Origin of the sequence: Halomonas sediminis, from assembly GCF_044871105.1 — a bacterium.
In the GTDB taxonomy this organism is placed as follows: domain Bacteria; phylum Pseudomonadota; class Gammaproteobacteria; order Pseudomonadales; family Halomonadaceae; genus Vreelandella; species Vreelandella zhuhanensis.
Genome location: NZ_CP085246.1, coordinates 2,293,946 through 2,409,288 on the forward strand (window position 1 = coordinate 2,293,946; position 115,343 = coordinate 2,409,288).

Sequence of the window (115,343 nt, forward strand, 5' to 3'; positions counted from 1 at the left end):
CGTTGCTCACATCCGATGGAGTACAGTAGTGGCTCTTTTTTTGCTGGTTTTTGCTGTCTGTCTGCTGATTATCGGTACGATGGTGATTATCTTGCTCAACTCTCGTACGCCACGATACCGCACCCAGCCCAATGATTTATTGGCATTGTTCGACAAGGCCCTGAACAGCCAGGTCAGTGAAACGGAGTGGAATACCATTATCGGCTATCCGATTCGTCATGATGACTATCTCGATGGAATACGACGCCGTGCGGCACGTTTGATGGAAGCTCATGGGCGCCATTGGCGGGTAGCCCAAGGCAAGCCGTTGCTGGATCAAGAAGGCCAGGCGGAATTGAAGGGATTGCGTGACCACTTGGCGGCACATACGTCACTACGCGAGCAACATTAGCTTCCACTAGCGGTACAAAGATCTCGCGCAACCATGGCAGTCCTCAGTCCTGCTCAGGAGACATTCCATGCCCAGCATTATTCGTCAAATTCCCCTGGAGCGAGCCACTCGCCACCACTCCCATGATTTTCATCAGCTAGTCATCACGCTGAGCGGGACGGCGGAATTCGAGATAGAAGGATTAGGCGGACATGTCAATGCGTTTGCAGGCTGCATCGTCCCTGCCAATCATGAACATTATTACTCGGGCAGCGGCCATAACCGTCAATTGATTCTCGATCTTCCCGAGGACGCCCCCGCCTTGACCGGCGACCATCGCGAGTTGGTGGCCTTGTTCGATGCACCGCGCTTTTTTACTCTCGACAAGGCCCTTCGCCATTATCTGGCATTTGTCGATATCGAGCTGAACCAGCAATGCGGACTCAGTGAAGCCGGCGCCTTGCAGCAGGACCGTCTTGCCGTCACGCTATTGGGCTCCCTCAAGGCCAGGCTAGGAGACGAGGCTCCTCATGGCCGGAAGCGCCTGAACATGTCCCTGCTGAACCGTTATATTCAGCAGCATCTAGGGGATGAGTTACGCGTCGCGGATCTCGCTCGTCTGGCCTGTTTGAGCGAAACGCATTTTTCCAGCTGCTTTCGTGCACAAACCGGTCTTTCTCCCTGGCAATACGTCAAGCGTCAACGCCTGACTAGCGCTCGACACCTGTTACTTACCAGCCGCACGCCCCTGGCCGATATTGCCGTGCAAACCGGGTTTGCCAACCAAAGTGCGCTTTCCCATGCGTTCCGGCGCAATTATGGATTATCACCACGTCAACTGCGTCAAGACTTGGCTGCACAGTCAATACCACAAACGATGACGACCCCTTTGCCGCTTCCAACTGTTTAGTTGAGGCTCAAGAACTAGACTAAGGTAGTAAAGTTACTTAATTTGCCTTGAAATTGGCATGTTTTGCGTCGAAACCGACATGCAGCAAATAACCCCGCGCATTACATTCGGTGATTAGATTGGGTGTTATGCCCGGTATTACCCTTCCGTTATTGCTTAGACCTTCGGGGGCTTCGATGCTCAACGCCAAGAAACTACGTGATCCTGCCACCTGGCAAACCGATCTCGACACCTTGATGGCCCGTATCAGCGACCATTACCTTGTCGACGAAGATATCTACGTCGGTGAACTGATCAAGCTTCTGGACACGGATCGTGAAGACTTCGACCGTATCGAGCAACGCACCGCAGAGCTGGTCCGCGACGTACGCCAGATGGATACCGCCGTGGACACCATCGATGAGCTGCTGCAGCAATACAGCCTCGATACTCACGAAGGCCTGATGCTGATGTGCCTGGCCGAAGCCATGTTGCGCATTCCTGATAAGGCGACTGCCGATGCCTTGATCGAAGACAAGCTCGGCCCGGCGGACTGGCAAGCGCATATCGGTAAAAGCGACTCCTGGCTGGTCAATACCTCCACTTGGGGGTTATTGATGACTGGCCGTGTGCTCAAGATGGATCACCCCAAGGAAGGGCAACCGGCGACCTTCATTAATCGTATGGTCAACCGCCTGGGCGAGCCGGTCATTCGGCGCGCCATGTATGAAGCCATGAAGATCATGGGCAAGCAGTTCGTCCTGGGTCGGGATATCGACGAAGCCCTCAAACGCTCCAAGCCGCTTTTCGATAAAGGCTATACCTATTCATACGACATGCTTGGGGAAGCCGCTCGCACTCGTGACGATGCCAAGCGTTACTTCGATGATTACGCCAAAGCCATCGACCAGGTAGGCAAGACCTGCAAGACGCTTTCCGCCAAGACGCCTTCGCCCTCGGTTTCGATCAAACTCTCGGCGCTGCACCCGCGCTATGAATTCGGTCGCCGCGAGCAAGTTCTCACCGAGCTGGTCGATACCGTGATCGCACTGGTTAGCCGTGCGCGCAAGCTCAATGTGGCGGTGACCATCGACGCCGAAGAAGTCGACCGTCTGGAGCTGTCGCTGGAAGTCTTCCGCGCGGTCTATGAAAGCGAGGCGGTAAAAGGCTGGGGGCATTTTGGTCTGGTCATTCAGGCCTATGCCAAGCGTGCGCTGCCGGTGCTGCACTATATCAACCGTCTTGCCGACCAACAGGGCGATGAAATTCCCCTGCGCCTGGTCAAGGGCGCGTACTGGGATACCGAAATCAAGGAGTCCCAGCAGATCGGAGTGGAAGGCTACCCGGTCTTCACCCGCAAGGCCTGTACCGATGTTGCGTACCTGGCCTGCGCGCAATTCTTGCTCAGTGATGCGACAAGGGAACGGATTTTCCCTCAGTTCGCCACGCACAATGCGCATACCGTGACCGCCATTCTCGATGTGTCCAACCAGAACAAGCGCCCCTTCGAGTTTCAGCGTCTGCACGGCATGGGCGAAGCCCTTTACGAAGCCGCCTTGCAGCGTGCTCCGAAAGGTACTTATTGCCGTATCTATGCGCCGGTGGGGGCGCATAAGGACCTCCTCCCCTACTTGGTGCGCCGACTGCTGGAAAATGGGGCCAATTCTTCGTTTGTCCATCAGTTGGTCGACCCGGACGTCCCGGTGGAATGGCTGTGCCAGCATCCGGTGATCAGCCTGCGTAAGTACAAGACGCTGTCCAATCCCAATATTCCGTTACCCCGGGACATCTACGGTCCGGCGCGGCGCAATTCTCGTGGCGTGAACCTGAATATTCGCAGCCATTACCAGCCACTGATGAAGCAGATGGCCAGCTTCATGGACGTCACCTACCGCGCCAAGCCGCTGCTGGCCTTTGACGTCGCCGACGATGCTGCTCAACTCAAGACAGTGACCAGCCCGTTCGACCGGCGCAAGCAGGTGGGTAGCGTGCAATGGACCACCAAGGAGCAGGCAAGCAAAGCCCTGGATGCCGCCTGGGCCGCTTTCCCGCGTTGGGAAGCCACGCCCATTGCCGAACGTGCCGCCATCCTGCGTCGTCTGGGCGATTTGATGGAAGAGCATATGGCGGAGCTGATGACGCTGTGCTCACGCGAAGGCGGCAAGTTGCTGACCGACGGCGTGGACGAGATCCGCGAAGCTGTGGATTTCTGCCGCTATTACGCCATGCGTGCCGAGGAGACGTTCGGCGAAGCCACTGAGCTTCCTGGCCCCACCGGGGAATCCAACCGCTTGATAATGGGCGGCAAAGGGGTGTTCGCGGCGATCAGCCCTTGGAATTTTCCAGTGGCAATTTTCTGCGGCCAAGTGGTTGCTGCCGCCGTCTCGGGTAACACCGTGCTGGCCAAGCCTGCCGAACAGACGTCCATCGTCGCGCACCGTGTCATCGAGCTTTTATACGAAGCCGGCATGCCGCGTGATGTCGTGCAACTGTTACCCGGTGATGGGCCGACTGTCGGCAGCGTTCTGACCTCCGATCCACGGGTCACCGGGGTGGTTTTCACCGGGGGTACCGACACCGCTCAGATCATCAACCGCGCCCTGGCGGCACGGGAAAATGCCCCCCTGCCGACCCTGGTGGCGGAAACCGGCGGCATGAATACCATGATTGTCGACTCCACCGCCCTTCCCGAGCAAGTCGTGGTGGACGTGATTCAGTCAGCATTCCAGAGTGCCGGGCAGCGTTGTAGCGCCTTGCGTGTCCTGTACTTGCAGGATGACGTTGCGGACCGGGTGATTGAAATCCTCAAAGGCGCCATGAACGAGTTGCGTATCGGCGACCCGCGCGACCTGGGCACCGATGTCGGCCCGGTGATCGATGAAGATGCCCGTAAAGGCCTCAATGCTCACATTGAAAAGCTCAAGGGGGAAAAACGCCTGGTAGCTGAAACACCGTTGACGACCGAACAGACCGAACATGGCACCTTTGTGGCACCGGTCGCATTCACGATCGATAGCATCAAGGCACTCGAGCATGAGCAGTTCGGCCCGATATTGCACATCGTGCGCTACAAGGCCAGCGAGCTGGATCAGGTCATCGACGACATCAATGGCCGAGGCTATGGCCTGACCTTCGGTGTGCATAGTCGTAACGAGTCTTTCGCCGCCGAAATAGCGCAGAAAATTCGCGCTGGGAACGTCTATATCAACCGTAACATCATTGGAGCGGTGGTCGGTGTACAACCTTTCGGTGGAATGGGGCTTTCCGGGACCGGCCCCAAGGCAGGCGGGCCGCATTACCTGCTGCGCTTTGCCACGGAAAAAACCCTCACCAATAATACCGCTGCTCTGGGTGGCAATGCATCGCTATTGGCGCTGGGCGATGAGTGAAACACCTCATCAAATGTTGAATGAAGCAACTATAAAACCAACCTGACTCCTGGAAAGGAAACGTATCATGGTTCAAAACAACCTGGGCATTGCCTTTACCTTCGTGGCGTACTTGATACTGATGCTGGGTATCGGTGTCGTCGCTTATAAACGTACCAACAACCTGTCCGACTATATTCTCGGCGGCCGCTCACTTGGACCCTGGACTTCCGCGATTTCCGCCGGGGCATCGGACATGTCAGGCTGGCTGTTGCTGGGTCTGCCCGGCGCTGCCTACATCAGCGGCATTTCAGCCAGTTGGATTGCGATTGGTCTGCTGATAGGCACCTGGCTCAACTGGCTGCTCGTGGCGCGTCGTCTGCGCCTTTACAGCTTCAAGGCCAGCGACTCCCTTACCTTGCCGGATTTCTTCGCCAAGCGTTTCCGCGATAACTCACAGCTGTTGCGGGTCATTTCGGCGATCTTCATCTTGATGTTCTTCCTGTTCTACACAAGTTCCGGTCTGGTGGCAGGCGGCAAGCTGTTCGAGACGGTATTCGGTTACGATTACTCGATCGCCGTGACCATCGGCACCATCGCCATCATCTCCTACACCTTCTTCGGTGGGTTTTTGGCGGTATCCTGGACCGACTTGATTCAAGGCTTGATGATGGCGGTCGCGCTGCTGATCGTCCCAGTCGTGGCCTTCATGGATGTGGGTTCGACAGGTGCCGCGGAAGCCTTGGCGGGGCAAAGCGAGCACATGCTCAGCTGGTTCCGTGATGCCTCCACCGGTGAAGCCTTGAGCTTTGTGGGTATCGTCAGTTCGTTGGCATGGGGCCTGGGTTACTTCGGCCAGCCGCATATCCTGGCGCGCTTCGCTGCCATTCGCAGCGAAGCCGACATTCCCGCCGCACGCCGCATTGCAGTCACCTGGTCCGCACTGACCCTGGTGTGTGCCATCGCAGTGGGTCTGTTGGGCGTGGGTTTCATCGAGCGCGACCTGGCCGATGGCGAAACCATCTTCATGGTCATGGTGAATGCCATCTTCCATCCGGTGATCGCCGGTGTGCTGTTGGCCGCCATTCTGGCTGCGGTAATGTCCACAGCGGATTCCCAGCTGCTGGTGTCATCCTCTGCACTGACCGATGACTTTTACAAAGCGCTGTTCCGCAAGGATGCCTCTCAAACCGAGCTGGTCTGGGTAGGTCGTTTTGCGGTCATCGGTATCGCCGCCTTGGCCTATATGCTGGCGCTCAATCCGGAATCCAACGTTCTGGGACTGGTCTCCTACGCCTGGGCAGGCTTTGGTGCCGCCTTCGGTCCGGCCTTGATCATGGCGCTTTACTGGCGCCGCATGAACCAGTGGGGCGCGCTTGCCGGTATTATCGTGGGCGGTGTTACCGTGGTGCTCTGGGCTGAGATCTCCGGCGGTATCTTCGATCTGTACGAGATCGTCCCCGGCGTGATCCTGGCTTACATCGCGATTGTGGTCGCCAGCCTGGCAACAGCGCCTCCCAGCGATGCCATCACTGCCGAGTTCGATACTTACGATCAGAGCTGAGGTTCGGTTGGTTCTATAAAGAAGCAAGCAAACCAAGCTAGTAAGAGACCGCCTTCGGGCGGTCTTTTGTTTGGGCTGTATTATATAAGTCACCGGGTGCGACTACCGAGGAATAAACTCTTGCGCTGGATCAATAACTGCATAGGCACAGCTGGTTAGAATCGCTTTCATCGGTTCTCAGCGACTATCAGCCAATCTATTCCACAAGAGTGTCCTCATGCATAAAATGACTTTGCCTGCCCTTCTCGCCGCCGGCATTGCCGCCGCCGCTTTCACCACCAGCACCCAAGCGCTTGCCTATGGCGAAGGTGATTTCTTTACCCGTGTAGGTGCGGCGAAGGTGGATCCGAAAAGCGATAATGGGGAAGTTCTCGGAGCCGACGTCAATGTCGACTCGGAAACAAATTTAGCTTTCACCTTGGGTTACCGTTTCCATGACAAGATGGGAGTCGAGCTGCTGGCCGCGCTGCCATTCGAGCATAATCTAGAGGTCGAAGGTGTTACCGGTGGTTCTACCAAGCACCTGCCGCCTACCCTGACAGTTCAGTACTACCCGCTGGGAGGCACAGAAGCACGCATTCAGCCTTATATCGGCGCGGGCATCAACTACACTAACTTCTTCGAGGAAGAAACCGATATCGGTGCTTCATTGGAACTCGATGATTCATGGGGTGCGGCCGGCCAGGTGGGTATCGACCTATTGATCGATGACAACTGGGCACTCAATGCTGCAGCCTGGTACATCGATATCGATACCGATGCCAAGGTTGGTGGCGCAGATGCCGGTACCGTCGAAATAGACCCGTTAGTGGTCATGGGTGGCCTCAGCTACCGTTTCTAAGCTAGCCTTGTCGTAAGGTCTTCAGTGTCCAGCCAATGCCCGCCTTCCGGCGGGTATTGGCTTTTTGCTATCTGGTGTTTAGAAAGTTAATTCTCCGTTACCAGCCGGTCCACCTCTTCCACCGTCCGGAGTATCGCTACGCGCTCAGTGGCAGGTACATTTGCCTGTTGCAGATAGGTCTCGAGCGCGGGCGCCACCTCGCAACGCGCCGGCAGGGAGCCTTGCGCCTCCGCTAGCGCACCAAGGCGGGGGATAAATACAAAACGCAGCCATTGCGGTAACGTCATGGTATCCACACAGAACGGTTGTTTGCTGGTGAACGCCGACGCTTCGGGAGGCGTCATGCGCCACAAGCCCGCCTCTTCAAGTGCTGTTTCAAGGCGTTGCAAAGCAATTTCAAGCTGTTGATATTCCGTCATGTCATGCCTGGTTATTAAAAAGTGTTGGCTTATTATCACGGCTATTTTTGAGGTTTTCCACCGCTGATAGCCATTGCCAGGCGTCATCCAAAGATTCACAGAAAACTTGCAAGAGCCTGTGGATAAGCTATGGAAGGATGTCGCTTAGCCTACCCCTGCGGGCTTTGAGAAATTTGGTCATTTTTTGACCTTTCTGTTCCCATTGAAGCCGTGATTATTCCTTATATACGGCTGACAGCCGCTCATCTGCAAGGTAAAGTGCACGCTTGAAACGCGGAAGGATGCCATGCAACCAATTCACACCCTTGATGATTTTTTTACTCGCAGCGGCGCGAGCGTCACCCTTTACCATATGGGCAGGCGAGTCACACCCTGCGCCCGAAACGTGCTTGCCCAGTTCGAGCATGAAAATGCGGCCTGGCCGGACCCTTGGCAAGGCAAGGCACGCTTGGCGATCATGTTTCGCCTGGGTGATATTGCAGAACCGGCCATCTGGTTTCTGGCGCTTTCCCTGGATGAGCTAGGCCAGATCGACCCCGCCCCCCGTGATGCGTTTTTACAACGTTTGTTGGAAACCCTGGGGCATAACGTCAGTCAGGTGGGGCGCAACGATACCCAGCAAATCGACAACCTGATGAAAGATAATCCCCTGGTGTTCACCCCCAGCCTGAGCTTTCAGGCCATCATGCATGCTCGCGCCAGCCATGACCTTGCCCAACCCGCCAGCCAGCACCTGGAACTGGTGGAAGCCTACGTCAGCCGTCAGCAAGAACTCGACTGGCAAGCCTTAGGGCTACAGGGACTTGCCGATTTTGTGATACACATGGACACCGCAGCCGAACAGCAATTGGCCGAGCGCCTGCCGAGCCTTCCCGAGCCGGTATTGCACTCTCTATGCTATTGCCTGGAGCACGTTGCACCAGGCGAAACGCTGATGGCTGCATTGCGCGTACGCGGGGAGCAAGCCGCCCAGGCCGGTGATATAGAAACCTTGTGCTGCTGTGTCCGCGCCGTGGGCGGTACCGACCACCCCGCGACAGGCGAATGGTTCGACAACCTGCTTGCAGATAACGCAGCGTGTGGACCCGACCTGCTTGCCGCCATTGCCGCCCGTGGCTGGGAACATCTGGAAGACGCTGAGCGTCTACCTTGCTTTCTCGAATGCCTGGCGAAGGAGCCGCGTAGCGATTTCTCTGCCGTGGTACGCGACCTGGCATCGATTCCACGCCTACGCTTGCCGGTCGTGATGTGTCTGCGCGATGCGCACGCCTCCTCCGCCACCAAAGCCAAGCTAACCGAGCTTTCCGCACCTTCCAGTCGCATGTAACCATCAGTCGCATGCAACCATTGCGGTACGTTAAAGCATGCCCAAGGAGTCTCTTGTGAAGGAATTGCCTTATCAAGCCAAGGCAGTGATCGGCCGTCGAGAAATGGTCACCCTGCCGGAACTTGGCTTGCACCTGTGCTGCAAGATCGATAGTGGAGCACGCACCTCTGCGCTGCATGCCGAAGAGTTTGAAACATTCGAAGACGAGCATGGCCAGCTGTGGGTCAGTTTCATCACCCATAGCGGCGGCCCGACCACCCCCGGGCACCGCCTGCGGGTGCATCTTTATGATCGGCGAAAAGTCACCAGCTCCAACGGCCAGATGGAATGGCGTTACGTGATCCGTACGCTGCTACAGATGGGGGAGATGGAGTTCCCGGTGGAGCTCACCCTGACCGACCGGCGTGACATGCGCCACCCAATGCTATTGGGTCGTCGTGCCATGCGCCGTTTTCTGATAGCGCCCGGCGCAGCGTTCTTGCACGGCGAACCTTGACCTAACCCTTTACCCTTTACCTGGCCACGATCCGGAGTCTTTCATGCATATTGCTTTGCTGTCCCGCAATCGCAACCTTTATTCGACCCGCCGGTTGGTGGAAGCGGCTGAAAGCCGTGGCCATAGCGCACGCGTAGTGGATACGCTGCGCTGCTACATGAGCATTGCCTCTCATCATCCCTCGATTCACTACAAGGGCGCGGAATTCGAACACTTCGATGCAGTGATCCCGCGTATCGGCGCCTCGGTGACATTCTATGGCTGCGCGGTCTTGCGTCAGTTCGAGATGATGGGCACTTATGTGCTCAACGACTCTGTCTCCATCACCCGTTCTCGCGACAAGCTGCGTTCCTTGCAATTACTTTCGCGCAAGGGTCTCGGATTACCGATTACCGGCTTCGCTCATTCCCCCGATGACATTCCGGACTTGATCACCATGGTCAAGGGAGCGCCCTTGGTGATCAAACTGCTGGAAGGCACCCAGGGTATCGGGGTAGTACTGGCGGAAACCAACCAGGCGGCGGAATCAGTGATTCAAGCCTTCATGGGCCTGAAAACCAATATCATGGTGCAGGAATACATCAAGGAAGCCAGAGGTGCCGACATTCGCTGCCTGGTGATCGGCGATAAAGTGGTCGCCTCCATGAAGCGTCAGGCCGCCGAAGGGGAATTTCGTTCCAACCTGCATCGTGGCGGCACCGCCAGTGTGATTCGCATCACCCCGGAAGAACGCTCGACCGCTATTCGTGCGGCCAAGGCCATGGGGCTACGCGTCGCTGGTGTGGATTTGTTACGCTCCAATCATGGTCCGGTAATCATGGAGGTCAACTCCTCGCCAGGACTGCAAGGCATCGAAAACGCCACCGGGAAAGATATTGCCGGCTTGATCATCGAACATATTGAAAAAAATGCCGTAATACCGCGTAAAACACCCACCAAGCCAAAAGGCTAAGGTAAAAGCACCAAAATAATCCCTTAGAGGGGTGGCAAAACAACGCTGCCACCCCCACAATCTGCGTCACCGAAGGAGGTAGACGCTCATGTTTCTCGATAATCGCCAAGTGGCGATGGATAACGCACTGGAAGCCTTGGCCGACAGCATCGATTATTTCCAGGACAATCTCGAACGCCTGCGTCCCTCGCTGCGCGATGCCTTAAAACCGCATTACGAAGCCAGGTTAGAGCAGATGCACAAGCTGCAGGAACTGGCCAGAACGCATCTCAAGATGCTGCCACGCGAAGCGGATGTCGAACGCGACGATTTCTTGTGGCTGTGGAGCCGGCTGAAAAGCTTCGTGGGTAACGATAGTCAAGTCTTGATCAACGAACTCCTGGAACAGGAACGTGTGTTGATGCAGGCACTCTCGACCCTATTCACTCATCCACTTCCAGCACCTATCGAGCCGGTAGTGGAAGAATGCATTAAAGGCTGCCGCACCTTGATCCGCGAGCTTTACGCCTTGCAAAAGCAAAAGGCCAGACGCTGACATGGCTGCTGAGAATCTGGGCGGCTGAGAATCAGAGCTATCGAGAATCGAGTAACCGAGGAGCAACTGAATCCTCCCTGCCTTCCACACCCTCTTCGATAATCTCAAGGGGGTATGGCTGCTGAACGTCTATTATCAATGGTTCTACCGGTCCGAGAAAATACGGTTCACGCCTCCACAGATATAGATCCCCCAAGGTCGCTACGCGCGCCACCCACTCTCGAAGCTTGAGTCGCCACACACCTGCAACCGGGCGTTCAAGCGCGGCACACCCTCTCACCTCCATTCCCAGCGCCCGGCCGATATACACCGCCCGAGGCAGATGCCAGGCCTGAGTCACCAGCACCGCTTTTTCCACCTTAAACACCCCTTGGGCACGCGATAAGGTATCGAAGGTACTGAACCCCGCAAAATCCATGGTCATCTGCTCGGCCGTCACACCACGCCGATTCAGGTCGCGCCACATCGCCCGAGGTTCATTGTAGGCTTGGGTGCGGTTATCGCCTGAGATCAACAAATGATCCACCTGTTGATGCTCGATCAAGTTGGCGGCGGTAAGCATGCGCCCATTGAAGTGGGGATTACGTGCGCCGCTGCGGGTCCAGTTCGAGGTGCCGAATACAATCGCTACCCGCTCGGGACCGCACTGGTGAACATCACGTTCGATATAGGTTGAGGTATGGGCTAGCACCCATACATTGCCGGCCACCAACACGAATATCGCCAGAAGCAGCAACGCCCCCAGCGACATCAAAACTATCTTCAGGCCCTTCTTTAGCCCTTTCTGCAACAGCCGATACATGGCGTTCCTTGAGCTCGCTCAGAGGCAGATCAGAACATGCCCAGTTCCAGCTTTGCCTCATCACTCATCATGTCACGGCTCCAAGGGGGGCTGAACACAATTTCCGTATGAACCTTGCTGATTTGTGGCGCCCCTAGAATCTTGTTGCGCGCATCGGCCGCAATCACATCACCCATACCGCAACCGGGCGCAGTCAATGTCATGCGAATAGTGACAATTCGTTCGCCACTGATCAAGCGTTCGATGCGGCAGCCATAAACCAGGCCTAGATCGACTATATTGACTGGAATTTCCGGGTCAAAGCAGGTTTTCAACTGATCCCAGACAAACTGTTCGATTTCCTCGTCGCTGGCCTCTTCAGGCAGGCTCGGACGGGGTAATGGCTCCAACCCCAAAGCATCCAGATTACGGCCTTCGATCAAGTAGAGGCGCCCGCCAAACCCCACACTTACCGAGCTGCCCTTGGCCTGCATCACGCTGACCACGCTGTCTTCCGGTAGGGTTTCCGTCTTGCCGAAAGGAATGGCAATGGCATCCACATCGCGTTGCAAGGGTAATGACTGGCCTTTGGCCAGTTGAGTAATCTGCTCGATATCCATAGGCCTCTCTCAGCGCACCATGTTAACCACACGGGTGAGTGCGGCCGCGAAAACGTCGACCTCTTCAAGGGTATTGTAAGCTGCAAAAGAGGCACGGCATGTAGCTTCGACTCCGAATTGCGCCAATAGCGGTTGAGCGCAATGATTGCCGGTACGTATGGCCACTCCAAGCTGATCGATCAATAGACCGATATCCTGGGGATGAGCGCCTTCCACCACGAATGACAGTACACCGGCCTTATGCGGGGCGGTCCCTATAATCCGCAGACCCTCGATGTCACTTACCGCCCGAGTCGCATGCTGCAACAGCTGCTGCTCCCAGGCACCGATGGCAAAAAGACCGATACTTTCCACCCACCTTAACGCCGCCCCCAGGGCGATCACTTCGGCAATCGGTGGCGTACCCGCCTCAAACTTGTGCGGCACAGCGGCAAAGGTAGTCGGCACATCGAACGATACGGTTTGAATCATTTCACCGCCGCCCTGCCATGGCGGCATCGCCTCAAGTAATTCGAGCTTGCCGTACAGCACGCCTACCCCGGTAGGACCATAAACCTTGTGGCCGGAAAACGCGTAGAAATCGGCGTCGATCTCGCGCACATCCACTATCTGATGCGGTGTCGCCTGGGCGCCATCGACCAGTATCAAAGCCCCATGAGCATGCGCCATGGCCGCCATCTCGCGTACCGGATTGATGGTTCCCAGCGCATTCGACACATGATTCACCGCCACCAGCCGCGTGCGCTCGGTCAACAAGGCCTGGTAGGCGCTGATATCCAGCACACCACGCTCATCCACCGGAATGACCTTGATCACCAGCCCCAACTCCGCCGCCAGCAATTGCCAGGGCACGATGTTGGAGTGGTGCTCAAGCATCGAGATCAGCACTTCATCACCGGGCTTCAGGTTGGCTCGGCCCCAGCTATTGGCGACCAGATTGATGGCTTCCGTGGTCCCGCGGGTGAAGATGATCTGGCGGCGATGCTCGGCATTGAGAAAGGCGCGTACGGTTTCGCGTGTGTCCTCATAAGCCACCGTGGCTTCATCCGCCAAGGTGTGCAGGCCACGATGAATATTGGCGTTGTAACGACTGTAATAGTCGCTGAATACATCGATCACCTGGCGTGGCGTCTGGCTGGTAGCCGCGTTATCCAGGTAGACCAAGGGCTTGCCATGAACCTGGCGTGAAAGAATGGGAAAATCCGCACGCACCTGCTCCACATCGAATGGCACGCTTTCCAGGATACGCTCAGGTGCACGGTCAATGGCGGATTGTGTCATGGCTACTCCTCGGCTTACGCCTCATTGAAGGCGGCGGCAATTTCCACCAACCCGGCCAGATTGAAACGTTCCGGCAGCTTACCGGCCACCGCTAGCTCGACTCTTTCGGTAATCGCATCGATATCTACCTGCTCCATGACTTCCCCAGCGAACGCCAGCGTCAGCAAGCCACGTGCGGTCTGCTCATCGATGCCCCGGGTACGCAACGCATAGATCGCTTCCTTGTCCAGCTGACCGGTGGTCGAACCGTGAGAACATTTGACGTCGTCGGCGTAGATCTCAAGTTCCGGCTTGGTATCGATCTCGGCGCGATCCGAAAGCAGGAGGTTGGCATTGCTCTGGAAGCCTTCGATTTTCTGGCTGTCACGCTTGACTACTACCTTGCCGTTGAATACGCCATGGGCGCGATCGTCCAGGATGCCCTTGTAATTTTCGTTGGAAAACGTCCGCGGCGCATTGTGGTTGGCCAATGTATGGTTATCCACGTGCTGACGACCCTGGCCATAGAACAGGCCATAGAAATTGGCTTCGGCACCCTGGCCATTAAGATCGGTCACCAGATCATTACGCACCAGGCCCCCACCCAGATTCAAGTTGTAGGAGGTATAACGACTGTCGCGACGCTGTTCCACATGAATGCTGGCAATGTGCAGGTCGGCAAGCGGTGCTTCCTGCAGCTTGTAGTGGGTCAGAATCGCACCACGATCGAGCATGATTTCTGCGACCAGGTTAGTGAAATTGGCCGCATCGCTATCGCCCATATGGTGCTCGATCACGGTCGCCTGGCTGCGTCCGGCCGCTTCAATCAGTACCCGGGGGTGACTCATCACCGGCTGCTCACCCGCGCGAGACACAAACTGCAGAATAATGGGCTTATCGACTACCGTTCCCGGCGCCAGACGAATCACCGCCCCTTCTTCCATGAACGCCGTATTGAGTGCCGAGAACGGCGAAAACTCCACGCCGGTCAAGCGACCCAAGGGCCCCCCTACCGCTTCGTGATTTTGTTCCAGTGCCTGGGAAAGCGGCATTACCTGAACGCTTTCGGGCAGCCCTTCCATATCCGAAAGCCTGGCGGAGAACACACCATCGACAAAGGTCAGCCGGTAGGCATCGATGGGCAAGGTCAGTGCCGCCGCCTTGGCCGAGGAATAGTCGGCGTCTTCCGCCAGCTCGAAGTGTCCCTGGGCGATCTGGCGCACATTGGTATATTTCCAGGCCTCATCGCGCCGGGTGGGAAAGCCCATGGCTTCGAAGCGTGCCGCACCGGCTTGGCGTCTAGCGGCAATCCAGGTCGGTTCCGAGCCACGCTGTGCGAGACGTTTTTTCAGTACGTCCAGAAAATGAATAACTTCGCTCATGCTGCCGGCTCCTCGACGATGTCTTCGTAACCTTGAACTTCAAGTTCCTTGGCAAGCTCGGCATCGCCACTCTTGACGATGCGTCCATCCATCAGGACGTGAACCTTGTCCGGCACGATGTAGTCCAGCAGCCGCTGATAGTGAGTTACCAAGAGAATGGCACGCTTGCTGTCTCTCAAGCTGTTGACGCCGTCGGCGACCACTCGCATGGCATCGATGTCCAGGCCGGAGTCGATTTCATCGAGCATCGCAAGCTTGGGTTGCAGCACCAGCATTTGCAGAATTTCGTTACGTTTTTTCTCACCACCGGAAAAACCTTCGTTCACCGCACGCTGCAGAAAGCTCGGGTCCATCTGCATCTGGGCGATCTTTTCCTTGACCAGTTTCATGAACTCGGGCGCTGGAATATCGCCTTCGCCGCGGGCCGCACGTTGGGCGTTCAATGCAGCCTTGAGCAGATAGATGTTCTTGACCCCCGGAATTTCCACCGGGTATTGGAAACCCAGCAACAAACCGGCCTGGGCACGCTCTTCGATTTCCATTTCGAGCACGTCCTGGCCCTCGAAAGTGATCGAGCCGGACGTCACCTCATAGCCTTCCTTGCCGGCGATGACCGCTGAAAGCGTGGACTTGCCCGCCCCGTTGGGGCCCATGATGGCGTGCACTTCGCCAGCCTTGATGGTCAGGTTCAAGCCTTTGAGAATTTCTTTCTTTTCGACAGTAACGTGCAGATCTTTGACTTCGAGCATGATGATTACCTTTGATCCTGACGAGCCGCCTCGGCGGCTTCGATAAATATGATGACCGACTATCCAGGCCTATTCGCCCCAATGGACGACGTCTTAACCCACGGCACCTTCCAGCGTGACGTTCAGCAGGGCTTCGGCTTCCACGGCGAATTCCATCGGCAATTCCTGGAATACATCCTTACAGAAGCCGTTGACGATCATGCTGACCGCATCCTCTTCGGAAATGCCCCGGCTGCGGCAATAAAACAATTGGTCCTCACCGATTTTCGAGGTGGTCGCTTCATGCTCGACGGTCGCCGTGCTGTTACCGATTTCCTGATAAGGGAAGGTATGCGCGCCGGAAGTATCGCCGATCAGCAGGGAGTCGCACTGAGTGAAGTTACGCGCGCCCTTGGCTCTTGGACCGATTTTGACCAGGCCACGGTAGGACTGATCCGAGCGTCCGGCGGAAATGCCCTTGGAAACGATATAGGAACGCGTGCCTTCGCCGATATGGATCATCTTGGTGCCGGTATCGGCCTGCTGGCGACCGTTGGTTACCGCAACCGAGTAGAATTCACCGACACTTTCCTTGCCGCGCAGCACACAGGAAGGATATTTCCAGGTAATTGCCGAACCAGTCTCGACCTGCGTCCAGCTGATCCGCGAACGGTCACCACGACAATCACCGCGCTTGGTGACAAAGTTGTAGATACCGCCTATGCCATTTTCATCACCGGGATACCAGTTCTGTACCGTGGAGTACTTGATGTAAGCATCCTCCAGGGCGACCAGCTCGACCACGGCGGCATGCAGCTGATTTTCATCGCGCATCGGCGCGGTGCAGCCTTCCAGATACGATACCTGGGCGCGGCTCTCGCAGATGATCAGGGTGCGCTCGAACTGACCGGTATTGGCGGCGTTGATCCGGAAATACGTGGACAACTCCATCGGGCAGGTCACACCTTCCGGCACGAACACGAAGGAGCCGTCTGTAAATACTGCCGAGTTGAGTGCCGCAAAGTAGTTGTCAGCCACCGGAACCACTGTGCCTAGGTACTGCTTGATCAGTTCCGGGTAGTCGCGGATCGCATCGGAAATCGAGCAGAAGATGACGCCGGCCTCGCCCAATTCCTTCTTGAAGGTGGTGGTGACCGACACGGAATCGAATACCGCATCCACCGCCACACCGGCGAGCGCCGCACGCTCATGCAGCGGAATACCCAGCTTCTCGTAGGTTTCCAGAAGTTTGGGATCGACTTCATCCAGGCTTTGCGGCATGTCTTCGGGGCGCTTGGGCGCGCTGTAATAAGAAATCGCCTGATAATCGATAGGCGGATAATCCAGATGCGCCCAGGATGGCGATTTCATTTTCAGCCATTGATGGTAAGCATCGAGACGCCATTGAAGCATCCAGTCCGGCTCGCCTTTCTTGTTGGAAATAAAGGCGATGGTGCTTTCATCCAGACCAGGCGGAACGGTTTCACTTTCAATGTCGGTAACGAAGCCTTCTTTATAATCGCGACGAACCAACTGTTCCATTTCTTCAGTTGCCATGGTAATTCCCCTCCCGGGCAGTTGGGTGGGCGAGCAACAGGCTCGCCGTAAGCTTTAAAATAATGAGCAACCTCAGGCCGACTCGGCCGCAAGACTGATACTTTGAATGGGTAGCTGTACCGGTAGCTTGATCGGTGCGGTGTCGGCCAGATGGGCCAGGGTGACGCTATCCAGCAATGAGCGGATAGCCAACGAGACTCGCTGCCAGTTATCCGATACACCGCAGGTAGCCGCCAGCTCACAGTCGCCCTCGGCCTGGCTGCATTCGGTCATGGCCACCGGGCCTTCAATGGCGGCGATGATATCAGCCGCCGTGATCTGGGATGCCGGTCGCGCCAGGCAATAGCCGCCCTGCGCGCCTCGCTGTGAAACCAAAAGGCCCGCGCGCACCAGCATTTTAAGTGTCTTGCTGACAGTCGGCTGTGGCAGCGTCACCGCCTGGGCCAGTTCAGCCGCCGCATGCGGCTTGTGCGGGTAACGCGCAATCTGGGCCATGACCACTGCCGCATAATCAGTCAACCGCGAAAGCTTGAGCATATTGGGTACCCCGGTGTGATTCACCTGAATGGGATTGATTGGGTACCATTTTAGTCCTGTATAAAAATGATGTGAAGCCCTTGAGCAAAATGCGCTGCAATTATTGTATTTTCCTGGCACGTTCGGCGCCATTACCAACAATAACGCCAATCATTCTCATTCATTATGAGCTGCCAGGATGGTCCTTCAAGCCACTTGCAGGGCGTCGAAGCTTTTTCTCCATACATAAAAAAACGCCCTGCAGCTTTTGGCCGCAGGACGTTTTGTCGGTATCGGCTCTCTCAAACCTTCTTGACAAACTCGGACTTCAATTTCATCGGGCTACCGTTTACGCCCCACCTGACTGGATAATTCAACCCCGCCGATAGGTACCGATCAGGCGGTTCATACCCAGAATATGCGGCTCCAGCTCCTCCAGCAGTTGAGGCAATGTCAGCCCCTCGGAAAGCTGCGTCATGTCATCCAGCGCCAGCACCCAGAAGTAATAATGGTGAATGCCATGACCCTCCGGGGGCATGGGGCCACCATAACCCAGTTTGCCAAAATCATTCTTGCCACCCGTTCCTTCCTGAGTGCCTTCTTCCAGCCGAGTGAGATCTCCCTGCAAGTTGTAAAGCACCCAATGGACAAAGCCGTAACTTCCATTTTGTACCAGCGGTGCATCCGGGTCATGGCAAATCAACGCAAAGCCTTGGGTGCCTTCCGGTGGTTGCTTCCAGCTCAGCGCCGGTGACACGTCTTCACCATCCCCGGTGTATTTTTTGGGAATCGCTTCGTGACTACCAAATGCATGGCTTTCCAATTGTATATCTGACAAGGCGAATGCCATTGGAATTACCTCCTTGAGAAATGAGCTGTGTGTTAAAAGAGTCGATGATCGTCCAAGGAGTGTCAACGTTACTGTCAACCCGAAAGCAATAAAGGCTATGCTGTAATCAAGCTAGTTTGTGTGCGTGGCTTTTCGCTTCACGCCTTTTTGTTAGATATCGAGGAGCCTCGACAGTGGCCGATATTAACCAAGTCATCGCTTTCTACGATCAACGCATGCTGGACCATGAGCCGAATATCGAAGCCGATTTTCTGAACGAGCGCATGGATCGACGCATCCGACTGCTACTTTCCGGTCTTGGCGTGCCCTGGAGGTACCCGGAACACCCCGGACGCTTGACCGCCATTCTCAACCTGCTGAACAGTGAACCGATTCCGGGGTTATTTTTTGAAGGCGGCCGAGTAGCCACGCATGAACAACTGGCCCGCGTGCATACCACTTCTTATCTGCACGATATCTTTCATTTACGCGGTACCAATACATGGCTTGATGTGGATACCACGGCGGTATCCCCCGGCAGTATCGAGGCCGCCGAAGTCGCGGCCGGCACCGCCATTGCAGCCGTTGAAGCCGTGATACAGGGGCGTTCGCGCAGCGCATTCGCTCTGACAAGACCGCCGGGACACCATGCTGAACCGGTTCGAGCGCGCGGCTTTTGCCTATTCAATAATGTCGCGGTGGCCGCAGCACATGCCAAGGAAGCGCTGGATTGCAAGCGCGTCTTGATCGTGGACTGGGATGCTCATCACGGCAACGGCACTCAGCAAATTTTCTGGGCCGACCCGGATGTCATGTTCTTCGATATTCATCGCGCAGCTCCCTTCTATCCCGGTTCCGGGCAGCTCGAAGATATCGGCGCCGGCCTGGGTGAAGGCACGACCATCAACGTTCCTCTGCCGGCAGGGTCGGGAGACCAGGCGTATCTCAAAGCCTTCCGTGAAATATTGACCCCGGCGGCAGAGGCGTTTCAACCGGATTTGATACTGGTATCAGCCGGCTTCGACCCCCATTGGCAAGACTTGGCACTGAACGTTTCCTATGAAGGTTTCGGGGCGCTGACCGGTATCCTGCAACAATTGGCGCAACGCCATTGCGATGGTCGTCTGGCATTTGTGCTTGAAGGAGGCTACAACCTGGAATCGCTGGCGAAAGGCACAAGAGCCGTGCTTTCGGTACTCGCCGGCCAAACACCGCCCGAACCCGGCATTTGCGGCGTGGCGGAAGTCGAAACTGCTGCGGCCTTCCATCGCGATGCTTTTATCAGCCCCGACACACCAGCGCCTCCAGCGAAGCCCGCCCACTGATGTCTCAAGAGCAATAACATCTGAGCAGCAAGTCGAACATCTGCTGATTTCATGCGAGCCACTCGCGTTCAGCGGAAAGGAGTCAACGACTCGCAGTTGTGGCGACTTCCCAGAAATTCGGGTCTTGGATTATTGCCGCAGAAAGGGCTGAGTAGCTGATTATCGACATGATTGTAAACAAAGAACAGATTGCTTCGCGGCCAGCAAGACATGTTGATGTTCGAGCCGTGAAGAGTATTGCACTCGAAAAGCACCAGTGAGCCCGCTTTTCCTTTCGGGGCTTTTATGCCTTCGTCGACCATCAGTTCACGCAGGCTGGTGTCGTCAGGAACGCCGACGTACTGGCTTTTGAGCGACTCCTTGTAATTATTTTCAGGCGTGCGCCCTACACAGGGAATGAAACGGTTATGCGAACCCGGCACCAACATCAAGGGGCCATTGAATTCATTGTTATCGGTCAGAATGATTGAGCAACTCAACGAGCGCATTCGTGGCATACCGTCTTCACTATGCCAAGTTTCAAAATCGGAATGCCAATCGAACCCCTTACCTTTAAAGCCGGGTTTGTAATTGATTCGTGATTGGTGAATATAGACATCACCGCCCAATAACTGCCAAACCATTTCCAGCAGACGCGGGTCTCGCGTCAAACGACTGAAACGTTCAGACACCTCATGAATGCCGAAAATAGACCTGATTTCCTGTCGTCCAGGCTCAAGAATGGCTCCCTCGGAAAGCTTGATGTCCTCATCGTCTTCATAGTCACTCAGCTCCTGAATGAACGCATCCATTTCTTCCTTGGAAAAAAAACTTTCAAAAAACAGAAAACCGTTTTTTTCGTATTCGACAAGTTGCTCTTCATTCAAAGGGCCCTTACTACGTTGCGCTCCTTCGCTGTGAACAACAGGATCAAGACGCTCGAACATGCTTAGCTTACGTTCCAACCGAGTGGGAAAAAGATCTTGAACATTATTCATAATCTCTCCTTTATGATAAGTCTCATGATGCCAAATCATGTTTGTCAATCACCTCCTGGTAATCTTTAATCAAAGTTAGACCGTCAATCTGTCTTCTGCAAAGCCACCCTTACTGAGCAGAAAGAAAATGTACTGCGAATAGGATGGGGCTCTCACCTATGAAACGATTACTGATAGTGGCTCATGCGCCCTCCCCCAACACCCTGAAACTGCGCGAGGCCGCCGAGCGTGGTGCAAGCCACCCGGATATCGAAGCAATCGAGGTCATCGTCAAGCCGCCGCTCGAAGCTGGGCCAGACGATGTAATGGCCTGCGATGCAATTCTTCTCGGCACCCCCGAAAACCTGGGCTACATGAGCGGTGCACTGAAAGATTTCTTCGACCGAAGCTACTATCCCGTTCTGGAGGAAAAACAAGGTTTGCCATGCGCGCTCTACATTCGCGCAGGCCGGGATGGCACCGGCACCCAACGGGCGGTGGAAAGTATCGTTACTGGCTTGCGCTGGAAGTGGGCTCAAGAACCCTTGATCCTGCGCGGTGAATGGCAGGAAAGCTTCGTGGAGGAAGTCGAGGAGTTGGGGCTGTATCTGGCGGCGGGCCTGGAAAGCGGGATTTTCTAAATAGCCAAAAAACCAGCCTCCCTTTGAGATTAACCCCGGGCAGGCTGGTCGATTGACAAGACGTTTATCGTACGCCGGGTTATTTCAAGCGTTCAAACACCGTGGCGACCCCTTGGCCCATGCCGATGCACATGGTGGCCAGTCCCAGGGTGGTATCACGTTGCTGCATCACATTGAGCAAGGTAGTGCAGATGCGCGAACCGGAACAGCCCAACGGATGACCCAAGGCAATCGCGCCGCCGTTGAGATTGACCTTGTCATCCAGTGCATCCAGAAAGCCGAGGTCCTTGAGTACCGGAATCCCTTGTGCGGCAAAGGCTTCGTTGAGCTCGACGGTCTGGATATCATCGCTGGTCAAACCGGCGGCCTTGAGCGCCTTCTTGGATGCAGGCACCGGGCCGTAGCCCATGATCGAGGCATCACAGCCTGCCACACCGGTGGAAAGCACCCGTGCTATCGGTTCCAGACCCAGCGCTTGAGCGCGCTCGTAGCTCATCACCGCCATCCCCGAGGCGCCTACGGAAAGTGCCGAGGAAGTGCCTGCGGTCACGGTACCGTTACGCGGGTCGAACACCGGCTTGAGATTAGCCATGGATTCCAGGCTGGAATCCGGCCGGATGACTTCGTCCTGCTTGACCATGACCTTGAAGCCGCGCTGGTCATGCCCTTCGATCCCGATGATCTCGTTATCGAAGTAACCTTTTTCCATCGCCGCCTGCGCCCGCTGGTGAGAGCGGACACCGAACCTGTCCTGTTCCTCGCGCGAGACGCCGTTCATCTTGCCCAGCAGCTCGGCGGTCAGGCCCATCATCATGGCGGCCTTTGCAACATGTTTGCTGGCCGAGGGATTGATGTCCACGCCGTGCATCATGGACACATGCTCCATATGCTCGACACCACCAATGATATAAAAATCGCCCATGCCCGCCTTGATATTGGCAGCGGCAATATGCAGTGCACTCATCGAAGAACCACACAGGCGGTTGACCGTTTGTGCCGGCACGCTATGCGGAATGCCGGTCATGATCGCGGCGTTACGCGCAATGTTATAACCTTGCTCAAGGGTCTGGTTGACACAGCCCCAAATCACATCGTCGACTTCGGACGGGTCAAGATTGGGATTACGCGTAAACAACGACTGCATGACGGCTGCGGACAGATTTTCTGCGCGCACATTACGGAAAGCGCCGTTTTTAACTTTTGCCATGGCAGTACGGACACAATCGACCACCACGATATCTCTGGGATTCAAACTCATCTTTGCTTTCTCCTGGTCGCGGTGGATTAGGCGGAATAAAAACGTTCGCCGGAATCGGCCATCTGGCGCAACTTGTCGGTGGGTGCATAGAGCGGGCCGAGTTCTTCGGAAAGGCTTTCGGCCCGCTTGACGAACTCGGCAACCCCCAACGCATCGATATAGCGCAGAGCACCACCGCGGAACGGCGGGAAGCCGATGCCATATATCAAGGCCATATCCGCTTCCGCCGGGGAATCAACGATACCGTCTTCCAGGCAGCGCACAGTCTCCAGACATAGCGGCACCATCATCCGGGCGATGATGTCATCATCGGAGAATTCCTTTTCCGCCTTGACCACCTGTTTGACCAAGGCGTTGGCCGCGTCATCGCTGACCTTTTTCGGCTTGCCCTTCTTGTCTTCCTCGTAAGCGTAAAAACCCTTGGCGTTCTTCTGCCCCAGGCGCTGGTTATCGACCATGATTTGGATAATGGTCTTGTCATCGCGCGCCATGCGCTCCGGAAAGCCTTCCGCCATTACCTCACCGGCATGCATGGCGATATCCATGCCCACCACATCCAGCAAATAAGCCGGGCCCATGGGCCAGCCGAATTTTTCCATCACCTTATCGACGCGCTGAAAATCAGCTCCTTGCTCGACCAGCAGATTGAAGCCGCCGAAATAAGGGAACAGCACCCGATTGACCAAAAAACCCGGGCAGTCATTGACCACAATAGGCGTCTTACCCATGGTGCGAGCGTACGCCACGGTGGCGGAGACGGCTGCATCAGAAGTTTTCTCGCCACGAATCACTTCCACCAGCGGCATGCGGTGCACCGGGTTGAAGAAGTGCATGCCACAGAAATTCTCGGGGCGCTTCAGGTTTTCCGCCAGGCGAGTGATTGAAATGGTCGAGGTATTGGAGGTCAGAATAGTGCTTTCCTTGACCTGGCCTTCCACTTCGCTGAGCACATTTCCCTTGACCTTGGAGTTCTCGACCACGGCTTCGATGATCAGGTCGACATCACCGAAATCACCATAGGAAAGCGTGGGCCGGATACTGGAAAGCTGTTCGGCCATCTTCTGGGGTGTGAGTTTCTTGCGCTCGACTTGCTTGGTAAATAGCTTACGGGCTTCCTTCAACCCAGCTTCCAGCGCCTCTTCCTTGATATCCTTCATCAAGATCGGCGTTCCCTTGGAAGCACTCTGGTAAGCAATGCCGCCGCCCATGGTGCCGGCCCCCAACACCCCGGTCAGGGCGAGGGACTGGGCCTGCTTCTCGTATTTTCCCGCCTTTTTCTTGACCAACTGATCGCTCATGAACAAGCCGACCAGATTGAAGGCCACATCACTCAGGGCCAATTTGGCAAAGGCTTTGGCCTCGATTGCCTGAGCGCGGCTGCGTTGTTCACCGGCGCCCTTCTGAATTACCTTGATCGCTTCGACGGGTGCCGGGTAATGGGGGCCTGCCTTACCTGCCACATACCCTTTGGCGGTCTCGAACGCCATCATCTGTTCGATGGGGTTAAGCTTGAGAGGCTGCTTCTTCTCGTCGCGGCGGGTTTGGTAGTCGAGCTCCCCGCTATCAGCACGCGCCAGAATGTCGAGTGCGGCGGCTTCCAGCTGGTCAGCGGGAACCACTGCATCCACAGCGCCCATCTTCAGCGCTGCGGATGCCTTGTTTTCGGTACCCCCGGCAATCCACTCGATGGCATTGTCAGCCCCAATCAGTCTCGGCAGGCGTACGCATCCGCCCCAGCCTGGCAAAATACCTAACTTGGTTTCCGGCAGACCGATCTTGGCGGATTCACTCATCACGCGAAAATCGGTGGTCAGCACTACTTCACAACCACCACCCAGCGCCAAGCCGTTGATAGCCGTCACGGTGGGAAATGGAAGGTCTTCAATCGCGTTGAAAATATCATGAACCTTGAGGTTCATTTCGACCAGGTAGTCTTCGCCCTTGTCGAACAGACCATGGAATTCGGTGATATCGGCGCCCACGATAAACACGTCCTTGGCGCTTGCGATTACCAAGCCCTTGAGGCTCTTTTCATCTTGCAGCGCTTGCACCGCTTCGCCCAGCTCTGCCACCACCGCGCTTGAGAGCTTGTTGATCGACTCATTTTTCAAGTCGAAGGTGAGCGTGGCGATATCATCGCTGCTGTTTCCAGCACCACGAGCCACCGTAATGGCATTACCTTGATAAATCATCCGCGATTCTCCACAAATTCATACTGGCCACGCATTCATACGGTCGTTTGATTAAGATAGCTTGGTTGAGTCGAGCGAGAACGTCAAGCCCTGAAAGGCACCTAATTGACAAAACATACGGGATTGGCTCACCCCAAGAAACGCTCAGACTGTTAGGATCACTTCTCATCTCAAACAAGGCGTTGGTTAATCATGCTCGTTTCCCCCAGCGTCACCCCGCTTCAGCGTTTCCAACAGGGTGTCGAATCGTTCGTTCAACACCTTAAGCCATGGCGTTGGTTATGGCCGCCCATGGCCTTTTGTGCAGGTTTAGGCAGTTTTTTTCTGGTGGATCGCCAGCAATGGCTGGGAGCCATCCTGGCACTAGGACTGCTTCTCACCTGGGTGCTGCTGCTGCTGGAAAGTATGATCAGGCGCTTTCTGGTTCGCCGGGGTCATTCGAGCCTGCCGCAAGGAATAACCGCCTTCATTAGCCAGATGGTTCATCAGGAAACGTTGTTTTTCACCTTGCCGTTCGTGCTGGTCACCACGGTATGGAGCAGCGGCCAAGTAGTGTTCACGCTAATGGTGGCGGGCATGGCGTTACTTTCCATCCTTGATCCACTGTATTTTCGCCTCGCCGGGCGCTTTCGCAGCCTTTATTTTGTCTTTCATGCCCACTGCGTGTTTCTAGTGGTGCTGGTAACGCTACCGATAATGTTTCAGCTGAGTACCGGGCTGAGCCTGAAACTGGCCCTACTTGCCATGGTGACCGTTACCCTCCCCACTTTTCTTCAATTACTCAGAGACCGCTCTACTCTGCAGGGGGTGATACTTTTCTGTTTAACCCTGCTCTTGGCGGGAGGTGCCTGGATGGGGCGTATCTGGGTGCCACCTACCGGCCTATGGATAACCGCCAGTGCATTGTCGCCCTCCTTTGATATCGAACAGCGCCAACCACAGGGTAGCATCGTCCTGACGCCGGAAAATCTCAGTGAAAACGGCTTGTATGTATATAGCGCCATTCGTGCGCCACGTGGATTGAGTGAGACGATCATTCATGAATGGCGCCATGAAAATGCAGTGATCGACCGTGTGGAGCTGGACATTGCCGGGGGACGAGAACAGGGATATCGCGCCTGGAGCCACAAGCAAAACTTTCCCGAAGCACCCGAAGGTGAATGGCGAGTCGATATCATGACTGATAGCGGTCAACGTATCGGGTTAGTAAGCTTTACCATTTCGGATGACCCTCAAAAAGCCACTGTCGCGGATGGCCAGATTAAGCGAACGGGGCTTAGCAAGCTGAACCTGAAGCATTTTGTTCCTGGCCAAGCCTTCTCAGTGGACGACTAGTCAAACCACAAGGGCTTACATGACACTTCCCACATGGCATTTTGCTGCTTTCATTGCGCTCGCTCACGATAAGCCTGGCGTATTTTCGGCACACTGACAGCTCTTGGAACTCGGCTTATAATGCCGCTGTCATTTTTTACCATTATTATTCGGCGTAACGTGACCTATGGCTTCAAACATCGGCTTCAGACTTGCCCGTCTTCCTCATCTTTGGCGTTCGATTCTCGATCGTCGCCTGGCACCTCTGGGATTGACGCAAACCCGCTGGGTAACCCTCTACCATCTTGGGCGCATGGGTGACGGCCAACCTCAGTGTGAACTGGCGCGTGCCATCGGCGTGGAGGCTCCTTCACTGGTGCGAACGCTGAGCCAACTGGAAGCGCAGGGTTTGGTGCAGCGACGCAGCTGTGAAAATGATCGCCGCACCAAGCGCGTGTATTTAACCGAAGCGGCCACACCATTGCTCGAGCAGATTGACAGCGTAGCCGCAGAGGCACGCAAGGAGATGCTGGCGGGACTGGCGGATGAGGATATAGAGCAACTGAACACTTGGCTGGCACGCATTGAAGAAAACGGCATGGCCATTCAAACCCGAGAATCATCCTCCTGAAAGAAGTGTTTTTACCCGGAATTAATTCAAGTATCTAAAGGTTTGTCGGGGCTGGCGGGGCGGGGTTGGTCACTATGACCTGCCAGCGCATCCCGCAGCGCCTGAAAGTCGTCAAGATACTTCAGGAAACGCTCGGCCCCTTGCGATTCCCACCACCAAATCATCAAGGCGGAGCGATTCGACTCGACGATAACGACATCCTGGGGCAAACGCTCCAGCAAGGCGACGAAATGCCGTTCCGCCTGCTCAGGCAAGGGGCGTAACGGCGCAACACGCCAGCGCCACCCGGGTAAATAAACCTCCAATGCTTCGCTGGCGTGAGTCTCACGAACCAGTACAAAATCTGGGCCCGGCGCCTGGTCAGGATACTTCCAACAATAGGCAGGCATCGTGCCTTTGAAGTCATGTAGCGGCGGTTTTTCCATCTTGATGGTAACGCCGTGTTGGCGCAGCGTATTGCGCAAATGCACCAGACGCTTCTGGCGGGGGCTGGGCTTGAGCCACATCACCGGCGCCGCAACCATCATCAAGATAAAAACGATGATGAACCATTCCATTTTATTTTCCCTGTTGCCTTAGTAGTGTTTATCCAACATTTTCTCTGGAATACGATAAAATCTGATGCATGTCGTTGTTACATATCCCCAACACGCCTAAAGTAAAGGAAAACCTGAAGGAAAAGAAAGCTTTCAGCTACTGTTCTACCTTCGCTCCCCGAGGAGATGTGCCATGAGCTATCACCATATTCTGGTCGCAGTGGATCTGACCAAGGATTCTCATAAAGTGCTTGAACGTGCCGTTGGCATCGCCGAGCGCAACGAGAACGCCAAGATTTCTATCATGCATACCTTGGAACCACTGGGATTCGCCTATGGCGGCGACATCCCCATGGACCTTACCAGCATCCAGGATCAACTGGATGACCATGCCAAGAAACGGTTAGCAGAAATCGCCGAGCCCCATATCCCCAGCCAGGACCAGCATGTCGTCGTGGGTATGCCGGACACCGAAATTCATCGATTCGCCGAGGAGCACGACGTAGACCTTATTGTCGTCGGTTCTCATGGCCGACATGGCTTTGCTCTACTGCTGGGTTCTACCTCCACCGGGGTACTTCATGGCGCTGAGTGCGATGTACTGGCCGTGCGAGTCGGCAAGAAAGGCGAAAAAAGCGAAGAGTAGCGTTTCGAATGTTTTCAGACCAAAGGCGCCTGATGGCGCCTTTTTGCTTTCAACCTTTACGGTTTCCACACACTATTCGCCTGCCGCCATTGCCTCCAGCTCCATCCAACGTTCCATGGCAGCTTCCAGCGCATTCTGGCTATCACTCAGTTTTTGCAAGGTGATGGTTACCGTTTCGCTATCCTGCTGATAAAACGCAGGGTCAGCAATGTTCTGCTCCATTGCCTGTATCTCGCCCTCCAGGCGTTCGATCTCCAGCGGCAAGCTATCCAGCTCACGCTGTAACTTGTAGGAAAGCTTGACCGCTTTCTTAGCGGGTGCCGCTGCCTGATTTTTTTTGGCAGCAGGCTCTGGCACTGCGGTGGGCTCGGTATTCTGACGAGCGGCGCCTTGCCAAGGCGCGGGGGGTAATGTGCCGCCCTGCCGCACCCAGTCGGTGTAACCGCCCACGTATTCACGCACACGGCCCTCACCTTCAAACGCCAGAATACTGGTCACGACGTTATCCATGAACGCCCGGTCGTGGGAAACCAGCAATAAAGTGCCGTCGAAGTCCAGTAGCAGCTCTTCGAGCAGCTCCAGGGTTTCCATGTCTAGATCGTTAGTCGGCTCATCGAGTACCAGGACGTTGGCCGGCTGGGTAAACAGTTTGGCTAACAGCAAACGATTGGACTCCCCACCGGACAGCGCCTTGACCGGCTGGCGTACCCGCTCCGGGGTAAACAGGAAATCCTGCAGGTAACTCATTACGTGGCGATCCTTGCCCCCTACCGTGACCCTGTCGCTGCCTTGAGCGACATTGTCGTAGACGGTCTTGTTCGGCTCCAGCCCCGCCCGCAACTGATCGAAGTACGCCACCTTCAAGTTGGTACCCAGACGCACGTCGCCTTCGGTGGGCTCCAGTTGGCCCAGAAGGATCTTGAGCAGCGTGGTCTTGCCCGCGCCATTGCGCCCCAGAAAGCCGATCCGGTCGCCGCGCTGAATTTCCAGGCTGAGGTTGTCGATAATGGTTTCTTCGCCGAAGCGCTGAGTGACGCCCTTAAGTTCCACCACACGCTTGCCAGTGCGCTCACCGCTATCCACCACCAAGTTAGCCTGGCCCTGGCGTTCACGGCGCTGGCTACGTTCCATGCGCATCTGCTCAAGCTCCCGCACCCGGCCTTCGTTGCGGGTACGCCGCGCTTTGACCCCTTGGCGAATCCAGACTTCTTCCTGGGCCAGTTTCTTGTCAAACAACGCATGCTCCCGAGCCTCAACTTCCAGCTCGTGTTGCTTGCGCTCCTGATATTCGACATAGCTGCCTGGATAACGCCCCAGCTTTCCTCGATCAAGCTCAAGGATGTTGGTAGCCAGCTTGGACAGGAAGGTACGGTCGTGGGTAATCAATAGCACCGCACCATTGAACGCCAATAATTGCTCTTCAAGCCAGGCGATGGTATCCAGATCCAAATGGTTGGTGGGCTCATCCAGCAATAGCAGGTCCGGCTCGGCAACCAGAGCGCGGGCCAGAGCCACGCGACGCCGCCAGCCACCCGAAAGTGCATTCATTTCAGCTTCCGGCGGCAATCCCAAACGGGTCAAGATGACGTCGATGCGCTGGTGAAACGACCATCCATCAATGGCTTCCAGGCGAGTCTGCAGCGTCGCCATGCGGTTCATGTCCGGCTCATCCTGATGAATCAGATGATTGTACTCGGCCAATATCTCACCCGCCTCCGGCAAGCCTTGGGCGACCATATCGAAGATGGTCATGCCGGATGACTCGGGGAGTTCCTGAGCCAGCACCCCGATCTTCAGCCCGGGAGCGCGCCAGATCGTGCCTTCGTCAGGCAGGATTTCGCCCGCCACCAACTTCAGCAAAGTGGATTTGCCGGTACCGTTGCGCCCGACCAGCCCCAGCCGCTCGCCCTTCTCCACCGTCAAGTCGGCGCGGTTTAGCAGTACATGGGTGCCATAGGCGAGTTGAAGCTGTTCCAGTCGTAGCAAGGTCACGCAGTATCCTCCCGGTTTTCAATGCGCATAGTGTAACGCATGCCGGGGCTCAGGTGGTGGAGCGCCCTACCTTGAATGGCATGGGCTATATTGTCGGCCAGGCTAATTCATTCAACAACAACCTGACCCCGCCAATAGCCGTAGGCTGATCGCCCCGGGTACAATGAGCCCTCTGCTACCAACAGGAGTTTACCGTGGCCGAGCCGGCTGATTGTTTTGATGACGTATTGCCCGAAGCGCTACGATTTCGTGCGCCAGCTCCGCTTGTCGATATCGGCGCCAACCTGACTCACGAAAGCTTCACCCGAGACATAGACGCCGTGTTGCAGCGGGCCCGAGCAGCCAATGTGGGCACATTGATCGTGACCGGCACCGACCTTGAACATGCGGAACAGGCCATCGAGTTGGCGCGCCGCCATCCTGGAGTGTATGCCACCGCCGGCGTTCACCCTCACGATGCCAGCCGCTGGGATAACAGCATGGCACGCGCCATGGCGGCACTTTATAAAGAGCCGGAGGTGGTGGCGGTAGGCGAGTGTGGACTGGATTTCAATCGTAACTTTTCCTCTCCCGAGGCTCAGGAGAGAGCTTTTGAAGCACAGCTCGGGCTCGCTGCGGAAAGTGGCTTACCGTTGTTTATTCATGAACGCGATGCCGGCAAACGCATGCATGATATTCTGCATGCTTGGCGTGACGATATTTCTCAGGCGGTGATACATTGTTTTACCGCCGATAGAGAGACGCTTTACCGCTATCGGGATCTTGACCTGCATATCGGCCTGACCGGCTGGCTATGCGACGAACGTCGTGGGCATCACTTACGTGAATTGGTGAGCGATATCCCACTGAACCGATTGATGGTGGAAACCGATTGTCCTTACTTGTTACCGCGCAACTTGCCGGCAGAACTCAAGGGCCGACGTCACGAGCCCGCCCTGCTGCCTTGGATCGTACGCGAGATCGCCTATTGGCGCGACATCAGTGAACAGGCGTTAGCCGCCGCCACCACGCAAACCGCCACGGCTTTCTTTCGATTGCCTGTCATCAAGGAGCCTCAAAATGGCTGATTATCCAGGATTTATTGCCATTGAAACCGGCGACGAAAACGGCTTACCGATCGCCATTGCCTGGTCATTGCCCGATGGACGCATCAAGCACACCTTGATTCAACCCGATGACAGTTGGTTGGATGATGACATGAATGCTCTGGGTGGCTACAGCATGGAAGAGTTGGAGAGCCTCGGCGTAAGCCCGCTTGACGTGATTCGCGAGATGGAAAACGATTACTTCTCCGACACCCTCTACACCAGCGACAATTTTGAAGACGAAGCGGCACTGACACGCCTATTCGACCTTTATGGAATAGATCCTTTTGTCGAGTTGGCACCGGCTGAAACCCTCTATGCCGATGTATCTTCAGGCGAATGGCAGCGTAGCCGAGGTGAAGTTTTCAGTGAGCTCGGCCTTGAACCGATGCGCTCGGAACATGAAATTGAAGTCATGCTCAACCTCCATCAGCGGCTGGCAAAAGACCAATAAGCTTTATAAATAGATAGTCAGGATGCGCTTGCGTTTGCATGTCGGAAAAACCTCTGCTAACCAACAAGTAGGCTATGTTTTAAAGACAGAGTTTTAAAAACAGAGTCTTGAAAATACGGTTTTAACGACGCAGCCATTCTTGTTCAGGAGGTGACACATGACGGATTATGTTGAGAAGGGAGATATCTATTTCTTCTACCGACCCAAGGTCAATACGCAAACGGTCCGGAGCCTAGACGATGTTCAGCGCTTGCACGTTGTACTGGTGCCGGACGATGCAGATACTGCTCGGCTGTTCATAGTGGGCAAGAAGCGGCTGCCGGAAATCACCCATGGCAAGCCAAAATCCACCGCACGCGAGTGGATGATGAACGACATGACGGGCAAGCCAAAGGAGATCGGCGAGGCGCTGGCACCGCTCGAATACCCGACCAAGACCCGGGGGGAACAGGAACAGGGCGAGGCCATTCCTGTCGGCGAGGGGCGCTATGCGATCTTTGTGCGTGACAACAGCTCGCGCTTGGCCTACCGGCTTTCCAACCCGGACAAGCCCGGAAAGGCGCAGGCGGAACTGGGGATTCTTGCCGAGGCGAGCTATATCATCTCGGTACGCAATCCTTCCCTCGATGTACCCGGCTTTCCAGATTCCAAGCCGAACTACCCCAAGCACTTGCAGGAAAAGTTCGCCGACAAGCGCTGGCTCGATATCGATGATGGCAAGCTGCTCGACTACGAGAACGCTCAGTTACTGCTGATCGGCGCACATGATGACCTGAGCGAGGAGCAAGTCTCTATCAGCGGCAAGGCGGCCCTGTTCAAGACCCTGGAATTGAAGGAACGGGAGTGGCCCACCGAAGCGCTGGAGGGCGGCACCCTCACCGAGCCGCAGATGCAGCCAGAAGCCAAGGCGCCCGAGGGCGATCGCAGCAAGGGTGGCGAGCGCGGCGGCAAGGCAGCCATCGGTACCGCATCGGCAGCCGGCATCGCCAAGGCGCTCAAGGGGGCTGATTTCCCCTGCGCCAAGGCCGACTTGATCAAGCAGGCTAAGGCTAACCATGCCGAGAACGAAATCATCGACGTACTGAACGACTTTCCTAGCCGACAGTACGAGACGATGGCGGATGTCCAGAAAGCAGTTGGGGAGATACGCTGATGGCACAGTTCACTTGCGAAATATGCGGCGCCGAGTTCGAGCAGAAGTCCCGCTACGAGCAGCACATGCTGACCTCCCACCCGAAACAGGCTGTATCTGCCGCTGATATTGAGAAAGCGCTGAAAGGGGTCGAATTTCCGAAAAAGCGCAGTGAGCTGGTCGATACGTTGAGCGACGAAGAGCAGGAAGTGCGTGACATCATCCAGCAGTTGCCCGACCGGGAATATCGCGATGCCGCAGAAGTCGCGCGTGCCTTCGGTGAGCTGCGCACCCACGAAAAGGCACCCGACACTCAGCCGAGCAAGACCGGTGGCCAACGTGCCATGCAAGCACCTTCCGCAGCGCGTTTTGCCAGCCTGTTTGCCGGCATGAGGTTTCCGGCCAATCGTGAACAGCTGATAGACCATGCCAGCTCGAACGCCAGCGACCAGGAAATGCAAACTCTGGAGAAGTTCGGTGACCACAGCTACCGCAGCATGGCCGATGTCACCAAGGAGCTAGAGAAAGTGGAGTGACGGCCAATGATTTGAGTGCCAGCTCAAAAAGCGAGCTCATAGTACGCATCGGTGAGCTCGCCCTTCCATACGAGGGGACACGCATGCCCGCCTCCGGTAGAAATCTCAGCATAGTCGTGTGCGCAGCAGCACATCAATCCCTTGAGTGATTGCGGCTTCACGCTCCAGCCCCTGTTGATAGTAAGCGTTCAAGGCATCACGAAAGGCTCTGGCGCGGAGGGGCAAGCCTTCACGTTCGTAGCGCTCTACGCGAGCCATGACGCGCTTCTGAAAGGCATCACGATCCACTTGCGTATCGCCGCCTAGATTATCGACGCTGACATGAAAACGTCGCCCACAAGCCTGGGTAAGCAGGTATTCCAATGCCTGAGGGGCAATCTCGGCGTTCTCAAAAGCGATTTGCTGCTCAGCAGTACGTCCATCCGGCAAATACCAGTAGCCGTAATCTTCGAGAGTACGGCGATGTTTGCCGGCAATGCACCAGTGACTGATTTCATGCAAGGCACTGGCGTAGAAGCCCCGAGCGAAAATCACCTGATGATAGGCGTGGTCGTCATCTGCCGGCCGATAAAGCGGCTCCTCTCCTCCGCGCATCAGCCGAGTGTTGAAGCACTCGGCAAACAAGCCGTCGAACAATGCGACAAGGTCTGTCAGTGACCAACGAATTTCCTGATAACTCACCCTACCTCTCTTAGATCAACAGTCTGTCACAGGGGTTGTATTGGCGATAAAACAACAAGACGAAACGTCATTATACTCGGCACAATAACTAGGAATAAGGGGAAACAAGCATAGAAAAATACCTCCTGCTAATATGAGCCTGCTTTGTCGGGTCGTCACACCATTCTGGAGAGATTGTTTGGGCTCATTTTTTGGGGATTTACGCGCTAACTGCAGGCGCGAAACCTATTCGTTGGTACATCTGGCACTGCCGATTTGCGGGGCACAGCTCGCCCAGGCGGGCATGAGCGTGGTGGATGTGATGATGACTGGGCGTCAAAGCGCCACGGCTTTGGCAGCCGTCTCGGTAGGCTCCAGCCTGTGGATGCCTCTGATGCTGTTCATGACCGGGACATTGATGGGACTTACCCCGGTTGTCGCGCACTTTCTCGGTGGAAAACGCACCGACAACGTGCGCCCGGCCGTGCAACAAGGGTTATGGGTCGCACTGGCCATGGGCATTGTCTCCGCCGTTGTACTATGGCAAGCGGTCATGCCGATATTTCACTTGATGGACGTTCCTCTTCAAGTGGCAGAGCAGTCGGCGGCTTATCTGGCAGCGGTGGCGTTCGGCATGCCGGGCATCGCCCTGTTTCAGGCGCTTCGTGCCTTTTCAGATGGCATGAACCATACGCGTCCGGCGCTATGGATCAGCCTGGTGGGTTTGGCAGTCAACATTCCCAGCAATTATGTACTGATTTACGGTGGGGACGGATTAACCGCTCTATTTGGCGACTTTCTGCCAGGCAGTCTAGAAGCACTGCCCGCCCTCGGCGCTTTGGGTTGCGGGATCGCCACCGCATTTTCCATGTGGATGATGGCTCTCACCATGGCGCTGTATACAAGCAAAAGCCAAGCCTACGGTGACATTTTCCTGTGGCGATGTTTTAGTCTTCCACATTGGGCAAGCATGCGTGAGCTTTTGACGGTAGGTATTCCCATCGGGGTGTCAATTTTTGTCGAGGTCACTCTGTTTACCTTGATCGCTCTATTCATTGCCAGCATGGGCGAAGTCACGGTTGCCGCCCATCAGGTGGCACTGAATTACACTACGATCTTGTTCATGCTCCCGCTGTCGTTGAGCATGGCATTGACGGTAAGAGTGGGTAATACATTGGGACAAGAGCGTCCGAAAATGGCACGCCTGGTAGCCTGGAACGGCATCCTGATCAGCTTGGTGGTAGCAGCATTGAACAGTACCTTGCTATGGCTAACCGCCGAGCCGGTGATTAAGCTTTACACCAATAATGACGAAGTGAAGGCTATGGCATTGTCGCTGATCACCCTGGCTGTGCTGTACCAGGTCTCAGACTCACTACAAGCCAACCTTGCGGGCGCTCTGCGCGGTTACAAGGACACGCATATCGTGATGCTGATCACGCTTTTTTCTTACTGGTTCGTGGGGCTTATGGGGGGACATTGGCTGGGCATCCAAGGCATCAATGGCCTATTCCCACCACTGGGTGTCCATGGTTACTGGATTGGATTGATCGCTGGGTTAAGCACAGCAGCGCTGTTGCTCGGCCTGCGCTTGCAGCACATCAGCCAACGAGCCATACACCTATGAAGCCTTCTGCTCTTTTTCTTTTCCGGCGATATGTTTCGCTCAGCTTAGCCGCCATCGGAATGGGGTTATTAGCTGGATGCGGCGAGCCGGGTGCTGAAGCTCCTTGGGTGGCCTACCATCAACAATTGGTCAAGGACTTACAGGGCCCACCTCTCGAGCGACACACACCAAGCAACATCGGAGCATTTCCTGAACGGAAGGCACGTTTGTTTAACATTACCGAAACGCGTGAGAGTCTACCCAACGTCTATGCGTTGCGAGAGTGTCATATCACTTCTCTGATTGCCGCACGTAACAACCAACTGGGGCGCATGGCGCCTCCTAGTCAGCATTGGCTTTACGAGCGCGAACTATGGCAACGTCTCAGTGGTTGCTGGAATACAGCGGTGCCCGACAACTTGAATGAAGAAGATCGCTCTCGCCTGCATCGCCTGACGCTACGCAAAACACAACAGCTTCCTTTGGTGAGCTGGAATACGCTGTTCGATTCCAGTGAATGGGAAGGCAATTTCTCACGTGCCAGCCATGCCATCGACCCGGAAGACCTCATGGTTATTTCCGCTCACCTGGAAGCGGTGACGTATCTGCACCGCATGATCTTGCATCAATTCAATCGCCAATGGGAGCAAGATTCATCCACCTTGGAGGGGCATTTGCAAACACTGCAACAACGCCCGCTCAGTGCAGAAATCATGCGTGCTCTGTTATTGGCAACGCAGCGCCTGGAGGAAGGCACCGATTACCTCAAGCAATATGGCAATGCACAAACCATGTGCTTGACACCCTGGAAGGACAACGGACTCGATAACCTTGCCGAACATAGCCGGGAATGGCTCGAAGCAGTCAATGCACTTTTCACTGTTCATCCTGTTATGCCTCCCAAAGCCCTGAGAGATTACCGTCAACGGTGGCTTTCGCTGAATAGTGAGTCGGCGCCCTGGTCAGCCTTTCAACTGGCCCGCAAGCAGCATCAGGAAACACGTGCACATTTCACGGGGTGTCAATCACGCGGAAATAAGTAACAGGGGACTTAACCTTATGCGCTAGCTGTGCTATTGGTGAATTATGCGGTAAGCGCATACTAAGTATGCCTTGCCAATGTCATGGCCACGCAGCACCAGGAGGGAATCATGGGCGCATCCCCGTCACCCCGTTCTGCCCAGGTCATCGACCTGGAAACTATTCGTCAGCGACAGCATGCTCGAAAGCGCTTGGTACGCCTGGCGCCGGAGCTAGACGGGCTTGAGATGGTATATCAATTGAACGCCAGGCCTGACACCTGTTACGGCATGCCTATTCTTGCTTGGGGCCTGCGCGAAGATGGGGAAATCGTGGGTCTGGTTCCCTGGATGGAATCATTGACTCCCTGCCAGCAGCTCAATAACAATGAAGATGGGTGTTTCATTGGCTACCGCGACCCGGAAACAGAAGAAATATTCGATACGCCACCTGAGCACAAGATGCTGGAGCTCTCCGCCGCCGCTGACTATTTCGACTATGAAGAAGCCAGCGAAGTAACGTTGATTCAACAGCTCCCCGACACCTTGGGGACATATGCCTTATGCATGAATCAACCCCAGACGCCGTGGCAAATCAAACCGGTGTACGGGTGGTGTCTCTATAGCAACGGTAGTATCGAGGCGCTTCTAGCCGATGATGCCCAGATAACCATGTCACCGGTACTCTTGGGAGATGCTTGCCTTTATTGCGGAAGGTCCCGCCATCAGATGCTTTATTTCTTCCAACGGCATATTGCCAACCGCATCATGGAAGAAGATCCCGATACACTGGATGCCTTGGCACTTATGGTGCTTGATGACCCTAGCGAATAAGACACAGAATCGGCGGCTAATGGCGACAATGCCAACCGACCTTTGTTTTCCAGGCTGCACAATTTCATCCTAACCGGATAAAATACAAGTATTCATTGGCCAAGGCCTGCTGGTATAGCAAGTCATGGCCTAAAAATTGGCAAAATTTGGGTACATCCCGCGTCGTAGCAGGATCCGTTGCCACCACCTTGAGCACCTGACCCGGCTGCATGTCACGTACTTTGCCATGCATCATCATGATCGGCTCTGGACAGTACAGGCCGGTGGTGTCTAGCAGCTCGTCATGAGCCGGTAGGGATTCCATGTTTTCAGCCATCGATTTCCTCGGTGTAGGGAGCTAGAAAAATGATAAAGATCATTATTGAACGCCGCATCATGCCCGGCCTGGAAGAAGAATACGAGCAAGCTGCCCGTGAAGCCATGCGTGTCTCTTTAGGCGCTCGCGGCTTCGTGGGAGGGGAAAGCCTAGTCGAGCGCGGCCGTAATGATCATCGACTCATGATTACCAAATGGCGCGATATGCGCGCCTGGAAAGAATGGTATAGCAGTGAAGCACGAACCATGGCGATGCAGCGCATTCTGCCATTGCTCACTGAAGAAGAATCCATTCGTATCTATGAAGCCAGTTACTGATATCTATCGTTCAACAAACGCATGGGCTTACTCAAGCAAGCGGACATGAACCGTCACTTCTTCTCGGTCATGATAAAGTTGCCGACACTGAATCTTGGCTCGCACACCGGCACTTGCCATGGTTGATTCAAGGTGAGCCAGGCAACGAGCCACTTCCTCCCAGCGTTTTTTCATTGGTAGCTTCAAATTAAACACAGCTTCACGGCACCAACGCCGTATCAGCCAGCGCTCTACCATGGCCAATACGCGTATCGGCTTGTCCACGATATCGCATACCAGCCAATCCAGCCGACGAGGCGGTTCCCAAGTAAAACCATCTTCGCGAAGATGCTCCACCTGGCCACTAGCCATCAAGGATTTTTCCATGGGGCCATTGTCGATGGCATACACGTACATGCCACGCTGTACCAACTGCCAAGTCCAACCACCCGGAGCCGCCCCAAGGTCAGCTGCCTGCATGTGATCACCCAGCCGCAACTCCCACTCGTCACGTGGTACGAATTCATGCCAGGCTTCTTCAAGTTTGAGGGTCGAACGGCTAGGCGCTCGCGATGGAAAACGTAGCCGACGAATCCCACCAAGCAATTCACTGCGGTTTCCCGGAAATGTCATCCCTAACTGGACACAGTCTCCATCCAGCCAAAAAAGGTGCAGGCGTCGCCCCCCGGCTTTACGCCGCAAGGCACCACGCTTCTTCAAGGTGCTCTCCAAAGGGCGCGTTAAGGCCTTGATCAATCGCGAGAGCGACTTCCCTTCGTTGGTATCAGGCGTTTCATGCCATACCTCTTCAAAACTCCAACCACTTTTTACGACCTGCTCGATAATAGGTGTAAGGCGGTCTTCACGAGACAGCATCGATGCCGGTAGCGCCACAAGGCTTTGGCGAGCAAACACCAAGGAATCGAACGGAACTTCCCGATGCAACACATTTACCGGCTCCCCTTCCGGCAATTCGAGGCTGACCCATCCATCCCCTTGGTGCATGGTACCGGAATAACCGACTTGCTCCGCCCGATGGGCAAGCTCAGCCGCAGCATCCGCTTCAAAGCCTGGGCGACAATACACTAACCACGTTGCTGGAACGGTTTGATTCACCTGCCACCTCATTTCCGCGTCGATCAGACGAACCGCTCAGCTCGCCATTTGTAGATGGGCGCTAATTGCGCGGGCACATCATAACATGCCCCTCTTGTGATTGACGGTATCTCAGTTTCGTTTAAATATCGTTTAACAGCAAAATTTAATATTAATAGCTGAAGTATTAAAGCGTACGCCTTTAGGCTTACTTAAACGATTTATCTCAACTATTACAGGAAACATGGGGTATGCATACACCACATAACAGCCGTTAAATAAGGGATATCAAATTTTCCCAGCACAAAAAATTTTTTTAATTAAACTAAATGGTAAACAAGGTTATGCCCTACGTACACGACACTCTGACTCGTTTGAAACAAAGCAGCCCTGCGCAAAGTGAGTTTTATCAAGCGGCAGAAGAAGTTTTAGAGTGCTTACGCCCCGTTCTTGAGGGCAGTTCTTGTTATCATGATCATGGCATCATTGAACGTATTGTTGAACCCGAGCGACAAATTATGTTCCGCATCTGCTGGACCGATGATGAGGGTAAAGTTCGTGTCAACAAGGGATACCGCGTTCAGTTCAATTCAGCCTTGGGCCCGTACAAAGGCGGCTTGCGCTTTCACGCCAGCGTCACGTCAGGCACGATCAAATTTTTAGGCTTTGAACAAATCTTCAAGAATGCGCTGACTGGCTTACCTATTGGCGGCGGCAAAGGCGGCTCCGATTTTGATCCGAAGGGAAAGTCCGACGGCGAGATCATGCGTTTCTGCCAAGCCTTCATGACCGAGCTCTATCGTCACATCGGCCCCACAACCGACGTTCCTGCTGGCGACATCGGCGTTGGCGCACGTGAGACCGGTTACCTATACGGCCAGTACAAACGAATCACCGGTCGTTACGAAGGCGTCCTCACCGGTAAAGGCCTAACCTGGGGTGGCTCTCTTGGACGTAAAGAGGCAACGGGTTATGGGGCCGTCTACTTCGCGCAGAACATGCTCGCAGAGCACGGCACAAGTCTCGAAGGCAAAACCTGTTTAGTATCAGGAGCAGGCAATGTAGCCATTTATACCATTGAAAAGCTTTATGAGCTGGGCGCCAAACCTATTACTTGCTCTGATTCTCGCGGCACTATCATTGACCACACTGGCATTGACCTTGCGCTATTAAAAGAGCTGAAAGAAGTCAAACGCGCTTCGCTTGAACAGTACCTGGAGCAGCATCCTCAGGCTAGCTACATCCCTGTATCAGAGTACCCGCAGGATGGGCATGCTGTATGGCGCCTTAAGGCTGATGCCGCCTTCCCGTGCGCCACTCAAAACGAGCTCACGGACGCCGATGCTGAGACACTTTTAGGCAATGGTATCAATTGCATTAGCGAAGGCGCCAATATGCCTTCTACTGCGAATGCCGTGGATCGCTTTCTTGACGCTAGAGTTGCCTATGGCCCTGGAAAAGCCGCAAATGCCGGGGGTGTTGCGACCAGCCAGCTGGAGATGGCCCAAAATAGCAGTATGGAACAATGGCCACTTGAAAAAGTGGATGAAAAGCTGAAGGCGATCATGACCAATATCCATCAGCAATGCGCGGAAACCGCTAAAGAATTTGGCAAGCCCTCCAACTTAGGTTTTGTACGAAAAGCCTTATCTGCTAATTTTAGCTATGCAAAAGCAGCATAGGGGAAAGCAATGGTCGGACGTTACGAGATCTCAGATGACGGCTGGGCACAGATTGAAGATATCGTGTCACCCCCTCAAACCATGGGCAGACCCAGGCGTGATGACCGACAAATGCTCAATGGCATCTTCTGGGTATTATGCTCTGGCGCCAAATGGCGTGATTTACCCGAGCGATATGGTCCTTGGTCGACGGTGTATGACCGATTCCGCAAGTGGCGTGATGATGGCACCTTTGAAGCGGTTCTTTCTCGCTTGCAGCTCAAGTTACGCGAAGATGGTCTTATGGACCTGGACACGTGGATGATCGATGCCACTTCAGTGCGAGCCACACGCGCTGCCGCTGGAGGCGGTAAAAAGGGGGCTCGAAAGAACCGCTAGACCATGCACTTGGCCGTAGTCGCGGGGGTTTAACAACCAAAATACATTTGGTTTGTGATCGCCATGGCTGGCCGCTGGCGTTCACGCTGTCTCCTGGTCAAGAGGCAGATTCTCGGCACTTCGTTCCGACATTGGAGAGAATTCATCTACCAGGTAACGTCGGGCGACCACGCAAACGTAGTCGCTATATGGTGGCGGATAAAGGATATGACAGCGATGAGTTGCGTCATTATTGCGACAGACACGGCATGAAACCCGTGATTGCTCAGCGCAACATGCACCGAAGAACACGGCCTGGGCTACCCAGACGGTTCGATCAACCCAAATATCGGCAACGGAATGCGATAGAACGCTGCTTTGGCTGGCTTAAAGAGTTACGCCGCATCGCCACACGCTATGAAAAGCTGGCAAGTAGCTTTAAGGCGATGGTATGCGTGGCATGCATCGACCGTTGCTTGCGAGCCAACTTTTCGTACAAAACCTAGTACTTGGCGCTAATATTGCCGGGTTCCGAAGAGTAGCGGATGCCATGATTGAGCAAGGCGTCACTTAATCGCCTTCTATCCCTTATTGGCGTACACTCAAAGAGCAACAGTCCTCCCTACTATTAGGGGAGGACTGTTTTTATTGGTATGGAAAAAGTCACTTAACTAGCATTTATTAATTTTAAGAGCTTGAACTTAATATTCCAAGGAGAACAGCATGGGATATCGTCCGCCTATTCTTATTAATCGACTCGATGCCGAACGCTTACAGCGCTTGATCGATGAAGCCTCTGAAAAAGATTTGGCAGTAGCCGAGCTACTTGAAATTGAGCTCGCACGAGGAGAAGTAGTTGATCCAAAAGATATTCCCGAAAATGTCGTCAGCATGAATAGTCAACTGCAATTCACAGACCTTATACGCGGTCGACAAATGATCAGGACGCTGGTCTATCCTCATTCCATGAATAATGTAAAAGATGCAATTTCAGTCATGGCCCCTATCGGCGCAGGCCTTATCGGACTTAAAGTCGGAGATATTATCGATTGGCCCCTGCCCAATAACGGTGAAGCTCGATTACGCATTGATGCGATTTTCTGGCAGCCTGAACGCGAAAAACAGTTCCACCGCTAAATGCGCATCAATGGTCACTCCCCCGCCGCTTACGCTTACATCGCGGGGTATTTTTCCCGTTTTCTTGAATGCAAGGCACAAAAAAACGCCCCCGCGGCAAGGCCGTGGGGGCGTTTTTTTCGAATAGGTGCCTGACGATGACCTACTCTCGCATGGGGAGACCCCACACTACCATCGGCGCGGAACGGTTTCACGACTGAGTTCGGCAAGGGATCAGGTGGTTCCCGGACGCTATGGTCGTCAGGCAAAACTTTTAATGTCTATCATGCTGAGGGGCACGTCGCCTTGGCGGCGGGCCAATTGTCTGTTGTCCTGCGATCAGACCCCTTGGGTGTTATAGGGTCAAGCCTCACGGGCCATTAGTACACGTTAGCTCAACGCCTTGCAGCGCTTCCACACCGTGCCTATCAACCAGCTGGTCTCGCTGGGCCCTTCAGGAGGCTCAAGGCCTCGGGGACGTCTCATCTTGAAGGGGGCTTCCCGCTTAGATGCTTTCAGCGGTTATCCCGTCCGACCATAGCTACCCGGCAATGCCACTGGCGTGACAACCGGAACACCAGAGGGTCGTCCACTCCGGTCCTCTCGTACTAGGAGCAGCCCTTCTCAAACGTCCAACGCCCACGGCAGATAGGGACCGAACTGTCTCACGACGTTCTAAACCCAGCTCGCGTACCACTTTAAATGGCGAACAGCCATACCCTTGGGACCGACTTCAGCCCCAGGATGTGATGAGCCGACATCGAGGTGCCAAACACCGCCGTCGATGTGAACTCTTGGGCGGTATCAGCCTGTTATCCCCGGAGTACCTTTTATCCGTTGAGCGATGGCCCTTCCATACAGAACCACCGGATCACTAGAACCTGCTTTCGCACCTGCTCGACGTGTCTGTCTCGCAGTCAAGCACCCTTATGCTCTTGCACTCAATGCACGATGTCCGACCGTGCTGAGGGTACCTTCGTGCTCCTCCGTTACGCTTTGGGAGGAGACCGCCCCAGTCAAACTACCCACCACACACTGTCCTCGATCCCGATAAGGGACCTGAGTGAGAACGCCAATGATGCCAGGCTGGTATTTCAAGGTTGGCTCCCCCCGAACTGGCGTCCGGGGTTCCTAGCCTCCCAGCTATCCTACACAGGCAACATCAGCGTCCAGTGTGAAGCTATAGTAAAGGTTCACGGGGTCTTTCCGTCTAGCCGCGGGTACACCGCATCTTCACGGCGATTTCAATTTCACTGAGTCTCGGGTGGAGACAGCGTGGCCATCATTACGCCATTCGTGCAGGTCGGAACTTACCCGACAAGGAATTTCGCTACCTTAGGACCGTTATAGTTACGGCCGCCGTTTACCGGGGCTTCAATCAAGAGCTTCGCCCGAGGGCTAACACCATCATTTAACCTTCCGGCACCGGGCAGGCGTCACACCCTATACGTCCGCTTGCGCGTTGGCAGAGTGCTGTGTTTTTAATAAACAGTTGCAGCCACCTGGTATCTTCGACCGGTTCGGGCTCAGGGAGCAAGTCCCGTCACCCTACGCCGGCGTGCCTTCTCCCGAAGTTACGGCACCATTTTGCCTAGTTCCTTCACCCGAGTTCTCTCAAGCGCCTTGGGATTCTCTCCCTGACCACCTGTGTCGGTTTGGGGTACGGTCGCACATGATCTGAAGCTTAGAGGCTTTTCCTGGAAGCGTGGCATCAGTGACTTCCTGACCGTAGTCAGTTCATCTCGTGTCTCGGCGTTAAGGTCCCGGATTTGCCTAGGACCTCGGCCTACTCACTTTCACCAGGACAACCAACGCCTGGCCCACCTAGCCTTCTCCGTCCCCCCATCGCAATCATGTCCGGTACGGGAATATTGACCCGTTTTCCATCGACTACGCCTTTCGGCCTCGCCTTAGGGGCCGACTCACTCTGCTCCGATTAGCGTCGAACAGAAACCCTTGGTCTTCCGGCGAGGGCGTTTTTCACGCCCTTTATCGTTACTCATGTCAGCATTCGCACTCGTGATACCTCCAGCAGACTTCTCAATCCACCTTCATCGGCGTACACGACGCTCCTCTACCGCGCATTCCTAAGAACGCACCCGTAGCTTCGGTACCTGGTTTAGCCCCGTTACATCTTCCGCGCAGGCCGACTCGACTAGTGAGCTATTACGCTTTCTTTAAAGGGTGGCTGCTTCTAAGCCAACCTCCTAGCTGTCTGAGCCTTCCCACATCGTTTCCCACTTAACCAGGATTTGGGGACCTTAGCTGACGGTCTGGGTTGTTTCCCTTTTCACAACGGACGTTAGCACCCGCTGTGTGTCTCCCACGCTGCACTCACCGGTATTCGGAGTTTGCCTCGGGTTGGTAAGTCGGGATGACCCCCTAGCCGAAACAGTGCTCTACCCCCGGTGGTGATACATGAGGCGCTACCTAAATAGCTTTCGAGGAGAACCAGCTATCTCCGGGCTTGATTAGCCTTTCACTCCGATCCACAAGTCATCCAAATCTTTTTCAACAGATCCTGGTTCGGGCCTCCAGTTGATGTTACTCAACCTTCACCCTGCTCATGGATAGATCGCCCGGTTTCGGGTCTATTTCCAGCGACTAGCGCGCCCAGTTAAGACTCGGTTTCCCTACGGCTCCCCTATACGGTTAACCTCGCCACTGAAAATAAGTCGCTGACCCATTATACAAAAGGTACGCCGTCACCCAACAAGTGGGCTCCGACTGCTTGTACGCACACGGTTTCAGGATCTATTTCACTCCCCTCTCCGGGGTTCTTTTCGCCTTTCCCTCACGGTACTGGTTCACTATCGGTCAGCCAGGAGTATTTAGCCTTGGAGGATGGTCCCCCCATGTTCAGTCAAGGTTTCTCGTGCCCCGACCTACTCGATTTCACGTGATCAGATTTTCGACTACGGGGCTATCACCCGCTACGGCCAAGCTTCCCAGCTTGTTCGCCTAATCAGTCACACGCTTAAGGGCTGGTCCCCGTTCGCTCGCCGCTACTAGGGGAATCTCGGTTGATTTCTTTTCCTCAGGGTACTTAGATGTTTCAGTTCCCCTGGTTCGCCTCGTACACCTATGTATTCAGTGCACGATACTCATCTTGTGATGAGTGGGTTTCCCCATTCAGAAATGCCCGGGTCACAGGTTGTTTGCCACCTCGCCGAGCCTTATCGCAGGCTGCCACGTCTTTCATCGCCTCTGGCTGCCTAGGCATCCACCGTGTGCGCTTCATTGCTTGACCCTATAACCCGAAGGAGTCTGGGTCGCAATGACAACATGCAGAAGACTTGCGTCTTCTGCGTTCATCAGCATGATATACATTGTTAAAGAGCGACTGCTGATAAGCAGTGAAAAAGCATCTATCGCTAACCGCTTAGATGGTTGTTCACTGCTTACTCTCAGCGTCTTGATCAGGTAATTCATTGTGAGCGCTTGCCGCAAGGGCTGACGTGTCGTTTAAGGAGGTGATCCAGCCGCAGGTTCCCCTACGGCTACCTTGTTACGACTTCACCCCAGTCATGAACCACACCGTGGTGATCGCCCTCTTGCGTTAGGCTAACCACTTCTGGTGCAGTCCACTCCCATGGTGTGACGGGCGGTGTGTACAAGGCCCGGGAACGTATTCACCGTGACATTCTGATTCACGATTACTAGCGATTCCGACTTCACGGAGTCGAGTTGCAGACTCCGATCCGGACTGAGACCGGCTTTCTGGGATTCGCTGACTCTCGCGAGCTCGCAACCCTTTGTACCGGCCATTGTAGCACGTGTGTAGCCCTACCCGTAAGGGCCATGATGACTTGACGTCGTCCCCACCTTCCTCCGGTTTGTCACCGGCAGTCTCCTTAGAGTTCCCGGCATGACCCGCTGGCAAATAAGGACAAGGGTTGCGCTCGTTACGGGACTTAACCCAACATTTCACAACACGAGCTGACGACAGCCATGCAGCACCTGTCTCTGCGCTCCCGAAGGCACACCAGAATCTCTTCCGGCTTCGCAGGATGTCAAGGGTAGGTAAGGTTCTTCGCGTTGCATCGAATTAAACCACATGCTCCACCGCTTGTGCGGGCCCCCGTCAATTCATTTGAGTTTTAACCTTGCGGCCGTACTCCCCAGGCGGTCGACTTATCGCGTTAACTTCGCCACAAAGTGCTCAAGGCACCCAACGGCTGGTCGACATCGTTTACGGCGTGGACTACCAGGGTATCTAATCCTGTTTGCTACCCACGCTTTCGCACCTCAGCGTCAGTGTCAGTCCAGAAGGCCGCCTTCGCCACTGGTATTCCTCCCGATCTCTACGCATTTCACCGCTACACCGGGAATTCTACCTTCCTCTCCTGCACTCTAGCCTGACAGTTCCGGATGCAGTTCCCAGGTTGAGCCCAGGGCTTTCACAACCGGCTTATCACGCCGCCTACGCGCGCTTTACGCCCAGTAATTCCGATTAACGCTCGCACCCTCCGTATTACCGCGGCTGCTGGCACGGAGTTAGCCGGTGCTTCTTCTGCGAGTGATGTCTTTCCTGGCGGGTATTAACCGCCAGGCGTTCTTCCTCGCTGAAAGTGCTTTACAACCCGAAGGCCTTCTTCACACACGCGGCATGGCTGGATCAGGGTTGCCCCCATTGTCCAATATTCCCCACTGCTGCCTCCCGTAGGAGTTCGGGCCGTGTCTCAGTCCCGATGTGGCTGATCATCCTCTCAGACCAGCTACGGATCGTCGCCTTGGTGAGCCATTACCTCACCAACCAGCTAATCCGGCATAGGCTCATCCGATAGCGCAAGGCCAAAAGGCCCCTGCTTTCTCCCGTAGGACGTATGCGGTATTAGCCTGAGTTTCCCCAGGTTATCCCCCACTACCGGGTAGATTCCTATGCAGTACTCACCCGTCCGCCGCTCGTCAGCGCCCCGAAGGGCCTGTTACCGCTCGACTTGCATGTGTTAGGCCTGCCGCCAGCGTTCAATCTGAGCCATGATCAAACTCTTCAGTTTCAAATCATTGTGATCCTTGCCTGTCACTCGAAAGTCACAGAAGTGGATCAAACTTGGCTCAAGGTTCAAACGATTTCATTCAACACAGGTTCCGAAAAACCTTATTGCTTGAGTCGCTTGCCTTGATTTTCGGTGACATTGTCACCCTCATCGGCAAGCGCCCACATGAATTACCTGATCAATTGTTAAAGAGCTGTCGCGAGACCGGTAACCGTTTGGCCTCAGCGAGAAAGCGTATTCTACGCTTTACTGGGTGGTTGTCAACGGGCAATTTCGATGCCGTGTGGCGTTACCTCGAAACTGCTAACCCTCTGACAAACCGAGGTTTTTCAACCTCATTCACCGCTGGAAACGCCTGGCGTTCCCGGCAGCGGATGCGTACTCTACCCCCTGGCCGAGACACTGGCAAGCCCCCAGTGTAAAAAAGCATAAAAAAGCGGTAGAACTCTCCTCTACCGCAAACCAACGAGTTCAATACATCACAGCTCGAAGCCACAGCCGAAATCTTCACTGGATATTGCCATAAGCGACCCTGCCCCAGCCTGGATCATGGCGGCGTGCGCGCGTGTGCGGGGCAGCAAGCGCTGGAAGTAGAAGCGCGCGGTGTCTATTTTTGCCTGGTAGAAGGCTGTCTCATCACCTTCAAGCGACTGACTCGCTTGCTTTACAGCGCGCGAAAACAGATAAGCCAGGGTCACATAGCCGGAATACATCAAATAATCGACACTCGCCGCTCCGACTTCTTCTCGGTCCTGCATCGCTTTCATACCAACACCCAGCGTCAGCTCGCCCCATTCAGCATTCAGTTTTGCCAAGGGCTCGATAAAGGCCTTGAGCGCCGGATTATCAGCTTCCGCCTTGCAGAACTGGTGAATTTCCTTGGTAAATAGCTTTAGCGTCTCCCCCTGGCTCATGAGGACCTTGCGTCCCAGTAGATCCAGTGCCTGGATACCGGTAGTTCCTTCATACAGTCGAGTGATCCGCGCATCACGCACCAATTGCTCCATACCCCACTCCCGGATGAAGCCATGACCACCAAATACTTGAACCCCTTCATTAGTAGCTTCAAAACCTACCTCAGTGAGAAAGGCTTTTACGATGGGCGTCAGCAATCCCAATAACGTTTCAGCCCGTTCACGCTCTGCATGATCTTCACCATGCTCAACCACATCCAACATCTGGGCAGTATACAGCACCAGCATACGACCGCCTTCGGCGAACGCTTTTTGCGTCAGTAACATGCGGCGAACATCGGGGTGCACAATGATCGGGTCGGCTGGTTTTTCCGGTGACTGCGGGCCGGAAAGGGCTCTCATTTGCAAGCGATCGCGAGCGTAGGCAAGCGAGTTTTGAAAACTTGCTTCGGCCAGCCCCAATCCCTGGATACCCACACCCAAACGGGCAGCGTTCATCATGGTAAACATGCATGCCAGCCCTTTGTTGGGCGCTCCCACCAGATAACCGCGTGCCGTGTCGAAGTTCATCACGCAGGTAGCATTACCATGGATTCCCATCTTGTGTTCCAGGGATCCACACGCTACGCCGTTGTGTTCGCCAGAACCGCCATCAGCATCAGGCAAGTACTTTGGCACAACGAACAGCGAGATTCCCTTGGAGCCTTCCGGCGCATCAGGCAGCTTGGCAAGCACCAGATGAACAATATTTTCCGCCAAGTCGTGGTCACCGGCAGAAATGAAAATCTTGGTGCCACTAATATCATAACCACCGTCATCCGCTGGCACAGCGCGGGTTTTGATCAAGCCCAAATCAGTACCGCAATGCGGCTCTGTGAGACACATGCTACCCGTCCACACACCTTCAACCAGCTTGGTCAGATATGTGGCTTTCTGCTCTTCCGTTCCATGGTGGCGTAGCGCATCAGCAGCACCATGAGACAACCCCGGATACATGCCCCACGCCAAGTTCGTGGCACATATCATCTCCGAAAGCACCATAGCCAGCGAATGGGGGAGCCCTTGCCCACCTTGCGCCGGGTCGGCGGCCAGGCTCGGCCAGCCGCCTTCAACATATTGCTGATAGGCTTCCCTGAAACCTTTCGGCGCCTTGACCTCGCCGCCTTCTAACCGGCACCCCTCTTCGTCACCGCTCTGGTTCAAGGGCAGCAATACCTCACGTGCAAAACGCGCCCCTTCTTCAAGGATGGCATCCACTGTTTCTGGAGAAGCTTCGTCGCCACTCGGCAAGCGAGCGTAATGAGCGGGATAACCCAGCATTTCGTTCATGACAAAACGTAGATCACGTAGAGGGGCCTGGTAGCTGGGCATCTTGTTTCTCCTAAATTAAGTACCGATGAGAGCAGTCAAACCGCCTTCAAACACATGTTTGAAAACTAGCGCCCCGCAGACTTAGAGTCAAGCGTTCGTTTGAATTTTAGCTGGAAATTGCAAGTTCTGTAGCGAACGCGGCCTGCTTTCCAAAAACAAAAAACCCCACTCGATTTAATTCGGTGAGGCTTGGAAAACACTACCAGTCAAGCATTTACTGCATCCGGATACCGCCATCCAAACGGATTACTTCACCATTTAGCATGGAATTGGTAATAATTTGCTCGGCCAGGCGAGCAAACTCATCCGGCCTGCCCAAACGTTTCGGAAATGGCACGGCAGCCGCCAAGACCTGCGCAGCCTCAACGGGAATTTCACTCATCATAGGCGTTTCAAATACGCCAGGGGCAATCGCCATCACCCGTACACCGTGCCGCGAAAGCTCACGCGCCGCCGGAAGGCTCATACCGACAACACCCGCCTTGGAAGCACTATAGGCGCACTGCCCAACCTGGCCATCAAAGGCGGCAATTGAAGCTGTATTAATGATGACGCCCCGCTCACCATCTTCGCCTGGCGCATTCTTGGCCATCGCCGCCGCCGCTAAACGCATCACATTAAATGTGCCCACTAGGTTGATCTGAATCGTTTTGGCATAAGCATCGAGATCGGCAGGGTTACCTTCACGGTCGACCAACTTGGCCACGCTGACCACCCCGGCACAGTGCACAACCCCCGAAAGGCCTCGCGCTCCTCCCAGAGTCACTGCCGTGTCCACTGCCTTCTGCATATCGGCATCCGAGGTGATATCGCCACGGCAAGCTCTCGCGGCCTCCCCCAATATCTGGGCATGAGCATCGACACTTTCATTGAGATCACACAGTACGACGTTGCCGCCAGCTGCCACAATGCGCTCTGCGGTCGCTGCGCCCAGGCCGGATGCCGCCCCAGTAATCAGAAAGGTATTATCCTTGACTTGCATGAGAGGTTTTCCTATTGAAGGTACTTAGGTATCTTTTTGAGACTCTTCCGCCGCCTGGGCGCGCAACTTGAAACGTTGAATCTTGCCACTAGGCGTCTTGGGTAGCTCATCGACAAACTCGATCACCCGAGGAAAAGCATGGGTCGAGAGCCGTTCACGAACTTGCTGGCGTATTTCGTCAGCCAAATCATCACTGGCGGTAAAGCCTTCACGCAACACAATGTATGACTTGATAATTTCGCCACGAATCTCGTCCGGCTGACCCACGGCTGCCGATTCAGCGACAGCGGCATGGGCCAGAACACTATTTTCCACGTCTGTAGGACCGACCCGGTAACCTGCCGTGGTGATGATATCGTCATCGCGGCCGGCAAACTGGAAAGTGCCATCTTCCTGCAATAGCACCACATCACCGGTCAAGTAGTAGCCATGGGCGAAGGGATTCTTTTCTTGCCAGGTGTAGCCCTGGAAGAAATGCGCGGGTGAATTGGCAATATCCACAGCCAACACGCCCGGCTCGCCAGGGGGCAATTCGTTGTATTCGGCATCCAGAATCGCCAAACGATAGCCCGGCATTGGCACGCCCATTGCGCCCACATGCTTGGGATGCGCCAACGCATGATGATTACAGCACGTCATGCCGGTTTCCGTCTGGCCATAATGGTCCATAACCGGGCAACCCAAGGCACGCTCAACCCAAGTCACTACTTCGGTGTTGAGCGGCTCACCGGCGGAACTTGCCACGCGCAACTCGAGCGTCTCATGAGCCGTATCGAAAAGTCCCGAGGCCTTCATCAGGCGATAAGCGGTGGGGGCTGCGGCAAAGTTGGTAATATGATGACGCTTCATGAATGCCATGGCGCCTTCAGCACTGAAGCCGGCTTCACAGAAATGCGTGGTTACGCCCAACAGCAATGGCCCGGCAATCGCGTAGTATAAGCCATAGGCCCAGCCCGGATCCGCCATATTCCAGAAACGATCTTCCTCACGCAGGCCGATAGCCAATTCCATATACAAGGCAAATGCCGGCATACCTGCCAGTGGCACCGCCACTCCTTTGGATTTACCCACCGTGCCCGAGGTAAACATCTGCAGGAAAGGCTTCTCCGGGGCCAGCCGAGGCGGCTGTTCGGTCATCGCAGCGTGAGCAAGCGCCTCATCCCAGTCCAGATCATCCGTGTGCTCAGGCATGGCACCGCCCACCGCTAAGACCGGTGGGCATTGGGTCAGGCCGACAAATTTAAAACGATTGGCATGGTCGGTGATGACCAGCCTGGTATCGGCCCGCTCCAAGCGGTAATCGACCGCATCCGGCCCAAAAGCCGTGAACAAGGGCTGATAAACGCCACCGATCCGCCAGACAGCCAACACTGTAATCAATAGCTGCGGTGAACGCGGCAACATGCAGGCAATACGATCACCTTCGCCCAGGCCTTGCGCTATGAACCAGCCCGCCAGCTTGGCGCTTTGCGCATCAAGTTCCGCATAGGTCAACTTGTTGATGTTGCCTTGGGTGTCTTCATGCACCAAGGCAAGCACATCACCGCGACCCGCACGCAGATGGGTACCGCAACAAGATTCGTATGCATTGAACTTGCCATCGTTATGGTCATCCAAGCGTGCGATGACGTCATCGATAGAAAAATGGGCTAGGTAGTCGTGATAATCAGGCAATTGGTCATGTTTCGCTGTCATGATGGCTCTCTTGTGTTGTGTTTATGAGCATACGGCAGAGCGTTTAATGCGCTGAAGGGGTGTCTAATGCGTTGGGCGCTTATTATTTATTATCCGTTTACGTTAACGGAACCCAACTGGTTAGAGCAACGCTAAAAGCATTCACGCCTAAGAGCAAGCTATCTAAGGGGCTAAGCGCTTAGACCATGGTCGCAACCCCCTTCTTGATTCGCCGTCACTCAAGGAGCTTTTGGCATGATCATGAAGACTAATTCATCAGCCAAATCATCGGGACTGCGCGAGCCGCTGGGGTCATACCAGCGCACCGTCCAATTCAAAGCGCCCAATACAAAGCGTGATACGAGAAAGCGGTCTCCATGGATAAGCCCTGCTTCCAGCGCTTCATCAATCACTTGAACCCATAAGGTTTCATAAGCATCACGCAAATGGCTTAAATGTGCCCGGGCACTAGGGTCCAGGCGGCGCCATTCAAACAGGGCCACCACATGCGCATTGCGATCGGTAAACAAGGTTTCCAAGTGAGCGCGTGCCATCGCGCGCAGGCGCGAATCCGGATCATCGCCGGCCAGTTCCAAGGCATGATGAGCGATATGCAGGGCATTCTGGGTACCCTCTTCAATCACGGCCGCCAGAATTTCCTGTTTATCTCTAAAATGATGAAACAGACTCCCGGATTTGATGCCCATTTCCTGGGCCAGCATGCGCACCGTGGTCCGATCGAAACCTTCTTGAACGAAGAGTTGGGCGGCAAGGCGAGTCAATTCCTTGCGGCGAGGAGATGCATTTATTACATTCATAGGCGTTCACACTAGCGCTTGCTTGGTTACAGAGAGAAGACCACAGCACTGACGATGGGTCAACGCATCCACTTTCACTTAGCGTGACAATCACAAAAACTTGCAGGAGTCTGCCATGAGCAACGCCAACGATATCGTATTTATTGCCGCTACCCGCACTCCGATGGGAGGCATGATGGGAAGCCTTTCAAGCATGAGTGCCCCGGAACTCGGCGCGGTCGCGATCAAGGCCGCGATTGAACGAGCCGGCATCGATGCCGCCAGCATCACGGAAGGCATCATGGGCTGTGTACTGCCTGCCGGTGTCAAACAAGGCCCGGCCCGCCAAGCCATGCGCCAGGCCGGCATTCCCGATGCCAGCGGCGCCACTACCATCAACAAGCTGTGTGGCTCCGGCATGAAAGCCACCATGCTCGCCCATGACCTGATCAAGGCAGGCAGCGGTGACCTGCTACTTGCCGGCGGTATGGAATCCATGAGCAATGCCCCGCATATATTGACCAAGGCACGCAGTGGTTACCGGCTCGGCCATGGCGAATTGAAGGACCATATGTTCCTGGACGGCCTGGAAGATGCTGAAACCGGCAAACTGATGGGAGTTTTTGCTCAGGATATTGCCACTGAGCGAGATTACGGCAGGGAGCGCCTGGACGACTTTGCCATTGCCTCGCTGGAACGTGCCATGGAAGCCACCAATGCTGGGCATCTCGACGCCGAGATGGCACCTGTGCTGGTGAAAGATCGCAAAGGGGAAACACTGGTCAAGCATGACGAACAGCCATTCCAGGCCAAGCTCGACAAGATCAGAACGCTGCGTCCGGCATTCGCCAAGGACGGCACCATCACCGCCGCCAATGCCAGCTCGATTTCCGATGGGGCCTCGGCACTGATCCTGGCCAGCCGAGCGGCAGCCGAGAAACATGGTGCCAAACCCATTGCTCGCATGCTGGGGCATAGCACATTTTCTCGTCATCCAAGTGAGTTCACCATCGCCCCAGTGGGCGCCATTGAGTCACTGATGAAGAAACTCGACTGGGGTGTCAATGACGTAGACCTGTTCGAAATCAATGAAGCCTTTGCCGTCGTCACGCTCATGGCCATGGACGATCTCGGTCTACCTCACGACAAGGTCAACGTTTTCGGCGGAGCCTGCGCTCAAGGTCACCCTATTGGTTCAACCGGTTCACGGATTATAGCCACCTTGATACATGCACTGCGCACCAAGGGCGGCAAACGCGGTATCGCGAGTCTATGTATCGGAGGCGGCGAAGCCACCGCCGTTGCCGTTGAACTGATCGACTAAGCACCATCTGAACGCTGTTCACCCACGCTGCCCATGGCAGCGTGGGTGGCGCTTTAAAATGATGACTTAACCGTAGCGTCCAGAAATGTAGTCTTCGGTTTTTTTCTTGGCTGGGGTTGAGAACATCACCTTTGTGTCGTTGTACTCAATAATCTCGCCTAGGTGGAAAAACGCTGTGTAATCAGCCACTCGCGCTGCCTGCTGCATGTTATGCGTCACGGTGATGATGGTGAACTGCTCTTTCAGCTTGTCCATCAAGTCTTCGATCGTCGCGGTGGAGATTGGGTCCAGGGCCGAGGTTGGCTCATCCATCAGAATTACATCGGGCTGCACCGCAATCGCACGTGCGATGCACAGGCGCTGCTGTTGTCCCCCGGACAAAGATGTGCCCGGTTCTTGTAGTTTATCTTTTACCTCCTGCCAAAGCCCTGCGTCACGTAAGGCTTTTTCGACCAACTCATCTTGTTCCACTTTGCGGCTGACCAGGTCGTGCATACGCGGAGCATAGGCCACATTCTCGTAAATGGATTTAGGGAAGGGATTGGGTTTTTGAAACACCATCCCGACACGGCGGCGCAACGCCACTTCATCCATCTTGGCGGCGTTGACGTCCCGGCCATCCATTTCCACCAGCCCTTCAGTATGAACGCTAGGAATCAGGTCATTCATCCGGTTCAAGCAACGCAAAAAGGTCGATTTACCGCAACCCGAGGGGCCGATCAATGCCGTCACATTTTTTTGAAACAAATCAATATTCAAGTTTTTCAATGCTTGATTCTTGCCATACCACAGGTTCAGGTCTCGCACCCGAATACTCAGGTCATGGCATGCCTGCTCATTGCGTGTGTAAGGCTGCCCTGCTGTCGGCGCCATCTGTTGACTGAATTGAGGTGCTTGACTGTTCATAAACGGTATCCTTTGTGACGTCCTGGGTTACCAACGACGCTCAAATTTCTTGCGGAGCACAACAGCGCTTGCATTAAGGAAGATCAGTATCGAGAGCAGCACCAGAATGCCACCAGCGGTTTTTTCGACAAAGGCTTGATCGGGCTCGCTCGCCCAAGTGAAAATCTGTGCTGGCAACACTGTTGCCGCGTTGGTGAAGGAAGCGCCAACGTCAGGGATAAATGCCACCATGCCCACAATAATCAGTGGCGCGGTTTCCCCCATGGCTTGTGCCAAGCCAATGATGGAACCGGTCATGATGCCCGGCATGGCCAGCGGCAGCACATGATCCCGCACCACTTGCCAACGTGAGCAACCCACACCGAAAGCGGCATGGCGAATCGAATCCGGCACGCTTCGCAGTGCAGTACGCGTTGAAATAATGATCACCGGCAGCGTCATCAGTGCCAAGGTCATACCACCCGCTAATGGTGACGAACGCGGCACCCCGAAGAAGTTAATAAAGATCGCCAATCCAAGCAGACCAAACAGAATCGAAGGAATGGCGGCCAGGTTATTGATGTTAATTTCGATAGCCTGGGTAAAGCGGTTATCCGGTGCGAACTCTTCAAGGTAAATTGCCGTCATCACGCCGATGGGAAATGCAATTGCAAGGGTAACGATCATGGTCATGACCGTACCCACTACGGCCGAGAGAATCCCGGCACTTTCCGCTATCTTGGAGTCGCCTTGCGTAAAAAAGGCGCGGTTAAATTTAAGTGCCACTTGACCTGATTCGACCAAGTTATCGACGGTTGCCACCTCATTGCCACTCAATTTATGACGATGGTCTTTCAAGTACTGATCGACTTGACTATTGGCGAGTAACCAGCGCGTCTCACGGTCCCCTATCATGTCAGGGTTATTACGCAACATAAGCGGAATGCCCCGCACCTCCGTGCGGCTAACAACAGGCACCAGCGCCTTGTCGATAGCTTTACGCCCATCCTTTGAGGCTTCTTCGGAGTAGTGCATTTCCGCTTGCACATAGGCTTGCTGAAATGCGGGCAGGCCCTTGTTCAGCATATCGCTGAAAAACCACAGCAAGAAAAGACCCGCCAGCCCCAGAGCACCCATGGACATCCACTTCAAACGGGCTGACTTGCGGTGGCGTCGCTTGAGCTGATGGCTGATATCGTCAAAAGTTTGGCTCATCGGAACGGTTCCCAGGCATTACAGGTTATTGACGCGATACTTTTCGCGGAAGCGGCGGATCATCAGCACCGACACCAGATTAAGCGTGAGCGTTACGGCAAACAGCACCAGTCCAAGGGCGAACGCGGACAGCGTTTCGGCACTTGCAAACTCCTGGTCACCGGTTAGCGCCGCGACAATGCGCACGGTGACGGTGGTCATGTCCTCCAGAGGATTGGCGGTAAGATTGGGCCGCATACCGGCTGCCATTACCACGATCATGGTCTCACCTAGCGCACGCGACATACCTAACAGTGAGGCGGAAATAATCCCGGGTAGCGCAGCAGGAATTACCACATCCCGAATGGTTTCGCCTTTGGTCATGCCCAGTGCCAGCGATCCTTGGCGCATGCTGTCGGGTACGGCGTTAATCACGTCATCAGACAGCGAGGAGATAAACGGGATGATCATGATGCCCATCACGACACCTGGGGCAACGGCGTTGTTATAGGAGGCATCAAGGCCAAAGAAACTTGCGATATTGACAATAATCGGCGCCACCGTAATCGCGGCGAAGAAGCCGTATACCACCGTCGGTATGCCTGCCAAGACTTCAAGCACCGGCTTGGCAATGGTTCTGACACGGCTTGGGGCGTACTCAGACATATAGATTGCCGACATAAGCCCGACCGGCACGGCCACCAGCATGGCGATCAGCGTGATCATGAAGGTACCGGCAAAAAGCGGTACCGAACCAAACTCGGCGTCGCCGCCGTCACCGCGGCCCGCTGAGGCTAAAAAGCTCGCACCAGGGTTCCAGGTCGTGCCGGTGATGAAATCCCAGAAGCTGTGCATCTGAAAAAAGCGCAGCGCCTCTGAAATAATCGAAAACAGAATCCCAAACGTCGTGAAGATCGAGATCAGTGCCGCCCCTGCCAATATCCAGCGGATGACCCGCTCAATGGCTTGGCGGGCATGAAACTGTGGCCTTACCTGAGCTACGCCTACGGCTAAACCGGCCGCCGCTACCACAAGGCTTGCTGCCAGCAAATACAGCGGGGGAATATCCGCCCCTAGCAGCAATAAAGCGAAAGAGCCCACAGCACCGACCAACACCGCAGGCCCTGCGGTTGAAAGCACCGCAAACCACGCATACTGATCCGGCTGTGCATACATGGCGGCACCTGAGGCGCGAACGCGTGAAGCTTTTTTTCGGCCGACAAAAAAGGCCACTAGCCCAAGCAGCAAGAGCACAGTGCAAAAAATCAAGAGTAGCTGGTTGGTCTGCATCGTTGATATCTCAGGTTAACCAATGAATCCGTTTGCCAGGCTACTTTGAGGCAAAAACATGACAGCAATGTGACAAGTGCCATGACAACATCTGTCGCAAAGCAAGAGGCCGGCAGCACAAGCTGCCGGCCTCTCTTTCGCTAAAGTAGAGCTGGCTTACTTCAGGTCTTCAAGTGTAAGTTCGGCTTGATTAGCAACGCGTTGACGCGCCTGCTCACGCTCAGTTTCCGGCAACGGAATCAGGCCAAGATCGACAAGGTAGCCGTCGTCACCAATCATCTGCTCTTCCATGAACATATTGGCGTATTCGTACAGCGGCGGTACTTCGTCAGCGTGCTGGTTCTTGATGTAGAACCACAGTGAGCGAGCTACTGGGTAATCACCAGAGCTGATGGCCTCAACTTCCGGCTCAACCCCACCAATGCTGGCACCTTGAATAGTGCGCTGATTTTCAGCCAGGAAAGAATAACCGAAAATGCCGAAGGCTTCGGTGTCTTCAGACAAACGCTGAACGATCAGGTTGTCGTTTTCACCCGCGTCGATGTAAACGCCATCAGAGCGAATTTCGGTGTACCCTTCGTCGCCGTAGAGGTCAAACTCTTCGGAGGCAGCTTCCATGACCAGCTCTTCGAAAGCGTCACGGGTACCCGATGTGGTGGGCGGGCCGTAAATGGAGATTTCACGATCCGGCAGCGAAGAATCAATCTCGCTCCAGTTGGTGTAGGGGTTGTCGACAAGCTCACCATCAACCGGCACCTGAGCCGCTACCGCCAGGAAGATATGCTCAAGGGTGAAATCTGCCGCATCGTTTTCAGTGGATTGTCCCAAAACGATACCGTCGGAGCCGATCTTGGCTTCGGTGATATCGGTTACACCATTCTTTTCACAGCGCTCGAATTCGGAAACCTTCATGCGGCGTGATGCGTTGGTGATATCCGGTGTACCGTCGCCAACACCGTTACAGAACAGGCGAATACCCCCACCTGAACCGGTAGACTCAATTACCGGTGTCGGATAATTCGTAAGAGCGCCAAACTCTTCGGTCACGTAACTGGCAAAGGGGTAAACGGTGCTGGAACCAACAATACGGATCTGATCGCGCGCCTGAGCAACACCGGCAACGCTCATTGCAGCAGCAGCGATCACGGTAGTCTTGAGAATGCAGTTCATGCAACTTTCTCCTGTCATCAAAGAAATCTGGCCTTCACAAGGCATACCTTGCCTCGGTTCGATGACATCTTCATGACAGGTGGGCTTACTTTTAATTTTTCGGCATTTCTGTCTGATAGCTCCCTTTTTCAGCTTAATTATACTTTTGCTAATGTATTCACCGGTGGGGTCAGAAGACGCAACCCGATATTGCCGATCGTTGCTGCCGCCAACATGGTCACTACCATCGGCCATAGGCTCTCCACCTCGAATGCTCCCACCATGACGCCCGCCAAAGCTCCACAGCTGAACTGCACAGACCCCAATAATGCCGTGGCAGTCGCACTGATGTGACCAAAGTGGTCCAGCAGAGAAGAAATCGCATTCGGGGAAATCATGCCTATCATCCCGGTAAACAACATCACTAATGGCACCACCACGTACAAGGATGCCATGCCTGTTGCTGTGGCGATTACCAGAGCTGTCGCCGCCACCCATTGCACGGTAAGGCCCAACCGTAGGTTCTGCTGCGGTGTTCTTCGGCTCAGCAGTTGAATGTTCACCCGGTTGGATAATGCAATGCCCAGGACGTTAACGCCGAAAACCACGGGATACATGGCCGGTGAAAGTCCGAAATGTTCCAGGTAAAGAAAGGGGGACGCGGTAATGAAGGCAAATAAGCCAGCAAAAGAAGCTGCCACCGCGCAGACATAACCCATCCCTTCGCGGTGAGACAGTATGCTGGCATAGTTACCTAACACTTGGCGTGGAGAGGCCACTGGCTGGCTCATGTCACGGGTTTCCGGCAGGCGCGTTCCCAATAGCCAGAATAGAAAAGCGGCGTAGACTGCAAGAAACCCGAAAATCAGCCACCAACCCGCCACGTACAACAACAGGCTACCTACAGTTGGAGCCACCAACGGTGCCAACATCATGATCAGCGCCATGGTCGACATGACTTTGGCGGCTTCTCTCCCACTGAAACAGTCGCGCACGATAGCGGCGGAATTGACCACACAGGCCCCACCACCCAGTGCCTGAATAAACCGCCATATAAGCAAGGTGGAGAGACTGTCCACACTGATTATCGCCAAGCTGGCAACGAAGAAGACCAAAAGCCCGCCCAAAAGAACCGGTTTTCTGCCTAGACGATCGGATAGCGGACCGAAAATCAGCTGGCCTAGAGCGAACCCGAACAAGAAAACACTGATGGAAAGTTCGGTACGGTGAATACTGGCACCGATACTTTCAGCCAACGCCGCCATGGCAGGCAGATAAGCATCGATGGCGAAAGGTGCCAGTGCAGTATTGGCCGCCACCAACAACGCAACCCGACGTGGACTCAATAACAAAAGGCACTCCTTTACGTATAATTAGATAGCCAGCTAATAATAATCGTTTTCTATTGGTTTGTCGGTGACTGTTCGCGCTATCCATGCCTTGCTACAGTAAGTGCAACGTCTCAAAGGAGCTGACACCATGGCAGATAGCCTGCTTTCGCAACTCAAACAAATGACCACAGTGGTCGCGGATACCGGTGATCTTGACGCTATTCGTCGTTTCTCACCCCAGGATGCCACCACTAATCCCTCTTTGATTCTACAGGCAGCTCAGCAGGAAACGCGCCGCGCACGGCTGGCGGAAATCGCACGAGAAAGCACGGATATCGATAATGCGGTGGATAGTGTCGCAGTGGAAGTAGGCAGTGAAATAAGCGCTCTCGTACCAGGTTACGTTTCCACTGAAGTGAGTGCCAGGTTGTCTTTCGACCGGGACGCTACCGTCAACCGAGCCCTGTCACTGATCGAGCACTACGCCCGTCAAGGTGTGGAGGCCGACCGCATCTTGATCAAGGTCGCCGCTACTTGGGAGGGCATTCAGGCCGCCCGACTGCTCGAACGAGAAGGTATACGCACCAATCTCACGCTACTGTTCAGCTTTACGCAAGCTCAGGCGTGCGCAGATGCTGGCGCCACGCTAGTCTCACCGTTCGTGGGTCGCATCCTCGATTGGCACAAGCAACGCAACCCGGATGCGGACTTCAGCGGTTCACGCGACCCCGGCGTCCAGTCGGTCAAACGTATCTTTGATCACTACAAGGGACACGGCTACAAGACCATTGTGATGGGGGCGAGTTTTCGCAATTTAGGGGAAATTACCGCCTTGGCAGGTTGCGACCGTCTGACTATTTCACCGACATTGCTTGATGAACTGGAAAGCCAGCAAGGCACACTTGAACGCCAATTAGTTCCAACCGATGCTGACGCACCACACAGCGAGCCATTGGATCAAGCCACGTTCCGCTGGCAGATGAACGAAGACGAAATGGCCAGCGACAAACTCAGTGAAGGAATTCGCAAGTTCATGGCGGATCAACGCAAGCTGGAAGGCCTACTGGCTACCTTGCGCCAGCCGTGATCGAGCCATAGTGCTTTGCTGGCTAAACCCCGACCCGGGAAACCGGGTTGGAAGTAGAGCGCAACGACGGAAAAAACGATGCCAACAAGATAATTCAGGAATGCGAACTGGCATCCCGCTCTTCAAGCATCTGGACAAGAGGTTGAAATTGCTCGCGGTTATGCTCGTTCATATGCATCAAGATACGATGTGCTTCCAATATGCGCTCGCGCAACCCTTCTTCATCCGCAGGAACTTCGGGCAGCTCTTCCAGCACACCATTGAGCATGGCCGTTTTCTGAAAGGGTGCTTCTACCAAGGTAAAAAAGCGGGCGAAACCCATGACATCGAGCATTTGGCGAACATCAGGATTATCCGCAATAATGGTTGGCGGTTGCTCCAGACGGCCTTTCACCGCCATCGCCACCTTGGCAAGAAAACCCAAGGCGGTGGAATCCACATTGGTGGCTTCTCGCAGGTCAATCATCACGGCATGCAACCCCGGTGTTTCAGCCAATCGCTGAGCCTGAGTATCGAGGGTGGCACATAGCGTCAGACGCACGTCGCCGCACAGTTTCAGGACAAAAACTCCGGAATCGAATGCCGCCTTCACGCGGCCTTCTTCACTCAGCATGACCAAATCCGCTTACCATCATGATTGTCAGGTCGTCGGGCAGGGCATCACGGTCACCATTGGCCTCGGCTTGTGCCTCCTCTTCTTCCGAACAGGCGACGTGGCCCAGCGCCAAGCGCTCCCGCAACTGCTCAAGCGAGACACTCTTACTTGCCAATTGCTCAAGCTCCTTGAGCCGCGTGTCAAGTGTGGCACCCGGCAAGCATTCCAACACTCCATCGGAACACAGCCATAACCGAAAATCAGGCGGTAATGGCCACCCCAAGGCAGGATATTCCACATCGGGAAACAACCCCACCGGCATCCCCTCGCCAGGCAACCGTTGCAAGGTGTCTTCAGTTACCAGCAGTGGCATGGGGAGCTGTGCTCCAAGCGAATAGTGTAAATAATGCGCTTCATGATCAATGATACCCACAAACAAGGTGGCATGCTTACCGATATCGGTACCCTGTAATTCGCGATTCAGTGCCGCCAGCCAGTTGGGTGCCAATGTTTCAGGATGCTCACCGTCCCACTCACTTAACCAGCGATTGCATAGATATTTCAGCAATACCGTTACAAAGGCCGAAGAAGCGCCATGCCCTGAAACATCGGCAAAATAAAAGGCGCTATAACGCTCGTTGTATGCTTGATAGTCGAGAAAGTCCCCGGACAGATACAGCGAGGGAGCAAACCAATAATCAAAACTCACGTCATTGAGTATTTTCGGTCGCGACGGTAACAGACGCCGTTGGATGTGGCTACCACTTTGCTGATCCATCCGTAACAGCGCCAAGTGGGTTTCCAGACTTTCGTTGAGCTCGGCCAGACGTTCACGATCGCGCTCGCGCTCTTCCGATAATTGATGCAGTTCGATGGCTTTGCGAATCATGCGACGCAATAACTCTGTATGACGCAGCGGGTGCACGATATAGTCCACCAACCCCACATCCACCGCCTTGATCAGATCGGCATCCTGTCGCGCATCGCTGACGACCAGAGTAGGCAAGCGTCGCGTAAGCTGTGACCAGTTCTGCCGCGGCACAGCACGCGCATGCGCTACGATCAGCGCTGTTCTACGCGGCAGCATGGCGATATTGTCCGTGGCGAAAACCGACATCCCATCACAGGTAATCGCTTCAGCCAGAGCATCACGCTCATGGCCGGGCTCATCGATCACGGCAATCAAATGCTTGGTATTAACCATGAAAAGGCCTCAGTCGGCGAAATCCTCAGCATTGACATCCTTGCTCGCGAACACCTCACTCATCAAAGTCCGCGTCATCGAACTCGAAATCATCGGCAGCAAAAGGATCGGCGCCCGTTTCCCCGTCGTTGATCTGGTATCGGCGGCTCTGGAGGTAGGTATCACGGACAAAACTATAACGCTCTCCGAAAATAAGTTCCTCCTGCTCCAGAAACCCTGCTCGCGCATCGATCACGCGCAACGCAGTCAAGCCGATGCGCAGGGCATCGTCTTCAACGTAGGTGAGCGGATAGGTAGCCATATCAGCCGGCATACCGGAGGTATCACGCAAGGTACTCGGGCCTAAAAACGGCAACACCAGGTAGCGCGAGTCCCCCCATCCCCAAACAGCCAGCGTTTGGCCGAAGTCTTCTTCCCGACCGGTAATCTCCATGGGCGTGGCGACATCCCACAGCCCACCGATCCCGGCCGTTGAGTTGATCAGGAATCGAGAAGTTGCTACACCAGCGTTGCCTGGCTTGCCTTGCAACACGCTATTGAGCGCCGTGCGTACTTCTCCCAAGTTGGAAAAGAAATTACCCACACCGGTTTGAACCGGCTGTGGAGTTATCTTGGCATAGCCCGAAGCCACCGGACGCAGGGCGTAACGATCCACCACATCATTGAAAGCAAATACCCGACGATTAAAGCCCTCCCAAGGGTCATCAGGATGTCTTTCTTCTGCCACCTGAGCGCCTGCGCATCCCGAAAGCAATGCGAGACTCATCATCAGCAACAATGGGCCGCGTACTCTATTAAACATGATGAAACCACCTCTTTGAGCCGCCATTATTGGCGTTGTACCACGATGCTGCCGGCACTATACCCTGCCCCGAACGAACAGATGACCCCGAGATCGCCGGGTTTCAAGTCAGCACGGTGCAGATGGAAAGCGATAATCGACCCCGCCGAACTGGTATTGGCATAACGATCCAGGATCACCGGTGCTTGAGTTTCGTCAGGCTCATAACCAAGCACCTTGCGCGCAATCAAATCATTCATGTGACGATTGGCCTGGTGGAGCCACAGGCGTGCCAGGTCGCTACCGGCAAGTTCCAGCGATGCCAGATGCTGAGTGATCAGCGCGGCTACCATGGGACATACTTCCTTGAAAACACGCCGGCCCTCTTGCACGAATAACTTATCTTCAGCCAAAGGATCGCTATCGGTCACCCGGTTCAGAAAACCGGCATTATTACGGATGGCATTGGAAAAACGCGTCACCAGACGCGTTCCCAAGATGCTGAAACGCGTCTCAGCCACCGCGACACTATCGGCTTCCAATACCATGGCTGTACAAGCATCGCCGAAAATGAAATGGCTGTCACGGTCACAAAAATTGAGATGGGCGGAACAAATTTCCGGATTAACCACTAACGCCCGCTTGATACTGCCCGAGGCAATCGCATTGGCCGCCGTTTCCATAGCAAACGTGGCCGAACTGCAGGCTACGTTCATATCGAACCCGTACCCCGCAGCGCCCAATGCCTGCTGCAACTCCACGGCAACCGCTGGATAAGAACGCTCAAGATTGGAGCAAGCCACAATTACCAGCTCGATATCCGCGGCCTTGACCGAAGCATCAAGCAATGCCTCATGAGCTGCCTCGAGTGCCATGTCGCATTGAATGGAAGGCTCGTCATTAGCGCGTTGAGGTAAGCGTGGGCGCATACGCCTGGGGTCGAGAATACCATCGGCATCCATCACATAGCGGCTCTTGATACCGGAGGCTTTTTCAATGAATTCACTGCTTGAATACGCCAATGGTTGACGTTCACCGCTGGCGATCGCCTGGGCGTATCGAGCGTTTTCGAGATCTACCCAAGCATTAAACGCTGCGACCAGGGCATCATTACCAATGGCGTGTTCCGGCGTATAAAGTCCCGTCCCGGTAATCACCACGTTTGTCATGCGCTTCTCCTTTTAGCCGCTCGCATGTCTAACCCGAACGCCTATGGACGTCAGTGTCGGTCATCCGGTAAGCGGGTATTGCTTACTGTGTGCTTTTGCGACATGTTTTGCCAGTGCTGCCTAAGTAGCGGCAGGGAGACCGGTAATTTCCTGCCAACGTTTTTCCAGCCGCTTGACCGATACCGGCATCAAGGTACCCAGTTGCTGGGCGAACAGCGAAACTCGTAACTCCTGCAGCCACCAGCCGAATTCCACCAGCGCCGGATCCTCCACCTTTCCACGCCGTTCGCTTTCACGTCGAGCGTCCCAGCGTGCTTCCAAGGCTTGAACCTCGTGCATCATCAGTTGATCGCGGCCTCGTTCACGGGGCGCTTTTTCCAGGCGAATCAAGGCACCCTCCATATAACGTGGGTATTCCTTGAGCCAATCACCAGCATCGCTGATGAAGCCTGGATACACCAGGCGCTGCATCTGAGCTTTCAGGTCATTATAAACCAGCGCCAAAGCGAAATTGAGGTTTCCCTTGAGAGCCTTGGTAACCGCCAGATGACCTTCCAAGGCGGGTTTGACCTGGGCCAGCTTAGCCTCAGCCTGTTCGAGCAGTTCACTAGCGGCGCCCTCCAGACGAGCGACAAACTCACTTTCCGAACGTGGCAATGGCGCTTTCGCCATTACCTCATTGAACACCGCCAAGGTGATGTCTTCCACCAACGCCTGCTTGCTGCCCACCTTGGCAAACAGCAAGGCGCAGGTATCCATGCCCTTGAGCTGGCGAATTCGCTTGACCTCTTCCGGCAAACGGGCCATGGCCAGTCGGGCGATGCCTTCACTATGCGCCTGGTGCGCCTTGTCGGGATGATCGAAAAGCTCCACTCGAAAGCTGCCTTTCTCCGGTACCAGCGCCGGATACGCTTCCACACGAATCCCCGCCTGGGTGGTCACGCGCGATGCGGGTAACGGCGCCACCGGCAAGCCTTCCACCGCCGGTTCATCGGCGGCCTGTTGCGCCAGCGCACGAGCGCCCTCGCCTGCCGCCGCTTCAAAACGTTGCTCCAGGGCACGCACATCACGCCCTTGGCCCAAGAGGTGGCCTTCATGATCGACCACCTGCAGATTCATGACCAGGTGCGGCTCCAATTGATCCAGGCGCCAATCATCCGGGTGCACCCGGGTTCCCGTGCGCTTGCGGATAAACTCGCTCAACGCTTCGGTCAGAGGTCGGTTTTCCGGTGACAAGGATTCCAGAGCGGCATCCACCCAGTCAGGAATCGGTACTACCTGGCGACGCACCGCCTTGGGAAGCGACTTGAGCAGCGCAATACATTTTTCCCGCAATAGCCCCGGCACCAGCCACTCCAGCTGTGCCTTGGGCAGTTGGGGCAGCATGGCAGCAGGTACAGTCAGGGTGATGCCGTCGTCTTCCGAGCCAGGGGCAAAATGGTACCTCAGCGGATAAGTGACTCCCGCCAGGGTAATCTGATCCGGATATTGGACCTGAGTAACGTCCTGAGCTTCACGAGCCAGTAGCGCCTCGCGATCGAATTTGAGTAGGCCCGGGGCATCCTTTTCCGCTTGTTTGCGCCAATGCTCGAAACTCTTGCCGTTATAGACGCCCTCAGGAATCCGCTCGTCGTAAAAAGCGAACAGAGTCTCTTCATCGACCAGAATGTCGCGTCGGCGGGCACGATCTTCCAGCGCCTCCACTTCCCCGATCAGATCGCGGTTATGAGCAAAGAATTCTCCCTGCGTGTGAAACTCACCTTCCACCAAGGCCCGGCGGATGAAAATTTCACGGGCTTCAACCGGGGCTATCGGGCCGTAATGCACTTTGCGCCGCGCGACGATCGGCAAGCCGAATAGGGTCACCTGCTCAAAGGCCACAACCTGGGCGCGCTTCATTTCCCAGTGCGGCTCGCTCCAGGAGCGCTTGACCAGATGCTCGGCCTGAGGCTCGATCCACTGTGGGTCAATCTTGGCCACGGTACGAGCGAATAGCTTCGAAGTTTCCACCAACTCGAAGGCCATGATCCATTTGGGTGTCTTTTTGGACAGTCCCGAGCCGGGATGGATCATGAACTTGCGATTGCGAGCACCCTGATATTCCCGGTTTTCCAGGAGCAACCCAAGGTTGGAAAGCAAGCCTGAAAGCAGTGCCTGATGCAGGTTGCCGGAGGTCTTGCGCCGGACCTGGCGCGCCTGCTCTTCACTTTCGTCATCATTGCGCGGTGCCGGCGGGGGCACTTCGATTTGCATATCGCGCAGCAGCTGGCGCAACTGGCGGAAAGTGTCGTGCCACTCACGCAGACGCAGATAATTAAGATAATGCTCGCGACACCAGCGTCGCAGCCGGTTGCCCGAAAGCTCGTTACGCGCGTTCTCGAAACCATGCCAGAGGTTGAGTAGCGCCACGAAATCGGATTCCGGATCATGCCAGCGCTGATGCGCCTGATCCGCCGCCTGGCGTTTATCCGCCGGTCGGTCACGCGGATCCTGCACCGCCAAGGCCGATACCACCACCAGCACATCGCGTAGTCCGCCGCGCTCCGCACCAGCCAACACCATGCGGGCCAGGCGCGGGTCGATAGGCAAGCGCGCCAGCTTGCGCCCCAGCGGCATCAATTTCTGCTGGTCGTTCACCGCCCCCAGCTCGAACAGCAGGCGAAAGCCGTCCTTTATAAAGCGTGCATCAGGCGGATCGACGAACGGAAAGTCTTCAATATCGCCCAGTTTGAGGGCGAGCATGGAAAGTATCACCGACGCCAGGTTGGTACGCTGAATTTCCGGATCGGTAAACGCCGGGCGTGCAAGAAAATCGTCTTCATCGTAAAGACGAATGCACACCCCTTCCGCGATACGCCCGCAGCGCCCTTTCCGCTGGTTGGCACTGGCTTGGCTGACCGGCTCCACCGGTAACCGCTGGATCTTGGCGCGGTAGCTGTAACGACTGATACGCACCAGCCCCGGGTCGATCACGTAGCGTATCCCGGGCACCGTCAGCGATGTTTCCGCCACATTGGTGGCCAGAACGATACGCCGACCCGAGTGGGGGGCGAACACTCGGTTTTGCTCTGCATTGGAAAGCCGGGCGTACAGAGGCAATATTTCCGTGCCTCTGAGGTCGGCTCGCCGCAGGGTGTCGGCGGTTTCACGGATTTCACGCTCGCCGGGGAGAAATATCAATACATCGCGCGGGCCATGCAACCAGCCCTTGGCGCGCTCGATGGTCTCGATCTCTTCCACCGCATGCAGGACGCCTTCCTGAAGCGTGCGGTCCTCTTCATCGTCAGCTTCGCGCACCAAGGGCCGATAATGCACATCGACCGGATAGGTGCGACCGGTGACTTCGACCACCGGTGCCGGCACGGCGGGCGTGCCGAAATGCGCTGAAAAACGATCCACATCGATGGTCGCCGAGGTAATGATGACTTTCAGTTCGGGGCGCTTGGGCAGCAGCCGCTTGAGGTAACCGAGCAGAAAATCGATGTTCAGGCTACGTTCATGGGCCTCATCGATGATGATGGTGTCATAACGCTGGAGCAGTGGATCATGCTGGGTTTCAGCCAACAAGATACCGTCGGTCATCAGCTTGATCAGGGTGGTATCACTACTCTGGTCGTGAAAGCGCACCTGATAGCCGACCTGTTCGCCCAAGGGGACTTCCAGTTCCTCCGCCAGACGCGTGGCCACGCTGCGAGCGGCCAGCCGGCGGGGCTGGGTATGGCCAATCATGCCGCGTCGTCCGCGCCCCAGTTCCAAGCATATCTTGGGTAACTGGGTGGTTTTCCCGGAACCGGTTTCACCGGCCACCACCACCACTTGATGGTTGCGCAGCGCCTCGAGAATATCTTCACGCCGCTCAACGACGGGCAATGTTTGTGGGTAGTTCAATGCGACAGGCTGTGCCTGGCGCTTGGCCAAGGCGGCCTGGGAGCGCTGCAGGTCGCGCGAAACTTCCTGAATACCACGATCCACCGGCTTGCCTTCCCGAGCGCGGCGGGTCAACCCTGCCAGCCGCTGCTCGAGTGGCTGGACATCGCGCAGCATCACGCTCGACAAGCCTTGCTTGAGCGCATGAAGGGCATCGGTATCAGTCATGGCTGGGGTTTGACGGGATTGGGTAGTCACGATGGGTTGGCTAGCTCCGCAGTATTTGCAACATAGCTTGAAACATAGGCTCGAAACAGTCGTTCAAACAAATGCTCAAGACGAATGTTCAAGAAACCTATTCGACACGTAAAAACAGAAAATCTCCCCTAAAAAACATGCCCGCTCCGATAACGGAAGCGGGCATGCCATTGTAACGTCACAGCCTGAGCTGCGCCTAACGCCCCAGGAAAAAACCTACCTGGCAACGGAACCATCGAGAGAGGCGTCAGGCATTCGACATCAGGTGCATCAAACTTTTTCCGCGTCTTTTATGCTTTGTTCATCGCGCAACTGACGACGTTGAACCTTGCCCACATTGGTTTTGGGCAACTCATCACGAAATTCGACGTACTTGGGTACTTTATAACCAGTCAGTTCCTTCTTGCACCAACGGCGCAGGGTCTCCGCATCCAGGCTTTCATTGCGGGTGACCACAAACAGCTTGATGGCCTCGCCGCTATCGTCATCCGACACACTGACGGCCGCTGATTCCAGTACATCCGGATGTCCCGCGACCACATCCTCTATTTCATTGGGATACACATTGAAGCCTGAGACCAGAATCATGTCCTTCTTGCGGTCGACGATACGAATGTAGCCATCATCCTGGATCGTGGCGATATCACCGGTACGGAACCAGCCATTCTCATCGATGGAGGCGGCCGTCTGGTCTTCACACTTCCAATAGCCTTTCATGACTTGCGGGCCTTGAACACATAGCTCGCCAGACTCGCCGAAGGGTGCATCGTTATCATCGGCATCCACTATTTTCACCGCTGTTCCCGCGACCGGTTTACCAATCGTTCCCAGCTGAATCGCATTGGTAGGGTTGAAACTGACGATCGGCGAGGTTTCGGTCAGCCCGTAGCCTTCGGCTATCGGGCAACCCGTCACTTCTTCCCAGCGTTTGGCCGCGGCCTTGGTCAACGCCATCCCACCTGAAATGGTCAAATGGAGCTTAGAGAAATCCAGCTGCCTGAAATCATCCCTGCGGCATAACGCATTGAACAAGGTACTCAGTCCGATAAAGCCGGTGAACGGAACACCTTTAAGTTCCTTGACGAAATTATCCAGATCTCTGGGGTTGGGAATCAGCACCGAGTGGTTACCGGTCTCCATGAGAAACAGGCAATTCACCGTAAAGGTGTAGATATGATAGACCGGCAACGGCGCAATGATCAGCTCTTCACCATCGGTCAGGTGCGTGCCGATGGCCGCACGCGCCTGAAGCATGTTCGCCACCAGATTACGGTGGGTCAGCATGGCGCCCTTGGGCATGCCCGTGGTACCGCCGGTGTATTGCAGTGCCGCCAGGTCGCCCGGGAAGCGATGAACGTCTTCGGAGGTTAACGAATCGCCTTTTTTCAGCGCTGCGCGAAAATCTATCGCTCCCGGCAATGAATAGGCAGGCACCATCTTCTTGACGTGCTTGACCACTGCATTGATCAACAGGCGCTTGGGGAAGCCGTGCATGTCGCCCAATTGAGTGACCAGCACATGCTTGATCTCGGTCTTGTCCAGGATCTTTTCCAGCTTATCGGCCATGTTGGCCAGGATCAGGATGGCCTTGGCTCCCGAGTCTTTGAATTGATGAGCCATTTCCCGTTCGGTGTAAAGCGGATTGGTATTGACCACCACCATCCCTGCCCTCAGGGCGCCGAATACAGCCACTGGAAACTGCAAGACGTTAGGCAGTTGAATGGCCACGCGATCGCCGGGCTCAAGGTCGGTTTCGTGTTGAATCCAGGCGGCAAAAGCACCCGACAGGCGATCCAGTTCAGCAAACGTCAATGTCTGCCCCATGCAGGAAAACGCCGGTTTTTCCTTGAAGCGGCTGACTGCCGCATGAAAAACATCCGTGACGGAATCATACTGATCCAGCCCTTCAAGCGCTGGGCCGCGCAGAATCGGGGCATTGGCATGGTCGTTCATGGGCGATCTCCGCTATGCATGTCGATGTACTATCACCGACCTTGTTATTTTACTCGTTCAACGACTCCGGCAAGCTGTAACGCCTTGCCAAGTTCAGGCCTACACGATAAACGACCCGCCGCGGCGTGTAAAACGACCGATTGAAACTTTCGTTTCATTCTTGTATCAAGCAAGCTCTAACGGCTGGATATGACTGTTTTTTCAAAGTGTTGCCGCCTGATAGCGTGCCTTGACCTCACCATCACGCCACACCAGAAGCTCGCCCGGCACCATGCGTTCCCAGGCTTCATTGTGAGTCAAAGGTTCGGTTGCGATCACCGAGACCACGTCATTCGTGGTGGTATGTTCGGCAAAATTGACCGTTAATTCCGCGTCAGAAAGCTCAGCCTGGCCGAACGGCGCCCGCCGAGTAATGTGGGCAAGTTTCGTCGAGCAGTAGCTATAGAGATAGATCCCGTCGGACATCAACAGGTTGAAGACCCCCAAGCCGCGTAGCCTTTCGCATAGGCCGTGAAGACGCTGCCATAACGCCTCCGGTGCCACAGGGGGCTCGGGGAAATCACGACGCAGCTCGCCTAACAGCCAGCAGAAGGCATGTTCGCTATCGGTAGCGCCCACCGGGGTATAAAACGACAGAGACAAGGTTTGCCAGCCTTCCAACTGGCCGTTGTGAGCATAACACCAGGGCCGTCCCCACATTTCGCGGGTGAAGGGATGGGTGTTGGCCAGGCGCACCCCGCCCACATTGGCTTGACGAATATGGCTAATCACCACATGCGACTTGATCGGGTAATCGCTGATCAGCCGAGCGATGGGTGAGTCTACCGACGGATGCGGGTCACGGAATTCGCGGTAACCGCCCTCTTCGTAGAACGCAATCCCCCAGCCATCGCGGTGGGGCCCGGTACCGCCACCACGATGCAGAAAACCTGCGAAACTAAAGCAGATATCCGTGGGAACATTGGCACTCATGCCCAGTAGCTCGCACATTAAACCGATCTCGCCGCTGACTCCGTGAACACAGTGAAACGCTGCATTAGCCAACCACCGGCTCGCGGCGCGACGAGGAACCCGACTCTCTGCTCGAAGCAGAGCGGCCTTGAGATTTTTCGGCGGTGTCGGGCATGTCGACATAGCTCACAGGGCGGCGCCACCACCACAAGAACACGCCCAGCAGTGCCCCGATGCTCATGCCGACAATCAACCATAGCAAGCCGTTAAGTAACGAAGCGCCCACACCTTCAAGGAAGCCTACGGCACTGACCATCGCCGCAGGCGCCAGGCCGGTGTAGAATTCCCCTTCTTCTATCAAGGGTAAGCGAAAACGCGTCGGCATCCACATCGCCCCGGCGATACTCCATGTCAGCACCAAGCGCGCCAGACGCGGCAATAACGCCAAGGCGAAATAAACCGCTACCAGCACCAACACCGACAAGGCGTAATAGCTTACCCAAAGCAAAGACATCGAATCTGCAAACAACATACTGAATCCTCATGTGGGTGACTCCACCCGACGTTGACTTCCACCATTATGGTACCTGTCTGTTTATGAAAGCACAGCCCTGCGCGACGCCTCACTCCCCGGTTGCCTCTTATGCCCGTGCCGACGAACCCGAGTGGCACTGGCTGGAACAGCGCGATGTTCCTGAAGTCACGGCGTTTCTCGAAGCGGCCAATGCCCAAAGCGATGCCTGGTTCTCTCCTCTCGATTCCCTCACGCAGGCTTTATTCGATGGCCAGCTTGCCAGGCGCGAGCTGGCTGTCACCAGCCTGAAAACCCCGCTCGATTATTTCACCTTCTGGAATGAGACCGCCGCTGACGCCGATCATCCTAGCTGGTGGCGTCACCCCAATGGCGCCCCCGAGAACAGCCAGTGCGTACTGGATGTCAGCGCTCGCGCCGCCGGGCATGAGTTCTACGACATGGGCGATATGGCGCTATCTCCCGATGAAGACTGGCTGGCGTGGACCGAAGACACCCAGGGCGACGAACGCTTTTCCTTGTGGCTGAAACAGCTGCCCGCGGGGGAGCCGCAACGCTTGCTGGAAGACATCGGCGCGACATTGTGCTGGGCGGAAGACCAAACCGCCACCAGTGCCACGCTGCTCTTCACGCGCTTCGATGCCACCCAGCGCCCGGACAGCGTATGGCGCTTGCCGCTGCGGCTGGCGGCGCCGCAAGTAACGGCGGAGACGCCGGTATTGCTCTTGCAAGAACCCGATAGCGAGTTCTGGCTGGGCGTAGGCAAAAGCCGCTCGCGCCGCTGGCTGATGGTGGAAAGCGCTTCCAAGGACACCAGCGAAGTGCATCTGGTTCCTGCCCAGGCTCCATACGCCACTCCCATCTGTCTTCAGCCACGTAAAGCCGGTGTTGAATATAACGTGGAACACCGCCCGGGGGCTTTCTATGTATTGCACAACCGAAACGGCGCTAACTTCCAGCTGGATTGTCTCGAGGAAACCACGCTGCCGCCCAACCCGCCCGAAGAAGGGGGCGTTGAGGTCGCCGTCGCCGGCATTCCTTTCATTGCTCATCGGGAGGATGTCACTCTGGAAGGCGTCGAAGCTTTTTCCTGGGGGCTGGTGCTTGCCGAACGCGATCATCGCAGCGCGCAAGTATATCTGCGCCGTATCGAGCTGGATGATAAAGGCCGGACAATTGTCGATGAGCAGCTGGACTTGCCGGAAATTCCTTGCTCCCAAGATCTGGAAGATACACCGCATTTTGATACGCGCATCCTGCGCTTGCGCGAGGAGTCTTTTACTCAACCACCCCGCTGGATAGCGCTGGATCTGGACACTCAACAGCGCACCGAGCTCAAACGCCTACCGGTACATGGCAACTTGCAGCCCGAGCAACTGGTCAGCAAACGACTATGGGCAACAGCCGCCGACGGCGAACGGATACCCGTTTCGGTCGTCATGCGCGTCGATCTGGCTGACCACCCCTTGCCGACGCTTCTCTACGGCTATGGCGCTTACGGCGAACCGCTCGACCCCTGGTTTTCCATCGCCCGGCTGGAGCTACTCGAGCGTGGCGTGGCATTCGCCGTTGCCCACGTGAGAGGCGGTGGGGAATGCGGCGAACCTTGGTACCTGAACGGAAAGATGGCACACAAGGACAATAGTTTCGGCGACTTTCTCGCGGCTCGAGAGGTGTTGGTCAAGGAAGGAGTGAGCAAAGCGGAAAAGGTTGTGGCTTATGGCGCCAGCGCCGGAGGGCTTCTGGTAGCCACCTGCGTCAATCGTGCTCCTCAAGCCTTTTGTGCTGCGGTCTTGGACGTCCCCTTCGTGGATGTACTGCGCACCATGCAAAACCCCGACCTGCCCTTGACTACTGCCGAATACAGCGAGTGGGGCAACCCAGAAGCGCCTGACGTTGCCGAACGCATTCGCGCCTACTCGCCACTGGACAACCTGACCGAGCAAGCTTATCCGGCCATGCTGATCGAAGGTAGCTGGTACGATACTCGCGTAGGCTATTGGGAACCGGCAAAACTCTATGCACGCATGACCCAGCTCAACACCAGTGATGCGCCTATCCTGCTGCGTACCGACATGAGCGCAGGGCACGGTGGGGCTTCCGGGCGCTTCAAGGCATGGCGCGACGCCGCACGTCAGGACGCCTTTATCCTGTGGGCGCTGGGATTGGCGGACGTTACGAGCAATGCCTAGCTGATGCAACCAAGTGAACAAGGCATGGTGCAACCGCTAGGAAATCGGAAGCACAGCAATGATGTGTTCCTCGAGCTTACGCTCGGGGACGTCATCCTGGGAAACTGCAAAGTTGCGTACACTGATGCCTTTACGATGCACCCGTTCGGCATCGTTGCTCAACAACGGATGCCACCCCGCCAGCTTGCGGCCTTCCGCTACCCGGCGGTAGGCGCAAGAGTTCGGCAACCAAGTGAATTCCTTGACTCTTGCCGGGGTCAGCTGGGTGCAATCCGGTACGCTATCGAAACGGTTGGGATAATCGCTGCACTGACAACTGCCGATATCCAGTAGCCGGCACGCCACATTGAGCACTGCCAGCTCCTGGGTCTCGTCATCATGCAGCTTGAGCAGACAGCACTGACCGCAGCCATCGCATAGGGCTTCCCACTCTTCGGCGGTCAGCTCCTCAAGAGAAAAACGTTCCCAGAAACGCTCGCGCATAGAGTCTCCTCGCCTGCATAGGCCACGTGATCAATAGCGCGCCTGCGTCGGCGTACGGTAAAGATCCATCAAATATTCTTCCTTGGCGGGAGGCATCTGAAAATAAAACCCTTGTTCCTCGATCTTGGCCATCACGTCCACTGCCTTGGCACGGGCCAATGTGGTTGTCGGCCTGAGAATCATGGTCAAGTAAGGAACCGGTTTGCCAAACTGTTCCAGAAGCCCATTAGGTACCTCACCCAAGCCCTTGCGCTTGTCCACGTAAAGGTACATTTCTTCCTTGCGTGAACTCTTGAAGATTTCACACAGTAATTTGTCATCGGTCATGAGAGTTCTCGCAAGGCGCCTTCCAGCGCCGGGTTCATGCATTCTCCTCGCCAGCCATTGGGCAGCGGAAGTGTCATTTGTGCCATATCGGCAATTACCAACGCTTCCATATCCCGACGCCGCAACAACATCTCAGGTGCCACGCCCAACGCCTCGGCCTGCGCATTGACGACGCCCTTCAATGCCTTGAAACGCGATTTAAATGCCGGGGCGGTAGGTGCAGGAAGTGCGGGCGGCAGGTCATTTTCCGTGGCGGCACAGGCTTTTTTAACCAAGGCCAGCAAGGCATCGCCTTCTTTTTTCACCAATGTCGGCTTGATGTCTTCGACCTCGGCCAATTCATAACGGTTGGTGGGCAGTATTTCGGCAACAGCGTACAAAAGCTTATCGCTGACCAGCCAGTTACGCGGCAGATCACGCCGCCGAGCCTCGCCCTCACGCCAGGTAGTCAATAGCCGATACGCTTCGATCTGACGCGGTGCCAAACGCCATAATTGACGCTGACGCACATACCACTGCCCATCCGCTGCTGCGCTACGCCCCGCTTGCTGAAGGAGCTCAGCACATTCCTGCTCGACCCAGCTCAGGCGACCCAGGCGTTCCAGATGCTCACGCTGCAGGTACCAGACCTTGAGTAGGTAAATGACATCGAGTGCCGCATAATGACATTGCGCCTGGCTTAACGGACGTTCCAACCAATTGGAGCGTGTTTCTTCCTTGGGCAAGGTTTCACCCACCCAGAACTCCACCAGTTTTTGATACCCCATGCCCGGGTTTTCCCCGAGAAATCCTTGGGCCACCTGGGTATCCACCAACGGTTCGGGCAACGCTTGTGCCCAATGGGCAAAGACTTCCAGGTCTTCACTGCATGCATGCAGCAACTTGACAGGGCCTTGAGTGAGAAGCTTGCGAAACTCATCGGTACAGGGCGTGGCGAGAGGATCGACTAGATAAGCCAATTCACCGGCGGTAAATTGGATCAAGGCGGGAATCGGATAAAAGGTTTTTTCGCGAAAGAATTCGGTATCCAGGGCAATGACCTCAGCCTCGGCAACACTTAGGCAAGCGGCATCCAAGGCTTCGGGGCTATCGATCCAGTGAAATGAAGGTGGGGTCAAATTCGGCAATGGGTTGATTCCGGGTTGGCTAAAAAAGGCTACTCACTACGAAACGGCAAACGGCCGTTGAAGGCACGACTCAAGGTGCCGCCATCCACATACTCAAGTTCTCCTCCCATGGGCACGCCATAGGCTAGACGTGAAAGTGTGACACCCCGTTCGGCCAGTTGCGCGGCAATATAGTGCGCCGTGGCCTCACCTTCCACGGTGGGGTTGGTGGCCAGCACCACCTCGCGGATGCCTCCCTCGGCCATGCGTGCTTCCAGCTGGTCCAGCCCGATATCCTCAGGGCCGATACCGTCCAGCGGGGAAAGATGCCCATGCAAGACGAAGTAGCGGCCCTGAAAACCACCGGCTTCTTCTATTGCCAACTGGTCGGCGGGAGATTCCACCACGCACAGTAAGGCATCGTCTCGGCGAGGGCTTTCACATAAGGCGCACAGCGGTTGCTCGGTCAAGGTGCGGCAACGTTGGCAATAACCCACTTCATTCAAGGCAAGGCTGACTATTTCGGCAAGACGCTGGCCACCCTCACGGTCACGTTCGAGCAGGTGCATTGCCATGCGTTGGGCGGTTTTCGGCCCAACGCCGGGCAATACGCGAAAGGCTTCCATGAGTCTTTCGACAAGCGGGGAAAATCGCATCGATCAGAACGGCATCTTGAAGCCGGGCGGCAGGTTCAAACCGGCCGTGGCCTCTTCCATCCTGGCCTTGGAATCGGCTTCGACCTTGCGCACGGCATCATTGACCGCCGCGGCCAGCAAGTCTTCCAGCAATTCCTTGTCTTCTTCCATGACACTGGGATCGATATCCACCTTGCTGACATCATGGCGCCCGTTCATGGTGACCTTGACCATACCGGCACCCGCTTCACCCAGCACCTCCGCCTTGGCGACTTCTTCCTGAACGTGCTGCATTTTTTCCTGCATTTCCTGGGCTTGCTTCATCAAGTTACCCATTCCACCTTTAAACATCTGTGCATCCTCTTTCAAAAAAGCAAGAATTGACCTGGTATAAGCTAGCGCAGTTCTTCCACCGGCTTGACGCTGGATTCTATCAGCTTAGCCCCGAATACCTGTTGAAGTTTCTGTACATGGGGATCCTTGTTCAGGGCTGCCACCGCCAGGGCATGACGCTCACGATTATGGCGTGTTTCGCGCTGGCGGGAAGTTTCCAATTCATCGGACAGCTCTGCCACCTCGAAGCTTACCTTGCGAGGAAACCCTTGGCTTGCCAGCGATTTTTCCAAGCGCTGCTGATGGACGTCGGCTTGCATCGCCGCCTGAGTGGGGTCGAGACGCAAACGCAGAACCGCACCGTTATCTTCTTCGACAATACAATGTGCCGCCAGGTTGCGCGTCAATCCCCCTAACCCCAATGAATCGAACAACTCCAGCCAAGCCTGATGGTCCAGCCGTCCCGGCTCTGTCGCTTGCCGCGCTTCGAAAGTTTCAGCTTCAACGCTGGGTTCATCCGAAACGCTGTTCTGGGTTACGCCGGGGGCCTCTTCGATACTGGGTTCTTGTGCCCGCGGAGGAGGCGCTACCGGCACAGGTAAAATCGAAGCTTGGAATTCGGGAGGGCTACCCGGTGTAGCGTCAACCGCTTCCTCCCAAGGGGGTGGTGAAGAGAGTGGTGGGGAAAGCGGCGGTGAGGCTGGCTGCGCTGCCTCTGAGGGTGATTGCGCCAACGCTTCATTCGCCGCGGGCGCCGCCTGCAAAGACTCGGACTTAGGCGCTGGTTCGGCGCGCATGGGCAGGGACGCTTGAGGCGGTTTGGGCACACCCTGAGGACGAAACGCTAGCATGCGCAACAGCGTCATTTCCAAGGCACTGCGCAAGTCGGGGGCATGCACCATGTCGCCTCGGCCTTGTATGCCAATCTGGTAATACAATTGGATATCTTCAGCGATGAAACGCCCGGCCAGCGCGAGAATCGTTTCGCGATCCCCATGACCGTTGTCCACCGCCTCCGGCACCATTTGAGCGACGGCCAGACGATGCAGCACAGCGGTTACATCATCCAGAACGGCAGCAAAGTCAGGGCCTTGTTCAGCCAGCTCGGCCACTTCATGAAGCAGCCGCGGCGCATCGATATCGGCCAGCGCCTCGACCAACGCCAAGACATGGCGATGGTCGAGGGTACCCAGCATGGCCGCCACATCCAGGTGCTGGACACTTCCTTGGCCGAAGGCGATGGCCTGGTCGGTCAAGCTCATGGCATCGCGCATGGAACCATCGGCAGCCTTACCGATAAGCCATAGCGCGCTTTCCTCGAAATGGACCTGTTCGGCCGCAAGCACCATGGCGAGATGCTCGACAATACGTACCGGCTGCATGTGCTTGAGCGTGAACTGTAAGCAGCGCGAAAGCACCGTAGCCGGCAACTTCTGTGGATCCGTGGTGGCCAACAGGAACTTGACGTGAGGCGGCGGCTCTTCCAGCGTTTTCAACAAGGCATTGAAACTGCTGGTGGAAAGCATATGAACCTCATCGATGAGATACACCTTGTAGCGACCCTGCGTCGGGGCGTACTGGACGTTATCCAGCAGCTCTCGGGTATCTTCCACCTTGGTACGCGAGGCTGCATCGACTTCGATCAGATCGACAAAGCGCCCTTCATCGATCGCTTGACAGCTATCGCACACCCCACAGGGGGTCGAGGTCACGCCTTCATCGCCGTAACCGTTAGCCGTACAGTTCAGGCACTTAGCCAGAATACGCGCCAGAGTGGTCTTGCCTACGCCCCGAGTACCCGTAAACAGGTAAGCGTGATGCAGGCGCCCCTGATCCAAAGCATTGACCAGAGCACGCTGTACATGGGCCTGACCCACTAGTTCATGAAAAGTGCGTGGTCGCCACTTGCGGGCCAGTACCTGATAGCTCATCGAGCATGACATCCTTGCAGCAAAGCTGATGGACAGCGAGAGGATAGCCATAATAAACCACCACTGTATCGCCCGACGACGCGGCACCACCAGCAATAGCCATTACGGAAAAGACGTTATACAACAAATATTCTAGCGGCTGCGGGCACGCTCGCCAACCGGCGCTACTTTATAAACCGGAAACTGGTATAAAGCGGACACTGGGCTGCCGGCCTCGGCAAGGAGACCGGGCCGGCAAGTAACACACTTTGCCAAACTCAACGCTAAACCTTGGCCAATGCCTTAGGCCTGGCTGTCGCCTTCAGCGGCATTGGCACGTTCGGAAGCTGCTTTGACCAGCTTTTCCAGCTCGCCACTCTGATGCATTTCCACGACGATGTCACAGCCACCCACCAGTTCACCTTCCACCCACAGCTGGGGAAAAGTGGGCCAGTTAGCCACCTTGGGCAGTTCAGCGCGAATGTCGGGGTTATCCAACACATTGACGAACGCAAAGCGCTCACCACAACTCATCAGCGCCTGAACCGTCTGGGCGGAAAAACCGCATTGCGGCAACTGCGGGGTTCCTTTCATGTAGACCAAAACGGTATTTTCGCTGATTTGCTGCTGGATATTCTCAACTGTGGTGCTCATGACACCTCCTTTTCCAATGGCTCGGTTACGTCTTTTAACCGCTTGATAGGCATTACTGAAGGTACGATTCGAACAGAAGTATCGCTATCTGTCGAAAATAATACCCGAGCATGTCACTCAAGCTTGTTGGTATCCAGCATTCTACGCGTGCCTTTCGCGTTGCGCATCCCCCCCGGGCTGGCTAGGATGGTGGTTTTTGCGCGGAGAGTTGCCATGGCGACACGTCATTTTCTGACTTTGCTGGATCTTAACCCGGATGAGCTGCACTACCTGATTCAGCGCGCCATTGCCATCAAGAGCAATCTCAAGACTCAAGGGCCACGCTACACGCCATTGCCCAATCGCACCCTGGCGATGATCTTCGAGAAATCCTCCACACGCACGCGCGTTTCATTTGAAACGGCCATGACCCAGCTCGGTGGCCATGCCTTGTTTCTTTCGCCCCGCGACACGCAACTAGGCCGCGGAGAGCCTATCGCTGACACCTCGCGGGTACTATCGGAAATGGTCGATGCGGTCATGATCCGCACCTTTTCGCATGCCGGCATCGAAGCCTTCGCGGATGCCAGCACGGTGCCTGTCATCAATGCATTGAGCGACGATTACCACCCCTGTCAGCTACTGGCCGATGTAATGACCTGGACGGAACTACAAGGCAGCATAAAAGGACGCACCGCCGTCTGGATCGGAGATGGTAATAATATGTGCCATTCATGGATCAATGCCGCACGCCAGTTCGACTTCCAGCTGCGCATCTGCTGTCCCAAGGGTTACGAGCCCCGCTCAGATATCTTAGCCGCCGCTGGTGAGCGCGTCACGCTGTCTCACGACCCCGTGCAAGCCGTTCAAGGCGTTGACCTGGTCACTACCGATGTCTGGGCCTCCATGGGACAGGAAGAAGAACAGGCCAAGCGTGTCGCGGATTTCACTGGTTTTCAGGTAACAGAAGCGATGCTGGATCACGCCAAGGAAGATGTGTTGTTTCTTCACTGTTTGCCTGCGCACCGGGGCGAAGAGATCAGCGAGACATTGCTGGACGACTCCCGAGCCGTCGTGTGGCAGGAAGCAGGCAATCGCCTGCACGCCCAGAAAGCCTTGATTGAGTTTCTGTTTCTGGGAAAGGTTTCTCACTAATCAAACGAAAAACCTGACACAAAAAAACCGCCTGAAGCTTAACTTTAGGCGGTTTTTTTATAGGCGGTTGGTGGAGCCTAGCGGGATCGAACCGCTGACCTCAACACTGCCAGTGTTGCGCTCTCCCAGCTGAGCTAAGGCCCCACGCTGCTGTCCTTACAAAAGGACAGCGGGACGGATACTAATGATATCTTTGCGTAGGGTCAAGATTTTTCTAAACATAGCATCCCATCACGCTTTACTAATTCTACTTTGCCTCCGGCTATGGCAGGCTGTGGCTAAATAATACAATTTAGATAAATCACCCCACCCTTCCCAAGGCAGCTATTGCCACGCTCAAGCAGGAGCTTTTACCTTGATTAATGTTCTCATCGCTGATGATCATCACTTGGTAAGAACCAGTATTGCCCATCTGCTGAACAGCGAAAGCGACATCAAGATTGTGGGCGAGGCGCAGGACGGAGAAACGGCCGTCTCCAGAGCTCGCCAGTTACGGCCGGACATTGTGCTGATGGATATTCGTATGCCCGGCATTGGCGGACTGGAAGCCACGCGCCGCATTCAGCGCGGCATGCAAGACATCAAGGTATTGATGCTTACCGCCCACATGGAAGACAGCGTGGCACGGCGGCTACTGGAAGCCGGGGCAGCCGGCTTTTTAAGCAAGGGGACACAAGCCGAAGAAATGGTTACCGCCATACGCCAAGTGTTTCATGGACAACGCTATATCAGCCAAGAAATCGCTTTACGTCTGGCACTCTCTCCTTTTAACGAAAATGCCAACCCCTTCATCCAACTTTCTCATCGCGAGCTGCAAATCGCCATGATGATCGTGAACTGCCAACGCGTACAGGAAATTTCCGACCGACTTCACCTAAGTTCCAAGACCGTTAATACGTACCGCTATCGTTTGTTTGAAAAGCTTCAGGTCACCACCGATGTTGAACTCACCCATGTAGCGTTGCGCCATGGCCTGGTGGAAGGCTTCGATACGATAGAGTGAACGTTGTGCACCTCTGTTAAACTAGCGGGGTGCCACTTCTACCGCCAGGCCTTGCATGACTACCTCTTCTTTTGATGCCAAGCACTTTCTCGACAACGTAAGCCAGGCACCGGGCATCTACCGGATGCTCAATGCTCGAGGTGAAACGCTTTACGTGGGCAAAGCTAAACGCTTGAAAGCCCGCTTATCGAGCTATTTTCGTGGCCGGCTGAATACCAAGACCCAGGCCATGGTCGCGCATATTTCCGACATCCAGGTCACCGTGACACGCAGCGAAATAGAAGCCTTGCTGCTGGAACAGACGCTGATCAAGGAACTCCGCCCGCCCTACAATATCCTGCTGCGTGACGATAAATCCTATCCTTTCGTGTTCGTCAGCGACCGTCACCCTTATCCGGCACTGGAATATAAACGCGTGCGCAAGCGCAGCAATGACGGGCGTTACCTCGGCCCCTACCCGAGCAGTGGTGCGGTGCGCGAAAGCTTGTCGTTGATGCAGAAAATCTTCCGTATCCGCAATTGCGAAGATAGTGTTTTTGCTCACCGCTCACGGCCTTGCCTGCAGTATCAGATTCATCGCTGTAGCGCGCCCTGCGTGGACTACATCAGCCAGGAAGACTATCAGCGTGACCTCGAACATGCCGTCATGTGCCTGGAAGGCAAGAGCGATGCTGTCACCCAGGCACTGACGCATGCCATGGAAGTGGCAAGCGAAGCATTGAACTTCGAAGAAGCGGCCCGCTTTCGCGATCAGGTAAAACAGCTACGTGAACTGCAGCAACGCCAATTTGTCGATACTGAAGGTGGCGACGCCGACATATTCGCCCTCGCTCAACGCCCCGGCGCCCTGGGAATTTCCGTGTTAAGCGTGCGCGATGGACGCTTACTAGGCGCTCGACATCACATGCCCGCCAACGATCTCGACTTGACCCCCGAGCAGCTTCTGGCGGACTTCGTCAGTCAATTCTACCTCGGCCAACCTCGAGAGATTCCCGGGGAGGTCATTATCAGCCACCCGCTAGCCGATGCCGAACTATTGACCGAGGCGCTTTGCCAGCAGGCAGGCAAACGCATTCGCCTGGCCCACCAGGTACGCGGGCATCGCGCCCAATGGCAGCACTTGGCAATGACTAATGCCGAGCAACAGCTAGCCTCCCAACTGGCAAACCAGACACAACTCTCCAAACGTTTTGCAGCCCTGCAGCACGCCTTACATCTGGATGAGCCGCCACAACGTCTGGAATGTTTCGATATCAGCCACAGCCAAGGCGAGGCCACGGTGGCATCTTGTGTGGTATTTGACCAAAATGGGCCGCGTAAAGGCGATTACCGCCACTTTCGCATTGAAGGGGTGGCCGCGGGCGATGATTACGCCGCCATGCAGCAAGTGCTCACTCGCCGCCTGAAGCGCGTCAAGAGCGGAGAGGCGGAAAAGCCCGACATACTGATCGTGGATGGCGGCAAAGGCCAACTCAATATGGCACGCACGGTGCTCGATGAATTGGCGTTACCGGAGATTCGTTTATTAGGGGTGGCAAAAGGCAGTACCCGCAAGGCCGGGCTCGAGACATTATTTCTCGAAACCTCGGACAACACCCTCTCCCTGGACCCGGCATCTCCCGCCCTGCATCTGATCCAGCACATTCGTGACGAATCTCACCGTTTCGCCATCGCCGGGCACCGGGCGCAACGCGACAAGGCTCGCCGCACCTCGACCCTTCAGGACATTCCCGGCATCGGCCCCAAACGCCGGCGTGGACTGCTGCGCTATTTCGGCGGCCTGCAGGGGGTTCAAAAAGCCAACCGCGAGGAACTCGCCCGTGCCCCCGGCATCAGCAGTGCCTTAGCGGAAACCATTCACCGCTCACTTCACGGCTAGTCGTGAGATAAACCCTATAACGGCATGGATGCCGTGAGCCAAGGCGGATAGAATGAACAGATCATTTCCCCATCCTCCTCGTTTATCTATGGCAAGGATCGCTCTTCGCGATGAATATACCCAACATCCTGACATTGGCTAGAATCGCATTCATTCCGTTGCTGGTGGTGCTGTTTTACCTGCCCTTCGATTGGAGCTTGCCGCTAGCAGCCGCCCTCTTCGCAGTCGCCGCCCTCACTGACTGGCTAGATGGCTACCTGGCCCGTCGCTGGAACCAATCGACGCCGTTCGGTGCCTTTCTCGACCCCGTGGCTGACAAGCTCATGGTAGTGGTAGCGCTGGCCCTGCTCATCGAACGTTATGAAACATTGATTCTGACGCTGCCCGCCCTAGTCATCATCGGTCGGGAAATCGTCATTTCCGCTCTGCGGGAATGGATGGCGGAAATGGGCAAGCGTGGTCAGGTGGCCGTTTCGTGGATCGGCAAGGTAAAAACTAGCCTGCAGATGATCGCCCTACTGGTGTTACTGGCCTTCCCCCCCGGCCACAGCCTGGCCGTGTTAGGCGTTATTACTCTGTATGCCGCGGCCATTCTGACCCTATGGTCGATGATTCAGTATCTGAAAGCTGCGTGGCCGCATCTAAGTCGGTCGATGTAACGCATCAAGCCGTTGACAGACACAGGTTTATCCGTATAATTCGCCCACGAGTCGAGCGGGAATAGCTCAGTGGTAGAGCATCGCCTTGCCAAGGCGAGGGTCGGGAGTTCGAATCTCCTTTCCCGCTCCATTGACTCTTGAAGGCTGGATGGCAGAGTGGTTATGCAGCGGACTGCAACTCCGTGTACGCCGGTTCGATTCCGACTCCAGCCTCCACCACATTTCGAAGCAGTGCCTATCCTTGTGCAATGCTTGGCAGTATCCAGACCGCCCGGATGGCGAAATCGGTAGACGCAAGAGACTTAAAATCTCTCGGGGGCAACCCCGTGCCGGTTCAAGTCCGGCTCCGGGCACCAAATACTCTGTTTGAATCTCTCCTCTCGATTTTCTTTCTTTAGCTGCCTCAGCTTTCGGCACCGCCCTTCTTTACTAATCTCGACGCTCATGCCGTTGTTGATTGGGCAATTGCCTGGTAAGCCACCAATACAGGCAGCATCGCTAAATACTGACTTTCACGTTATGATTCGACCCCTCCAACCACTGGGGTTGGATCGGCCGCTCGTGTTCAAGATTGCCTAGGCCAGGCTCTGTCTGAAAGGAGATTCGGCCATGACCCCGCCTCAACCCGACGTATTGATTATCGGTGGTGGTGTTGCCGGCTTAACCTTGGCATTGGAAATTGCCGATAGCCGTCCGGTAACCCTGGTGCGCCCCGCTCAGGATGATCAAGGTGCAAGCCGCTGGGCCCAGGGAGGCATTGCGGCAGTACTTTCGCCGGATGATGATCTAGACGCCCACATCAATGACACCCTGGTGGCAGGTGATGGTCTGTGCGACCCACAGGCCGTACGCTTCACGGTGGAAAACGGCCCCGCTGCCATCAAGTGGCTGATTGATACCGGGGTGGCGTTTACTCCCGACCCCGACCCCAAGGCGCGCTACCCCTATCATCTGACGCGCGAAGGCGGGCATGGTGCCAGGCGCATTATTCATGCGGATGATGCCACTGGCCGTGCCGTGGTCGATACCTTGTTGCACAAGGTAGCTCAGCATCCGCATATTACCCAACGCAGCGACCTGGCGGTTATCGGCCTGCTACGCGACGTAGCCGGCCACTGTCGTGGTGCTTACTGCCTGGATGACAATGCGCAGCCTCACACCTTGGTTGCCGATGACACCGTGCTAGCCACCGGGGGGGCCAGCGGGCTTTATCTGCACACCACCACGCCTGCACCGGCCAGCGGCGAGGGCATGTTCATGGCTGCCGAGCTCGGTGCAACCTTGATGAATCTGGAATTTCAGCAGTTTCATCCCACTTGCCTTTATGACCCCGAAGGCCCGGCCTTTTTGATCAGTGAAGCGGTCAGAGGTGAAGGGGGTCGATTGCTCAATGAACATGGGCACCGATTCATGCTTGATATTGACCCAAGGGGTGAGCTGGCTCCTCGCGATATCGTGGCACGAGCCATCGATGCCGAGATCCAACACGGCACGCAAGGTCACGTCTGGCTGGATATTCGCCATCTCGGTGAAACGGCCATTCGTCACCACTTCCCCACTATTCTGGCCCACTGTTTATCGCGCGGGATCGATATTACTCAACAACCGATACCCGTGGTACCGGCGGCGCATTACAGCTGCGGCGGGATTGCCACCGACCTGCAGGGAGCCAGCAATGTGCCGCGGCTATATGCCATCGGCGAAGCGGCTTGCACCGGCCTGCATGGCGCCAATCGCATGGCCAGCAACTCTTTGCTTGAGTGCCTGGTATTTGCCCGGAGCTGTGCCCAAGTACTGCGTGCGCCTAAATCACGCCCTAGCGCCGCTTTAGCGCCGTTTACTCTACCCCAAGATTCAAATAGCAACGGCAACGAAGAGATTTCCCAGATCCGCCAGCTTATGCGCCAGACCATGAGTCAATATGTTGCCATCGTTCGCAATGATCAAGGGCTCGACACAGCTGCAGCCCAGCTGAAAGCGCTTCAACAGAGACTGGGAAAAATAGCTCCGGGCACAGGGAACAAGGCTGCTAACCAACAGCTGGGCCAAGCGATACAATTAGCGCGGTTGACAGTGAGATGTGCAAGAGAGCGCCGCGAATCACGCGGGCTCCACTACAACCTTGATTGGCCTGATCTCGCTGAGAGGGCATCTCCCTCTCTCATCACACTCGATGAGCTCGACTAGCCGCTCAGGGATAACGCAACCATCTGCGCAGAGCGCGGCGCTGCTCGGCAGAAGCGCTGTCCGGCCAAAGCCATATTCGGCGCCCTGCCACACGCAAGCCTATCAGCCAAGGACCCAAATAATCGCATTGCACTGAGCAATCCGACCCCAGCGCCTCTTGATTGGCATCCCACTGAGCCCGGCAAGCCGGGAAGGTGCCGGATATCGTCAAGGTACCCCGTGCCTGATGGCGCGCCTCCATGACAATACCCAGCGCACTGAGAAGCACCGCTATCCCGCCAACAAGCACCCCCGCCATCCAGCCGACCATGACCACAAGCCATAGGGCCAGTATGAGCTGAAGGGCTATCGCCAGCCTAGAGGGTGCGATATGCAGAATTATCGGTGGTTTCGGCATGTTCAACGATCATTTGTACGATACGTCGCCGCTCCGGCTCCTGCGGCCATTCGCGGCGCATTAACCACATGAACAGATCCTGATCTTCTTCTTCGATTAACGCTTCATAGGCCAGCTGGTCTTCTTTATCGAGTTGGACGAAACGTTGCTCAAGAAAGGGGATCAACAGCAAATCCAGCTCCCACATGCCACGACGAGAATGCCAATAGAGCCGCTTACGTAGTATGGCGTCCGAGGACGTGTCTTCGCTCAATGTCAGCCTCTGCAATAGGAGAAATGAACCGCTAGTATACCTCAGAGGAATAGGCGCGCCAGCCTCACTGCAGGCGCTGATGACAATCTAGCCTAGTACCTTGTTTTATCTAAATTGTTTTATCCAGGATTGCACAGTATGCTGAGAAGAGTGCCATGAGGTCGGACGTCCGCCACGGCCTTCAACGTTCGCATGGAGCCAACCGATGACCAAGTCAGAATTGATTGAACAAATCGCAATGCATCAGCCCGAATTATCCGTCAAGGAAGTGGAAACAGCGGTGCGCCTGATACTTGATGATATCACCGATGCCCTAGCCACTGGCGGGCGCGTGGAAATCCGCGGATTTGGCAGTTTTTCTCTGCATTATCGAGAACCGCGTACAGGGCGCAATCCCAAAACAGGCGACCCAGTGGAACTCGAGGGCAAATACGTGCCTCACTTCAAGCCTGGCAAGGAGCTACGAGAACAAGTGGATGCCAGTCGCACCCTAGGTTACTGAGATGACTGTTTACTCCGCCCTACGCGAAATTAACCGATCTTATGCGGATGACGTCGCGTGTCGACTCATTCACAATAGCTGCACTGAACAAGTCACTGACTAGGAAACTCTCATGCGTTGGATAAAAGGGCTGTTTCTGGCCGTTATTCTGCTAGTGGTAATACTGACAGGCATCTTGTTTGCCGTTAACAACCAACAAACCATTGGCCTGAACCTGATATGGGTGGAGCTACCGCCAGTGTCATTATCCGTATGGCTGCTGGCTGCTCTTGCCGTGGGTGTCGTGCTAGGCATGCTGGCAATGCTCGGCGTCTATGTGCGCTTGAGAGCGCTGCTCGCCCGAGCCGAACGGCAAAATAAACAACAACGCAAAGAATTGGATAGCCTGCGTACTCAGGAGCTCAAGGAACTGGCGTAAATGTTCGATATTGTGCTGCTGGCCGTTTTGTTGGCAGCCATTGCCATTGGCTATGGGCTGGGCCGGTATCGTGCATATCGCAACTTTTCGCGCGCCCAGCCCCCTTCCAGAACGCCTTCACGCGATTATTTCGTCGGGCTGAATCACTTGCTCAATGAGCAACCCGACCAGGCTATTACCACTTTCATCAACGTACTCGAAGTCAACAGCGATACGATTGATACCCACATTGCCTTGGGCAAGCTGTTTCGCTCACGCGGCGAAGCAGACAAGGCTGTCAGCATTCATCAGAACCTGCTCGCCCGTCCGGCACTCAGCTCACATCAGAACGAGGAGGTGCAGCTTGAGCTGGCGCGTGACTTCATGGCACTGGGCTTGTATGACCGCGCCGAGCGTTTACTCAGTTCTCTGCTCGATACCACTCGCATCGATGCACACCAAGAGGCGGCCAAGCAGTTACTGGTCAATCTGCTTGAGCGTGAAGGGGAATGGCAAGCGGCGCTTGATGTCACTTTGCCGACGCTGAAGCATCACCCCGAAATGCGTCGCTCTGCTGCACACTGGTTATGCGAACTCGCCCAGACCGACATTCAGCAAGCCAGCCGCGCTCTGGCCAAACGCCATTTGCGCAAAGCCCTGCAACTGGATGAAGCCTGTGTGCGTGCCACGCTGATATTGGCTGAACTAGCCATGGAAAATGGGCATTACTTTCACGCCATCAAGCAACTGGCTCGTATCCCCGCTCAAGACAAGGATCATATCCCCACCCTACTACCCCTGCTCAAGCGTGCTTACAAGCTCAACAACGATGAGGCCGGCCTGAGGCAACACTTGGAGCAGTTACTGAGTGAGACGCCATACACCAGTGTAATTATCTTGCTTGGCGACGTGATTCATCAACATGAAGGGGTAGACAAAGCCATTGAGGTGGTCGGCAATCAATTGAGTCGAGCCCCCAGCTTGGGAGGCATTGATTACTTGATGGATTTATATATGGAAAGCCAACGCCTAGATGGAAGGCCAACTCCCGACTCACGCCTGGTACTGCTCAAACGCCACACTCACGCCCTGCTCGAAAACCGTCCTCGCCACCGCTGTCAGCGCTGCGGGTTCGCTGGTGACGTCTTACACTGGCAATGCCCTGCCTGCCGACGTTGGGGAACCACCAAACCGATCACCGGGGTCGAAGGCGAATAAGCTAGCTAGACACCGACAACTCGGTTTGAATAGCAGCCAATGCCTGCATGGGATCTTTCGCCTGCGTTACTGGCCTGCCGATCACTAGATGCGTGCTCCCCGCCGCCATTGCCTGTTTTGGCATCATGATACGTTGCTGATCATCGGTTGCAGAAAAACTTGGCCGGATGCCCGGCGTTACCTTCAAGAAGTCTTCTCCACAGACGTTTTTCAGTCGACCGGCTTCTTGGGCGGAACACACCACCCCCTGCATTCCGCTTTGTTGAGCCAGTAACGCCAAGCGCTCCACATGCTCGGCAGGCGATGCCGTAATGCCCACTTCACGCAAATCCTCGGCATGCAGACTGGTCAACACCGTGACCGCGATCAAATGCGTATGCAGGTCATGCTGTGCCAACCGCTCGCGTGCCGCCTCCATCATCCTTCGCCCACCCCCGGCATGCAAATTGACCATCCACACGCCCTGCTCCGCGGCCGCCTGCACGGCACTCGCCACGGTATTGGGAATATCATGAAATTTGAGATCCAGAAACACCTCGAAGCCTCGCCCATGAAGCGCTTCGATCACGCTCGGCCCGCTACGCGTGAACAACTCCTTGCCTACCTTGACTCGACAATGCCGAGGATCCAGCTGATCGGCCATGCACAGCGCAGCATCCAGCGAAGGGTAGTCCAACGCAATAATCAGAGGGGATTCAGTCGACACGATGAGAGCTCCAATAATAATTTTCTGAAGTATACCAGCCTATCGGCACCTCACCAGCCATTGAGCTTTCCTAGCATGTAAGCATTTTCTTTCTTTATTAAAGGTAAATGGCTTACATGAAAAAACGGCTTTTTCCGACAGTAATTTTTACGCAGGTGAGTATGTTGGTAATGACCACACAAAGTGCGTGGTCATCTCGCCTAGCTAACGCAACTCAGAATACAGCGGTCGGGCATTGCGGTAGCGGTAGCTGTTTCTATATCGCTATTTTTATAAGCTTTTCTACATAAGAAGGAATAATCATGAAAGGATCATTCAAGGGATTTTTTGCTGCGCTCTTGCTTGGATTGGGCTTGAGCATGGGTACATCGTTGTTTGCTCAAGAGGTTGCTCCGATTAACATCAACACTGCTGATGCAGAACTTCTCGCCGAACTGCCGGGCATCGGTCCCAGCCGTGCCGCCGCTATCATCGAAGAGCGCACAAGCAATGGCGATTTCACAGACGCCCAAGCACTGACAAGAGTTAGCGGCATTGGCCCGGCCACGGTTGAAAACATGCAAGAGCAGCTAACGTTCTAACAGCCTAGAAAAGCCCAGCATCAAAGATGTTGGGCTTGGCACTTGTACCAATACTTAACGCCTTTAGATTACAAATAAGTCCACAAACTTGTTGACAGGCGTTTTCTCAAGACGCGATTGATCTTTACACAGTTCGAAGATCTCATGAGTGCGACCCTGCGGAAAGCGCGTCGCCAAGTTACGCCTGAACTTGTCCTCCAACACCGTGATACCTTCAGGACGTCGCCGCCGATGACCGATGGGGTATTCAACGGCGACCTTATCCGTAGAAGTACCGTCCTTGAAGAAGACCTGAATCGCATTGGCAATGGAGCGCTTCTGTGGGTCATGATAATCCTTGGAATAACCTTCGTCCTCCACCACTTCCATCTTCTCGCGCAACTGATCGATGATCGGGTGAGCTGCGTGAAAATCATCCTCGTAATGCTCAGCCACCAGGTTGCCGAAAGCTAGCGGCACCGCAGTCATGTACTGCAAGCAGTGATCACGGTCGGCCGGGTTGGCCAACTTACCCGACTTGGAAATGATGCGAATCGCCGAGTCGTGCGTGGTGAGTACGATCTTCTGGATCTCGTCCAAGCGACCCTTGATCCGAGGATGCAATGTCACGGCAGCTTCACAAGCCGTCTGGGAATGAAACTCTGCAGGGAAGGAGATCTTGAACAGAATGTGCTCCATCACATAACTGCCAAAGTCGCGCTGAAAACTGAACTTGCGTTCGCTTTCGGGTTTCAGCGCCAGATCCTTGTTGGTGTGGCTGAACAATACGTCGTAGAAGCCCCACTGCGGTGCCGTGAGTGCGCCCGGAACACCCATTTCGCCACGCATGGCGATATCCGCCAGGCGTACCCCTCGAGAAGTGGCATCGCCGGCCGCCCAGCTCTTGCGTGAGCCGGCGTTTGGCGCATGGCGATAGGTGCGCAGGCTCTGGCCATCGACGAAGGCATGGGAAAGAGCGGAAAGCAGCTGCTCGCGGCTAGCACCCATCATCCTGGCAGTTACGGCGGTGGTCGCTACCTTTACCAGTACCACATGATCGAGACCTACACGGTTGAAGGAATTATCCAGCGCCAACACGCCCTGAATCTCATGGGCCATGATCATGGCTTCGAGCACATCGCGCACGGTCAGTGGCTTACCACCTTCAGCCAGGCGTTTTTGCGAAAGGTGGTCCGCCACCGCCAGTATTCCCCCCAAGTTATCGGAAGGATGCCCCCACTCCGCCGCCAGCCAAGTGTCATTATAGTCCAGCCAGCGAATGATCGCGCCAATGTCCCAGGCTGCCTTGACCGGATCAAGGCGGAAGGAAGTACCCGGCACGCGGGCGCCATGCGGCACTATCGTGCCTTCCACAAGCGGCCCCAGGTGCTTGGTACATTCCGGAAAACGCAGCGCCAGCAAGCCACAGCCCAAGGTATCCATCAAACAGTTTCGGGCGGTATCCCAAGCTTCGCTGCTTTCGATTTTATAACTGAGAACATAGTCAGCAATTTTTTGCAGTTCGTCATCGTAATCCGGACGAACATTGGCTTCGACAGTCGCGCTCATTCGCTTCGCTCCTGTTGGTGTTTTCGATCGAGCGTACGCTTTTGATCGAGAGTATAAGTTCAGCGTAGCACAGCTTAAAAGGCATTACCGGGCACGCGAACCCAGCCTTCCATCAGCACTCGGGCGCTACGGCTCATGATGGCCTTGTCTACCTGCCACTGGCCGTCGACCAGGCTTGCTTCGGCGCCTACCTGCAGGGTGCCGGATGGATGACCGAAAGTGACCGCCTTGCGTTTTCCGCCGCCAGCCGCCAGGTTGACCAGAGTGCCCTCGATGGCCGCAGCAGTGCCGATGGCCACCGCTGCTGTGCCCATCATGGCGTGATGAAGCTTACCCATGGACAGCGCCCGCACCGTCAGGTCCATGTCCTTGGTCGTCAGCTGTTTGCCACTCGAGGTGACATAGTCGAGTGGCGGGGCGACGAAAGCCACCTTGGGGGTGTGCTGACGGTTGGCGGCCTCGGCAACAGCTTGGACAAGCCCCATGCGCAGCGCCCCGTGGGCCCGTATCGTCTCGAAGATGGCAAGTGCCTTGGGATCACTGTTGATCGCTTCCTGCAGCTCGGTGCCGGTGTAGCCGATATCCTGTGCATTGACGAAGATGGTCGGGATGCCGGCATTGATCATCGTCGCCGAAAGCGTCCCCACGCCGGGTACCTCCAGCTCGTCCACGACGTTACCGGTGGGGAAGATGGCGCCTTCGCCATCCGCCGGCTCCATGAAAGCGACCGGTACCTCGGCGGCGGGAAAGGTCACTCCGTCAAGCTCGAAATCACCGGCTTCCTGCACCGCGCCATCGGTGATGGGCACTCGGACCAGGATGGTCTTCTCGATGTTAGCCTGCCAGACGCGTACCTCGGCCACGCCGTCTTGCGGAATGCGATCGGCGTCCACCAGACCGTTGCTAATGGCGAAGGGACCCACCGCCGCTGAGAGGTTGCCGCAGTTACCGCTCCAGTCCACAAAAGGTTTGTCGATGGATACCTGGCCGAACATATAATCCACGTCGTGATCGGGCTGAGTGCTTTTGGACAGGATCACCGTCTTGCTGGTGCTAGAGGTCGCCCCGCCCATGCCGTCGATCTGCTTCTGGTAGGGGTCGGGACTGCCGATGACGCGCAGAAGCAGTGCGTCCCGAGCGGGCCCCGGCTTCTGTGCGGTCTCGGGAAGGTCCTGAAGACGGAAGAAAACACCCTTGCTGGTACCGCCACGCATGTAGGTAGCGGGAATCTTGATCTGGGGCTTATGTGCCATGAATCGTGTCCTTTATCGAGCTCGACCCGGGCCTTCCGGCACCGGGTCGAGGTTAGACGTTATACAAAAACTGCCTGTTCTCGGCCATGCGGCATGGCCATCAGGCGGTCACGCTTTCCGTGGATTCGAGGAAGTCCTTGGCAAAGCGCTGCAGTACACCGCCCGCGGCGTAGATCGACAGTTCCTCTGCAGTATCCAGGCGGCAGATCACTGGTACTTCCTCGCGTTCGCCATTGGCGCGATTGATGATCAGCATCAGGTTGACCCGGGGTGCAGGCTCGCCGAGCACGTCGAAAGTCTCTGTGCCGTCGATAGTCAGGGTCTTGCGCGTGGTACCTTCCTCAAATTGCAACGGCAGCACGCCCATGCCTACCAGGTTGGTGCGGTGGATACGCTCGAAACCTTCGGCGACGATGGCTTCCACGCCCGCCAGGGCCACGCCCTTGGCCGCCCAGTCCCGCGATGAGCCTTGGCCATAGTCGGCGCCGGCGATCACGATCAGGGGCTGCTTGCGCGACATGTAGGTCTCGATGGCCTCCCACATGCGCACTACCTGCCCTTCCGGCTCGACACGCGCAAGCGAACCCTGCTTGACCTTGCCGTTCTCCTGCACCATCTCGTTGAACAGTTTGGGGTTGGCAAGGGTTGCACGCTGGGCGGTCAGGTGATCGCCGCGGTGGGTGGCATAGGAATTGAAGTCCTCTTCCGGCAGGCCCATCTTGTGCAGGTACTCACCGGCGGCGCTGTTCATCTGAATGGCGTTGCTTGGCGATAGATGGTCTGTGGTGATGTTGTCCGGCAGTACCGCCAACGGGCGCATACCGGTCAGGCCCCGGGGCCTGGCCATATTGCCTTCCCAGTAGGGCGGACGACGGATGTAGGTGCTCTGAGCACGCCAGTCATAGAGCGGGTTGATCTCGGCCCGGGCACTTTTGTCCAGATCGAACATGGGGATGTAGGTCTTGCGGAATTGCTCCGGTTTTACAGCCTGCTTGACGATGGCATCGATCTCTTCATCGGCGGGCCAGATGTCCTTCAGCGTCACCGGATTGCCGTTGTGGTCATGGCCCAGCACATCCTTTTCGATGTCGAAGCGGATGGTGCCGGCAATCGCATAGGCCACCACCAGCGGCGGCGAGGCAAGAAAAGCCTGCTTGGCATGGGGATGAATACGACCATCGAAGTTGCGGTTGCCGGAAAGCACCGCTGTGGCATAAAGATCGCGGTCGATGATCTCCTGCTGGATGGCTGGATCAAGCGCCCCGGACATGCCGTTGCAAGTGGTGCAGGCATAGGCCACCACACCGAAACCGAGATCCTCGAGCTCCGACATGAGCTCGGCTTCTTCCAAGTACATCTTCACCGTCTTGGAGCCCGGCGCCAGCGACGATTTCACCCAAGGCTTGCGGGTCAGGCCGAGCTTGTTGGCGTTGCGTGCGATCAACCCTGCCGCCACCATGTTGCGCGGGTTGGAAGTATTCGTGCAGCTGGTGATGGCGGCTATGATGACGGCCCCATCCGGCATCTTTCCCTCTTCGTTTTCCACTACGCCACTGATACCGCGTGCAGCAAGCTCGGAAGTGGGCAACAAAGCATGGGGGTTGGAAGGTCCGGCCAGGGTACGACTCACGGAAGACAAGTCGAACGTCAGCACGCGCTCGTACTCTGCATCTTTCAGGCTATCCGCCCAGAGCCCGGTTTCCTTGGCATAGGTTTCCACCAGCTTGACCTGGTCGTCTTCGCGGCCGGTAAGCTTGAGATAATCGATCGTCTGGCCGTCGATGTAGAACATCGCCGCCGTGGCGCCATATTCCGGCGTCATGTTGGAAATCGTCGCCCGGTCGCCCACGCTCAGGCTCTCCGCGCCCTCACCGTAGAACTCAAGATAAGCCCCTACCACACGCTCGCGACGCAGGAACTCGGTGATCGCCAGCACCATGTCGGTACTGGTGATGCCCGGCTTGAGCTTGCCACTGAGTTCCACACCGATGATGTCGGGCAGGCGCATCATGGAGGCGCGACCCAGCATCACACTTTCGGCTTCGAGCCCCCCCACGCCCACTGAAATCACGCCTAGCGCATCGACCATTGGTGTGTGGCTGTCGGTGCCCACACAGGTGTCGGGAAAGGCCACGCCATCGCGTGCCTGGACCACCGGCGACATCTTCTCCAGATTGATCTGGTGCATGATGCCGTTGCCCGGTGGAATCACGTCGACATTCTCGAAGGCCGTCTTGGTCCAGTTGATGAAGTGGAAGCGGTCGTCGTTGCGCCGATCTTCGATAGCACGATTCTTCTCGAAAGCGCCTTCCTCGAAGCCGGCATGTTCGACGGCTAGGGAGTGGTCGACGATCAGTTGGGTGGGCACTACCGGGTTGACCCGGGCGGGATCACCGCCTTGCTCGGCGATGGCATCGCGCAGGCCTGCCAAGTCTACCAGGGCCGTTTGCCCCAGGATGTCGTGGCATACCACCCGCGCCGGGTACCAGGGAAAGTCCAGGTCGCGCTTGCGCTCGATCAACTGCTTGAGCGCATCGGTCAGCATCGCCGGATCGCAGCGACGCACCAGATTTTCGGCCAGCACCCGTGAGGTGTAGGGCAGTTTGGCATAGGCACCCGGCTGGATTGCCTCGACCGCCTCACGGGTGTCGAAATAATCCAGCGCCGTGCCGGGTAAAGGCTTGCGATAGTCAGTGTTCATAGCGTCAGGTCATCCCGAGTAGTGTTCGATTCGAGTCGTGTTCGAGTAAGGTAAGGCGACCGCGAAACGGCCGCCTTTCTCGTCTCAAGCGGCCAGAGCGGGATCAGTCGCGCTGCTCGATCGGCACCCACTCGCTTTTCTCCGGCCCGACATAATCGGCACTGGGACGAATGATGCGGTTGTTGGCACGCTGCTCGAACACATGAGCACACCAGCCGGTGACGCGCGAGCAGACGAAGATCGGCGTGAACAGTTTGGTGGGGATGTCCATGAAGTAGTAAGCGCTGGCATGGAAGAAGTCGGCGTTGCAGAACAACTTCTTTTCGCGCCACATCACTTCCTCGACACGCTCGGAAACCGGGTAGAGCACCTGGTCACCCACATCCTCGGAGAGCTTCTTGGACCAATGTTTGATGATCTCGTTGCGCGGGTCGGACTCGCGATAGATGGCGTGACCGAAGCCCATGATCTTGTCCTTGCGCTCGAGCATGCCCATGATTTCGCGCTCGGCTTGCTCGGGAGAAGTCCAGTCTTCGATCATGTCCATGGCGGCTTCATTGGCACCGCCGTGCAAGGGACCGCGCAGCGAGCCGATGGCGCCAGTCACGCAGGAGTGCATATCGGAAAGCGTCGAGGCACAGACGCGCGCCGTGAAGGTCGAGGCGTTGAACTCATGCTCGGCATACAGAATCAGCGAGACATTCATTACATGAGCGTGCAGCTCGGAGGCCGGCTCATCGCGCAGCAGATGCAGGAAGTGTCCGCCCACGGAATCGTCGTCGGTCTCGGTCTCGATGCGAATGCCATCGTGCGAGTAGCGATACCAGTAGCAGATAATCGAAGGCAACACGGCCAGCAAGCGGTCCGAGGCATCCTGCTGCTGCTCGAAGCTCTCTTCGGTTTCCAGATTGCCCAGCATGGAGGCGCCGGTGCGCATTACATCCATCGGATGGGCGGAGGCCGGGATCTGTTCCAATACCGTTTTCAGCGCCTGTGGCAGGCTACGCAGGCCTTTCAGCTTGGTGATATAAGCGTCCAGCTCGGCCTGATTCGGCAGCTTTCCCTTGAGCAGTAGGTAAGCGACTTCTTCAAAACGGGCTTTTTCCGCCAATACCTTGATGTCAAAGCCACGATAGGTCAGGCCGGAACCTGTCTGGCCAACGGTACATAGGGCGGTGGTACCTGCACTCTGGCCACGCAGGCCTGCGCCACTAGTCGGTTTATCTGCCATTCTGGTATCTCCTTGATAATGCACTTATCGTTGTAAGAGCGTTCGTTACAACGCTATTGTTTCAAAACCTTCTGTTTTAAAAGCTGCTTGTGTCGTCGCTGTGCTCACCGACAGTTATTCGGCATCGTTCTGGTCAGTGAACAGCGCATCAAGTTTTTGTTCAAACTCATGATAATTAAGAAAGTCATAGAGTTCGTCGCGGGTCTGCATCAGCTCGATCACATCACGCTGATGGCCCTTTTCGTGGATACTCTGGTAAACCTTGAGCGCGGCCTGGTTCATGGCGCGGAAGGCGGAAAGCGGGTACAGCACCATGCGGCAACCCACGTCACCCAACTCCTGCTGACTGAATAGCGGTGTGGCGCCGAATTCGGTGATGTTGGCCAGAATCGGGGCATCAACTCGCTCGCAGAAGGCGCGATAGTCTTCAAGGGTATGCACGGCTTCGGCGAAAATGGCATCGGCACCAGCTTCGATACAGGCATTGGCACGATCGATAGCGGCATCCAGTCCGTCTTTCTGGAAGGCATCGGTACGCGCAATCAGATAGAAGTCCGGATCCATGCGCGCATCAGCGGCGGCTTTGACGCGGTCGGCCATCTCGGCCTGAGAGACAATTGCCTTGTTAGGACGATGACCGCAACGCTTCTGGGCAACCTGGTCTTCGATATGCACGGCAGCTACACCGGCGCGCTGCATTTCCTTGACGGTACGGGCGATATTGAAGGCGCCGCCCCAGCCGGTATCGATGTCCACCAGCAACGGCAAATCCGTAGCGCCACAGATGCGATGGGCATCCTGCACCACATCGTTCATAGTGGTCATGCCCAGGTCAGGCAAGCCGAACGAGGCGTTGGCCACCCCGCCACCGGAAAGGTAAATCGCCTTATGTCCTACCCGCTCGGCCATCATCGCCGTATAGGCATTAATGGTTCCCACGATCGGTAACGGCTGATTAGCTTCGAGGGCTGCGCGAAAACGGGCACCTGGCGTCTGTTGATTCATACAAGTCTCCTGATGATTGTCCGACGTCAACGCGACGCCTGGGTCGGCTTTTCAAGCCGATTGTTCAATTCTGATAGTCAAGTCTGTTGTTCAAGTGCTGCGGCATAACGGTCCACTACATTGGCTCTGGAGGCGCTGACATGGCGCCGCATGAGAAATTCGGCCAATTCCGCATCACCGGCTTCTATGGCATCCACGATTCGGTGATGTTCGACAAACGCCAGTTGAGGCCGGGTGCCACTGGCACTGAACTGGGTGCGGTACAACCTGACCAGGTAGTAAAGGTCATCGCACAGCAATGTCATCAACATGTGGTTATGACTGCCCTGAACGATGCGAAAGTGAAAATCCAGATCCCCTTCGCGCTGGTAGTAGGCTTCTCCCCGGCGCAGATCGGCTTGACGCTCATGGACCGCCAGCACCTCTCGAAGACCAGCGATTTCCTCGGCACTCATATGTTCGGCCGCCAAGCGCGCCGCCATGCTTTCCAGGGCTTCGCGAACATCGAACAATTCCAGCAGCTCTTTCATCGACAATTGCACCACTCGCGCACCGACATGCGGCACGCGCTGGATCAGTCGATGAGCTTCGAGCCGCCGCATGGCTTCACGTAGCGGCCCCCGGGAAATACCATACGTCTTGGAAAGGCCCGGCTCGGTGATCTTGCTGCCGGGCGCAAGCTCGCCGCGCACAATGGCATCCTGCAATTGATGAAATACGCGCTCAGCCAAGGTACGCACTTCGGGATGGAGCGTTTCGGTGCTGGTCGTATCCTGGTTTTCTAAGCCGGAATCAAATAATGTCATGGAAAATTGTCGACAATTGAATAATGAAAAGACTTTAGCTTTCTGTAACGATGGCGTCAACAAGCTATAGGGGGCGATGTCATACATCTTTCGTTGTATTTTAACGAGCTCTTAACCGCCTGACTGTCAACAATCAGTGTGATTTTAAGCTTCTAAGCATTGCGTGAAAAAGTCATCATATTCACTTGCTGGCCTCATCGATTCATCGCGCCTAGAATGTGTCGCCTCTAATCGGCCAGGCATTTTGCTTTATGACAACGCCATTAATGATCACTGCCCTGCCTTATTCTTCCAGCCCCCTGGCGTTGTTTGCGCGGTTGCGTCAACGTCCCGGCGCAATCCTGCTGGATAGCGGCCGTCCCGTTGCCACGTCGGGGCGTTACGACATCATGAGCAGCGACCCCCTGGCGTTGATGGAAATGACGCAGCAAGGCCGGCTGCATTGCACACCGCCTTTATTGGAAGAATACGGCGCCGACCTTGATGTGTTTCAAGCCCAGCAGCAACTACTGGGGCAGCTCCCCCCTATCACGCTCGAAAGCGACTTGCCTTTTCTAGGCGGTTTACTCGGCTATTGGAGCTATGACTTGGGTCGCCGGCTACATGCTATTGACGCCACAGGCAAGGCCGTGACTCAGCTGCCGGCCTGCCGTTTGGGTCTGTATGACTGGGCAATCATCCAGGACCACCATTGCCAGAAAGCCTGGCTGGTAGCAACGGCCGAACGTGGCCGGCAGGTTCAAAGATGGCTTGCACAGCCACCCCCCGCCTCCTCCGAGTTTACCCTGCTGCAGGCGTTTACTGCAGAGTTGGACCGTCAGGCGTATGGCCAGCGCTTCCAAGCCGTTCAACGTTATATTCGCGCCGGGGATTGCTATCAGATCAACCTGGCTCAGCGCTTTCATGCCCCCTATACAGGCGATGTATGGCAAGCCTACCTGCGCCTGCGCAATGCTACCCCGACTCCTTTCTCGGGCTACATGGCGTGGGCAGACAAGGCGGTACTTTCCCTTTCTCCCGAGCGTTTTCTTCAATGCCGCCATCCTTGGGTGGAAACTCATCCAATCAAGGGCACTCGACCGCGCGGCAAGACCCCACAAGAGGATCGAGCGCTGGCAAGCCAACTTTTGAATAGCGAAAAGGATCGTGCGGAAAATGTGATGATCGTGGATCTGTTACGTAATGATCTGGGACGTGTCTGTCAGCCTGGTAGCATCCGCGTCCCTCAACTGTGCAAACTCCAGAGCTATCCCAATGTTCATCATCTGGTCAGCGTAGTGCAGGGGCAATTAAGCGCTGGCAGCACCCCGTTTGCCTTGTTGGAAGCGGCATTCCCCGGCGGTTCGATTACCGGAGCCCCCAAGGTGCGTGCCATGCAGATCATCGACGAACTAGAGCCCAGCCAGCGCAGCATGTATTGCGGCAGCCTGGGTTATGTGGATAGGCGCGGCCACATGGATACCTCGATTGCCATTCGTAGCGTCATCGCCGATGCCGGTGAGCTGCATGTGTGGGGCGGAGGGGGGCTGGTAGCGGACTCAGTGGAGGCCGAAGAATATACCGAGACACTCGACAAGATTCGACATTTAATCGGCGCCCTTGAATAGGGCATAAAAATCGGTTTCTATAAATCAAAAAGGAATATAAAACCCTAACCAAACGGTATTGGGGAGAGGCCAAGCCCCTTTGATAGGCTAGGCATATCGACAATGTCTGTTTTTCTGATTGCCACCGGAGACCCCAATGACCCTGGATCTGGACACTATCAATCGTGACTTGGGTCACGACCCAAAAGCCTTGACCGAATGGGCGCTGGGCCTCGGCAAGCACGCTATCTGCACCACCAATTTTCGCCCTTTCGAAGCGGTGATTCTGCATCTGGTCACCCAGGTTCAGCCGGATATTCCGGTGGTATGGATGGATAACGGCTACAACACGCCGGCCACCTATCAATTTGCCGACGACATCGCCAAACGCCTGAACCTCAATTTGATCACCTACTTGCCACGTCGCTCACGCGCCCACCGCGAAGCTGTGGAGGGCTTGGTACCCGATATCGAGGACCCGCGCCACACGGCATTCACTCAGGAAGTCAAACTGGAACCCTTCGAGCGGGCGTTGCGTGAAATGCAGCCAGACGTCTGGATTACCGCCCTGCGTGCCGAAGACACTCCTGAGCGCTCACGCATGCAGCCGGTATCGCGTAATGCTGATGGCCTGTTGAAGGTAGCCCCGGTACTTCACTGGACGGCACGCGAGATGTACCAGTATCTACAGGCTCACGACTTGCCCAATAACTTCGATTATTTCGACCCCACCAAGGTGGAAGACAAACGCGAGTGCGGCCTACATCTTCAGCACTGACCGATTGGCTTTCAGGCAGCGCTTAATATTCAGGCAGCTCCAGGCCCTCGAATAGCGCCTGTTCATGTCGCGGACCCGCCGTCAGTGCCGCATCGACTCGGTTACGGTCAAGGTGCGGTGCAAAGCGTTCGAGGAAATCGTACATATAACCGCGCATGAAGGTGCCCCGGCGGATGCCGATCTTGGTGGTGGAGCTGGCAAACAAGTGGCTTGCATCCACCACCGTCAGGTCGCCGTCCAACGCTGGGTCTACCGCCATGTGCGCAACGATACCGACCCCCATCCCCAGACGTACATATGTCTTGATCACATCGGCATCAGAAGCTGTCAGCACCACATTAGGCGTAAGTTCCTGAGCCTTGAAGGCATCATCTAGTTGAGAGCGACCGGTAAAACCGAAAACGTAGGTCACCAAGGGATAATCCGCCAAAGTTGCCAGGGTAAGCGGGCCTTCAAGGGTTTCCAGAGGATGACCTTTGGGCACCAGCACACAACGGTTCCAACGGTAGCATGGCAATAGAATGAGGTCCGTGAAAAGCTCCAGCGATTCGGTGGCAATGGCGAAATCCGCCTGCCCTTCGCTTACCATCTGGGCAATCTGCTTAGGCGTACCTTGCTGCATATGCAGGGCCACATCGGGATATTTACGGGTGAACTCGCTGATCACAGGCGGCAAGGCATAGCGGGCTTGAGTATGGGTGGTAGCGATAGACAAGCTACCCCGGTGCTCATCACTGTGTTCTTGAGCCACTTGCTTGATGTTTTCGGACAAACGCAGCACTCTTCCTGCCAGCTCGATAATAGCCTCCCCTGCAGGCGTCACCCGGGTCAGGTGCTTACCGCTACGGGCGAATATCTCCACCCCAAGCTCATCTTCCAGCAATCGGATTTGTTTGGAAATACCCGGCTGAGAGGTGAAGAGGCTTTGCGCAGTGGCCGACACATTCAAATTGTGACGACTCACTTCCCAGATATAGCGTAATTGTTGTAATTTCATGCTCCCCTCCCGTAGCCTTTCTCACGAACGTTTGCCATCCTGATAGCAGGCTTGATATAGCATCTTGGTATAGCGCTCGATAGAATAAATAATCCAAGAATAATTACCTTATAGCATATACATCCAGCATTTTAAGCGCAACGCGCTCCAAGGTCTTCCGCTGTCGTATTAGCACAGGAAATTTGCCACCACCTTCTACGCCCGCTAACATCTGCCGACTTGGCGCGGTAAAACGTCACGACACCGCATGATGATCGTTGCTCACTTTTGAGGCAACGTAACAGTAAGAGCAACGCAAACGGGAGAAGCATATGGCCAATAATGTTGATGTCACCAACGCCAATTTTGAACAAGAAGTACTTAACGCTGAACAGCCGGTACTGCTGAAGTTCTGGGCACCCTGGTGCGGCCCGTGCAAGGTGATGGCGCCGGTAGTGGACGAAGTGGCCGCTGAGCGTGAAACAAATCTCAAGGTGGTCAGCATCAACGTCGACGACGCGCCGGAAATTGCAGCGGAACAAGGCGTGCGAGGCGTCCCCACCGTGATGTTGTTCAAGTCCGGTACCAAGGTAGCTTCCTTGGTAGGCGCTCAGTCCAAATCACAGCTGGCACAGTTCATCGATCAAAACGCCTGACCCCTGTCCTGCCCCCTGTGTAGCTTCGCCGCCGACCTTGAGTCGGCGGCGTCATTCATGCTACTCACGACGCTTGGAGGGCGGCAGGTCGGCTTCCTCGATACTGGGGGGTGCTTTCGGCCCTGCCCCCGGCCCAAGCAGGTACGACATCCAGCGCGTTTGCGGATGACTATCCAGAGCAATCTTCAGCGTCATCGTCAAAAGCACCGATAACAGCATCCCGGCTGCCCCGAAGATCCATCCCCATACCACCAGCGAAAGGAAGGCGACGAATGTCGACAATCCTAACGCCTGCCCCATCACTCTAGGTTCTACCAAATTTCCCAGCACGAAATTGATTACCAAGTAAGCCGAGGCCAATATTATTGCCTGCAGCAAGCCCCCATCCTGGGCTACCAACAGCAGCAGCACCGGTGGTATCGCCGCAATCGCCGAGCCGATATTCGGAATGAAATTCAACGCGAAGGCGAACACCGCCCACAGCAAAGGAAAGTCGACGCCTACAGCCAGACAGGCCAGCCAAACCAATATGCCGGTGACCAGGCTGATCATGGTCTTGACCGCTAGATAACGTTTAAGCGTTGAACTGAACTCTCTGAAACGCTTCAAGCTCGGTGCTGGATTGACCAGTGCGCGCGATACCTTCTCGCGAAAATTCAGCGTTTCAAACAGCATGAAAATGACCAGCAATGACACAATAATGCTTTGCATGAAAAGATTGCCTATTTCCCCCAGAAACTGGGGAACCCAGGAAGTCTCTTCATCCATATTGAATATATTACTTAGCTGGTCCGGGTTGATCGCCAACCCCTTCGAGGCCAAGACATTGAGTATATTCCAGTAATGTTCATACAAACGTGATTCAATGTCGGGCAATGCTTCAATAAACGTAGTAAAACTATTCACCACCAATAAACCGAGCAAGGAAACAAATACCAGCAACACCAACAGCGTCAGCCACACAGCAGCGCGTAAGCTCAACCCCCGCCGATTCAACCACTGCACCGGCGCCGTACACACAACAGCAATGAAAATTGCCAGCAGCAACGGCACGAGCAACTCGGCTCCGGCTTTCATTCCAGCCACAATCACCACCAATGCCGCCATCGCCAAGGTAGCGTTCAGAGGCACATTGCGGTAATACTCATCCGTTAATTTCGTCATATCCATTACTCTTGCCTGCCATCTTTTCCATCATGGTTGCGGCTCGCCAAGAGCACAAACCCAATGGTATTTTCTTGAGCCGCTTCGTGCGGACGCGAGTGAACTTTCCAACGTCTCATGCTTCCAACCCGTTCATTCATCCCGCTCAGACATTCACCAACACCCTGGTTGTCCGCAAGGAGGCTTTAGCATGTTGTCGCTTGATCACGCCAAAACGCTGCGCCACTCATTTTTGGCCACACTCCTCGGCACTCTTGTCGTACTCATGAGCGCGCCTTCCGCCTCCGCTTCGGCCTCTCATCCACCGCCTTCAATCAACATTCAAGCCCAAGCCTCGATGGACGTCGAACCAGATAAGGCCACCTTGAAGGCCAGGCTGTGGGAACACACTCCCGCTGTGGCGCAACGTGACAGCCAGACGCAGGATAGCGACGCCTTGGCCGAGGCACGCCAACGCCTGGAGCAGCGTGCCAGCGAGCTGATTGGTCACATGGAAGAAATGGGCCTGGCGCGTGACGCCATCAATGCAGGGTCACTCAATATACGACCAGAACATGTCAACGGTCCTTCGCAGAGCAATGAGCGAGAAACGCTTGTACGTACCCGCCTGGAACGCCCTATCGAGATAGCACTGAACGACCTGGAGCGACTGGAAGATATACTTGATGCCTTGGTCGATGCGGGAGTGAACTCGCTTGACGGCGTTCAATTCGACTTGAAAGACCGTGAAGCCGCCACCGATGAAGCCTTGGTAAAAGCGTTAGAAAAAGCTCACCATAAAGCGCAACTGATGGCCGACACGCTGAACATTACGCTTGGCGAGATCACTCAGGTCCAGGAAACGCAATCGCCGGTCTTCGCCCCGCGCATGATGTCGATACGTGCCGACAGCATGGAAAGCAGTGGCACCCAAGCCGAATATCACCCCGGCATCATTCGCATCGATGCCGGAGTCAACGTTCAATGGGCCATTACAGAGAAAGCCGCTCGACCCCACCCAGGTAAGGACGCAGCGGCTCAGGAATAGTCACCGAGCCGTCGGCCTGCTGGTGATTCTCCATTACCGCCAGCAGGCAACGTCCCACCGCCAAGCCCGAGCCGTTCAAGGTATGCAGTAACCGAGGCTTCTTTTCTTCGGGATGACGAAAACGCGCTCGCATGCGCCGCGCCTGAAAATCCTCACAGTTGGAAACCGACGAAATCTCACGGTACGTTTCCTGGCTAGGCAGCCACACTTCCAGATCGTAGGTCTTGGCCGCGCCGAACCCCATGTCCCCGGTACACAGGGTCACCACGCGATACGGCAACGCCAGCGCTTGCAGAATCGCTTCCGCATGGCCGCGCATTTCCTCTAGCGCCGTATAGCTGGTCTCCGGCTCCACCAGCTGTACCATTTCGACCTTGTCGAACTGATGCTGGCGAATCATGCCCCGCGTATCACGCCCATGCGACCCCGCTTCACTCCGAAAACAGGGCGTATGCGCGGTCAGCTTCATGGGTAGCACTGCCTGGTCGAGTATCTCGTCACGGGCAAAATTGGTCAGCGGCACCTCGGCGGTGGGAATCAGGTGATAGCCGCGCTCGTCATCCAGCTTGAACAGGTCCTCGCCGAATTTGGGCAACTGGCCGGTGCCAAACAGGGAGTCACGATTGACCATATACGGCACATAGCACTCTTCGTAGCCATGTTGCTCGGTCTGTATGTCCAGCATGAACTGGGTCAGCGCACGATGCAGGCGCGCAATCGGACCCCGCATCACCGCAAAGCGGGCACCGGTCAGCTTGGCTGCCAGGTCAAAATCGAGATAACCGGATTTCTTGCCCAGATCGACATGATCCAACACTTCGAAATCGAACTCGCGCGGCGTGCCCCAGCGATGAAGTTCCACGTTGTCGTCTTCAGTCTTGCCTTCCGGCACGCTTTCATGCGGCAGGTTGGGCATGCCGCTCACCAGCGTCTCCCATTGTTCCTGAGCATCGGTCAGCTTGATCTTGGCGCTATCCAGACGGTCCCCAAGATCGCTGACTTCCGCCAACAAGGGGACAATATCTTCGCCATTGGCCTTGGCCTTGCCAATTGCCTTGGAACGCTGATTGCGCTCATTCTGCAATTTTTCGGTTTCGGTTTGCAGCTCGCGGCGCTGGGTTTCCAGCCTTTGCAGCTGCTCGATATCGAGCACAAAGCCCCGCCGGGCCAGTTGTCGGGCAACCTCTTCAAGATCACCGCGCAGCAGTTTCGGATCGAGCATGAAATCCTGTCCCTTGGCCTGAAATCAATCAACTATGCGCAACGCAAGCTGCGCGAAAAGGTGCCTATTGTAGGCAAAAGCCGACCCAGGAGCCATGGCCTCACCGGAACGTTACCAAAAATCCTCGTTTTTAATAGGTAAGGGGGAGCTAATGGAGAGGCCTCAGGGAATCAGCCAAGAAAGAATCACCAGCCCGACCAAGGTTCGGAGCACCCCGCCAACGACCGAACCACGCAGCAGAGCGCGGATGCCGCCGAAAACGATCAAGAGACCGACCACCAGTACGGCGATGCTGAAGAACGAGGCGTTGATGCCTAGCGACCGGGTCAACCCATCCACGAAGGCATCCATGGCACCAAAGAAATTGCTGAACATTGCCACTAGAAAATCGACGAAGGCGCGAATGATCTCGCCTATTTTTTCACCGACTGAATCAAAAAAACTGATTGACTGCATAAAAATGATTTCCGGAAACAGGTAGCAACTGACCATTGATGGAATAGGTGGTTCCGGAAAAACCGGCGCACGTGATTCAGTGAATGCTACAGCATGTATTGGCCGTACATGTAGATTACAAGGCTGGCGATTGGTAACCAGCCAGGAGGCATTGCATGATGAGACGTATTCGGCACCAAAATATGCCTATAGAACCCCCCAACCCTTGGAGCCCCGCATGAGCACTTCGTCACCTTTCGAGCTGACCCTGACCGCACTCGATGCGCTGCATGACCAAGACCCCCGCCATGTCGAGGTGGGTGGCGAGCCGGTTCCCCGAGAATTATGGTACGCGCAACGCATGAGCGAATGGCTGGAAAGAGTTCATGAAGCCCCGGATGAGTTGCTGCGGCTGGCAGTGCGCGCTCAGCACCTGCAACGCTGGCAGGTGCCGCGCGAAGACTACCCCGCAGGTCGGGTGGGCTATCTGACCTGGCGTCGCGACCAGGGAAAGCGCGCCGGCGAGACCACCGCAGGCCTGATGGAGAACGCCGGTTACAGTCCCGAAGACGCCGCGCGTGTCGCCCGGATGATCCGCAAGCAAGGGTTGGGGCGTGACGCCTGCGTTCAGGCATTGGAAGATTGCGCCTGTCTGGTCTTTCTGGAAAATTATTTCGGCGATTTTTCGCGCACCTTGGAACACGACCACATGCTGCGCATCGTGCAAAAGACTTGGGGAAAGATGTCACCTCAAGCGCATGAATTGGCCTTGGCGCTGCCCATGTCGACAGAAGCTCGCCGCCTGGTGGAAGAAGCGTTGGCCGGGTAATGCAATGCATGGCGCTGAGTGCGCCTGACCTTTCGCTGCGGTAAAGTAAGCCCTACTTACTTCCCCTCCGGCAACGCCGGCAGTGATGGCTTGAATATGGCTTGAACGTCAACTACCTTCGGCTGAAGCCGGAGGCTTGTAACAACAAGCCCGGTTGACCAGGGAGGGCGGTAGCCAACCCGCTACGTTGGTAACAGGTCGCCAAGACCCACCCCGCCGTACTTCCTCAGCGGCGGGCTCTGGAAGGTCAGGATCATGCTGCGGTACGCCGCCATGGGCGCAAGGTAAAACGCCGAAGGTTCTGACCGCTGCGGAAACGCAGGAGCCGGTTATCGACATTCCCGAGGGGAGACGGGGCGCAAGCCCCGCGACACCAGGCCCGTAAGGGCATTAACACGGAGGAAATCGCCATGGCGGTTTTCGTATTGGATAAACACAAGCAGCCGTTAATGCCGTGTAGCGAGAAGCGCGCTCGGTTGCTGCTGGAACGTGGCCGCGCCGTGGTGCATAAGCGCTATCCGTTCACGATCCGGCTGAAGGATAGGATGGGTGGCGACACCCAGCCGTTACGCCTGGGCATCGACCCCGGCAGCAAGACGACCGGGCTGGCGCTGATGCGTGAAACGAACGATGGCCAGCGGCATGTGCTATGTCTGTTTGATCTCGTTCATCGCGGCTACTCGATCAGGAAGGCGATGGAACAGCGGGCTGCGTTTCGGCGGCGTCGCCGTTCAAAAAACCTGCGTTACCGCGCGCCGCGTTTTGACAACCGCACCAAGCCCAAGGGCTGGCTGGCCCCCAGCTTGCAACATCAGGTGGATACGGTGATGGCGTGGATCAATCGGTTTTCTCGGTTGACACCGATCACTGCGATCAGCCAGGAGTTGGTGCGTTTCGACACCCAAAAGCTGGAAAACCCTGAAATTAGCGGCGTGGAATATCAGCAAGGCACGCTGCTTGGCTACGAGGTACGCGAGTACCTGCTGGAAAAGTGGGGCCGTGAGTGTGCCTACTGCGGCACCAAGGATACGCCACTGGAAATCGAGCATGTCGTGCCGCGCACGCGCCAAGGCTCTAACCGCGTCAGCAATTTGACGTTGAGTTGCCACGACTGTAACCAAGCCAAGGATGCCCTGCCGCTGGCTGACTTCTTTGCCACCGACAGAGGGCTAAGAAAGCGCCTGAAAGCCAACGGACACACGGCTGAAACACAGCTTGAGCGGGTAGAGCGCCAGCTTAAACAGCCACTACGCGACGCCAGTGCGGTCAACGCGACCCGCTGGTCGCTGTTCAGCGCACTCAAGACGACCGGCCTGCCGATGGCCGTCGGCACTGGCGGGCGCACCAAATACAACCGCCAGCGCCTTACTATTCCCAAAACCCACGCCCTGGATGCGGCCTGTGTCGGTGCTTTCGACACTCTGCACGATTGGGCGGTTCCGACGCTGACCATCAAAGCCACCGGGCGCGGCAGCTACAAGCGTACCCGCTTAACCAAGCACGGCTTCCCTCGCGGTTTCTTGATGCGGCAAAAGCAAGTTCAGGGGTTTCAGACCGGCGATATGGTCAAGGCTATCGTGCCAACCGGCAAGAAAGCCGGAACGCATACCGGGCGTGTCGCGGTGCGCAAAACCGGCAGCTTTAACATCCAGACCGAACACGGAGCGGTGCAAGGCATCTCGCACAAATACTGCGCGGTGACCCAGCGCAGCGATGGCTACGGCTATCACCTGACATCCACTAACCGACAAAAAGGAGGAGCGGGACAGACGGTGGCGTAATCCTGGTCGCCCTGCGGGCGACGCGCTATCCCTCCCGGCACTAGAAGTACCGGGTATCTCGCGCAAAATCTGATGATTGCACCTCTGGATACTCAAACCGCTCTTATCGAGCGTCTCGACAAGCATTACGTACGTTTTCTGGCAGCGCTGAAAACCGCCGGTTTTGAAGGCGATATTGCGCCTGATTACGCTAATCGCACGGTGCTTGCGACCGATAACTCGATCTATCAGCGCTTGCCCCAGGCGGCGCTCTACCCCAGGCATGCCGAAGATATCCAACGTATCACCAAGCTGGCATCGGAAATGCCGCATCGCAATATCGTCCTCACCCCACGAGGCGGCGGCACCGGCACCAATGGTCAATCACTTACCGATGGGCTGGTAGTGGATGTCACGCGCTACATGAATCGGATTCTGGATATCGACCCGGAAAACCGGCGGGTGCGCGTGCAGGCCGGAGTGGTCAAGGACCAGCTCAATACGGCACTCAAGCCGCATGGGTTGTTCTTTGCTCCAGATCTTTCCACCTCCAACCGCGCCACCATCGGCGGAATGATTTCCACCGATGCCAGCGGCCAGGGCAGTTGCGAATACGGCAAGACGCGCAACCACGTGCTGGAACTGGATAGCATCCTGCTGGGGGGCGTTCACCTGAAGAGTCGCCCGCTCAACAAGGCGGAAGAGCAGGCTGAATGCGAGCAAAGCGGTATTCGCGGTCGCGTCCACAAGACCGCGCAAGACATCATCGACACCCAAGGTGAGCTGATCAAGGCGACCTTCCCCCCGCTGAACCGCTGCCTCACCGGTTATGACCTGGCCCACCTGCGCGATGCAGAAGGCCACCTGGATATCAACAGCCTGATGTGCGGCTCGGAAGGCTCATTGGGGTTTCTCAATGAAGCGGTGCTCAATGTGCTGCCGATTCCCAAGTACTCCACCCTGGTCAACGTGCGCTATGCAAGCTTCATGGAGGCGCTGCGTGACGCCAAGGCCTTGATGGGAAGCGGCTCCTCATCTGCTCAGCCGCAGCCGTCACGTCCCACTTCCATCGAAACCGTCGATGACAAGGTATTGCTGCTGGCGATGGATGATTTCGTCTGGGACAGCGTCGCCGAGTTCTTTCCCCAGGAAGATGGTGAAACCACCCAGGTCGTGGCGATTCGCGGCATCAACCTGATCGAATTCAACGACGATGATCCCGAGCGTCTGGCTGAACGCATCACCGCGTTTACCCAGCATCTTACCCATGACGAAAGCGTGCCCCGTCTGGGCTATACCCTGGCGGAAGGCAGGTCGAAGATTCGGCGCATCTATGCCATGCGTAAGCGTGCGGTGGGGCTACTGGGCAATGCCAAGGGCGAAAAGCGCCCGATTCCGTTTGTCGAAGATACCGCCGTACCACCGGAGAACCTGGCGGATTTCATCGGCGAGTTTCGCGCCGCCCTGGACGCCCGGGGGCTGGAATACGGCATGTTCGGCCATGTGGATGCCGGGGTATTGCATGTACGCCCCGCCATCGACATGAAAGACCCTCGGCAGGCACGCTTGATTCGAGAGGTCTCGGACGAAGTCGCCGCCTTGACCCAAAAATATCACGGCCTGCTATGGGGTGAACACGGCAAGGGCATACGCTCGGAATACGCGCCTAAATTCTTCGGTGACCTTTACCCCAGCCTGCAACGTGTGAAAGCCGCTTTCGACCCCCACAACCAGTTGAACCCGGGCAAGATCGCCACCCCACTGGGCGACACACCGGTGAAAGCCAACGACCCCAATCTTCTGGCCATCGATGGGGTGACCACACGCGGGGAACTCGATCGTCAGATTGACGAACAGGCATGGCAAGCCTATGACGCCGCGGTGTATTGCAATGGCAATGGTGCCTGCTACAACTACGATGTCGATGACCCCATGTGTCCGTCGTGGAAAGCCACCCGAGACCGTATTCACTCACCCAAGGGGCGTGCCAGCCTGATTCGCGAATGGCTGCGGCTGCAAGGGCAGGCTGGCATCGACGTCGTGGATGAATCGCGTAAAAAGAAAGCCGAAGGCCGCTGGGGATTTATCAAGAGTTTCCCGGCGCGGACCTTCAACACATTGGCTCGCCGCAACCACAACGATTTTTCCCATGAAGTGTATGATGCCATGGTCGGCTGCCTGGCCTGCAAGTCATGCGCCGGCCAGTGTCCGGTAAAGGTCAACGTACCGCAGTTTCGCTCGCAGTTTCTCGAGGTCTACCACGGTCGCTACCTGCGTCCGTTGCGTGATTATGTGATCGGCGCCACGGAATTCACCATGCCGGCGCTCGCCAGAATGGCGCCTGTGTATAACACCTTGATCGGCCAACGCTGGGTCGACAAATTGATGGCAGGCCCCCTGGGCATCAGCGATAGCCCGCCACTTTCCCGCGCCAGCCTGAAAAAACAACTCCAGGCCTGGGGAATCAGCGAAGCCACCCCCACCTCTCTGGCGCTGCTTACCGAACAACAGAAAGCCCGTAGCGTGGTGATTGTCCAGGATGCGTTCACCAGCTACTTTGAAGCTAAACTGGTGATGGATATCGTCGAGTTTTTATCGCGCCTGGATATCCGTGTATTCGTGGCGCCTTATTCCGCCAATGGCAAACCCTTGCACGTACAAGGTTTTCTGGGCGCCTTCGAACGCACCGCCGAAAAGCAGGCCAAACGCTTACGTACCCTTGCCGACTTCGGTGTGCCCCTGGTAGGTATCGACCCGGCCATGACCCTCACTTATCGTCAGGAATACGTCAAATCGCTGGGCGCCAAGGTGGTACCCGAAGTACTAATGCTTCAGGAGTGGCTGTTGTCGCTGGGCACGCGTTTCGTGCCGCATGACCTGACGTTCCACGACCCTGGCTATCAGCTGCTTTCGCATTGCACGGAAAAAACCAATGCACCCGGTAGCCCCAAGGCTTGGCAGCAAGTGTTCGCGGCGTTCGGCCTGAACCTGGAATTGGTCGCGACCGGCTGCTGCGGCATGTCCGGCACCTATGGCCATGAAACCCGTAACCTGGCCACCTCGACCACCATTTATGCGCAATCCTGGCAACCGGTAGTGGAAGACAATCAACGTCAAGACCGGCTACTGGCGACCGGCTATTCCTGTCGTAGCCAGGTCAAACGCTTCTCCGAGACAACGCTGTTGCATCCGCTGCAGGGGTTATTGAAAACCCTCAAGGAAAGCGGACGCCATTAAACAATATTCTCAGGAGGGAGAATGTCGAAAACCCTGATTGTGCTGGGATTGGTGATCGTGGCTATCGGCCTGCTCTGGCCCTGGCTTTCCAAACTTCCCCTTGGCCAGTTGCCCGGGGATATCGTCATTCGCCGTGAGAATTTCTCTTTCTACTTTCCTGTCACCACGATGATTTTGGCAAGCCTGCTGCTATCGATACTACTGTGGTTAGTGAATCGCTAGTTTCGAATCAACAGACCCCGTTAAAAGGAGCACCGTGATGATTGAGCTATATACCTGGAGCACACCCAATGGCAGGAAAGCCTCCATCATGCTGGAGGAGCTCGGCTTGCCTTATCGGGTGATTGCCGTGGACATCACCAAGGAGCAGCAACACGACGCCGAATTTCGCAAAATCAGCCCGAATGGCAAGATTCCGGCACTACTCGATCATGAGGCCAAGGATGCCTCGGGGCAGCCGAGACGGCTGTTCGAGTCGGGAAATATCCTAATTTACCTAGCGGAAAAGACCGGTATTCTACTGCCGGAATCAGGTGAAGAGCGTAGCGAGACATTGGGCTGGCTATTTTTCCAGATGGCTCATCTTGGACCCATGGTAGGCCAATGGCACTGGTTCAAGAATGCCGCCCCGGAAAAAAGTGACATGGCCATCAAGCGCTATCGCGAGGAATCCTTGCGTTTGCTGGAAGTCATGAATGCTCGGTTAGAGAAGGTGCCTTACTTGGGAGGCGCTCACTACAGTATCGCGGATATCGCCTGCTATGCCTGGGCGAAAACTGCCGTTGAAGAGCTCAGTGAGGAAGAGACCGAAGCCGAGGCAGTGGCCGGCCTGAACCCCCTGCTGAATTGGCTCAAGCGAGTCGGCGCCCGTCCTGCGGTTGTTCGGGGGATGCAAATCCCCGACGATCAGCAAAAAGAGCAGGCCGCCACTCGCAGCTCCCTCAGGGAGTCGGCTGAGTAATGCTCTGCTCTTTATAAAGCGTAACGACGCCCTACGCCGTGAAGAACAGGCGGCGCAGGGCTTCTCCCGGTTTTTCCTCGCGCATGAAGGCTTCGCCTACCAGAAAACCGTGAACGTGGTGGCTGCGCATGCGCTGGATATCCGCCTGCTCATGAATGCCTGACTCGGTAATCACTACCGTTTCAGCGGGAATCAGCGGTAATAGTTCCAGGGTAGTTTCCAGGCGCGTCTCGAAGGTGTGGAGGTTACGGTTGTTGATACCCACCAGAGAAAGCCCCAGCTTGAGCGCTCGCTCAAGCTCCTGCGCATCATGAACCTCGACCAGCACATCCATGCCAAGCTCGATGGCTTGTCGATTAAGATCCACTAACTGGCTGTCATCCAGCGCCGCTACAATCAATAATATGCAATCGGCACCAATGGCTCGTGCCTCGGATACCTGATAGCCATGCGTAATGAAATCCTTGCGGATTACCGGCAGATCACAGGCATCGCGAGCGGCAATCAGATAATCCTCATGGCCTTGAAAGAAGTTCGCGTCGGTCAACACGGATAAACAAGCCGCGCCACCCTGAGCATAACTTATGGCAATCTCAGCTGGATCGAAGTCTTCCCGGATAACGCCCTTGGAGGGAGAGGCTTTCTTGATCTCGGCGATCACCCCGGGCTCACCCGCCTTGATGCGTTGTGTCAACGCCTGGATAAAGCCACGTGGCGCCGTTTGTTCTACCGCCAATGCCAGCAGATCGGCTTCAGACACCGCCTGACGACGTTCGGCGACCTCTGCCTCTTTTTGCGCCAGGATACGGGTCAGAATGGTGGGGGTGACAGTTTGATTCATGAAAATCTCATCGCAAAAAGGACAGAAATAGCACTCAACGGAAGACCCGGGTGAAATTCGCCAGCTCGTTCATTTTTTCCAGCGGCAACTTGGATGCCTGAGCATCCTGGGCCAGCAGCACGCCCTCTTTCAAGTCATCGGCAATCCCGGCGCAATAAAGGGCAGCGCCGGCATTCAAGGCCACCATATCAGCGGCTGCGCCATCGCCCACCAAGGCCGCACGCACCAGGCGCAGGCTGTCTTCGGCACTCGCTACCTGCAACGCGGCCAGGCTCTGGCGTTCGATGCCCAGGCTTTCCGGTGTGATGGTGTATTGAGTAATCGCACCATCTTTCAATTCCGCTACTTGG

The 115,343-nt window shown here is 55.7% G+C and carries 102 protein-coding genes, 4 tRNA genes and 3 rRNA genes (1 of these 109 cut by a window edge); 49 read left to right on the forward strand and 60 right to left on the reverse strand.

The annotated features are described in order from the left end of the window. Positions 1-28 precede the first annotated feature (28 nt). From LG290_RS10895 to LG290_RS10915, 5 genes are all read left to right on the forward strand, one after another. Positions 29-391, forward strand: coding sequence for a hypothetical protein (locus tag LG290_RS10895; protein ID WP_499834855.1), 363 nt, complete (start codon positions 29-31; stop codon positions 389-391). 67 nt (positions 392-458) lie between these two features. Further along, entirely contained in the window at positions 459-1,280 is an 822-nt protein-coding gene (locus tag LG290_RS10900) for a helix-turn-helix domain-containing protein (RefSeq protein WP_499834856.1), read from the forward strand. Between the two features lie 176 nt (positions 1,281-1,456). Further along, positions 1,457-4,648 carry a bifunctional proline dehydrogenase/L-glutamate gamma-semialdehyde dehydrogenase PutA gene (gene putA, locus LG290_RS10905; RefSeq protein ID WP_499834857.1) on the forward strand — a complete coding sequence of 1,064 codons (3,192 nt, stop codon included), beginning with the start codon at positions 1,457-1,459 and terminating at the stop codon, positions 4,646-4,648. A 67-nt stretch (positions 4,649-4,715) separates the two neighbouring features. After that, entirely contained in the window at positions 4,716-6,191 is a 1,476-nt protein-coding gene (putP, locus tag LG290_RS10910) for a sodium/proline symporter PutP (protein ID WP_160419677.1), read from the forward strand. Between the two features lie 217 nt (positions 6,192-6,408). Continuing rightward, positions 6,409-7,032, forward strand: a complete 624-nt coding sequence (locus tag LG290_RS10915; RefSeq protein ID WP_160419678.1) for an OmpW/AlkL family protein — start codon at positions 6,409-6,411, stop codon at positions 7,030-7,032. 86 nt (positions 7,033-7,118) lie between these two features. Here the strand turns inward: LG290_RS10915 and LG290_RS10920 are convergent, their stop codons facing one another. After that, entirely contained in the window at positions 7,119-7,451 is a 333-nt protein-coding gene (locus LG290_RS10920; RefSeq protein WP_160419679.1) for a YqcC family protein, read from the reverse strand. Positions 7,452-7,737: 286 nt separating this feature from the next. Here LG290_RS10920 and LG290_RS10925 point away from each other — a divergent pair, with 286 nt between their 5' ends. The 4 genes from LG290_RS10925 to LG290_RS10940 all read left to right on the forward strand — a co-directional run bounded on the left by LG290_RS10925 (position 7,738) and on the right by LG290_RS10940 (position 10,761). Continuing rightward, positions 7,738-8,778: a DUF3549 family protein gene (locus LG290_RS10925; RefSeq protein ID WP_499834858.1), complete on the forward strand. Its 1,041-nt coding sequence runs from the start codon at positions 7,738-7,740 to the stop codon at positions 8,776-8,778. A 55-nt stretch (positions 8,779-8,833) separates the two neighbouring features. After that, positions 8,834-9,274 carry an ATP-dependent zinc protease family protein gene (locus tag LG290_RS10930; protein ID WP_499834859.1) on the forward strand — a complete coding sequence of 147 codons (441 nt, stop codon included), beginning with the start codon at positions 8,834-8,836 and terminating at the stop codon, positions 9,272-9,274. Positions 9,275-9,317: 43 nt separating this feature from the next. Further along, positions 9,318-10,226 (forward strand): 30S ribosomal protein S6--L-glutamate ligase, encoded by a 909-nt coding sequence (gene rimK / locus LG290_RS10935; RefSeq protein ID WP_160419682.1) that lies wholly within the window; start codon positions 9,318-9,320, stop codon positions 10,224-10,226. 88 nt (positions 10,227-10,314) lie between these two features. Then, a complete protein-coding gene (locus LG290_RS10940) occupies positions 10,315-10,761 on the forward strand; it encodes a hypothetical protein (RefSeq protein WP_160419683.1) in 447 nt (148 codons plus the stop codon). A gap of 37 nt (positions 10,762-10,798) precedes the next feature. On the opposite strand, the gene LG290_RS10945 is transcribed toward LG290_RS10940, so the two are convergent. The 8 genes from LG290_RS10945 to LG290_RS10980 all read right to left on the reverse strand — a co-directional run bounded on the left by LG290_RS10945 (position 10,799) and on the right by LG290_RS10980 (position 18,455). Further along, positions 10,799-11,563 carry a SanA/YdcF family protein gene (locus LG290_RS10945; protein WP_160419684.1) on the reverse strand — a complete coding sequence of 255 codons (765 nt, stop codon included), beginning with the start codon at positions 11,561-11,563 and terminating at the stop codon, positions 10,799-10,801. A 29-nt stretch (positions 11,564-11,592) separates the two neighbouring features. Continuing rightward, positions 11,593-12,162, reverse strand: a complete 570-nt coding sequence (gene sufT / locus LG290_RS10950; RefSeq protein WP_160419685.1) for a putative Fe-S cluster assembly protein SufT — start codon at positions 12,160-12,162, stop codon at positions 11,593-11,595. 9 nt (positions 12,163-12,171) lie between these two features. Continuing rightward, positions 12,172-13,443, reverse strand: a complete 1,272-nt coding sequence (locus LG290_RS10955) for a cysteine desulfurase (RefSeq protein WP_160419686.1) — start codon at positions 13,441-13,443, stop codon at positions 12,172-12,174. 14 nt (positions 13,444-13,457) lie between these two features. After that, entirely contained in the window at positions 13,458-14,804 is a 1,347-nt protein-coding gene (sufD, locus tag LG290_RS10960; RefSeq protein ID WP_160419687.1) for a Fe-S cluster assembly protein SufD, read from the reverse strand. Then, complete coding sequence (sufC, locus tag LG290_RS10965; protein WP_160419688.1) at positions 14,801-15,553, reverse strand: Fe-S cluster assembly ATPase SufC; 753 nt, start codon at positions 15,551-15,553, stop codon at positions 14,801-14,803. Before sufC ends, sufD begins: the two co-directional genes overlap by 4 nt. A 93-nt stretch (positions 15,554-15,646) precedes the next feature. After that, on the reverse strand, positions 15,647-17,089 hold the full coding sequence (sufB, locus tag LG290_RS10970; RefSeq protein ID WP_160419689.1) for a Fe-S cluster assembly protein SufB: 1,443 nt from the start codon (positions 17,087-17,089) through the stop codon (positions 15,647-15,649). 72 nt (positions 17,090-17,161) lie between these two features. Then, the gene (locus LG290_RS10975; RefSeq protein ID WP_160419690.1) at positions 17,162-17,626 is read right to left on the reverse strand and encodes an SUF system Fe-S cluster assembly regulator; all 465 of its coding nucleotides are present in this window, start codon (positions 17,624-17,626) and stop codon (positions 17,162-17,164) included. Between the two features lie 352 nt (positions 17,627-17,978). Further along, entirely contained in the window at positions 17,979-18,455 is a 477-nt protein-coding gene (locus tag LG290_RS10980) for a YbhB/YbcL family Raf kinase inhibitor-like protein (RefSeq protein ID WP_499834860.1), read from the reverse strand. A gap of 173 nt (positions 18,456-18,628) precedes the next feature. On the opposite strand from LG290_RS10980, the gene LG290_RS10985 reads away from it, so the two are divergent. After that, positions 18,629-19,759: a histone deacetylase family protein gene (locus LG290_RS10985; RefSeq protein WP_319928136.1), complete on the forward strand. Its 1,131-nt coding sequence runs from the start codon at positions 18,629-18,631 to the stop codon at positions 19,757-19,759. Positions 19,760-19,827: 68 nt separating this feature from the next. Here LG290_RS10985 and thpD read toward each other — a convergent pair whose 3' ends face one another. Beyond that, on the reverse strand, positions 19,828-20,775 hold the full coding sequence (gene thpD / locus LG290_RS10990) for an ectoine hydroxylase (RefSeq protein WP_499834861.1): 948 nt from the start codon (positions 20,773-20,775) through the stop codon (positions 19,828-19,830). A gap of 119 nt (positions 20,776-20,894) precedes the next feature. On the opposite strand from thpD, the gene LG290_RS10995 reads away from it, so the two are divergent. Further along, positions 20,895-21,356, forward strand: coding sequence for a flavodoxin family protein (locus tag LG290_RS10995; RefSeq protein WP_160419692.1), 462 nt, complete (start codon positions 20,895-20,897; stop codon positions 21,354-21,356). A 79-nt stretch (positions 21,357-21,435) separates the two neighbouring features. On the opposite strand, the gene fadA is transcribed toward LG290_RS10995, so the two are convergent. After that, on the reverse strand, positions 21,436-22,614 hold the full coding sequence (fadA, locus tag LG290_RS11000) for an acetyl-CoA C-acyltransferase FadA (protein WP_499834862.1): 1,179 nt from the start codon (positions 22,612-22,614) through the stop codon (positions 21,436-21,438). A 26-nt stretch (positions 22,615-22,640) separates the two neighbouring features. Then, positions 22,641-24,806, reverse strand: coding sequence for a fatty acid oxidation complex subunit alpha FadB (fadB, locus tag LG290_RS11005; protein ID WP_499834863.1), 2,166 nt, complete (start codon positions 24,804-24,806; stop codon positions 22,641-22,643). A gap of 192 nt (positions 24,807-24,998) precedes the next feature. Between fadB and LG290_RS11010 the strand changes: the two genes are divergently transcribed. Continuing rightward, positions 24,999-26,141, forward strand: coding sequence for a DUF5924 family protein (locus LG290_RS11010; protein ID WP_499834864.1), 1,143 nt, complete (start codon positions 24,999-25,001; stop codon positions 26,139-26,141). 166 nt (positions 26,142-26,307) lie between these two features. Next, positions 26,308-26,751, forward strand: coding sequence for a transcriptional regulator SlyA (gene slyA / locus LG290_RS11015; RefSeq protein ID WP_499834865.1), 444 nt, complete (start codon positions 26,308-26,310; stop codon positions 26,749-26,751). 26 nt (positions 26,752-26,777) lie between these two features. Here slyA and LG290_RS11020 read toward each other — a convergent pair whose 3' ends face one another. Further along, entirely contained in the window at positions 26,778-27,308 is a 531-nt protein-coding gene (locus tag LG290_RS11020; protein ID WP_499834866.1) for a preprotein translocase subunit YajC, read from the reverse strand. Between the two features lie 172 nt (positions 27,309-27,480). On the opposite strand from LG290_RS11020, the gene LG290_RS11025 reads away from it, so the two are divergent. Then, positions 27,481-27,933, forward strand: a complete 453-nt coding sequence (locus tag LG290_RS11025; protein WP_160419698.1) for a universal stress protein — start codon at positions 27,481-27,483, stop codon at positions 27,931-27,933. Positions 27,934-28,005: 72 nt separating this feature from the next. Here LG290_RS11025 and LG290_RS11030 read toward each other — a convergent pair whose 3' ends face one another. Then, entirely contained in the window at positions 28,006-29,925 is a 1,920-nt protein-coding gene (locus tag LG290_RS11030; RefSeq protein ID WP_499834867.1) for an ATP-binding cassette domain-containing protein, read from the reverse strand. A 194-nt stretch (positions 29,926-30,119) separates the two neighbouring features. Here LG290_RS11030 and LG290_RS11035 point away from each other — a divergent pair, with 194 nt between their 5' ends. From LG290_RS11035 to LG290_RS11050, 4 genes are all read left to right on the forward strand, one after another. Next, a complete protein-coding gene (locus LG290_RS11035; protein ID WP_499834868.1) occupies positions 30,120-30,992 on the forward strand; it encodes a TatD family hydrolase in 873 nt (290 codons plus the stop codon). After that, on the forward strand, positions 30,985-31,464 hold the full coding sequence (locus LG290_RS11040; RefSeq protein WP_160419701.1) for a hypothetical protein: 480 nt from the start codon (positions 30,985-30,987) through the stop codon (positions 31,462-31,464). The genes LG290_RS11035 and LG290_RS11040 overlap by 8 nt, the downstream gene beginning before the upstream one ends. 157 nt (positions 31,465-31,621) lie before the next feature. Then, positions 31,622-32,617, forward strand: a complete 996-nt coding sequence (locus tag LG290_RS11045) for a DUF2795 domain-containing protein (protein WP_499834869.1) — start codon at positions 31,622-31,624, stop codon at positions 32,615-32,617. After that, positions 32,617-33,132 (forward strand): DUF2795 domain-containing protein, encoded by a 516-nt coding sequence (locus LG290_RS11050; protein WP_499834870.1) that lies wholly within the window; start codon positions 32,617-32,619, stop codon positions 33,130-33,132. The genes LG290_RS11045 and LG290_RS11050 overlap by 1 nt, the downstream gene beginning before the upstream one ends. Before the next feature lie 105 nt (positions 33,133-33,237). On the opposite strand, the gene LG290_RS11055 is transcribed toward LG290_RS11050, so the two are convergent. Beyond that, positions 33,238-33,813 (reverse strand): elongation factor P hydroxylase, encoded by a 576-nt coding sequence (locus tag LG290_RS11055; RefSeq protein ID WP_160419703.1) that lies wholly within the window; start codon positions 33,811-33,813, stop codon positions 33,238-33,240. Positions 33,814-33,991: 178 nt separating this feature from the next. Here LG290_RS11055 and LG290_RS11060 point away from each other — a divergent pair, with 178 nt between their 5' ends. The 3 genes from LG290_RS11060 (at position 33,992) to LG290_RS11070 (ending at position 37,251) form a co-directional block, all read left to right on the forward strand. Then, positions 33,992-35,419: an MATE family efflux transporter gene (locus tag LG290_RS11060; RefSeq protein ID WP_499834871.1), complete on the forward strand. Its 1,428-nt coding sequence runs from the start codon at positions 33,992-33,994 to the stop codon at positions 35,417-35,419. A 59-nt stretch (positions 35,420-35,478) separates the two neighbouring features. Continuing rightward, complete coding sequence (locus LG290_RS11065) at positions 35,479-36,441, forward strand: DUF3080 family protein (RefSeq protein WP_499837088.1); 963 nt, start codon at positions 35,479-35,481, stop codon at positions 36,439-36,441. 108 nt (positions 36,442-36,549) lie between these two features. Further along, positions 36,550-37,251, forward strand: coding sequence for a hypothetical protein (locus LG290_RS11070; RefSeq protein ID WP_499834872.1), 702 nt, complete (start codon positions 36,550-36,552; stop codon positions 37,249-37,251). A 64-nt stretch (positions 37,252-37,315) separates the two neighbouring features. On the opposite strand, the gene tusA is transcribed toward LG290_RS11070, so the two are convergent. Then, a complete protein-coding gene (gene tusA, locus LG290_RS11075) occupies positions 37,316-37,567 on the reverse strand; it encodes a sulfurtransferase TusA (RefSeq protein ID WP_114488165.1) in 252 nt (83 codons plus the stop codon). Positions 37,568-37,596: 29 nt separating this feature from the next. Here tusA and LG290_RS11080 point away from each other — a divergent pair, with 29 nt between their 5' ends. Continuing rightward, positions 37,597-37,884: an antibiotic biosynthesis monooxygenase family protein gene (locus LG290_RS11080; RefSeq protein WP_160419707.1), complete on the forward strand. Its 288-nt coding sequence runs from the start codon at positions 37,597-37,599 to the stop codon at positions 37,882-37,884. A gap of 27 nt (positions 37,885-37,911) precedes the next feature. On the opposite strand, the gene rlmM is transcribed toward LG290_RS11080, so the two are convergent. Beyond that, positions 37,912-38,979, reverse strand: coding sequence for a 23S rRNA (cytidine(2498)-2'-O)-methyltransferase RlmM (gene rlmM / locus LG290_RS11085; RefSeq protein ID WP_499834873.1), 1,068 nt, complete (start codon positions 38,977-38,979; stop codon positions 37,912-37,914). Between the two features lie 323 nt (positions 38,980-39,302). Between rlmM and gdhA the strand changes: the two genes are divergently transcribed. The 3 genes from gdhA (at position 39,303) to rnk (ending at position 42,134) form a co-directional block, all read left to right on the forward strand. After that, a complete protein-coding gene (gene gdhA / locus LG290_RS11090) occupies positions 39,303-40,640 on the forward strand; it encodes an NADP-specific glutamate dehydrogenase (RefSeq protein WP_499834874.1) in 1,338 nt (445 codons plus the stop codon). A gap of 9 nt (positions 40,641-40,649) precedes the next feature. Continuing rightward, positions 40,650-41,503, forward strand: a protein-coding gene (locus LG290_RS11095; protein ID WP_499834875.1) for an IS5 family transposase whose coding sequence is annotated in 2 segments (ribosomal slippage) — positions 40,650-40,992 and positions 40,992-41,503 — 855 coding nt in all. Because the reading frame shifts where the segments join, the coding sequence is not laid out codon by codon here. Positions 41,504-41,720: 217 nt separating this feature from the next. Next, positions 41,721-42,134, forward strand: coding sequence for a nucleoside diphosphate kinase regulator (gene rnk, locus LG290_RS11100; protein ID WP_160419848.1), 414 nt, complete (start codon positions 41,721-41,723; stop codon positions 42,132-42,134). A gap of 129 nt (positions 42,135-42,263) precedes the next feature. Here rnk and rrf read toward each other — a convergent pair. The 7 genes from rrf to LG290_RS11135 form a co-directional block, all read right to left on the reverse strand. Continuing rightward, positions 42,264-42,379 (reverse strand): 5S ribosomal RNA (gene rrf / locus LG290_RS11105). Between the two features lie 93 nt (positions 42,380-42,472). Then, a 23S ribosomal RNA gene (locus LG290_RS11110) occupies positions 42,473-45,363 on the reverse strand. Positions 45,364-45,579: 216 nt separating this feature from the next. Next, positions 45,580-47,113 (reverse strand): 16S ribosomal RNA (locus LG290_RS11115). Together the 16S, 23S and 5S rRNA genes form the textbook arrangement of a ribosomal RNA operon. Before the next feature lie 479 nt (positions 47,114-47,592). Beyond that, positions 47,593-49,398 carry an acyl-CoA dehydrogenase C-terminal domain-containing protein gene (locus LG290_RS11120; protein ID WP_499834876.1) on the reverse strand — a complete coding sequence of 602 codons (1,806 nt, stop codon included), beginning with the start codon at positions 49,396-49,398 and terminating at the stop codon, positions 47,593-47,595. A gap of 214 nt (positions 49,399-49,612) precedes the next feature. Beyond that, entirely contained in the window at positions 49,613-50,380 is a 768-nt protein-coding gene (locus tag LG290_RS11125; RefSeq protein ID WP_499834877.1) for an SDR family NAD(P)-dependent oxidoreductase, read from the reverse strand. Between the two features lie 24 nt (positions 50,381-50,404). Continuing rightward, a complete protein-coding gene (locus LG290_RS11130; protein ID WP_499834878.1) occupies positions 50,405-52,075 on the reverse strand; it encodes an AMP-binding protein in 1,671 nt (556 codons plus the stop codon). A 218-nt stretch (positions 52,076-52,293) separates the two neighbouring features. Next, a complete protein-coding gene (locus LG290_RS11135; protein ID WP_499834879.1) occupies positions 52,294-52,872 on the reverse strand; it encodes a TetR/AcrR family transcriptional regulator in 579 nt (192 codons plus the stop codon). A 115-nt stretch (positions 52,873-52,987) separates the two neighbouring features. On the opposite strand from LG290_RS11135, the gene LG290_RS11140 reads away from it, so the two are divergent. Further along, a complete protein-coding gene (locus LG290_RS11140) occupies positions 52,988-54,175 on the forward strand; it encodes an acetyl-CoA C-acyltransferase (protein WP_499834880.1) in 1,188 nt (395 codons plus the stop codon). A gap of 66 nt (positions 54,176-54,241) precedes the next feature. Here the strand turns inward: LG290_RS11140 and pstB are convergent, their stop codons facing one another. From pstB to LG290_RS11165, 5 genes are all read right to left on the reverse strand, one after another. Further along, positions 54,242-55,048: a phosphate ABC transporter ATP-binding protein PstB gene (gene pstB, locus LG290_RS11145; RefSeq protein ID WP_160418019.1), complete on the reverse strand. Its 807-nt coding sequence runs from the start codon at positions 55,046-55,048 to the stop codon at positions 54,242-54,244. A gap of 60 nt (positions 55,049-55,108) precedes the next feature. After that, positions 55,109-56,275: a phosphate ABC transporter permease PstA gene (gene pstA / locus LG290_RS11150; RefSeq protein ID WP_160417983.1), complete on the reverse strand. Its 1,167-nt coding sequence runs from the start codon at positions 56,273-56,275 to the stop codon at positions 55,109-55,111. An 18-nt stretch (positions 56,276-56,293) separates the two neighbouring features. Continuing rightward, positions 56,294-57,544: a phosphate ABC transporter permease subunit PstC gene (gene pstC, locus LG290_RS11155; protein ID WP_499834881.1), complete on the reverse strand. Its 1,251-nt coding sequence runs from the start codon at positions 57,542-57,544 to the stop codon at positions 56,294-56,296. 156 nt (positions 57,545-57,700) lie between these two features. Further along, the gene (locus LG290_RS11160) at positions 57,701-58,714 is read right to left on the reverse strand and encodes a substrate-binding domain-containing protein (protein WP_499837089.1); all 1,014 of its coding nucleotides are present in this window, start codon (positions 58,712-58,714) and stop codon (positions 57,701-57,703) included. Positions 58,715-58,851: 137 nt separating this feature from the next. Next, entirely contained in the window at positions 58,852-60,045 is a 1,194-nt protein-coding gene (locus tag LG290_RS11165; protein ID WP_499834882.1) for a multidrug effflux MFS transporter, read from the reverse strand. A gap of 127 nt (positions 60,046-60,172) precedes the next feature. Between LG290_RS11165 and tal the strand changes: the two genes are divergently transcribed. Continuing rightward, on the forward strand, positions 60,173-61,111 hold the full coding sequence (tal, locus tag LG290_RS11170; protein WP_499834883.1) for a transaldolase: 939 nt from the start codon (positions 60,173-60,175) through the stop codon (positions 61,109-61,111). Between the two features lie 94 nt (positions 61,112-61,205). On the opposite strand, the gene LG290_RS11175 is transcribed toward tal, so the two are convergent. From LG290_RS11175 to LG290_RS11210, 8 genes are all read right to left on the reverse strand, one after another. Next, positions 61,206-61,724: an STAS domain-containing protein gene (locus tag LG290_RS11175; protein WP_499834884.1), complete on the reverse strand. Its 519-nt coding sequence runs from the start codon at positions 61,722-61,724 to the stop codon at positions 61,206-61,208. Beyond that, positions 61,714-62,910, reverse strand: a complete 1,197-nt coding sequence (locus LG290_RS11180) for a PP2C family protein-serine/threonine phosphatase (RefSeq protein WP_160417978.1) — start codon at positions 62,908-62,910, stop codon at positions 61,714-61,716. The genes LG290_RS11175 and LG290_RS11180 overlap by 11 nt, the downstream gene beginning before the upstream one ends. Positions 62,911-62,965: 55 nt before the next feature. Continuing rightward, entirely contained in the window at positions 62,966-63,712 is a 747-nt protein-coding gene (locus tag LG290_RS11185; RefSeq protein ID WP_499834885.1) for an MlaA family lipoprotein, read from the reverse strand. Positions 63,713-63,738: 26 nt separating this feature from the next. Further along, complete coding sequence (locus tag LG290_RS11190; RefSeq protein ID WP_499834886.1) at positions 63,739-64,860, reverse strand: beta-ketoacyl-ACP synthase III; 1,122 nt, start codon at positions 64,858-64,860, stop codon at positions 63,739-63,741. Positions 64,861-64,980: 120 nt separating this feature from the next. Next, a complete protein-coding gene (gene hrpA, locus LG290_RS11195) occupies positions 64,981-68,955 on the reverse strand; it encodes an ATP-dependent RNA helicase HrpA (RefSeq protein WP_499837090.1) in 3,975 nt (1,324 codons plus the stop codon). 300 nt (positions 68,956-69,255) lie between these two features. Further along, on the reverse strand, positions 69,256-70,938 hold the full coding sequence (locus LG290_RS11200) for an AMP-binding protein (RefSeq protein ID WP_499834887.1): 1,683 nt from the start codon (positions 70,936-70,938) through the stop codon (positions 69,256-69,258). Positions 70,939-71,139: 201 nt separating this feature from the next. Continuing rightward, positions 71,140-71,928 (reverse strand): class II glutamine amidotransferase, encoded by a 789-nt coding sequence (locus tag LG290_RS11205; RefSeq protein WP_499834888.1) that lies wholly within the window; start codon positions 71,926-71,928, stop codon positions 71,140-71,142. A 46-nt stretch (positions 71,929-71,974) separates the two neighbouring features. Next, positions 71,975-72,421 (reverse strand): hypothetical protein, encoded by a 447-nt coding sequence (locus tag LG290_RS11210; protein WP_499834889.1) that lies wholly within the window; start codon positions 72,419-72,421, stop codon positions 71,975-71,977. A 65-nt stretch (positions 72,422-72,486) separates the two neighbouring features. Between LG290_RS11210 and LG290_RS11215 the strand changes: the two genes are divergently transcribed. Next, positions 72,487-74,613, forward strand: a complete 2,127-nt coding sequence (locus LG290_RS11215; RefSeq protein ID WP_499834890.1) for a S9 family peptidase — start codon at positions 72,487-72,489, stop codon at positions 74,611-74,613. Positions 74,614-74,649: 36 nt separating this feature from the next. Here the strand turns inward: LG290_RS11215 and LG290_RS11220 are convergent, their stop codons facing one another. The 7 genes from LG290_RS11220 to grxD form a co-directional block, all read right to left on the reverse strand. Further along, positions 74,650-75,096, reverse strand: coding sequence for a YcgN family cysteine cluster protein (locus LG290_RS11220; protein ID WP_499834891.1), 447 nt, complete (start codon positions 75,094-75,096; stop codon positions 74,650-74,652). Positions 75,097-75,126: 30 nt separating this feature from the next. After that, positions 75,127-75,423, reverse strand: a complete 297-nt coding sequence (locus tag LG290_RS11225) for a YcgL domain-containing protein (protein ID WP_499834892.1) — start codon at positions 75,421-75,423, stop codon at positions 75,127-75,129. Further along, positions 75,420-76,550, reverse strand: a complete 1,131-nt coding sequence (gene rnd / locus LG290_RS11230) for a ribonuclease D (protein WP_499834893.1) — start codon at positions 76,548-76,550, stop codon at positions 75,420-75,422. Before rnd ends, LG290_RS11225 begins: the two co-directional genes overlap by 4 nt. A gap of 29 nt (positions 76,551-76,579) precedes the next feature. Then, on the reverse strand, positions 76,580-77,185 hold the full coding sequence (gene recR / locus LG290_RS11235) for a recombination mediator RecR (RefSeq protein ID WP_499834894.1): 606 nt from the start codon (positions 77,183-77,185) through the stop codon (positions 76,580-76,582). 3 nt (positions 77,186-77,188) lie between these two features. Further along, complete coding sequence (locus LG290_RS11240; RefSeq protein WP_114487322.1) at positions 77,189-77,515, reverse strand: YbaB/EbfC family nucleoid-associated protein; 327 nt, start codon at positions 77,513-77,515, stop codon at positions 77,189-77,191. 44 nt (positions 77,516-77,559) lie between these two features. Next, a complete protein-coding gene (gene dnaX / locus LG290_RS11245) occupies positions 77,560-79,428 on the reverse strand; it encodes a DNA polymerase III subunit gamma/tau (protein WP_499834895.1) in 1,869 nt (622 codons plus the stop codon). Positions 79,429-79,710: 282 nt separating this feature from the next. After that, positions 79,711-80,061 carry a Grx4 family monothiol glutaredoxin gene (grxD, locus tag LG290_RS11250; RefSeq protein WP_160417967.1) on the reverse strand — a complete coding sequence of 117 codons (351 nt, stop codon included), beginning with the start codon at positions 80,059-80,061 and terminating at the stop codon, positions 79,711-79,713. Positions 80,062-80,274: 213 nt separating this feature from the next. Here grxD and argF point away from each other — a divergent pair, with 213 nt between their 5' ends. After that, on the forward strand, positions 80,275-81,195 hold the full coding sequence (gene argF, locus LG290_RS11255; RefSeq protein ID WP_499834896.1) for an ornithine carbamoyltransferase: 921 nt from the start codon (positions 80,275-80,277) through the stop codon (positions 81,193-81,195). A 68-nt stretch (positions 81,196-81,263) separates the two neighbouring features. Here the strand turns inward: argF and LG290_RS11260 are convergent. Beyond that, positions 81,264-81,339 (reverse strand) — tRNA-Ala (locus LG290_RS11260). A 211-nt stretch (positions 81,340-81,550) separates the two neighbouring features. On the opposite strand from LG290_RS11260, the gene uvrY reads away from it, so the two are divergent. The 7 genes from uvrY to nadB all read left to right on the forward strand — a co-directional run bounded on the left by uvrY (position 81,551) and on the right by nadB (position 86,923). Next, on the forward strand, positions 81,551-82,198 hold the full coding sequence (uvrY, locus tag LG290_RS11265; protein ID WP_499834897.1) for a UvrY/SirA/GacA family response regulator transcription factor: 648 nt from the start codon (positions 81,551-81,553) through the stop codon (positions 82,196-82,198). 55 nt (positions 82,199-82,253) lie between these two features. Then, the gene (gene uvrC / locus LG290_RS11270; protein WP_499834898.1) at positions 82,254-84,077 is read left to right on the forward strand and encodes an excinuclease ABC subunit UvrC; all 1,824 of its coding nucleotides are present in this window, start codon (positions 82,254-82,256) and stop codon (positions 84,075-84,077) included. Positions 84,078-84,187: 110 nt separating this feature from the next. Next, positions 84,188-84,736 carry a CDP-diacylglycerol--glycerol-3-phosphate 3-phosphatidyltransferase gene (gene pgsA, locus LG290_RS11275; RefSeq protein ID WP_499834899.1) on the forward strand — a complete coding sequence of 183 codons (549 nt, stop codon included), beginning with the start codon at positions 84,188-84,190 and terminating at the stop codon, positions 84,734-84,736. A gap of 55 nt (positions 84,737-84,791) precedes the next feature. After that, positions 84,792-84,866: transfer RNA gene (locus LG290_RS11280), tRNA-Gly, on the forward strand. Between the two features lie 12 nt (positions 84,867-84,878). Further along, a tRNA-Cys gene (locus tag LG290_RS11285) sits at positions 84,879-84,952 on the forward strand. A gap of 53 nt (positions 84,953-85,005) precedes the next feature. Continuing rightward, positions 85,006-85,092: transfer RNA gene (locus LG290_RS11290), tRNA-Leu, on the forward strand. A 253-nt stretch (positions 85,093-85,345) separates the two neighbouring features. Next, the gene (gene nadB, locus LG290_RS11295; protein WP_499834900.1) at positions 85,346-86,923 is read left to right on the forward strand and encodes an L-aspartate oxidase; all 1,578 of its coding nucleotides are present in this window, start codon (positions 85,346-85,348) and stop codon (positions 86,921-86,923) included. A gap of 4 nt (positions 86,924-86,927) precedes the next feature. On the opposite strand, the gene LG290_RS11300 is transcribed toward nadB, so the two are convergent. Both LG290_RS11300 and LG290_RS11305 read right to left on the reverse strand, forming a co-directional pair. Continuing rightward, positions 86,928-87,320, reverse strand: a complete 393-nt coding sequence (locus LG290_RS11300) for a protein YgfX (protein ID WP_499834901.1) — start codon at positions 87,318-87,320, stop codon at positions 86,928-86,930. After that, positions 87,280-87,573 carry an FAD assembly factor SdhE gene (locus tag LG290_RS11305; protein WP_160417960.1) on the reverse strand — a complete coding sequence of 98 codons (294 nt, stop codon included), beginning with the start codon at positions 87,571-87,573 and terminating at the stop codon, positions 87,280-87,282. The genes LG290_RS11300 and LG290_RS11305 overlap by 41 nt, the downstream gene beginning before the upstream one ends. Before the next feature lie 205 nt (positions 87,574-87,778). Here LG290_RS11305 and LG290_RS11310 point away from each other — a divergent pair, with 205 nt between their 5' ends. The 3 genes from LG290_RS11310 (at position 87,779) to lapB (ending at position 89,690) form a co-directional block, all read left to right on the forward strand. Then, positions 87,779-88,075 carry an integration host factor subunit beta gene (locus LG290_RS11310; RefSeq protein WP_499834902.1) on the forward strand — a complete coding sequence of 99 codons (297 nt, stop codon included), beginning with the start codon at positions 87,779-87,781 and terminating at the stop codon, positions 88,073-88,075. A gap of 112 nt (positions 88,076-88,187) precedes the next feature. Beyond that, positions 88,188-88,493, forward strand: coding sequence for a LapA family protein (locus tag LG290_RS11315; protein WP_499834903.1), 306 nt, complete (start codon positions 88,188-88,190; stop codon positions 88,491-88,493). After that, the gene (gene lapB / locus LG290_RS11320; protein ID WP_499834904.1) at positions 88,494-89,690 is read left to right on the forward strand and encodes a lipopolysaccharide assembly protein LapB; all 1,197 of its coding nucleotides are present in this window, start codon (positions 88,494-88,496) and stop codon (positions 89,688-89,690) included. Between the two features lies 1 nt (position 89,691). On the opposite strand, the gene pyrF is transcribed toward lapB, so the two are convergent. After that, positions 89,692-90,396 (reverse strand): orotidine-5'-phosphate decarboxylase, encoded by a 705-nt coding sequence (pyrF, locus tag LG290_RS11325; RefSeq protein WP_499834905.1) that lies wholly within the window; start codon positions 90,394-90,396, stop codon positions 89,692-89,694. Between the two features lie 302 nt (positions 90,397-90,698). On the opposite strand from pyrF, the gene LG290_RS11330 reads away from it, so the two are divergent. Continuing rightward, positions 90,699-90,977 carry a ComEA family DNA-binding protein gene (locus tag LG290_RS11330; protein ID WP_499834906.1) on the forward strand — a complete coding sequence of 93 codons (279 nt, stop codon included), beginning with the start codon at positions 90,699-90,701 and terminating at the stop codon, positions 90,975-90,977. 63 nt (positions 90,978-91,040) lie between these two features. Here the strand turns inward: LG290_RS11330 and LG290_RS11335 are convergent, their stop codons facing one another. From LG290_RS11335 to LG290_RS11360, 6 genes are all read right to left on the reverse strand, one after another. Continuing rightward, entirely contained in the window at positions 91,041-92,525 is a 1,485-nt protein-coding gene (locus tag LG290_RS11335; protein ID WP_499834907.1) for a bifunctional 2-methylcitrate dehydratase/aconitate hydratase, read from the reverse strand. Between the two features lie 74 nt (positions 92,526-92,599). Next, entirely contained in the window at positions 92,600-93,778 is a 1,179-nt protein-coding gene (gene prpF, locus LG290_RS11340; RefSeq protein ID WP_499834908.1) for a 2-methylaconitate cis-trans isomerase PrpF, read from the reverse strand. Positions 93,779-93,878: 100 nt separating this feature from the next. Then, positions 93,879-96,479 carry a Fe/S-dependent 2-methylisocitrate dehydratase AcnD gene (gene acnD / locus LG290_RS11345; RefSeq protein WP_499834909.1) on the reverse strand — a complete coding sequence of 867 codons (2,601 nt, stop codon included), beginning with the start codon at positions 96,477-96,479 and terminating at the stop codon, positions 93,879-93,881. Positions 96,480-96,582: 103 nt separating this feature from the next. Beyond that, positions 96,583-97,710: a bifunctional 2-methylcitrate synthase/citrate synthase gene (prpC, locus tag LG290_RS11350; RefSeq protein WP_160417952.1), complete on the reverse strand. Its 1,128-nt coding sequence runs from the start codon at positions 97,708-97,710 to the stop codon at positions 96,583-96,585. Positions 97,711-97,824: 114 nt separating this feature from the next. After that, positions 97,825-98,715 carry a methylisocitrate lyase gene (prpB, locus tag LG290_RS11355; protein WP_499834911.1) on the reverse strand — a complete coding sequence of 297 codons (891 nt, stop codon included), beginning with the start codon at positions 98,713-98,715 and terminating at the stop codon, positions 97,825-97,827. Positions 98,716-98,792: 77 nt separating this feature from the next. Then, positions 98,793-99,521 carry a GntR family transcriptional regulator gene (locus LG290_RS11360; protein WP_499834912.1) on the reverse strand — a complete coding sequence of 243 codons (729 nt, stop codon included), beginning with the start codon at positions 99,519-99,521 and terminating at the stop codon, positions 98,793-98,795. A gap of 251 nt (positions 99,522-99,772) precedes the next feature. Here LG290_RS11360 and pabB point away from each other — a divergent pair, with 251 nt between their 5' ends. Next, entirely contained in the window at positions 99,773-101,128 is a 1,356-nt protein-coding gene (gene pabB / locus LG290_RS11365; RefSeq protein ID WP_499834913.1) for an aminodeoxychorismate synthase component I, read from the forward strand. A 136-nt stretch (positions 101,129-101,264) separates the two neighbouring features. After that, positions 101,265-101,885, forward strand: a complete 621-nt coding sequence (locus tag LG290_RS11370; RefSeq protein ID WP_499834914.1) for a phosphoadenosine phosphosulfate reductase domain-containing protein — start codon at positions 101,265-101,267, stop codon at positions 101,883-101,885. 22 nt (positions 101,886-101,907) lie between these two features. Here LG290_RS11370 and cysB read toward each other — a convergent pair whose 3' ends face one another. After that, complete coding sequence (cysB, locus tag LG290_RS11375) at positions 101,908-102,882, reverse strand: HTH-type transcriptional regulator CysB (RefSeq protein ID WP_160417947.1); 975 nt, start codon at positions 102,880-102,882, stop codon at positions 101,908-101,910. A 311-nt stretch (positions 102,883-103,193) separates the two neighbouring features. On the opposite strand from cysB, the gene trxA reads away from it, so the two are divergent. Further along, positions 103,194-103,517 (forward strand): thioredoxin, encoded by a 324-nt coding sequence (gene trxA / locus LG290_RS11380; protein ID WP_114487999.1) that lies wholly within the window; start codon positions 103,194-103,196, stop codon positions 103,515-103,517. Positions 103,518-103,577: 60 nt separating this feature from the next. Here the strand turns inward: trxA and LG290_RS11385 are convergent, their stop codons facing one another. Continuing rightward, positions 103,578-104,681: an AI-2E family transporter gene (locus LG290_RS11385; protein ID WP_499834915.1), complete on the reverse strand. Its 1,104-nt coding sequence runs from the start codon at positions 104,679-104,681 to the stop codon at positions 103,578-103,580. 190 nt (positions 104,682-104,871) lie between these two features. Between LG290_RS11385 and LG290_RS11390 the strand changes: the two genes are divergently transcribed. After that, complete coding sequence (locus LG290_RS11390; RefSeq protein ID WP_499834916.1) at positions 104,872-105,708, forward strand: SIMPL domain-containing protein; 837 nt, start codon at positions 104,872-104,874, stop codon at positions 105,706-105,708. Here LG290_RS11390 and serS read toward each other — a convergent pair. Beyond that, on the reverse strand, positions 105,653-106,930 hold the full coding sequence (gene serS / locus LG290_RS11395) for a serine--tRNA ligase (RefSeq protein WP_499834917.1): 1,278 nt from the start codon (positions 106,928-106,930) through the stop codon (positions 105,653-105,655). The genes LG290_RS11390 and serS overlap by 56 nt on opposite strands. A 162-nt stretch (positions 106,931-107,092) precedes the next feature. Next, positions 107,093-107,386 (reverse strand): hypothetical protein, encoded by a 294-nt coding sequence (locus tag LG290_RS11400; RefSeq protein ID WP_499834918.1) that lies wholly within the window; start codon positions 107,384-107,386, stop codon positions 107,093-107,095. 217 nt (positions 107,387-107,603) lie between these two features. Between LG290_RS11400 and LG290_RS11405 the strand changes: the two genes are divergently transcribed. From LG290_RS11405 to LG290_RS11425, 5 genes are all read left to right on the forward strand, one after another. Further along, on the forward strand, positions 107,604-108,194 hold the full coding sequence (locus LG290_RS11405; protein ID WP_499834919.1) for a DUF4202 domain-containing protein: 591 nt from the start codon (positions 107,604-107,606) through the stop codon (positions 108,192-108,194). Between the two features lie 410 nt (positions 108,195-108,604). Beyond that, positions 108,605-109,975 carry an RNA-guided endonuclease IscB gene (gene iscB / locus LG290_RS11410; protein ID WP_499834920.1) on the forward strand — a complete coding sequence of 457 codons (1,371 nt, stop codon included), beginning with the start codon at positions 108,605-108,607 and terminating at the stop codon, positions 109,973-109,975. Between the two features lie 72 nt (positions 109,976-110,047). Continuing rightward, positions 110,048-113,191 carry a D-2-hydroxyglutarate dehydrogenase YdiJ gene (gene ydiJ / locus LG290_RS11415; protein ID WP_499834921.1) on the forward strand — a complete coding sequence of 1,048 codons (3,144 nt, stop codon included), beginning with the start codon at positions 110,048-110,050 and terminating at the stop codon, positions 113,189-113,191. Between the two features lie 21 nt (positions 113,192-113,212). After that, positions 113,213-113,413, forward strand: a complete 201-nt coding sequence (locus LG290_RS11420) for a DUF2905 domain-containing protein (RefSeq protein ID WP_160417939.1) — start codon at positions 113,213-113,215, stop codon at positions 113,411-113,413. A 37-nt stretch (positions 113,414-113,450) separates the two neighbouring features. Beyond that, a complete protein-coding gene (locus LG290_RS11425) occupies positions 113,451-114,152 on the forward strand; it encodes a glutathione S-transferase N-terminal domain-containing protein (protein WP_499834922.1) in 702 nt (233 codons plus the stop codon). Between the two features lie 31 nt (positions 114,153-114,183). On the opposite strand, the gene trpC is transcribed toward LG290_RS11425, so the two are convergent. Both trpC and trpD read right to left on the reverse strand, forming a co-directional pair. After that, the gene (trpC, locus tag LG290_RS11430) at positions 114,184-114,993 is read right to left on the reverse strand and encodes an indole-3-glycerol phosphate synthase TrpC (protein WP_499834923.1); all 810 of its coding nucleotides are present in this window, start codon (positions 114,991-114,993) and stop codon (positions 114,184-114,186) included. A 34-nt stretch (positions 114,994-115,027) separates the two neighbouring features. After that, positions 115,028-115,343 carry the 3' end of an anthranilate phosphoribosyltransferase gene (trpD, locus tag LG290_RS11435; RefSeq protein WP_499834924.1) on the reverse strand. Its footprint extends 701 nt past the window's final position, so 316 of the gene's 1,017 nt are visible here — the last part of the coding sequence; its start codon lies off the right edge, out of view; the stop codon is at positions 115,028-115,030.

Excerpts from the sequence above, each read along its gene's own strand:
- LG290_RS10900 (WP_499834856.1), top strand. The coding sequence starts at position 459 with ATGCCCAGCATTATTCGTCAAATTCCCCTGGAGCGAGCCACTCGCCAC.
- putA (WP_499834857.1), top strand. The coding sequence starts at position 1,457 with ATGCTCAACGCCAAGAAACTACGTGATCCTGCCACCTGGCAAACCGAT.
- putP (WP_160419677.1), top strand. The coding sequence starts at position 4,716 with ATGGTTCAAAACAACCTGGGCATTGCCTTTACCTTCGTGGCGTACTTG.
- LG290_RS10915 (WP_160419678.1), top strand. The coding sequence starts at position 6,409 with ATGCATAAAATGACTTTGCCTGCCCTTCTCGCCGCCGGCATTGCCGCC.
- LG290_RS10920 (WP_160419679.1), bottom strand. The coding sequence starts at position 7,451 with ATGACGGAATATCAACAGCTTGAAATTGCTTTGCAACGCCTTGAAACA.
- LG290_RS10925 (WP_499834858.1), top strand. The coding sequence starts at position 7,738 with ATGCAACCAATTCACACCCTTGATGATTTTTTTACTCGCAGCGGCGCG.
- rimK (WP_160419682.1), top strand. The coding sequence starts at position 9,318 with ATGCATATTGCTTTGCTGTCCCGCAATCGCAACCTTTATTCGACCCGC.
- LG290_RS10940 (WP_160419683.1), top strand. The coding sequence starts at position 10,315 with ATGTTTCTCGATAATCGCCAAGTGGCGATGGATAACGCACTGGAAGCC.
- LG290_RS10945 (WP_160419684.1), bottom strand. The coding sequence starts at position 11,563 with ATGTATCGGCTGTTGCAGAAAGGGCTAAAGAAGGGCCTGAAGATAGTT.
- sufT (WP_160419685.1), bottom strand. The coding sequence starts at position 12,162 with ATGGATATCGAGCAGATTACTCAACTGGCCAAAGGCCAGTCATTACCC.
- LG290_RS10955 (WP_160419686.1), bottom strand. The coding sequence starts at position 13,443 with ATGACACAATCCGCCATTGACCGTGCACCTGAGCGTATCCTGGAAAGC.
- sufD (WP_160419687.1), bottom strand. The coding sequence starts at position 14,804 with ATGAGCGAAGTTATTCATTTTCTGGACGTACTGAAAAAACGTCTCGCA.
- sufC (WP_160419688.1), bottom strand. The coding sequence starts at position 15,553 with ATGCTCGAAGTCAAAGATCTGCACGTTACTGTCGAAAAGAAAGAAATT.
- sufB (WP_160419689.1), bottom strand. The coding sequence starts at position 17,089 with ATGGCAACTGAAGAAATGGAACAGTTGGTTCGTCGCGATTATAAAGAA.
- LG290_RS10975 (WP_160419690.1), bottom strand. The coding sequence starts at position 17,626 with ATGCTCAAGCTTTCGCGGTTGACTGATTATGCGGCAGTGGTCATGGCC.
- LG290_RS10980 (WP_499834860.1), bottom strand. The coding sequence starts at position 18,455 with ATGGCATTCGCCTTGTCAGATATACAATTGGAAAGCCATGCATTTGGT.
- thpD (WP_499834861.1), bottom strand. The coding sequence starts at position 20,775 with ATGATTTGGCATCATGAGACTTATCATAAAGGAGAGATTATGAATAAT.
- LG290_RS10995 (WP_160419692.1), top strand. The coding sequence starts at position 20,895 with ATGAAACGATTACTGATAGTGGCTCATGCGCCCTCCCCCAACACCCTG.
- fadA (WP_499834862.1), bottom strand. The coding sequence starts at position 22,614 with ATGAGTTTGAATCCCAGAGATATCGTGGTGGTCGATTGTGTCCGTACT.
- fadB (WP_499834863.1), bottom strand. The coding sequence starts at position 24,806 with ATGATTTATCAAGGTAATGCCATTACGGTGGCTCGTGGTGCTGGAAAC.
- LG290_RS11010 (WP_499834864.1), top strand. The coding sequence starts at position 24,999 with ATGCTCGTTTCCCCCAGCGTCACCCCGCTTCAGCGTTTCCAACAGGGT.
- slyA (WP_499834865.1), top strand. The coding sequence starts at position 26,308 with ATGGCTTCAAACATCGGCTTCAGACTTGCCCGTCTTCCTCATCTTTGG.
- LG290_RS11020 (WP_499834866.1), bottom strand. The coding sequence starts at position 27,308 with ATGGAATGGTTCATCATCGTTTTTATCTTGATGATGGTTGCGGCGCCG.
- LG290_RS11025 (WP_160419698.1), top strand. The coding sequence starts at position 27,481 with ATGAGCTATCACCATATTCTGGTCGCAGTGGATCTGACCAAGGATTCT.
- LG290_RS11040 (WP_160419701.1), top strand. The coding sequence starts at position 30,985 with ATGGCTGATTATCCAGGATTTATTGCCATTGAAACCGGCGACGAAAAC.
- LG290_RS11045 (WP_499834869.1), top strand. The coding sequence starts at position 31,622 with ATGACGGATTATGTTGAGAAGGGAGATATCTATTTCTTCTACCGACCC.
- LG290_RS11050 (WP_499834870.1), top strand. The coding sequence starts at position 32,617 with ATGGCACAGTTCACTTGCGAAATATGCGGCGCCGAGTTCGAGCAGAAG.
- LG290_RS11065 (WP_499837088.1), top strand. The coding sequence starts at position 35,479 with ATGGGGTTATTAGCTGGATGCGGCGAGCCGGGTGCTGAAGCTCCTTGG.
- LG290_RS11070 (WP_499834872.1), top strand. The coding sequence starts at position 36,550 with ATGGGCGCATCCCCGTCACCCCGTTCTGCCCAGGTCATCGACCTGGAA.
- tusA (WP_114488165.1), bottom strand. The coding sequence starts at position 37,567 with ATGGCTGAAAACATGGAATCCCTACCGGCTCATGACGAGCTGCTAGAC.
- LG290_RS11080 (WP_160419707.1), top strand. The coding sequence starts at position 37,597 with ATGATAAAGATCATTATTGAACGCCGCATCATGCCCGGCCTGGAAGAA.
- gdhA (WP_499834874.1), top strand. The coding sequence starts at position 39,303 with ATGCCCTACGTACACGACACTCTGACTCGTTTGAAACAAAGCAGCCCT.
- rnk (WP_160419848.1), top strand. The coding sequence starts at position 41,721 with ATGGGATATCGTCCGCCTATTCTTATTAATCGACTCGATGCCGAACGC.
- LG290_RS11120 (WP_499834876.1), bottom strand. The coding sequence starts at position 49,398 with ATGCCCAGCTACCAGGCCCCTCTACGTGATCTACGTTTTGTCATGAAC.
- LG290_RS11125 (WP_499834877.1), bottom strand. The coding sequence starts at position 50,380 with ATGCAAGTCAAGGATAATACCTTTCTGATTACTGGGGCGGCATCCGGC.
- LG290_RS11130 (WP_499834878.1), bottom strand. The coding sequence starts at position 52,075 with ATGACAGCGAAACATGACCAATTGCCTGATTATCACGACTACCTAGCC.
- LG290_RS11135 (WP_499834879.1), bottom strand. The coding sequence starts at position 52,872 with ATGAATGTAATAAATGCATCTCCTCGCCGCAAGGAATTGACTCGCCTT.
- LG290_RS11140 (WP_499834880.1), top strand. The coding sequence starts at position 52,988 with ATGAGCAACGCCAACGATATCGTATTTATTGCCGCTACCCGCACTCCG.
- pstB (WP_160418019.1), bottom strand. The coding sequence starts at position 55,048 with ATGGCGCCGACAGCAGGGCAGCCTTACACACGCAATGAGCAGGCATGC.
- pstA (WP_160417983.1), bottom strand. The coding sequence starts at position 56,275 with ATGAGCCAAACTTTTGACGATATCAGCCATCAGCTCAAGCGACGCCAC.
- pstC (WP_499834881.1), bottom strand. The coding sequence starts at position 57,544 with ATGCAGACCAACCAGCTACTCTTGATTTTTTGCACTGTGCTCTTGCTG.
- LG290_RS11160 (WP_499837089.1), bottom strand. The coding sequence starts at position 58,714 with ATGAACTGCATTCTCAAGACTACCGTGATCGCTGCTGCTGCAATGAGC.
- tal (WP_499834883.1), top strand. The coding sequence starts at position 60,173 with ATGGCAGATAGCCTGCTTTCGCAACTCAAACAAATGACCACAGTGGTC.
- LG290_RS11175 (WP_499834884.1), bottom strand. The coding sequence starts at position 61,724 with ATGCTGAGTGAAGAAGGCCGCGTGAAGGCGGCATTCGATTCCGGAGTT.
- LG290_RS11180 (WP_160417978.1), bottom strand. The coding sequence starts at position 62,910 with ATGGTTAATACCAAGCATTTGATTGCCGTGATCGATGAGCCCGGCCAT.
- LG290_RS11185 (WP_499834885.1), bottom strand. The coding sequence starts at position 63,712 with ATGTTTAATAGAGTACGCGGCCCATTGTTGCTGATGATGAGTCTCGCA.
- LG290_RS11190 (WP_499834886.1), bottom strand. The coding sequence starts at position 64,860 with ATGACAAACGTGGTGATTACCGGGACGGGACTTTATACGCCGGAACAC.
- hrpA (WP_499837090.1), bottom strand. The coding sequence starts at position 68,955 with ATGACTGATACCGATGCCCTTCATGCGCTCAAGCAAGGCTTGTCGAGC.
- LG290_RS11200 (WP_499834887.1), bottom strand. The coding sequence starts at position 70,938 with ATGAACGACCATGCCAATGCCCCGATTCTGCGCGGCCCAGCGCTTGAA.
- LG290_RS11205 (WP_499834888.1), bottom strand. The coding sequence starts at position 71,928 with ATGTGCGAGCTACTGGGCATGAGTGCCAATGTTCCCACGGATATCTGC.
- LG290_RS11210 (WP_499834889.1), bottom strand. The coding sequence starts at position 72,421 with ATGTTGTTTGCAGATTCGATGTCTTTGCTTTGGGTAAGCTATTACGCC.
- LG290_RS11215 (WP_499834890.1), top strand. The coding sequence starts at position 72,487 with ATGAAAGCACAGCCCTGCGCGACGCCTCACTCCCCGGTTGCCTCTTAT.
- LG290_RS11220 (WP_499834891.1), bottom strand. The coding sequence starts at position 75,096 with ATGCGCGAGCGTTTCTGGGAACGTTTTTCTCTTGAGGAGCTGACCGCC.
- LG290_RS11225 (WP_499834892.1), bottom strand. The coding sequence starts at position 75,423 with ATGACCGATGACAAATTACTGTGTGAAATCTTCAAGAGTTCACGCAAG.
- recR (WP_499834894.1), bottom strand. The coding sequence starts at position 77,185 with ATGCGATTTTCCCCGCTTGTCGAAAGACTCATGGAAGCCTTTCGCGTA.
- LG290_RS11240 (WP_114487322.1), bottom strand. The coding sequence starts at position 77,515 with ATGTTTAAAGGTGGAATGGGTAACTTGATGAAGCAAGCCCAGGAAATG.
- dnaX (WP_499834895.1), bottom strand. The coding sequence starts at position 79,428 with ATGAGCTATCAGGTACTGGCCCGCAAGTGGCGACCACGCACTTTTCAT.
- grxD (WP_160417967.1), bottom strand. The coding sequence starts at position 80,061 with ATGAGCACCACAGTTGAGAATATCCAGCAGCAAATCAGCGAAAATACC.
- argF (WP_499834896.1), top strand. The coding sequence starts at position 80,275 with ATGGCGACACGTCATTTTCTGACTTTGCTGGATCTTAACCCGGATGAG.
- uvrC (WP_499834898.1), top strand. The coding sequence starts at position 82,254 with ATGACTACCTCTTCTTTTGATGCCAAGCACTTTCTCGACAACGTAAGC.
- pgsA (WP_499834899.1), top strand. The coding sequence starts at position 84,188 with ATGAATATACCCAACATCCTGACATTGGCTAGAATCGCATTCATTCCG.
- nadB (WP_499834900.1), top strand. The coding sequence starts at position 85,346 with ATGACCCCGCCTCAACCCGACGTATTGATTATCGGTGGTGGTGTTGCC.
- LG290_RS11300 (WP_499834901.1), bottom strand. The coding sequence starts at position 87,320 with ATGCCGAAACCACCGATAATTCTGCATATCGCACCCTCTAGGCTGGCG.
- LG290_RS11310 (WP_499834902.1), top strand. The coding sequence starts at position 87,779 with ATGACCAAGTCAGAATTGATTGAACAAATCGCAATGCATCAGCCCGAA.
- LG290_RS11315 (WP_499834903.1), top strand. The coding sequence starts at position 88,188 with ATGCGTTGGATAAAAGGGCTGTTTCTGGCCGTTATTCTGCTAGTGGTA.
- lapB (WP_499834904.1), top strand. The coding sequence starts at position 88,494 with ATGTTCGATATTGTGCTGCTGGCCGTTTTGTTGGCAGCCATTGCCATT.
- LG290_RS11330 (WP_499834906.1), top strand. The coding sequence starts at position 90,699 with ATGAAAGGATCATTCAAGGGATTTTTTGCTGCGCTCTTGCTTGGATTG.
- LG290_RS11335 (WP_499834907.1), bottom strand. The coding sequence starts at position 92,525 with ATGAGCGCGACTGTCGAAGCCAATGTTCGTCCGGATTACGATGACGAA.
- prpF (WP_499834908.1), bottom strand. The coding sequence starts at position 93,778 with ATGGCACATAAGCCCCAGATCAAGATTCCCGCTACCTACATGCGTGGC.
- acnD (WP_499834909.1), bottom strand. The coding sequence starts at position 96,479 with ATGAACACTGACTATCGCAAGCCTTTACCCGGCACGGCGCTGGATTAT.
- prpC (WP_160417952.1), bottom strand. The coding sequence starts at position 97,710 with ATGGCAGATAAACCGACTAGTGGCGCAGGCCTGCGTGGCCAGAGTGCA.
- prpB (WP_499834911.1), bottom strand. The coding sequence starts at position 98,715 with ATGAATCAACAGACGCCAGGTGCCCGTTTTCGCGCAGCCCTCGAAGCT.
- LG290_RS11360 (WP_499834912.1), bottom strand. The coding sequence starts at position 99,521 with ATGACATTATTTGATTCCGGCTTAGAAAACCAGGATACGACCAGCACC.
- pabB (WP_499834913.1), top strand. The coding sequence starts at position 99,773 with ATGACAACGCCATTAATGATCACTGCCCTGCCTTATTCTTCCAGCCCC.
- LG290_RS11370 (WP_499834914.1), top strand. The coding sequence starts at position 101,265 with ATGACCCTGGATCTGGACACTATCAATCGTGACTTGGGTCACGACCCA.
- cysB (WP_160417947.1), bottom strand. The coding sequence starts at position 102,882 with ATGAAATTACAACAATTACGCTATATCTGGGAAGTGAGTCGTCACAAT.
- trxA (WP_114487999.1), top strand. The coding sequence starts at position 103,194 with ATGGCCAATAATGTTGATGTCACCAACGCCAATTTTGAACAAGAAGTA.
- LG290_RS11385 (WP_499834915.1), bottom strand. The coding sequence starts at position 104,681 with ATGACGAAATTAACGGATGAGTATTACCGCAATGTGCCTCTGAACGCT.
- LG290_RS11390 (WP_499834916.1), top strand. The coding sequence starts at position 104,872 with ATGTTGTCGCTTGATCACGCCAAAACGCTGCGCCACTCATTTTTGGCC.
- serS (WP_499834917.1), bottom strand. The coding sequence starts at position 106,930 with ATGCTCGATCCGAAACTGCTGCGCGGTGATCTTGAAGAGGTTGCCCGA.
- LG290_RS11400 (WP_499834918.1), bottom strand. The coding sequence starts at position 107,386 with ATGCAGTCAATCAGTTTTTTTGATTCAGTCGGTGAAAAAATAGGCGAG.
- LG290_RS11405 (WP_499834919.1), top strand. The coding sequence starts at position 107,604 with ATGAGCACTTCGTCACCTTTCGAGCTGACCCTGACCGCACTCGATGCG.
- iscB (WP_499834920.1), top strand. The coding sequence starts at position 108,605 with ATGGCGGTTTTCGTATTGGATAAACACAAGCAGCCGTTAATGCCGTGT.
- ydiJ (WP_499834921.1), top strand. The coding sequence starts at position 110,048 with ATGATTGCACCTCTGGATACTCAAACCGCTCTTATCGAGCGTCTCGAC.
- LG290_RS11420 (WP_160417939.1), top strand. The coding sequence starts at position 113,213 with ATGTCGAAAACCCTGATTGTGCTGGGATTGGTGATCGTGGCTATCGGC.
- LG290_RS11425 (WP_499834922.1), top strand. The coding sequence starts at position 113,451 with ATGATTGAGCTATATACCTGGAGCACACCCAATGGCAGGAAAGCCTCC.
- trpC (WP_499834923.1), bottom strand. The coding sequence starts at position 114,993 with ATGAATCAAACTGTCACCCCCACCATTCTGACCCGTATCCTGGCGCAA.